Source organism: Larkinella fluvii, assembly GCF_051857545.1.
Taxonomy (GTDB): domain Bacteria; phylum Bacteroidota; class Bacteroidia; order Cytophagales; family Spirosomataceae; genus Larkinella.
In genome coordinates this window covers 230,687-346,029 of sequence record NZ_JBPZHB010000006.1, presented here as the reverse complement: position 1 = coordinate 346,029, position 115,343 = coordinate 230,687, and the positions used below count along the sequence as shown (strand labels likewise).

The 115,343-nt window shown below is 51.5% G+C and carries 103 protein-coding genes and 3 tRNA genes (2 of these 106 running past the window's edge); 33 read left to right on the top strand and 73 right to left on the bottom strand.

The features are described 5' to 3' along the window. Together ACS5NO_RS17710 and ACS5NO_RS17705 are read right to left on the bottom strand one after the other, a co-directional pair. Positions 1–248: the beginning of a GMC oxidoreductase gene (locus tag ACS5NO_RS17710; RefSeq protein WP_439416398.1), read on the bottom strand. 1,471 nt of this gene lie to the left of the window's left edge; 248 of the gene's 1,719 nt are visible here — the first part of the coding sequence; the start codon lies at positions 246–248; its stop codon lies off the left edge, out of view. A 13-nt stretch (positions 249–261) separates the two neighbouring features. Further along, the gene (locus ACS5NO_RS17705) at positions 262–783 is read right to left on the bottom strand and encodes a gluconate 2-dehydrogenase subunit 3 family protein (RefSeq protein WP_439416397.1); all 522 of its coding nucleotides are present in this window, start codon (positions 781–783) and stop codon (positions 262–264) included. Positions 784–1,353: 570 nt separating this feature from the next. Between ACS5NO_RS17705 and ACS5NO_RS17700 the strand changes: the two genes are divergently transcribed. Beyond that, complete coding sequence (locus tag ACS5NO_RS17700; RefSeq protein WP_439416396.1) at positions 1,354–2,214, top strand: outer membrane beta-barrel protein; 861 nt, start codon at positions 1,354–1,356, stop codon at positions 2,212–2,214. 90 nt (positions 2,215–2,304) lie between these two features. On the opposite strand, the gene ACS5NO_RS17695 is transcribed toward ACS5NO_RS17700, so the two are convergent. Continuing rightward, positions 2,305–4,776 (bottom strand): ABC transporter permease, encoded by a 2,472-nt coding sequence (locus tag ACS5NO_RS17695; protein WP_439416395.1) that lies wholly within the window; start codon positions 4,774–4,776, stop codon positions 2,305–2,307. Positions 4,777–5,313: 537 nt separating this feature from the next. On the opposite strand from ACS5NO_RS17695, the gene ACS5NO_RS17690 reads away from it, so the two are divergent. After that, a complete protein-coding gene (locus ACS5NO_RS17690) occupies positions 5,314–6,297 on the top strand; it encodes a glycoside hydrolase family 43 protein (RefSeq protein WP_439416394.1) in 984 nt (327 codons plus the stop codon). Between the two features lie 592 nt (positions 6,298–6,889). Here the strand turns inward: ACS5NO_RS17690 and ACS5NO_RS17685 are convergent. Next, positions 6,890–6,962: transfer RNA gene (locus ACS5NO_RS17685), tRNA-Phe, on the bottom strand. A 65-nt stretch (positions 6,963–7,027) separates the two neighbouring features. Here ACS5NO_RS17685 and ACS5NO_RS17680 point away from each other — a divergent pair. The 5 genes from ACS5NO_RS17680 to ACS5NO_RS17660 all read left to right on the top strand — a co-directional run bounded on the left by ACS5NO_RS17680 (position 7,028) and on the right by ACS5NO_RS17660 (position 11,588). Beyond that, complete coding sequence (locus ACS5NO_RS17680; protein WP_439416393.1) at positions 7,028–8,368, top strand: 4Fe-4S dicluster domain-containing protein; 1,341 nt, start codon at positions 7,028–7,030, stop codon at positions 8,366–8,368. A gap of 129 nt (positions 8,369–8,497) precedes the next feature. Then, positions 8,498–9,772, top strand: a complete 1,275-nt coding sequence (locus tag ACS5NO_RS17675; RefSeq protein WP_439416392.1) for a hypothetical protein — start codon at positions 8,498–8,500, stop codon at positions 9,770–9,772. Positions 9,773–9,778: 6 nt separating this feature from the next. Next, entirely contained in the window at positions 9,779–10,579 is an 801-nt protein-coding gene (locus ACS5NO_RS17670; protein WP_439416391.1) for a (Fe-S)-binding protein, read from the top strand. Positions 10,580–10,597: 18 nt separating this feature from the next. Further along, a complete protein-coding gene (locus ACS5NO_RS17665) occupies positions 10,598–11,095 on the top strand; it encodes a hypothetical protein (protein ID WP_150878088.1) in 498 nt (165 codons plus the stop codon). Between the two features lie 7 nt (positions 11,096–11,102). Beyond that, entirely contained in the window at positions 11,103–11,588 is a 486-nt protein-coding gene (locus tag ACS5NO_RS17660) for a free L-methionine (R)-S-oxide reductase MsrC (RefSeq protein ID WP_439416390.1), read from the top strand. A 28-nt stretch (positions 11,589–11,616) separates the two neighbouring features. Here ACS5NO_RS17660 and mnmC2 read toward each other — a convergent pair whose 3' ends face one another. After that, the gene (mnmC2, locus tag ACS5NO_RS17655; RefSeq protein WP_439416389.1) at positions 11,617–12,297 is read right to left on the bottom strand and encodes a tRNA (5-methylaminomethyl-2-thiouridine)(34)-methyltransferase MnmC2; all 681 of its coding nucleotides are present in this window, start codon (positions 12,295–12,297) and stop codon (positions 11,617–11,619) included. Between the two features lie 30 nt (positions 12,298–12,327). Here mnmC2 and ACS5NO_RS17650 point away from each other — a divergent pair, with 30 nt between their 5' ends. Next, positions 12,328–12,801 carry a DUF4293 domain-containing protein gene (locus ACS5NO_RS17650; RefSeq protein ID WP_439416388.1) on the top strand — a complete coding sequence of 158 codons (474 nt, stop codon included), beginning with the start codon at positions 12,328–12,330 and terminating at the stop codon, positions 12,799–12,801. A gap of 106 nt (positions 12,802–12,907) precedes the next feature. On the opposite strand, the gene ACS5NO_RS17645 is transcribed toward ACS5NO_RS17650, so the two are convergent. Next, complete coding sequence (locus ACS5NO_RS17645; protein WP_439416387.1) at positions 12,908–13,885, bottom strand: KpsF/GutQ family sugar-phosphate isomerase; 978 nt, start codon at positions 13,883–13,885, stop codon at positions 12,908–12,910. Between the two features lie 87 nt (positions 13,886–13,972). Between ACS5NO_RS17645 and recQ the strand changes: the two genes are divergently transcribed. From recQ to ACS5NO_RS17630, 3 genes are all read left to right on the top strand, one after another. Beyond that, positions 13,973–16,183: a DNA helicase RecQ gene (recQ, locus tag ACS5NO_RS17640; protein ID WP_138992654.1), complete on the top strand. Its 2,211-nt coding sequence runs from the start codon at positions 13,973–13,975 to the stop codon at positions 16,181–16,183. Between the two features lie 117 nt (positions 16,184–16,300). After that, positions 16,301–17,590 carry a phosphoribosylamine--glycine ligase gene (gene purD, locus ACS5NO_RS17635; protein WP_439416386.1) on the top strand — a complete coding sequence of 430 codons (1,290 nt, stop codon included), beginning with the start codon at positions 16,301–16,303 and terminating at the stop codon, positions 17,588–17,590. 174 nt (positions 17,591–17,764) lie between these two features. Next, the gene (locus ACS5NO_RS17630) at positions 17,765–19,063 is read left to right on the top strand and encodes a tyrosine-type recombinase/integrase (protein WP_500684148.1); all 1,299 of its coding nucleotides are present in this window, start codon (positions 17,765–17,767) and stop codon (positions 19,061–19,063) included. 58 nt (positions 19,064–19,121) lie between these two features. Here the strand turns inward: ACS5NO_RS17630 and ACS5NO_RS17625 are convergent, their stop codons facing one another. The 19 genes from ACS5NO_RS17625 to ACS5NO_RS17535 all read right to left on the bottom strand — a co-directional run bounded on the left by ACS5NO_RS17625 (position 19,122) and on the right by ACS5NO_RS17535 (position 36,627). Beyond that, a complete protein-coding gene (locus ACS5NO_RS17625; RefSeq protein WP_439416384.1) occupies positions 19,122–19,409 on the bottom strand; it encodes a hypothetical protein in 288 nt (95 codons plus the stop codon). Positions 19,410–19,532: 123 nt separating this feature from the next. Beyond that, on the bottom strand, positions 19,533–20,051 hold the full coding sequence (locus ACS5NO_RS17620) for a C40 family peptidase (protein ID WP_439416383.1): 519 nt from the start codon (positions 20,049–20,051) through the stop codon (positions 19,533–19,535). Positions 20,052–20,074: 23 nt separating this feature from the next. After that, positions 20,075–20,893 carry a cell envelope integrity TolA family protein gene (locus ACS5NO_RS17615; RefSeq protein WP_439416382.1) on the bottom strand — a complete coding sequence of 273 codons (819 nt, stop codon included), beginning with the start codon at positions 20,891–20,893 and terminating at the stop codon, positions 20,075–20,077. Further along, entirely contained in the window at positions 20,865–21,710 is an 846-nt protein-coding gene (locus tag ACS5NO_RS17610) for a hypothetical protein (RefSeq protein WP_439416381.1), read from the bottom strand. The genes ACS5NO_RS17615 and ACS5NO_RS17610 overlap by 29 nt, the downstream gene beginning before the upstream one ends. Beyond that, positions 21,707–22,687: a DUF6712 family protein gene (locus ACS5NO_RS17605; RefSeq protein ID WP_439416380.1), complete on the bottom strand. Its 981-nt coding sequence runs from the start codon at positions 22,685–22,687 to the stop codon at positions 21,707–21,709. The genes ACS5NO_RS17610 and ACS5NO_RS17605 overlap by 4 nt, the downstream gene beginning before the upstream one ends. After that, on the bottom strand, positions 22,681–23,130 hold the full coding sequence (locus ACS5NO_RS17600; RefSeq protein ID WP_439416379.1) for a hypothetical protein: 450 nt from the start codon (positions 23,128–23,130) through the stop codon (positions 22,681–22,683). Before ACS5NO_RS17600 ends, ACS5NO_RS17605 begins: the two co-directional genes overlap by 7 nt. 17 nt (positions 23,131–23,147) lie before the next feature. Beyond that, positions 23,148–23,447, bottom strand: coding sequence for a hypothetical protein (locus tag ACS5NO_RS17595; RefSeq protein ID WP_439416378.1), 300 nt, complete (start codon positions 23,445–23,447; stop codon positions 23,148–23,150). A 76-nt stretch (positions 23,448–23,523) separates the two neighbouring features. Further along, complete coding sequence (locus ACS5NO_RS17590) at positions 23,524–23,715, bottom strand: hypothetical protein (RefSeq protein WP_439416377.1); 192 nt, start codon at positions 23,713–23,715, stop codon at positions 23,524–23,526. An 11-nt stretch (positions 23,716–23,726) separates the two neighbouring features. Then, positions 23,727–24,392: a hypothetical protein gene (locus ACS5NO_RS17585; protein ID WP_439416376.1), complete on the bottom strand. Its 666-nt coding sequence runs from the start codon at positions 24,390–24,392 to the stop codon at positions 23,727–23,729. Positions 24,393–24,488: 96 nt separating this feature from the next. After that, positions 24,489–25,502 (bottom strand): hypothetical protein, encoded by a 1,014-nt coding sequence (locus tag ACS5NO_RS17580; RefSeq protein WP_439416375.1) that lies wholly within the window; start codon positions 25,500–25,502, stop codon positions 24,489–24,491. 59 nt (positions 25,503–25,561) lie between these two features. Next, the gene (locus tag ACS5NO_RS17575) at positions 25,562–26,104 is read right to left on the bottom strand and encodes a hypothetical protein (protein WP_439416374.1); all 543 of its coding nucleotides are present in this window, start codon (positions 26,102–26,104) and stop codon (positions 25,562–25,564) included. Between the two features lie 7 nt (positions 26,105–26,111). Then, a complete protein-coding gene (locus ACS5NO_RS17570) occupies positions 26,112–27,029 on the bottom strand; it encodes a S49 family peptidase (RefSeq protein WP_439416373.1) in 918 nt (305 codons plus the stop codon). A 55-nt stretch (positions 27,030–27,084) separates the two neighbouring features. Further along, positions 27,085–27,468, bottom strand: coding sequence for a DUF1353 domain-containing protein (locus tag ACS5NO_RS17565; RefSeq protein WP_439416372.1), 384 nt, complete (start codon positions 27,466–27,468; stop codon positions 27,085–27,087). Next, positions 27,468–27,977 carry a hypothetical protein gene (locus tag ACS5NO_RS17560; protein WP_439416371.1) on the bottom strand — a complete coding sequence of 170 codons (510 nt, stop codon included), beginning with the start codon at positions 27,975–27,977 and terminating at the stop codon, positions 27,468–27,470. The genes ACS5NO_RS17565 and ACS5NO_RS17560 overlap by 1 nt, the downstream gene beginning before the upstream one ends. Continuing rightward, positions 27,978–29,681 carry a hypothetical protein gene (locus ACS5NO_RS17555; RefSeq protein WP_439416370.1) on the bottom strand — a complete coding sequence of 568 codons (1,704 nt, stop codon included), beginning with the start codon at positions 29,679–29,681 and terminating at the stop codon, positions 27,978–27,980. Between the two features lie 15 nt (positions 29,682–29,696). After that, positions 29,697–30,257: a hypothetical protein gene (locus ACS5NO_RS17550; protein ID WP_439416369.1), complete on the bottom strand. Its 561-nt coding sequence runs from the start codon at positions 30,255–30,257 to the stop codon at positions 29,697–29,699. A 124-nt stretch (positions 30,258–30,381) separates the two neighbouring features. After that, positions 30,382–30,912 carry a hypothetical protein gene (locus ACS5NO_RS17545; RefSeq protein ID WP_439416368.1) on the bottom strand — a complete coding sequence of 177 codons (531 nt, stop codon included), beginning with the start codon at positions 30,910–30,912 and terminating at the stop codon, positions 30,382–30,384. A gap of 94 nt (positions 30,913–31,006) precedes the next feature. Continuing rightward, on the bottom strand, positions 31,007–35,704 hold the full coding sequence (locus tag ACS5NO_RS17540; protein WP_439416367.1) for a phage tail tape measure protein: 4,698 nt from the start codon (positions 35,702–35,704) through the stop codon (positions 31,007–31,009). A gap of 119 nt (positions 35,705–35,823) precedes the next feature. Then, entirely contained in the window at positions 35,824–36,627 is an 804-nt protein-coding gene (locus ACS5NO_RS17535) for a DNA adenine methylase (RefSeq protein ID WP_439416366.1), read from the bottom strand. A 378-nt stretch (positions 36,628–37,005) separates the two neighbouring features. On the opposite strand from ACS5NO_RS17535, the gene ACS5NO_RS17530 reads away from it, so the two are divergent. Continuing rightward, positions 37,006–37,314: a hypothetical protein gene (locus ACS5NO_RS17530; protein ID WP_439416365.1), complete on the top strand. Its 309-nt coding sequence runs from the start codon at positions 37,006–37,008 to the stop codon at positions 37,312–37,314. Between the two features lie 238 nt (positions 37,315–37,552). Continuing rightward, a complete protein-coding gene (locus ACS5NO_RS17525) occupies positions 37,553–38,482 on the top strand; it encodes a hypothetical protein (RefSeq protein WP_439416364.1) in 930 nt (309 codons plus the stop codon). A 154-nt stretch (positions 38,483–38,636) separates the two neighbouring features. Here the strand turns inward: ACS5NO_RS17525 and ACS5NO_RS17520 are convergent, their stop codons facing one another. The 15 genes from ACS5NO_RS17520 to ACS5NO_RS17450 form a co-directional block, all read right to left on the bottom strand. Continuing rightward, complete coding sequence (locus ACS5NO_RS17520) at positions 38,637–40,037, bottom strand: hypothetical protein (RefSeq protein ID WP_439416363.1); 1,401 nt, start codon at positions 40,035–40,037, stop codon at positions 38,637–38,639. A gap of 2 nt (positions 40,038–40,039) precedes the next feature. Then, positions 40,040–42,067, bottom strand: coding sequence for a DUF5977 domain-containing protein (locus ACS5NO_RS17515; protein ID WP_439416362.1), 2,028 nt, complete (start codon positions 42,065–42,067; stop codon positions 40,040–40,042). Next, positions 42,064–42,609, bottom strand: a complete 546-nt coding sequence (locus ACS5NO_RS17510) for a hypothetical protein (protein ID WP_439416361.1) — start codon at positions 42,607–42,609, stop codon at positions 42,064–42,066. Before ACS5NO_RS17510 ends, ACS5NO_RS17515 begins: the two co-directional genes overlap by 4 nt. Then, positions 42,609–43,097: a hypothetical protein gene (locus ACS5NO_RS17505; RefSeq protein ID WP_439416360.1), complete on the bottom strand. Its 489-nt coding sequence runs from the start codon at positions 43,095–43,097 to the stop codon at positions 42,609–42,611. Before ACS5NO_RS17505 ends, ACS5NO_RS17510 begins: the two co-directional genes overlap by 1 nt. After that, the gene (locus tag ACS5NO_RS17500; RefSeq protein ID WP_439416359.1) at positions 43,094–44,398 is read right to left on the bottom strand and encodes a hypothetical protein; all 1,305 of its coding nucleotides are present in this window, start codon (positions 44,396–44,398) and stop codon (positions 43,094–43,096) included. Before ACS5NO_RS17500 ends, ACS5NO_RS17505 begins: the two co-directional genes overlap by 4 nt. Position 44,399: 1 nt before the next feature. Next, the gene (locus ACS5NO_RS17495; RefSeq protein ID WP_439416358.1) at positions 44,400–44,720 is read right to left on the bottom strand and encodes a hypothetical protein; all 321 of its coding nucleotides are present in this window, start codon (positions 44,718–44,720) and stop codon (positions 44,400–44,402) included. Between the two features lie 227 nt (positions 44,721–44,947). Further along, positions 44,948–46,441: a hypothetical protein gene (locus ACS5NO_RS17490; protein WP_439416357.1), complete on the bottom strand. Its 1,494-nt coding sequence runs from the start codon at positions 46,439–46,441 to the stop codon at positions 44,948–44,950. Next, positions 46,416–46,928, bottom strand: a complete 513-nt coding sequence (locus tag ACS5NO_RS17485; RefSeq protein WP_439416356.1) for a hypothetical protein — start codon at positions 46,926–46,928, stop codon at positions 46,416–46,418. Before ACS5NO_RS17485 ends, ACS5NO_RS17490 begins: the two co-directional genes overlap by 26 nt. 268 nt (positions 46,929–47,196) lie before the next feature. Beyond that, the gene (locus ACS5NO_RS17480; protein WP_439416355.1) at positions 47,197–50,556 is read right to left on the bottom strand and encodes a VWD domain-containing protein; all 3,360 of its coding nucleotides are present in this window, start codon (positions 50,554–50,556) and stop codon (positions 47,197–47,199) included. A gap of 342 nt (positions 50,557–50,898) precedes the next feature. Beyond that, positions 50,899–51,249 carry a hypothetical protein gene (locus tag ACS5NO_RS17475; protein WP_439416354.1) on the bottom strand — a complete coding sequence of 117 codons (351 nt, stop codon included), beginning with the start codon at positions 51,247–51,249 and terminating at the stop codon, positions 50,899–50,901. Continuing rightward, positions 51,215–51,604, bottom strand: coding sequence for a hypothetical protein (locus ACS5NO_RS17470; RefSeq protein WP_439416353.1), 390 nt, complete (start codon positions 51,602–51,604; stop codon positions 51,215–51,217). Before ACS5NO_RS17470 ends, ACS5NO_RS17475 begins: the two co-directional genes overlap by 35 nt. After that, on the bottom strand, positions 51,601–52,044 hold the full coding sequence (locus tag ACS5NO_RS17465) for a M15 family metallopeptidase (protein WP_439416352.1): 444 nt from the start codon (positions 52,042–52,044) through the stop codon (positions 51,601–51,603). The genes ACS5NO_RS17470 and ACS5NO_RS17465 overlap by 4 nt, the downstream gene beginning before the upstream one ends. Positions 52,045–52,207: 163 nt before the next feature. Then, a complete protein-coding gene (locus ACS5NO_RS17460; RefSeq protein ID WP_439416351.1) occupies positions 52,208–52,447 on the bottom strand; it encodes a hypothetical protein in 240 nt (79 codons plus the stop codon). After that, the gene (locus ACS5NO_RS17455) at positions 52,444–53,382 is read right to left on the bottom strand and encodes an amidoligase family protein (RefSeq protein ID WP_439416350.1); all 939 of its coding nucleotides are present in this window, start codon (positions 53,380–53,382) and stop codon (positions 52,444–52,446) included. The genes ACS5NO_RS17460 and ACS5NO_RS17455 overlap by 4 nt, the downstream gene beginning before the upstream one ends. 172 nt (positions 53,383–53,554) lie before the next feature. Beyond that, positions 53,555–53,887 carry a hypothetical protein gene (locus ACS5NO_RS17450; RefSeq protein ID WP_439416349.1) on the bottom strand — a complete coding sequence of 111 codons (333 nt, stop codon included), beginning with the start codon at positions 53,885–53,887 and terminating at the stop codon, positions 53,555–53,557. Positions 53,888–54,086: 199 nt separating this feature from the next. Between ACS5NO_RS17450 and ACS5NO_RS17445 the strand changes: the two genes are divergently transcribed. Both ACS5NO_RS17445 and ACS5NO_RS17440 read left to right on the top strand, forming a co-directional pair. Further along, positions 54,087–54,272 (top strand): type II toxin-antitoxin system HicA family toxin, encoded by a 186-nt coding sequence (locus ACS5NO_RS17445; protein ID WP_439416348.1) that lies wholly within the window; start codon positions 54,087–54,089, stop codon positions 54,270–54,272. 101 nt (positions 54,273–54,373) lie between these two features. Next, positions 54,374–54,796, top strand: coding sequence for a hypothetical protein (locus ACS5NO_RS17440; RefSeq protein ID WP_439416347.1), 423 nt, complete (start codon positions 54,374–54,376; stop codon positions 54,794–54,796). A 66-nt stretch (positions 54,797–54,862) separates the two neighbouring features. Here the strand turns inward: ACS5NO_RS17440 and ACS5NO_RS17435 are convergent, their stop codons facing one another. From ACS5NO_RS17435 to ACS5NO_RS17385, 11 genes are all read right to left on the bottom strand, one after another. Next, positions 54,863–57,013 (bottom strand): ATP-binding protein, encoded by a 2,151-nt coding sequence (locus ACS5NO_RS17435; protein WP_439416346.1) that lies wholly within the window; start codon positions 57,011–57,013, stop codon positions 54,863–54,865. Positions 57,014–57,233: 220 nt separating this feature from the next. Beyond that, positions 57,234–57,551, bottom strand: a complete 318-nt coding sequence (locus ACS5NO_RS17430) for a hypothetical protein (RefSeq protein ID WP_439416345.1) — start codon at positions 57,549–57,551, stop codon at positions 57,234–57,236. 2 nt (positions 57,552–57,553) lie between these two features. Continuing rightward, positions 57,554–57,877 carry a hypothetical protein gene (locus tag ACS5NO_RS17425; protein ID WP_439416344.1) on the bottom strand — a complete coding sequence of 108 codons (324 nt, stop codon included), beginning with the start codon at positions 57,875–57,877 and terminating at the stop codon, positions 57,554–57,556. A 28-nt stretch (positions 57,878–57,905) separates the two neighbouring features. Further along, a complete protein-coding gene (locus ACS5NO_RS17420; RefSeq protein ID WP_439416343.1) occupies positions 57,906–59,306 on the bottom strand; it encodes a hypothetical protein in 1,401 nt (466 codons plus the stop codon). A gap of 95 nt (positions 59,307–59,401) precedes the next feature. Continuing rightward, positions 59,402–59,475: transfer RNA gene (locus ACS5NO_RS17415), tRNA-Ser, on the bottom strand. An 86-nt stretch (positions 59,476–59,561) separates the two neighbouring features. Beyond that, positions 59,562–59,634: transfer RNA gene (locus tag ACS5NO_RS17410), tRNA-Met, on the bottom strand. Between the two features lie 64 nt (positions 59,635–59,698). Then, positions 59,699–59,893, bottom strand: coding sequence for a hypothetical protein (locus ACS5NO_RS17405; RefSeq protein ID WP_439416342.1), 195 nt, complete (start codon positions 59,891–59,893; stop codon positions 59,699–59,701). Positions 59,894–59,897: 4 nt separating this feature from the next. Next, positions 59,898–60,131, bottom strand: coding sequence for a hypothetical protein (locus tag ACS5NO_RS17400; RefSeq protein ID WP_439416341.1), 234 nt, complete (start codon positions 60,129–60,131; stop codon positions 59,898–59,900). A gap of 66 nt (positions 60,132–60,197) precedes the next feature. Continuing rightward, positions 60,198–60,419 (bottom strand): hypothetical protein, encoded by a 222-nt coding sequence (locus ACS5NO_RS17395; RefSeq protein WP_439416340.1) that lies wholly within the window; start codon positions 60,417–60,419, stop codon positions 60,198–60,200. After that, on the bottom strand, positions 60,419–60,643 hold the full coding sequence (locus tag ACS5NO_RS17390) for a hypothetical protein (RefSeq protein ID WP_439416339.1): 225 nt from the start codon (positions 60,641–60,643) through the stop codon (positions 60,419–60,421). Before ACS5NO_RS17390 ends, ACS5NO_RS17395 begins: the two co-directional genes overlap by 1 nt. Then, positions 60,640–60,816: a hypothetical protein gene (locus ACS5NO_RS17385; RefSeq protein WP_439416338.1), complete on the bottom strand. Its 177-nt coding sequence runs from the start codon at positions 60,814–60,816 to the stop codon at positions 60,640–60,642. The genes ACS5NO_RS17390 and ACS5NO_RS17385 overlap by 4 nt, the downstream gene beginning before the upstream one ends. A 773-nt stretch (positions 60,817–61,589) precedes the next feature. On the opposite strand from ACS5NO_RS17385, the gene ACS5NO_RS17380 reads away from it, so the two are divergent. Then, on the top strand, positions 61,590–62,024 hold the full coding sequence (locus ACS5NO_RS17380) for a hypothetical protein (protein ID WP_439416337.1): 435 nt from the start codon (positions 61,590–61,592) through the stop codon (positions 62,022–62,024). A gap of 217 nt (positions 62,025–62,241) precedes the next feature. Here ACS5NO_RS17380 and ACS5NO_RS17375 read toward each other — a convergent pair whose 3' ends face one another. The 6 genes from ACS5NO_RS17375 to pruA all read right to left on the bottom strand — a co-directional run bounded on the left by ACS5NO_RS17375 (position 62,242) and on the right by pruA (position 75,258). After that, entirely contained in the window at positions 62,242–63,813 is a 1,572-nt protein-coding gene (locus ACS5NO_RS17375) for a S10 family peptidase (RefSeq protein ID WP_439416336.1), read from the bottom strand. Positions 63,814–63,847: 34 nt separating this feature from the next. Then, the gene (locus tag ACS5NO_RS17370; protein WP_439416335.1) at positions 63,848–65,335 is read right to left on the bottom strand and encodes a S10 family peptidase; all 1,488 of its coding nucleotides are present in this window, start codon (positions 65,333–65,335) and stop codon (positions 63,848–63,850) included. Positions 65,336–65,513: 178 nt separating this feature from the next. Further along, complete coding sequence (locus tag ACS5NO_RS17365) at positions 65,514–68,411, bottom strand: tetratricopeptide repeat protein (RefSeq protein ID WP_439416334.1); 2,898 nt, start codon at positions 68,409–68,411, stop codon at positions 65,514–65,516. Between the two features lie 33 nt (positions 68,412–68,444). Then, the gene (locus tag ACS5NO_RS17360) at positions 68,445–69,968 is read right to left on the bottom strand and encodes a SusD/RagB family nutrient-binding outer membrane lipoprotein (protein ID WP_439416333.1); all 1,524 of its coding nucleotides are present in this window, start codon (positions 69,966–69,968) and stop codon (positions 68,445–68,447) included. Positions 69,969–70,002: 34 nt separating this feature from the next. Beyond that, complete coding sequence (locus ACS5NO_RS17355) at positions 70,003–73,119, bottom strand: SusC/RagA family TonB-linked outer membrane protein (RefSeq protein ID WP_439416332.1); 3,117 nt, start codon at positions 73,117–73,119, stop codon at positions 70,003–70,005. Positions 73,120–73,626: 507 nt separating this feature from the next. Continuing rightward, on the bottom strand, positions 73,627–75,258 hold the full coding sequence (gene pruA / locus ACS5NO_RS17350) for an L-glutamate gamma-semialdehyde dehydrogenase (RefSeq protein WP_439416331.1): 1,632 nt from the start codon (positions 75,256–75,258) through the stop codon (positions 73,627–73,629). A gap of 145 nt (positions 75,259–75,403) precedes the next feature. On the opposite strand from pruA, the gene ACS5NO_RS17345 reads away from it, so the two are divergent. Both ACS5NO_RS17345 and ACS5NO_RS17340 read left to right on the top strand, forming a co-directional pair. After that, positions 75,404–76,618, top strand: coding sequence for a proline dehydrogenase family protein (locus ACS5NO_RS17345; RefSeq protein ID WP_439416330.1), 1,215 nt, complete (start codon positions 75,404–75,406; stop codon positions 76,616–76,618). Between the two features lie 448 nt (positions 76,619–77,066). Further along, positions 77,067–77,942, top strand: coding sequence for a helix-turn-helix domain-containing protein (locus tag ACS5NO_RS17340; RefSeq protein WP_439416329.1), 876 nt, complete (start codon positions 77,067–77,069; stop codon positions 77,940–77,942). Positions 77,943–77,951: 9 nt separating this feature from the next. Here ACS5NO_RS17340 and ACS5NO_RS17335 read toward each other — a convergent pair whose 3' ends face one another. Further along, a complete protein-coding gene (locus ACS5NO_RS17335) occupies positions 77,952–79,397 on the bottom strand; it encodes an APC family permease (RefSeq protein ID WP_439416328.1) in 1,446 nt (481 codons plus the stop codon). 465 nt (positions 79,398–79,862) lie between these two features. On the opposite strand from ACS5NO_RS17335, the gene ACS5NO_RS17330 reads away from it, so the two are divergent. Next, on the top strand, positions 79,863–81,071 hold the full coding sequence (locus tag ACS5NO_RS17330; RefSeq protein ID WP_439416327.1) for a PSP1 domain-containing protein: 1,209 nt from the start codon (positions 79,863–79,865) through the stop codon (positions 81,069–81,071). Between the two features lie 51 nt (positions 81,072–81,122). Here ACS5NO_RS17330 and ACS5NO_RS17325 read toward each other — a convergent pair whose 3' ends face one another. Continuing rightward, on the bottom strand, positions 81,123–81,422 hold the full coding sequence (locus tag ACS5NO_RS17325) for a Dabb family protein (protein WP_439416326.1): 300 nt from the start codon (positions 81,420–81,422) through the stop codon (positions 81,123–81,125). A gap of 63 nt (positions 81,423–81,485) precedes the next feature. Continuing rightward, positions 81,486–82,205, bottom strand: coding sequence for an RluA family pseudouridine synthase (locus ACS5NO_RS17320; RefSeq protein ID WP_114408732.1), 720 nt, complete (start codon positions 82,203–82,205; stop codon positions 81,486–81,488). 295 nt (positions 82,206–82,500) lie between these two features. Here ACS5NO_RS17320 and ACS5NO_RS17315 point away from each other — a divergent pair, with 295 nt between their 5' ends. Next, positions 82,501–83,052, top strand: a complete 552-nt coding sequence (locus ACS5NO_RS17315) for a DNA-3-methyladenine glycosylase I (protein ID WP_439416325.1) — start codon at positions 82,501–82,503, stop codon at positions 83,050–83,052. Here ACS5NO_RS17315 and ACS5NO_RS17310 read toward each other — a convergent pair. Both ACS5NO_RS17310 and ACS5NO_RS17305 read right to left on the bottom strand, forming a co-directional pair. Further along, positions 83,049–84,083 carry a sensor histidine kinase gene (locus ACS5NO_RS17310; protein WP_150878136.1) on the bottom strand — a complete coding sequence of 345 codons (1,035 nt, stop codon included), beginning with the start codon at positions 84,081–84,083 and terminating at the stop codon, positions 83,049–83,051. The genes ACS5NO_RS17315 and ACS5NO_RS17310 overlap by 4 nt on opposite strands. Before the next feature lie 17 nt (positions 84,084–84,100). After that, positions 84,101–84,805 (bottom strand): response regulator transcription factor, encoded by a 705-nt coding sequence (locus ACS5NO_RS17305; RefSeq protein ID WP_114410206.1) that lies wholly within the window; start codon positions 84,803–84,805, stop codon positions 84,101–84,103. Between the two features lie 269 nt (positions 84,806–85,074). Between ACS5NO_RS17305 and ACS5NO_RS17300 the strand changes: the two genes are divergently transcribed. Then, entirely contained in the window at positions 85,075–86,067 is a 993-nt protein-coding gene (locus tag ACS5NO_RS17300) for a glycoside hydrolase family 43 protein (RefSeq protein ID WP_439416324.1), read from the top strand. A 117-nt stretch (positions 86,068–86,184) separates the two neighbouring features. Here the strand turns inward: ACS5NO_RS17300 and ACS5NO_RS17295 are convergent, their stop codons facing one another. Both ACS5NO_RS17295 and ACS5NO_RS17290 read right to left on the bottom strand, forming a co-directional pair. Continuing rightward, positions 86,185–86,784, bottom strand: a complete 600-nt coding sequence (locus tag ACS5NO_RS17295; RefSeq protein WP_439416323.1) for a hypothetical protein — start codon at positions 86,782–86,784, stop codon at positions 86,185–86,187. Positions 86,785–86,933: 149 nt separating this feature from the next. Continuing rightward, positions 86,934–87,779: a hypothetical protein gene (locus ACS5NO_RS17290; RefSeq protein ID WP_439416322.1), complete on the bottom strand. Its 846-nt coding sequence runs from the start codon at positions 87,777–87,779 to the stop codon at positions 86,934–86,936. A 170-nt stretch (positions 87,780–87,949) separates the two neighbouring features. Here ACS5NO_RS17290 and ACS5NO_RS17285 point away from each other — a divergent pair, with 170 nt between their 5' ends. Further along, a complete protein-coding gene (locus ACS5NO_RS17285) occupies positions 87,950–89,083 on the top strand; it encodes an AI-2E family transporter (protein ID WP_439416321.1) in 1,134 nt (377 codons plus the stop codon). A gap of 375 nt (positions 89,084–89,458) precedes the next feature. On the opposite strand, the gene ACS5NO_RS17280 is transcribed toward ACS5NO_RS17285, so the two are convergent. Both ACS5NO_RS17280 and ACS5NO_RS17275 read right to left on the bottom strand, forming a co-directional pair. Beyond that, positions 89,459–90,088, bottom strand: coding sequence for an LON peptidase substrate-binding domain-containing protein (locus ACS5NO_RS17280; RefSeq protein ID WP_439416320.1), 630 nt, complete (start codon positions 90,086–90,088; stop codon positions 89,459–89,461). A gap of 1 nt (position 90,089) precedes the next feature. Beyond that, positions 90,090–90,563 carry a gliding motility lipoprotein GldH gene (locus ACS5NO_RS17275; RefSeq protein ID WP_114404571.1) on the bottom strand — a complete coding sequence of 158 codons (474 nt, stop codon included), beginning with the start codon at positions 90,561–90,563 and terminating at the stop codon, positions 90,090–90,092. A 205-nt stretch (positions 90,564–90,768) separates the two neighbouring features. On the opposite strand from ACS5NO_RS17275, the gene ACS5NO_RS17270 reads away from it, so the two are divergent. The 6 genes from ACS5NO_RS17270 to ACS5NO_RS17245 all read left to right on the top strand — a co-directional run bounded on the left by ACS5NO_RS17270 (position 90,769) and on the right by ACS5NO_RS17245 (position 98,961). Next, entirely contained in the window at positions 90,769–91,131 is a 363-nt protein-coding gene (locus tag ACS5NO_RS17270) for a BlaI/MecI/CopY family transcriptional regulator (RefSeq protein WP_114404570.1), read from the top strand. 2 nt (positions 91,132–91,133) lie between these two features. Further along, positions 91,134–92,843 (top strand): M56 family metallopeptidase, encoded by a 1,710-nt coding sequence (locus tag ACS5NO_RS17265; protein WP_439416319.1) that lies wholly within the window; start codon positions 91,134–91,136, stop codon positions 92,841–92,843. Positions 92,844–92,864: 21 nt separating this feature from the next. Next, positions 92,865–93,959 carry a hypothetical protein gene (locus ACS5NO_RS17260; RefSeq protein ID WP_439416318.1) on the top strand — a complete coding sequence of 365 codons (1,095 nt, stop codon included), beginning with the start codon at positions 92,865–92,867 and terminating at the stop codon, positions 93,957–93,959. 126 nt (positions 93,960–94,085) lie between these two features. Next, positions 94,086–97,031 carry a M16 family metallopeptidase gene (locus ACS5NO_RS17255; protein ID WP_439416317.1) on the top strand — a complete coding sequence of 982 codons (2,946 nt, stop codon included), beginning with the start codon at positions 94,086–94,088 and terminating at the stop codon, positions 97,029–97,031. A gap of 252 nt (positions 97,032–97,283) precedes the next feature. Next, complete coding sequence (locus tag ACS5NO_RS17250; RefSeq protein ID WP_439416316.1) at positions 97,284–98,252, top strand: hypothetical protein; 969 nt, start codon at positions 97,284–97,286, stop codon at positions 98,250–98,252. A 16-nt stretch (positions 98,253–98,268) separates the two neighbouring features. Beyond that, positions 98,269–98,961, top strand: a complete 693-nt coding sequence (locus tag ACS5NO_RS17245) for an SGNH/GDSL hydrolase family protein (protein WP_439416315.1) — start codon at positions 98,269–98,271, stop codon at positions 98,959–98,961. 2 nt (positions 98,962–98,963) lie between these two features. Here ACS5NO_RS17245 and ACS5NO_RS17240 read toward each other — a convergent pair whose 3' ends face one another. Continuing rightward, on the bottom strand, positions 98,964–99,905 hold the full coding sequence (locus ACS5NO_RS17240; RefSeq protein WP_439416314.1) for a toxin-antitoxin system YwqK family antitoxin: 942 nt from the start codon (positions 99,903–99,905) through the stop codon (positions 98,964–98,966). 115 nt (positions 99,906–100,020) lie between these two features. Here ACS5NO_RS17240 and fcl point away from each other — a divergent pair, with 115 nt between their 5' ends. Continuing rightward, complete coding sequence (gene fcl, locus ACS5NO_RS17235) at positions 100,021–100,962, top strand: GDP-L-fucose synthase (protein ID WP_138992679.1); 942 nt, start codon at positions 100,021–100,023, stop codon at positions 100,960–100,962. A gap of 107 nt (positions 100,963–101,069) precedes the next feature. Here fcl and ACS5NO_RS17230 read toward each other — a convergent pair whose 3' ends face one another. Next, on the bottom strand, positions 101,070–101,918 hold the full coding sequence (locus tag ACS5NO_RS17230; protein WP_439416313.1) for an AraC family transcriptional regulator: 849 nt from the start codon (positions 101,916–101,918) through the stop codon (positions 101,070–101,072). A gap of 283 nt (positions 101,919–102,201) precedes the next feature. Between ACS5NO_RS17230 and ACS5NO_RS17225 the strand changes: the two genes are divergently transcribed. After that, positions 102,202–104,688, top strand: coding sequence for a sigma 54-interacting transcriptional regulator (locus ACS5NO_RS17225; protein ID WP_439416312.1), 2,487 nt, complete (start codon positions 102,202–102,204; stop codon positions 104,686–104,688). A gap of 4 nt (positions 104,689–104,692) precedes the next feature. Here ACS5NO_RS17225 and ACS5NO_RS17220 read toward each other — a convergent pair whose 3' ends face one another. From ACS5NO_RS17220 to ACS5NO_RS17200, 5 genes are all read right to left on the bottom strand, one after another. Then, positions 104,693–106,996 carry a tetratricopeptide repeat-containing sensor histidine kinase gene (locus ACS5NO_RS17220; protein ID WP_439416311.1) on the bottom strand — a complete coding sequence of 768 codons (2,304 nt, stop codon included), beginning with the start codon at positions 106,994–106,996 and terminating at the stop codon, positions 104,693–104,695. A 196-nt stretch (positions 106,997–107,192) separates the two neighbouring features. Further along, positions 107,193–108,191, bottom strand: coding sequence for an alpha/beta hydrolase (locus tag ACS5NO_RS17215; RefSeq protein ID WP_439416310.1), 999 nt, complete (start codon positions 108,189–108,191; stop codon positions 107,193–107,195). 30 nt (positions 108,192–108,221) lie between these two features. Continuing rightward, positions 108,222–109,025 carry an alpha/beta fold hydrolase gene (locus ACS5NO_RS17210; RefSeq protein WP_439416309.1) on the bottom strand — a complete coding sequence of 268 codons (804 nt, stop codon included), beginning with the start codon at positions 109,023–109,025 and terminating at the stop codon, positions 108,222–108,224. Between the two features lie 98 nt (positions 109,026–109,123). Next, a complete protein-coding gene (locus ACS5NO_RS17205; RefSeq protein WP_150878189.1) occupies positions 109,124–109,936 on the bottom strand; it encodes an alpha/beta hydrolase in 813 nt (270 codons plus the stop codon). Positions 109,937–110,167: 231 nt separating this feature from the next. Continuing rightward, a complete protein-coding gene (locus ACS5NO_RS17200; RefSeq protein WP_150878190.1) occupies positions 110,168–110,803 on the bottom strand; it encodes an acetyltransferase in 636 nt (211 codons plus the stop codon). 114 nt (positions 110,804–110,917) lie between these two features. Here ACS5NO_RS17200 and ACS5NO_RS17195 point away from each other — a divergent pair, with 114 nt between their 5' ends. The 3 genes from ACS5NO_RS17195 to ACS5NO_RS17185 form a co-directional block, all read left to right on the top strand. Continuing rightward, on the top strand, positions 110,918–111,703 hold the full coding sequence (locus ACS5NO_RS17195; protein ID WP_114404556.1) for a UDP-2,3-diacylglucosamine diphosphatase: 786 nt from the start codon (positions 110,918–110,920) through the stop codon (positions 111,701–111,703). 76 nt (positions 111,704–111,779) lie between these two features. Then, positions 111,780–113,042 (top strand): exonuclease subunit SbcD, encoded by a 1,263-nt coding sequence (sbcD, locus tag ACS5NO_RS17190; protein WP_439416308.1) that lies wholly within the window; start codon positions 111,780–111,782, stop codon positions 113,040–113,042. Beyond that, a protein-coding gene (locus ACS5NO_RS17185) for an AAA family ATPase (protein WP_439416307.1) crosses the window boundary here: on the top strand, positions 113,014–115,343 show its 5' portion. It continues 751 nt past the right edge of the window; 2,330 of the gene's 3,081 nt are visible here — the first part of the coding sequence; the start codon lies at positions 113,014–113,016; the stop codon falls past the right edge of the window. Before sbcD ends, ACS5NO_RS17185 begins: the two co-directional genes overlap by 29 nt.

Here is a 115,343-nt window from a genome sequence, read left to right as displayed (position 1 = left end):
CGGCTGGCAATCGGATTGGCATCTTTCAGCGCCTTTGGAATTTGTCCCGCGTGTTCAAATTCCCACGGATTCATCATCGTGGTGGGGTAGTCGGTCACGTGTTTGACGTCGCGGCCGCGTTCCAGTACCAGCGTGCGCAGGCCTTTGTCGCACAGTTCTTTGGCCGCCCAGCCGCCACTGATGCCGGAGCCGATGACAATGGCATCGTAGGTGCGGTCTTTTACCGAATCAATATTGAAGTATGACATAGGAGAGGAAGGGTCAATTGTTGATAAGGTCTACACAACCGTGGTAAAAACCGGGTGCCATGACGTATTTCCGGACGTTGACGAGGTAATATTCCGAGTTGGTATACCCCCGGATGGTCAGGCCTTTGATCAGATTGGTGAATTGCTGCGTTTCCGGTTCGACTGCCGCGCTGAGTTGACGCAGGAGGTCGGTGCGTTGGGTGGCGTCGCAGTCTGTAAACGGTTTATTGTACGTCTGCTGGGCAAACTGGTCGGTTTTGGCCAGTCCGGTTTTCAAGAGTTCTTGCGCCAGTTGATCGTAACAATCGGTAATCATGCGCATGACGAACTGATGCACTTTCAGGGATTTGGCACCGGGCGTGGTGGTTTCGGGAATGAACGTCTCGACCAGTTCGGCCAGCATCGTTTCTTCGGCGCGGGATGCAAAGGTGGTTTGACCAACGGTTTCGGGCGTCCAGCCGGTAGCCCAGGCGGGTAGCGTCACCAGACTCCCCGTTGCCATCATCAGGCTTTTTAAGGCGGTACGTCGTTTCATGAAGTAGGGGTTTATGGAACAAAAGTATTAAACCTTTTCGGGAATCAGAACTGCGCCGGATTTTCCGGCAGGAGGTTTGTGGTTCAGGCCGAATACCGGGTGCTCTATTTAATGCCAACTATGAGATGATGCCCATGCCTAACAGTTGTTTAAGTGCCAGCGGCACGTAATGTTAATAGCAAATCGGTATTTCAAGAACTCCAGGCGTGCCGGAGGTACGCGATATAGGCTTAGTTGCGTACCCCCGGTACGCCTGGAGCTCTTGAAATACCGATTTGCTATTAACATCGGACCCCTCCGGGGTCAATAATCTCACAGTTTGCGCTTTATTTAATAGAAAGAACGTTTAACCCGGCATAGCGCGTGTCTTGTACAAATATTACCCTGTATTTTTTTTTACCAAAACAATGTTTTGGTTTGTAAGTGGCTGATTATGTGAAGATTGAAATGATTGGCTTAGCCTGATTTGTTGGTTAAAGGGTAGGTAGAAAAACATTGTTGATGCGAACACGGTTTAATTAGGCGCAATGAATATTGCACCTATTATTAATCAACGTTATCCAAACCGTTATGAAAGCACAATTCACATTAATGGCAAGCTGCCTTTTAGGGGCGCAACTGGCGATCGGTCAGAACACTACCAACACGACGTCTACAACGAGCACATCGACCTATAGCGCACCGGCAACCGACACGACCCGTACAACCGGTACGACCTATTCGACGACGCCAAGCACCATGTCGACGGACAATAATGCAACGCAGACAACCGGTACGACCTACTCAACGACTCCCGCCCCCGCTGCGAACAGCGCCAATACGGTGACCACGACCACGACGACCACTTCATCGACGGACGACCAGATGAGCCGTGATAACCGTAGTAAGGCGGATCGGCCTGCCGGGAAAGATGGTAAATTCGGGATCTATGCGGGGGTGAACTTCTCCCGTTTTATGAACGAACCCATTCCCTCCGACGCCTACCGCGTTGGTTGGCAGGCCGGCTTGTACGGTCGTACGGGCGGAACGGTTTTTGGACAAATTGGCCTTGAATACCGGAATTCAACCACCGATTTGATCCGGACGGGTCAGGGCACCACGCCGGGATCGGTTTCCGGTGAAGTTCGTGGCAAAATTGACCAGCATTTTCTGGCGATTCCGGCCTACGTCGGTCTGCGAATTGGCAGCGCACTGGGCTTGCGGGTTCAGGCAGGGGCTGAACTGTCTTCGCTGGTGGCCATTGGCGACAACAATTTTCAATTGGAGAAAGACGATCTGAATCGCACGATTCTGAACGGTTTGCTGGGAGCGGGTATCAATCTGGGCCCTTTGACGCTGGATGCGGTGTATAACCACGGTTTTCAGAATGTGTTCGATGATGCCGATGCCAAGCGCCGGACGTTTGCTGTTAACCTCGGTTTCCGCTTTTAAGTAAACGAGCAACTTTTTTCTGTAACCTAAAGTGTGCCGAAAGGGACGCTTTAGGTTATTTTTTTGCAGGAGAGAATCGTGGATTTTCTTTTATTCACTCCTCAGCACTTTCGCCGGATTACGCCTTGCCGCCTTCATCGTCTGTGATCCGATCATGATGAAGGCAATCAGCAAAACCGCCAGCAAGCCGACGAATAGCTCGATGATTTGCACGGGGGTGTGATACGGGAAATTGGTGAGTACGACGTTTTCGAAGAAAAAGTATGTTACGGGCAGCGCAATGAGAGCCGATATGGACAGCAAGAGGAGAAAACCACGGCTTAATAAGTAGATCAGGTTACCGGAAGTGGCGCCCATCACTTTGCGGATGCTGATCTCCTTCAGCCTGGTTTCGGTTGTATAGGCCACCATCCCGAACAAACCCATCGATGCGATCGAAATGGCAAGGAATGAAAGGAAACCGATGATTTTGATCAGGATGGAAAATTCGCTGTAGGCATCTTCTATGGCTTCGTCATAAAATTCAGCCTGAAAAGGATGAACACGATCAAACTTCTTCCAGGCGGCCTCGATTCTGGCCCTGGTCGCCAGCAGGTCCGTGCTTTGTATTTTAACATTAATGACTGCTTGGTCTTCAGGTGTCCAGGGCATGAAGGCTACCGGTCCGACGAGGTTGTCGACCTTGCCGTAGTGAAAATCTTTCATCACGCCAACAATGGTCATCCTGCGTCCACGTAATTTGAAACTGTTAAATGTGATCTCCTTCCCGATTGCTTTTTCGGGGTCGTTGTTACCAATGTTAAATCTTTTTAGCAGTTGCTGGTTTACGATCACCTCCGTGACGGCTTCGGCTGTTGTGGGTCGGGCTTTAAAATTCCCCCCGGCAATGAGCTTGTATTCATGCAGCGACAAGTAGTTTTCGTCGACGTGGTTGGTCATGATCAAGGCAGAGTCACGCGAATCGTTGTATTTCATAAAACCGCCCCAGGCATTCCCAACGCTGGTAATGATTAAAGACCGGGACACTGCGGTTACTTCCGGCATCTCGCTCAGTTCCTTCAGAAACCCATCGGGTTTGTTCCCCTGCATCGTAATGTTCAGGATGTTTTCCGTGTTGAATCCCAGGTCGAATGCCAGTATGTTTTTATACTGCACATAGCCAACGGCGGTTGTTGTGATAAAGATCAGGGTGAGCGTGTATTGAATCACCACCAAAGCGCGTCGACCGAGCGCGGCCCGGACTGTTGCGTGTTTCAACACTTTCACCGAGGCCACATTCCTGAGCGCATTGATTGCGCTGACTTTCGAAAAGAATAGGGCGGGCATGAAACCGGCAATCACACCAACGGTAACCGAAAAAACAATAAAAGCTACGATCATCGAAGGAGTGAGCTCGAGCTTCACCGTGGCCTGCATCTCCGGAGCCAGGTTGATCAGCAGCGGCCGCAATACGAGAAAAATAAAGAAGGAGAGAAGAAGGGCTGCCAGGGAAATCAGGATCGCTTCCACCAGAAACTGTTGCCATACCTGGCTCTTTCCGGCACCGATCGCTTTGCGAATCCCTACTTCCTTAAAGCGTCGCATGGCTCGTGCCATCGACAGGTTGGTGTAGTTGAAACACGCTGACAGGATCACTACGAGAGCCAGGCCGCCGAGTATCCAAAGCACAACCGGAGGCATGTGAGGGCCCAGGGAGCCAGGCCCTCCTTCGGAGCGACTGAGCGACTCTCCGACTACAATCTGGTATAAAGGAAGCAACTCAAGTTGAATCGTTGTCTTTTTTTCGGCGCGGTTTTCCTCCTTTGCAAGGGCGTCGAGTTGCGACTGGATGGAAGCCGGGTCGGCCGTTGGAGCCAGCCGGAGGTATACGTAGTTCGACGACATATTTGCCCAGTTATAGAAGCTGTCGTTGTTCCTGTTGAGTTGCTCGGCCGTCGACAGCGATACCAACGCTTCGAAGTTGATGTGCGAAAAAAAGGGAACGTCCTTCATGACACCGGTCACCTGGTAATCGAGTGTATCGAATCGGATGGCTTTGCCAAGCGCCGATTGGTTGCCGAATAACTTTTTGGCTGCCGTCTCCGTCAGAACGATCGAGTAAGGATTTTTCAGCGCCGTTTCGGGATTGCCTTCCAGCATCGGAAATGTAAAGACTTTGAACAGTGACGGATCTGCCCAGAAGCCCTTGATGGGAACAATCGCGGAGCCAATCTTCGCGTCCTGCGAAAAGTCGTTGCGCACAATCGCCACTTCGTCGATGCCGGTCACTTTCTGCCGGATCAGCTTTCCGGTTTTTATGGATGCGGTTGCAAACTTGTCTCCGGACCACGATTGGCCGGGCCGCGGACGGCTTTGTCCACGGTTTTCAGTCACTATGCTGGTAATGCGATAGATTCTTTCCCCGTTCTTATGGAACCGGTCGTACGAATGCAGGTCGAGCACGAACGCGATCAGCAACAATCCGACGGACATACTGATGGCCAGGCCAACCATATTGATGAACGAGAAGAGCTTGTTGCGCATTAGGCCGCGCCCCGATGTTTTGAGGTAGCTTCCGATCATGATCCAGTTAATAAAAGGTTAACAAATTTGGGCCTTCATGCTGTTTAAGCACTGAATTCAACGCCCGGTTTTCATTTATTCAGGAGTTATTCCACAATGCAATCGTTCCATGCGGCAAGTATATGAAAGTAGTTGAAGCTGAATGAAAAAATGATGTAAACCCGGCAAAAAATGGGGCGAATGATTGTGGAGAATCCTGCCTTTACTGACAGGGAAAAGCCTTGAAAAGAGGGAAAGCATTGCTGAAAACGAAACCGCCAAAAGATAATCCTGGTAGGTTTTTTCGATCATATTTCAGCAGGAAATCTTTCAGTGATAGCATCTTCCGTCCAACCTGGCTGGCTATGTATCGGCAAGTGGGCCTGATCATTGAATGTTTTGATAGTCGCTATTCTCTGGATGATGACCGGCTGATCTGTCTGGAGGATTTTTGCTCCCGCAATCGAGGATATTAACTGACGGTTAGATAAGTTATGGCAACTGCTTTTAGAGGAGGTACAGCTTCGTTTAATCGATAAAAAATTATAACCTGAATAAATGAAATCAATTCTGATTTATTCAATCCTTTTATTCTCGGCATTGCACGCATCAGCACAGGCAAAGCGAGAGATTTTTTTTGCTGATGTAACCATGTATGTTGAGGGAGACAAATATTACCTGACCGGGTCTAAAGGTGGGAGCGGTGGGCCGCAGGGATTTGCCTTTTTAGAGTCAAAGGATCTCAAAACATGGACCGTACCTGCTCGGTCAAACGATTCGCTGGGTATGATCCTGACCAAAGGCGACCACACCTTCGGCACCAGGGGCTTCTGGGCACCACAAATCCTCAAAGAGAAGGGCACGTATTATCTTACCTATACGGCCGATGAGCAAACCGTATTGGCGGAGTCAAAATCGTTATTGGGACTCTACAGACAAAAAGAGGTTGGGCCTATCGATGGGTCTGAGAAAAACATCGATTCCTATATTTTCAAGGATACCGACGGTAAGTATTACTTCTACTGCGTCCGTTTCAATAAAGGCAATTACCTATATGTAGCCGAATTTGACCTGAAAACCGGCAAGATAACCCCCCAAACCCTGAAACGATGTTTTGACCAAACAGAACCCTGGGAGGCAACGCCGAATTATAAATCAGCACCCATTATGGAGGGCCCAACCGTTATCAAATTAAAAAATAAATATTACCTGTTTTATTCGGCCAACCATTTCCAGAACATCGATTATGCCATTGGCTATGCCGTGGCCGATTCGCCCTACGGGCCCTGGGTAAAATATAAGAACAACCCCATCGTGCATCGCTCCATCGTTGGCGAGAACGGATCTGGCCATGGTGACCTGTTTGAAGGATTGGACAAGCAATTGTATTACGTATACCACATTCACAACTCATCCGACAAAGTAAGTCCGCGCAGGACCCGCATCGTACCGGTCGTAAAACAGTGGGATGAAAAAGCCGGCGTTTATACGTTTAGTGTAAAAGGGAACGCGGTAATTGTACCTGTACTGGCCGAAAAGTAAGGAGCCTTTCTGTCGCTTCGACCAGCCAGGCAAGTGCCATTTTCTACTGAAAGATGAACTTTATGTCCGAAAAAAGGAATCTTGAACAAGATTTAAATCTCCGACCGCCCTCACATTCCTTATGGTGTTCCCTATTTTGTTCCACTAAATCCTACACTCTTTCGGCCTTACACCCAATTTGAGGTTGAAAAGCCGCCTGGCCCCTTCATCAGCTATCCACTTATCTTTTTCTCCGCCGTTTTTTTCCTTGAGCCTGGCAACAACCTGCTCAACCAAAGTGTAAAATGCAGCATCTTCAAGGCAAATAACTTCCATCGGTCTTTTTATCGCAAAATAATACTATAAACTTACCCTGAAAACGTTTAACCCACAGATTATCATCACTATGACGGAATCTACGCAACTGGCAGAAATAGTGTCCGAAAGAAAAGGTCTTGTAAGGTCATTTTCTTTTATAACTTTTTTTCAAATTGCCGTCATCTAACTTCAAATAGAAAAAGCTGCAATGGACACGTCACAATATTGTTTACGAATTGTTTACGAAAAGAAAAAGGCAGTTACAACATTTCGTCGTAACTGCCTGATTTTGAGGTGGTGATGGACGGAATCGAACCGCCGACACAAGGATTTTCAGTCCTTTGCTCTACCGACTGAGCTACATCACCAGGTACTGCCGGTAGCAATTTTTGTGGGTGCAAATGTATAGCTTTTTTCTTTTATACCAAATAGTATGGCAATTCTTCAGCAGATTTTATTTGTAGCGTCCCTGGCAACGGCGGCCTGGTTTCTCATCCGACGCGCTGGACTGATCCGGCGCGCCATTCAGCTTGGGCAACCGGAAAACCGCACCGACCGGCCCAATGAGCGGTTTTCCATCATGTTGCGAGTGGCTTTTGGACAGAAAAAAATGATGACCAACCTCACCGTTGGGCTCCTGCACTTCGTCATTTATGTCGGCTTTATCATTGTCAACATCGAGGTACTGGAAATTGTGCTCGATGGAATTCTGGGCACTCACCGGCTCTTTGCGCCCTACACCGGAGCGCTGTATCCGTTCCTGATCAATACCTTCGAAATTCTGGCGCTGGGTGTCTGGATCGTCTGCGTGGTTTTTCTGATCCGGCGGTTTGTGACGAAAGTGCCGCGTTTCCAACCGGAACGGCACCGTGAAATGGCCCGCTGGCCCCGTACCGATGCGGCTTTGATCCTGATTCTTGAAATTCTGCTCATGACGGCTTTCCTGACCTGGAATGCGTCGGACAGCGTTCTGCGCGAACGCGAAGTGGGGCATTATAGCGAGTTGAGTAACGTCGGCACGTTTGTCGTCAGCCAGTTTCTGATGCCGGTATTTGCCAACTGGAGCGATGCGGCTCTGGTGGCTTGCGAGCGGTTTACATGGTGGTTCCACATTCTGGGCATTCTTTTCTTTGCGGTGTATCTGACCTACTCCAAACACCTGCACATTGTGCTGGCTTTCCCGAACACCTACTTCTCCGACCTGAAACCCAAAGGCGAAATGAAGAACATGGCCGACATCACGAAGGAGGTGCAACTGGCGCTCGGCATCGCTCAGGCCGATCCGAACGAGGCCCCGGCCGAACCGGGGCGGTTTGGGGCCAGAGACGTACGGGATCTGACGTGGAAAAACCTGATGGACGCCTACAGTTGTACGGAATGCGGACGCTGCACAGCCGCCTGTCCGGCCAACATCACCGGCAAAAAACTGTCTCCGCGCAAAATCATGATGGACACCCGTGACCGGCTGGAAGACATTCAGCGCGGTTGGCAGCAAAACGGCCCTGAGCATGACGACGGCAAAACATTACTGGGCGACTACATTACCACCGAAGAAATCAATGCCTGTACGACCTGCCAGGCCTGTGTGCAGGAATGCCCCGTCAACATCAATCCCCTGGACATTATTCTGCAACTCCGCCGGTATAAAATCATGGAAGAAGCGCAAGCACCGGCTTCGTGGAACGCCATGTTCAGCAACGTTGAAAACAACATGGCCCCGTGGAAATTTTCGCCCGGCGACCGGTTCAACTGGGCCGATCAGGTCAATCAGTAGACGAGGGACACTGGCCGTCGGCTGGATTTTTAGGGTGCCTCTGCGCCATCCTGAAAAAACTGGCTACTTTTACTCCCTAACTAAAATGAGGGAGGAGATAACAACTCCCGGGGTCGTTGCCACTTTTGTATGTCCGTACTTTTTTTGAAGATCGCTATTGCGTTGGCTGGTTCGTTGGTGACGATCGGGGTCGTGCGTTTCCGGAAAATGATTGATCAGGTGAGCCTGCGGCAACAGGGGCCGATTCTGCTGACGGTTTTTGTGCTGATGCGAATCATCCCGTTTATCGTCGTCTACATTCTGATGGGCCAGAAATCGGGTTCCGACATCCCGGTTTTCTACGATGCCGCCCTCCAGGCCATGGAGGGGAAAGTGGTCTACCGTGATTTCTGGACGCCTTACAGCCCGCTATTTCCGTATGTTACCACACTTTTGCTGCCTTTCTGGAATAGTCCGAACGCGATTGTTCTCCTGATGATCCTCATGGAAGGCGTGGCGCTCTGGCTGACATGGCGCGCATACCGAACCGAAATTCGGGGCCTTTTTCTGCGAATGCTGACGTATCTTACGCTCGTCGGCCCGATGGTGCTGTGTGTGTTAGGGGGGCAGGAAGACATCTGGATGTGGCTCTTTGGGGCGCTGTCCGTGTTGGTATGGCAGCGCACGGGTGACAGTTTATGGATTGGCGTGGTGCTGGCTCTGGCCCTGATATTCACCAAAGCCCTGCCGGTTTTACTGATCATTCCGGTTCTGTTTCTGGTTGAAAAACCGTTGCGCTATATTCTCGGATTAGCCATCACCGGTTTGCCCGCGCTGGGAATTCTGGTGGCGCTCGTGGGAACAAAATTCACGACACCCATGTCGATTGCCGAGCTGCCTTTTGCGCCCAATCTCTGGACGGTGTTGAGTCCGATCACCGGCGATTTCCGGAGCTATTCCAGTCTGTTGCTGTGGGGTGGCGTTGGCTTGACCGTGGTCGTTACCACCCTGGGCGCTATGATACTGAAGCAGCGAATGTCCTATGCCAAAGCCTTACCGGTTTTATGGACCCTGTGTTTTTGCTTTATGATGTTTATCCATAAAAACTCGTTCAGTAATTACGCGTTTATCTTTCTGATGCCGATGTTGCTCAATACCATCGATCTCAGAAGCCGCCGGCAGGTGGCGGTGCTGATCCTGTTCAATGCGCTGGTGGTGATCCAGCCTTCGTACTGGTGGCGCATGGGCAATCCGATTTTTACCCAATGGAGCGATCTGACGTCGATGGCGAACCTGATCGAATACGCCATGGAGTTGACCATTATGGGTTGTCTGGTGTATTTTCTGCACCACCTTTACCAAATGATCAGTCACAATCAATTTCAACACGTCAATGCACCGGCCGAGTTTCCAATAACCCGATAACCAACGATGAACACCGAAACCAACTACCAGGTGCCGACGATGGCCGACCTGGCCGCCAAAGGCGAAACCCCGGAAGTGCTTTTCTGGGTGGGCTGTGCCGGTTCGTTCGACGACCGGTATAAAAAAGTGACCATCGCTTTCGTCAAAATCCTGAACCACGTCGGCATCAAATTCGCCGTTTTGGGAACGGAAGAAACCTGTACGGGCGACCCGGCGCGTCGGGCGGGCAACGAATTCCTGTTTCAGATGCAGGCCGTGGCCAACATTCAGGTGCTGGATGGCTATGGGATCAAAAAAATTGTGACGGCTTGTCCGCATTGTTTCAACACGCTCAAAAATGAATACCCGGAATTGGGCGGTACCTACGAAGTGATCCACCATTCGCAGTTTTTGCAACAACTCATCAACGACGGGAAAGTGACGCTGAAAGGAGGAGGGGAGTTTAAAGGCCGCCGGATTACCTACCACGATTCGTGTTACCTGGGTCGCGCCAATAAAGTCTACGAAGCGCCCCGCGAGGTGTTGCAGGCGCTGGATGCGGATCTGGTGGAAATGAAACGCTCCCGTACCAAAGGGCTGTGTTGCGGAGCCGGAGGAGCGCAGTATTTTAAAGAACCGGAACCCGGCCGGAAAGACATTAACGTGGAACGCACCGAAGAAGCCCTTTCGACCGGTGCCGACACCATTGCCGTGGCCTGCCCGTTCTGTATGACGATGATGACCGACGGCATCAAGAACAAAGACCGGGAGGATTCGGTCAAAGTCTACGACCTCGCGGAACTCGTTGCGCAGGCGCAGAGTTTGTAAAGTAAGATTTGAAACGCTATGTGGATTTCCTTCAACCAACTTCCTGATACGGCCCGCGTCTGGGTTTACCAGTCGGCCCGCCCGCTGACCGACGCCGAAGTGGCGGCCATTGAAACCGATCTGCAACCCGCCGTCGATGGCTGGGCTGCTCACGGGACGCCCTTGCTGGGTTCGGCCCAATTGCTGAACAACCGGTTTTTGATCGTGGCCGTCGATGAAGGGCATCATCTGCCGAGCGGTTGCTCCATCGATTCGTCCGTTCGCTGGGTGCGGGAAATCGGGCAGACGCTCAATACCGATTTTTTTGATCGTTCGGCGGCTTTTGTAACGGCTGATGGGTCGATTGAAACCGTTGCCCTGCCACAGATCAAAACCGCCGTCGCTGAAGGACGCCTGACGCCCGACACCACGGTTTTCAATAACCTCGTTGCCACCAAAGCGGAATTGCGCAATAACTGGCAGATCAAAGCCGCTGATTCGTGGCTGAAACGGTATTTCAAAAACGTAGCCGTCTGATTGCATCATGGCCGAATCGCTGGTACTTCCGAAAACCGCCCACCGTCAGGAAATCTACGAAAGTTTGCTGCCGCAACTCCGGGCTCTGACCGACGGTGAACCGGATCTGATTGCTAATCTGGCGAATATTTCGGCGGCCTTAAAGGAAGCCTTCGGTTTTTTCTGGGTCGGTTTTTACCTCAAAAAAGGCAATCAATTGGTTTTGGGGCCATTTCAGGGACCGATTGCCTGCACCCGGATTCAGTTTGATAAAGGCGTTTGCGGGGCTAGTTATTCGCGAAAAGAAACCGTTCTGGTGCCGGATGTCGAGTTGTTTCCGGGTCATATTGCGTGCAGTTCCGCTTCAAAATCGGAAGTGGTCGTGCCGGTTTTTGACAAAACCGGTGCTGTCGCGATGGTTTTGGACGTTGACAGCGACCAACTGAACGATTTCAGCGAGGTGGACGTACGGGAGCTTGAGAAAATAGCCGCACTCATCACCTCGTTGTTGTAAAAAAACAGCCGCGTTTAAAACCGTCCGTTCAGGCGAGTTTAACCGCCCGCAATACATCCCGCTTGTGGGCGGGCCCCCGGTGTTTCTCAACCAGAAAACCGGCGGCTCTCAGATTCCGCTTCACCAAACTCTTTGAACAGTAGGTCGTCAGTAATCCGCCCGGATGCATCATGGCGGCCAGTTGTTCAAAAACCGCCTGCGTCCAGAGTTCCGGTTGTGCTTCCGGGGCAAAAGCATCAAAATAGACCAGATTGAACCGGTTTTCGGTTCGAAAATCCTCCAAACGGCCTTCGTGTTTCAGGATTTGAAAAAAAGGCGTAATCGCGACCGGTCGGTTCCACGGTGCTTCGTGCAACGAATTCAGGTGGTGACTTCCCAATAAGGCATCAAAATTAAGCTGGCTGGCTTCCTCCAGCGACAGTGGTTGGGTTTCCACGGCCGTATATGTAACGATTCGCTGTGACTTTTCGGCTTCCAACAGCGTCAAAAGAGCATTCAAACCCGTCCCCAAACCCATTTCAAAGACGCTAATCTGTTCAAACAATTTGAAAGCTTCATATAAACCCAGTTCGATATAAACCCGCTGCGATTCCTGCAAGGCACCAAAAACGGAATGATAATGCTGTTTAAATTCCGAATTGTAGGCCGAACTAGAACCGTCGTGGGTTAGAACGATGCGAGTTTCTGTTTTCTTTTCAGGATTCCTCATGTATCTTCGCAAGCTCAAAAATTCAATACTATGCTTCAACGCATCCAAACCATATTTCTGTTCCTTATTGTCGTTTCAATGGCGTTGCTACTAGGCTTCCCGATTTGGGAAAAAACCGGTGCTAGCCCCACCGAAACCGCCAGCCTGACGGCCTGGCAACTGGTGTACACCCAAGGCATTAGCTCACAAATTACGCCGGTTTATTACCTCGCCCTCATGGCGCTGGTGGTGGCCGGGGTTTCGTTATTCACCATTTTCAAATACCGAAACCGGTTGCTGCAAATGGGTCTTTGCGCCATCAATGCCATCGTGCTGACCGCCCTGATGGGGTTTGTTCTGTACCTGACGCTCTACAAAGGCAAGGATTTTTTCAACCCGGATGATCAGGGCCATTTCCGTTACGGTTTTTTCGCCATCGTAGCCGCCCTGATTTTCAACATGTTGGCCAACCGGTTTATCCGCCGGGACGAAAAGCTGGTCCAGGAGTCGAACCGCTTACGCTAGAAAGTTAAGAGTTATGAGTTAAGAATGAAGAGTTAAAAATGAATGCGTCAGCCAACCGCACGGGCGGCCCCGTCTTAACTCTTCATTCTTAACTCATAACTCTTAACTAAATCAGGCCTTCTTTCAGCAGATCGTGGAGGTGGATGAAGCCTTTGATTTGGTTATCGACGGCGACAATCAACTGCGTAATGCTCCGATCCTGCATCATTTTGAGGGCGTGCGTCGCGTATTCGTCGGGGTCGATGGACAGGGGCGAAGGGGTCATGATGTCAGAGGCCCGCAAATGCCCGAGATCCAGCGTGTTGAAACGGTTCAGCATCCGTCGCAAATCACCGTCGGTGACAATACCCGCCAGTTGACCGTTTTCGTCGGCGACGGCGGTGGCTCCCAGCCGTTTCGAGGTCATCTCGATAATCACTTCGTGAACCGTCGCGTTGAGAGGAACGGTCGGAATTTCGTGATGTGGATAAATATCACTAACTTTTAGGTACAGCTTTTTGCCCAATGACCCGCCGGGGTGGAAACGGGCAAAGTCCTGACTGGTAAATCCCCGGGCGTTGAGGAGGCTAACGGCCAGCGCATCGCCGAGTGCGAGGGCCACGGTGGTGCTGGTGGTCGGAACCAGATTGAGCGGGTCGGCTTCCTGTTCGACGTAGGCTTTTAGAACAAAATCGGCCTGTACACAGAGATACGAGCTGGTTTGGGAAGCCAGTGCGATCAGTTTGGCACCGGTTCGCTTCAAAAGCGGCACCAGAACTTTAATTTCGGGGGTGTTCCCGCTTTTGGAGATGCAAATCACCACATCGTTGGCCTGAATCATTCCCAGGTCGCCGTGAATCGCGTCGGCTGCGTGCATAAAAAGCGAGGGCGTGCCGGTGGAATTGAGAGTGGCAACAATTTTTTGTCCGATTATTGCACTCTTTCCAATCCCGGTGACCACGACTCGACCGGAAGTTTGCAGAATCGTTTCAACGATTTGCTCAAATTGGTCGTCGATGCAGTCCATCGCCTGCCGAATGGCTTCCGACTCAGCCAGCAGCACATTTCGGGCGGTAGACTGAATATTTTTTTTAACTAATTTCAATGTTGCTTTTGTCAATCGGTTTTTGACTAATTTTATAAAGGCAAAGATACAACCAAATAAAGTGTAGTAACCTTCCGCAATTTTGAGATGACGACGACGCAGTTAGATCCATCGGTGCAGGTATCTCTAAAAGAGAAGCTAAAAGATATATTCGGATTCAGCCAATTCCGGGGCGACCAGGAAGCCATTATCCACAATATTCTGGCAGGGATCAATTCATTTGTAATTATGCCTACTGGAGCTGGCAAATCCCTGTGCTACCAGCTTCCGGCCATTTCCTCAGAGGGAACGGCCATTGTCATTTCTCCCCTGATTGCCCTGATGAAAAACCAGGTCGATCAAATGAATGCCTTTGGTATCAACGCCCAGTTTCTGAATTCGACGCTGAGCAAGGCGGAGATGAATAAAGTCAAGAAAGATACCCTGAACGGTACGCTGAAACTGCTTTACATCGCCCCCGAATCGCTGACGAAAGAAGAAAACCTTGACTTTCTGAAGAAAGCCAACATCTCGTTCGTGGCCATCGACGAAGCGCACTGTATTTCGGAATGGGGCCACGATTTCCGGCCTGAATACCGCAAAATCCGGGGCATCATCGACAACATTGGGAATCTGCCGGTGATTGCTTTGACAGCCACAGCAACGCCGAAAGTGCAGTTGGACATCCAGAAAAACCTGCAAATGGAGGATGCCCACATCTACAAAACGTCCTTCAATCGCAAGAATCTTTACTACGAAATTCGCCCGAAAGCCGACGCGAAAAAGCAGCTCATCCGCTACATCAAGAACAACAAAGGCAAGTCAGGCATTGTCTATTGCCTGAGCCGGAAGATGGTGGAAGAGATTGCAGAGTTGCTGAATGTCAACGACATCAAGGCGCTGCCGTATCATGCCGGGCTGGATTCGCAGACGCGGATGCACAACCAGGATGCCTTCCTGAACGAAGATGTGGATGTGGTGGTGGCTACGATTGCGTTTGGTATGGGCATCGACAAACCAGACGTCCGGTTTGTGATTCACTACGACGCGCCCAAGTCGCTGGAAGGCTACTACCAGGAAACCGGTCGGGCGGGTCGCGACGGGCTGGAAGGCAACTGTCTGATGTTCTACAGCATCGATGACATTGTTAAACTGGAGAAATTCAACAAAGACAAGTCGGTTACGGAACGCGACAACGCCAAACACCTGCTCATGGAAATGGTGTCGTATGCGAATCTGGGCGTCTGCCGTCGTCGGCAACTGTTGAGTTATTTCGGGGAATACCAGGACAAGGACTGCGGATTCTGCGATAATTGCATGAAACCGACTGAGAAGTTTAAAGCCCAGGACGAGATTGTGCTGGCGCTTCAGGCGGTTTTGCAAACCGATCATCGCTTCGATGCCGCCCACCTCGCCGATGTGCTGACCGGTACTGAAAACCAATATATTACGAGCTATGAACACCACAAGCTCGACGTTTACGGTAAGGGCAAAGAGTTCAACGAAAGCGTTGAATTCTGGTGTTCGCTCATCCGGCAAATTACGATTTACGGGTATCTGGATAAGGATGTCGATAACTACGGTGTCCTGAAACTGTCGGCCAAAGGGCAACACTACATCGAGGATCCGTATTCCATCACCTTGTCGAAAGATCACAACTACGAAATCGACGAGGAAAAGGCCGAGGACGAAGACAAAGACAGCGGCATGTCGTCGGGCAGTGCCTACGACGAAGCCCTGTTGGGTCTGCTCAAAGCCCTGCGGAAGAAAATAGCCAAAGAAAAGAACCTGCCCCCGTATGTCATTTTCCAGGATCCGTCGATGGAGGAAATGGCAACAACCTACCCGACCACGCGGGAAGAAATGGCCCAGATCAATGGGGTCGGCATGGGGAAAGTGGTGAAATTTGGCAAACCGTTCATCGACCTGATTGCCAAATACGTTGAAGAAAACGACATCGAAACGGCGAAGGATGTCGTGGTGAAGTCGATGGTCAACAAGTCGAAGGTCAAGATTTTCATTATTCAGCAGATCGACCGGAAGGTGGATCTGGAGGAAATCTCGGAGTCGAAAGGCCTGACGATGGAAGATTTGATTGAAGAAATCGAACACATCTGTTATTCGGGAACGCGTCTGAATCTGGATTATTACATCAACCAGATCATGGACAGCGACCGGCAGGACGATATTTACGACTACTTCATGCGGGCCGAAACCGACAACATCGGGGTGGCCATGCGGGAGTTTGCCAACGACGATTATTCAGAAGAAGAATTGCGGTTAATGCGTATCAAGTTTTTATCGGAAGTAGCTAATTAAGTTAAGAGTGAAGAGTGAAGAGTGAAGACGGGGCCGCCCGTGCGGTTGGCTGACGGATTAAACCGCAGTGTAACGTTCTAACTCTTAACTCTTAACTCTTAACTCTTAACTCAGAGAATGAATATACTCATACTTGGATCGGGCGGAAGGGAACACGCATTTGCCTGGAAAATAGCGCAAAGTCCACTGTGTAGCACGTTGTTTGTCGCACCCGGTAATGCCGGAACCGCCCTGGTCGCCACCAATTTGCCGATTGCCTTCAACGATGCCGATGCCATCGCGGAGGCCATTCAACAACACCAAATCGATTTGCTGATTATTGGCCCGGAAGAACCGCTCGTGAAAGGGCTGGTCGATACGCTGCGGACTCGAAAAAATCTGGAAAAACTGCGAATTGTCGGACCGGATCAGCGCGGTGCCCAACTCGAAGGCAGCAAGGATTTTTCAAAGCAATTTATGCAGCGGCACGGTATTCCGACGGCTGCATCGCGGACGTTTACCGCTGAAACGCTGGAAGAAGGGCTGGCTTATCTGGACACGCATCAACTGCCGGTGGTGTTGAAAGCCGACGGCTTGGCGGCCGGAAAAGGCGTTATCATTGCCGAATCCATTGCCGAAGCCCGGGCGGTATTGACCGATATGCTGACCGGCGGACGATTTGGCGAAGCCGGAAATAAAGTCGTTGTCGAGCAGTTCCTGAAAGGCATTGAGTTGTCGGTCTTTGTGTTGACCGATGGCGTTAACTACAAAATTCTGCCCGAAGCGAAAGATTACAAGCGCATCGGCGAGGGCGACACCGGCCCGAATACCGGTGGTATGGGGGCCGTTTCGCCCGTAAAATTTGCCACGGCCAAGTTTCTAAACAAGGTTGAAGAGAAGATTGTCAAGCCGACATTGGCGGGTTTGCAAAAGGAAGAGATTCGCTATCAGGGCTTTATCTTTGTCGGTTTGATCAATGTTAAAGAAGAACCCTACGTCATTGAATACAATGCCCGGATGGGCGACCCGGAAACGGAAGTCGTGCTGCCGCGGATTCAGAATGATTTTGTTGAATTGATGGTGGCAACGGCCGACGGCGAACTGGATAAAATTCAGCTTCAGATCTCCCCGCAAACGGCCGTCACCACCGTCGTTGTGTCGGGGGGCTACCCGGATGCATACGAGAAAGGCAAGTCGATCACCGAACTCACGATGCTGGACGACGTAACGGCTTTTCATGCCGGAACCAAACCGGGTTTCAACGGCCACGTGCTGACCGACGGGGGGCGCGTGCTGGCATTGACGGCCGTCGCCAATTCACTCGAAAATGCCGTGATGAAGTCGCAGAAAGCGGCCCGGGCGGTGCAGTTCGAAGGAAAATACTACCGGAAAGATATTGGGTTGGATTTGATTCGCTACCAGGATTAGAAAACCAGTTTAAAACACAGTTTCATTTACGTTTTACTTAACCGCTCCACTCCAGGGCGGTTTTTTTTATGCCTTGCAATCTTTTTACCTCTGACTGCCACCTACTTATTTTTAGGTACACCAATGAGTACACTCCACCCTATTTAGGTACACACCCTTGTCTGTTAAGTTTGCATGTTGCACATACAACAATGTAACCTAAAACAGCAAAATGATTACAAAAAAAGAATGTCGATCTCTGTTCGTTTCAAATTCCGTACTCCCAAAAAAGACAAAAATGGAGTGCATCAAAATCCCAAAGGTAACCGTATGCTCCAAATTCAGCTTCGAGTGAATGGAATTGCCTGTCGATCGATGTATTCGTCTGGCTTGCAGGTCGATCCAACTGAATGGGATCAAAAACAACAATGTCAAAGAGGCCGCTCAAAATTAGCACAGGCCAACAATACCCGCTTGTCTGATATTATCGGCGAACACAAGGAAATCATGAACCGAATGATTAGCCTGGGCAAAACACCAACCGCAGAAAGTATCAAAAACGAATGGCTAAAGGGAATCGTACCACGACCCAATTTGGTCCAGCTTTATGATCGCTTTCTTCAACATTTGGCCGATTTGAAAGGGACTGATCAGGCAAAGGCCAAAGTAACCATGAAGTCCTGGAAACGGGGCCGGGTTTTCTTACAATTGTACATCCAGATTTCGAAGCGAACAGAAGATATGGAAATCTCCGAAGTCAATATCTCCTGGGCGCGTGAGTATTTGAAGTGGCTGATGAAACACGAAGAGCCAAAAGTCAGAAAAGAAGTACAAAATTCAGAAACAGCAGGTAGATACATCTCCTATATCCGGGCGATTCTGGACTATGCCGTTGAGGACGGCTACTGCGAATACAATTTGCTCGACAAACTGGTCATTAAAGGCAAAAAACCTAAGCCTGTCTATTTTCTTGAAGACCACCACTTGAAAATATTGAAAGAGTTATCGTTCGACGAGGAGAACGATTTGATTCGGGATTGGGCTCAGCTCGCATGTTACACCGGGCTGGATTACCCGGACCTGCTCAAGTTTGTCAATGACCCTAAAGCCTTTATCGTGACAACACCCTCTGGAAAGCAAAAAATCGTAACCGATCGGGATAAAACAGACCTGGAATCCCAGATACCGTTACTAAATCCAGTGTTGGAAATTCTTAACAAATACGACTACCAGATGCCGATTATAGCAGCGGATCGGATCAATCGGTGGCTTCGCTTCTTCCGTGGACTGATCAAATTTAAGGACGGGACTATAAGCCTGAAGATATGCCGAAAGACTGCTGGTTCGCTTTTCCTGAATGAAGGATACAGTCTCGAAGTTGTGCAGAAGATACTGGGACATGCCCGGATCGATACTACCCAGCGGCATTATGTGAAAATTCTAGACAAACGCGTCGATCGTGAAATGGATCGAGTAGGCGTTAAGTTTACATAATAAGCAGCAAGCCGATCCGGAATTCCGGATCGGCTTTTTAATTTTACGAATAACCTACTCATGATATCCCGTCCAGCACTTTCTGCTTCTTCACCGCTTCCAGATCCACCGTCAGTTTCGACACGCCAGCCACAGCCCCGGCCACATACCCCACAATCTCAATCACTTTCGCCAGCAGCGCCGGGATCAAAACACCGTGCTCGGCCAGCGATCCCTGGGCGGCCAGCAACCCGGCCGACACGGCCGCCAGAATCACCCCGCCTTTCACCAGCGGCTTAAAAAATCCCGAGGTCGGTCCCGTGAGCCGATCCGTCAGGGTCAATTCGTTTTGCAGACTCGTTTTCATGCGTCGTTTTCAGTTTATGTAAAAAGTAAAGGAGGATACTTAGCAGCGCGATGGCCACCTCCAGAAACACCAGAATCGGGTCGGTCAGCACGACCCACAGATCATACAGCCAGCCCAACCCGGTCATAATCCCCGGGGTTTGTTCTTCTCCAGATAGGGCGTCAGGTGATTGGCGATCAGCTTCACCTGGCTGAGTTTCCGGCGCACCCGGTACACCCCGCCTTTGCTACCCGGCCCCGCCGTCGTATTGAAACCGATCACCGTAATTTCGTCTTCGTCTTCATCCCAGCGTTCCTGCGCCAGCAGTTCAACGTGACTCTCGAAAATCGACACCGGATCCGCCAGCCGGGGCCTTCGACCGGTTCGGGTGTTGCCGCACTGGCTCCGGCGGTAAACGATCTTCGATCCATCCGAAAACCAACTGCGCACCAGACCCGGCGAACGGATCGGCAGGCGGATTCCGTTGGCCGCGTAGCAGTAATAAATCCCCGATGCGCAGTAGGGCGAATTCGCAGGCAGGCCCAGGGCTTTGTTCCACTCCGTAATTTTGGGATGATCGTTGCGGTTCCGCTTTTCCACCACCCCGATCTGCTCCTGGGCCACTGCCAGAATCTGCGCCCGAATCATGCTTTCGGTCGTCACAACAACCGTCGGCTGAGCCGGCGTTACGGTTTGACTACGTGAGCCAGGGACTGCGAAAAGAAGCAGAGCGCTAAGAAGATAACCGTGAGCACGCATCGCTGATAGGGCGTTAATTCTTCGAAAAATTCCGTGATAAAATCCCGCTTGCCCGACTTGATAAAAGGCAACAGGTAATACAGCACAAAGGGAGCAATCAGCAGCAGCTTCAAAAACGAGAAGGGCACATCCAGAAACGAGATGAACAACTCGTAGAAATACTTCTGCAGCGACGTTAAGTTGTAGGGCTGGGCCTGCTGCTCGATGGGCAACGCCTTGTTGGTCTCCTGGATTTTCATGCCAAACTCGTTGAACATCCCCAGCGACCAACTCACCATCAACGCCAGCCCCAGCAGTTGCCCGGCTCCCGCCAGCCGGTGGGTGGCAAGCCTGCGCCAAACCGGCACTTTTTTCACCGCCGGCGCTTCGTTCGCTTCGTCGCCGTCGACCACAATCGCCCGGGCTTTTTCTTCGTTTTCTTCCGCCCAGGCCAGAAACTTGTCGGCCTGCTCTTTTTCGGTGGCTTCGGCCGCCAGGCTGCGGTAATGAATCGCGGCTTCCCGCAGTTCCTGCCGTTCTTCCCGGAGCCGGGCCTGGTGAGCCTGCTGGGCTTCGCGTTGCTTTTGCAACAGCAGTTGACGCTGTGTATACAGCGCCTGCCCCTTTTCTTCCAGTTCCCGGGTCTGCTGCTCCAGTTGGGCCAGTTCGTCCAGGCTGGTGTCGGCCACCGGCGGCTCGTTCACAATCACATTCAGGGCGTGGATCGTCGGATCCGGTTTAGTCGCGGTTTTTCGATTCGTGTTCATCAAATTCAATTTTTCGGAGTTCTAAATACGCCAGCACATCGTGAATGCTGCGTTCCATCACGGCGTCATACGAACCGAAGTTGCCTTCGCGGGCCAGCCCGTGCACAGTTTTTTCCCAATCCTGCACAAAACTTCCCAGGGCAATCGACTTTTCGCTTTTTTCGGGAGCGGGCATGTTATACAGCCGCTCGGCCCGCCCCACAGCCGCCAGAAACCACTGCATGATAGCCACTTGGAGGGAGAGGTCCACAGACCGAAAACGATCCGCCCGGCCGTCGATCCGGTAGCTGTTGAAGGCTTCCCGCGCATCGCCATTCCAGGTTGTTTTGTCCCGTTTCAGGCGTCTGGCCAGGCTCTGTTTCGGGCGGCAAATGGTGGCCAGAAAGTGCGCCAGATAGTCGGCCTTCTGACCGCCATCGCCGGACGGGCTCGAGAAGGCCAGCAGGTAGGTCACGGCGGTAATAAACTCGCCGGTCGTCACCAGCCGCAACTCTTCATCCGGCAGGCAATACGTCGTGCCTTTCAATAGAAAGGCATCCAGCGGCCTTTTCTCGACGCCAGTTTTCCACGCCCACCCGATCTGCTCCAGCAGCCGCAGCAATTCGTTGCGGTGCAGGGGCAGCAGCAACATTTTCTTGATTTCGGGCGGTGCCTCAAAAACCAGCGACCAGATTCGCAGTTCGGTTTCCGGCGTTCTCGGCGAGCAGTAGGCCAGCTTCAGCACCGCCAGCATGCCCTTGCGGGACAGGTCGGCGTAAGACGTGGCCAACGCACACTCGACCCGCACGCCCTCCTGAATCAGTTCGATTTTCTTCATAAACGGAAGTGCTTTTTACCTTCGTTGTCGGGCAGTTTCCAGGTCGACGCGCCGGGGGCTACGTATAGGCCCGAATTGAAATAGAGGGGAAAAACCGTGGCCGAAGCCGTCTGATTCAAAAACCGTTGCAGGGCTCCTTTGGCATCTTCCGCGCGGGCCAGCAATTCGCTACGCAATTGCGTAATCTGCTGCTGGTCCACGGCCTTTTCATCTTTCAGTCCTTTGAAGCTTTGCAGGATCCGCACCCCATCCGGAAAAAACCGGACCTGAATAAAAGGTAGGGCTTTCCACAGCGTCAGTGGAGCCAGCAAGTCGCGGCTGAGCCGCCAGAGTTCCGTTTCCGGATCAGACAGTTCGGCTGCGGTGGCCAGCTTCTGTTTCAACTGCGCGAGCAGCGCCGGACCCGTGATCCCAGCCACGTGTTTTTGCTCGATACCGGGCATATACCCCTTCAAAACCGCAAACAACCGGTACGACATCGAGGCTTCCGGAAGGGCCTGGGCCAGCAAACCGGCCGACGGGATCAGATTCCGGTTAATGGCCTGGTAGGCACTCGCGTTTCGCCAGGCGGGCAGTTGGGTCTGGTGCGTTTCCAGATAGCCCATCAGTTGCTCCAGTGCCTGGTCGGCCCGGCTGGCCGCGTCGGAAAGAATCACGTCGACTTCCCACATCGAGAGCTTTTCGGCATCCTTCGGAATAAACCGGCTCAACCCCGAATTGCCATACTGGTACATGGCCGTCACCATCGATTCGTGCAGGGCGGTCAGGGCAATGGCCCGCTGCGCCTGTCGCAGAACCTGCGCCATGGGCGCATCCAGACTACTCCCGGCCAGTGCCGTCAGAAAGTCGGCCCCCAGCAAAGCGCCGACGACCGTCGACTCGGCATTTTCCACAAACGGCCGGATCACATCGAACGTCAAATTCGATTGAATGCCCCCGGCAAATTCTTTAATCTGGGCAGTAGTCGTGATTAACATGCTTGATCGATTTCGCGTTTGGTGCGCTCAGCCCGGATACCGGCCTGCGCTTCCTTGTATAGTTCCAGGTACATGGCATATTTCGCGGCTGCATCGGGATGCTTCGGATTCGCCAGGCGGCTTTTCCAAACCGAAACGTTCTTGGCCAGGTTGCGGACCGCCAGCCCCAGTTCCAGCCCCGTTTTCGGAATTTCGTAGTGTTGCCGGTACCGCTGCACCGGTTCTTCCACCGGCAGGCTCCGGTTTTCCTGCAGATACTGGCGCACTTTCAGTTCCTTGCGGTAGAGATCATCCCAGTAGATAATCTCGTCGACTAGCACTTTCTGGACGCCAGCGGCCGACAACTGGCTCAGCCGATCGGCCCGGCTGGCGGCTTCGCGGTTGTAACGGTGCACCCGCTCACAGACTTCCGCAAACGCCTGGTCAAACTGGACCGGCGTCAATGGAAGCCCGGCGGGTGCTAGTCGTTTCCCGAATTGTCCGGATCCGCATCATCCGGACCACCCGCCCCCGGTTCCGGGTTTGCGGCAGGACGATCCGGCGTTGCCGCCGGCCTGTTTCGGCGCGGGCGGCTGGGGCCAGGTTTCGGCGCAACCGGTTCTACCGGCTCCGATGTAGCCTGGGGAGCAACAGACCGGGGCTCGACAGCCCACTGCTCACACTCGGCCTTGATTTGCTCGAATTGCTCAAGGGTAATCAAGCCCCGATTCAGGCTTTCCTGCGCCTGCTGTAGTTTGATTCTGGCTTTTAAAAGCGACATAAAACGATGATTTAAAAAGAGGTGAAACAAAAACAGCCCTTCTCTCGGAAGGGCTGTCAAGGAATTGCCAGGGTGCTCAGCCCTCCTGAGCTTCCGGCGGAGTTTTGACGCTCACGCGCTGGATCCAGCCCGGAAACTGCGTCCGGATGGTCTCATAATCGGCGTCATCGACCGGCGATGGCTGCTGGGTGATCGTGACCGACCGTTCACCGATCCGAAATTGCACCCCGGGTTTTTCGATGGCTTTCGCCAGTTTTACCTGCACCATGGAGCTGAAAATTAAACCGGCAGCGGTAAGGCCAGCGTCGTTTTATAAATCGGCGGAGCAAACATGAACGAGTCGTTATCACCCGAGAAACTCATGCCTTTTTTGTCGCCCCCTTTTTTACCCAACTGCCCTTTCTGCTTCAGCGTAATCGGGTTGAGCTTGGTGCCGTAAATCTTGACCGTTTCGTCGTGCTCTTCCACCAGGAAAATACACCCGGCGTTCATGAACTTGGCGGCCTCCGTCAACTGGGTCTGGCTCAGGCCCGCAATGTCGAACATGATGGCGTGTTTGTAGGCCATGTAGTTCCGGTCGCCCTGGTTTTCGAAGGTAGCATCCAGCGAGTTCTCGGCCGGCGTAATCACCGCCAGTGTTTTACCGGCTTTCACCGGAATCGCCACGGTACATTCCGAAGCCGTGATATCGGCAATCCGGGGCCAGTCGATCACCGCATCGTCCAGATCAGCGGCCAGAATGGCAAAGATCCGGCGACCGCCCGGGGGGTTGGGCAATTGGTCGGCCAGGTTCTTCAACCCCACCAGCGAGGTGGCGGCTCCCACCACGAGCGTAGAATGGTCCACCAGACCCAGCACCTGGTGAATGTGCGGCTGCACTTCGGCAAAGGCCATCCCGGCCATCACCGCCAGGGCCAGCCCGAATAGGCTCTTGAAAAATTTCATGGAATGAATGAATTGATTGAGTTGAATAAAAGAAATTGAATGAACATCAGCGATTTACCTACTCCTGATTAAAGCCCCGGGAGAAGAACAAACGGCTTATTCGTCGTCGTCGGCTCCGGCCGGCCGCGCGCGCAGGTCATTGACCACAAAAAGATCCCCGCGCACAAAGTTGACCGAGGCTTTTCCATCTGCCACAATCGCAATCGAACGGTCGCGCACGTTGTAGTCGGTTTGCAGATCGATCTTCTCGTTGTCCTGCGGTGAGCAGTACACCAGGTTATCCAGCAGGGTGATGGCCATAAAATCGGTCCCCTCCAGTCCGTCGACTTCTTCGATCGGCACTTCCGGCGCGAAATACAGCACTTCCTGTTTGAAAGCGTTGTAGGTCCGTTTGGTGCCGTTGGCTTCTTCGACGGCGAAGTTGTAGGCCAGCTTGGCCATCGGGCTCATGATGCACACCAGCCCTTTGGTGCCCGTATAGGCGGGCAGGTTTTTCTTGGCCCGTTTGTAGAGCTTCTTCACATCCTCCAGGATGTTGTCTTCCGACAAAAAGAACCCGGCGGTGGAGTGCTCCAGCACGTTTTCTTCCGGAACTTCCCCCGAAACGATCGCGTCGTCGACCAGCTTCGGAATCCCGTTGAAACAGTCTTGGGGGGCCGTTCCGGCCGAGTTGAGCACGCCTTTCCAGACCGCCGTAACGCTCAGATCGAAACCCAGCTGGTTACTCAGCGAATCGAAGATGTAATCGGAGAACGGAAATTTCTCCGGGTCCCGTCCGTCCGTGCCATCCACTTCGCCCAGGTAGGAAGCCTCCATTTCAGCGCGTTTTAGCTCGTCGATGAGCAAATCCACCTTGAAAGGCCGCACTTTGGCGATGCGGGCCTCAAAGTTGATCGCGTCGTCCTTCGGGTTGAAGGTGCCTTTGATCCCCGGCTGCATGAGGGGTTTGGTGTAGAGCGACAACAACGGAATCTCGTCGTTGACGCGCAGTTTCCGGAACATCTTCAGGGCTCCCCAGCCGGAGACGATGGCTTTGATCAGCAGCTCGCGGTTGCGCTCCCGGCGCTTTTTCAGCGAAGCATCCAGCTGACTTAATTTGATTGCGGACATGGTTTATTGAATTGATTAAAAAGCGAAATAAAATCCCGATTGAAGGCCCGGGCCTGCCGTTAGGATTGTGATTGTTTGAAACGGGTGGCATTGGCCCGGGCCTGCCGATCCGTATCGGTCAGGCCATCGTCGGCACCGGCTCCGTTGCTGGCATCCGATTCGGCGAGCGGGTTGACCGAGGCCTTCAGTTTGGTGATGTACTCATCCTTTTGCTGCACCTGCGCCTGCAGATCGGTAATCCGGCTCTGGGCGGCTGTTTTGTCGGCCGTCAACTGGGTCACCTGGTTCTCCAAAATCTGGATCCGGGCCTGGTAGTCCGTCGACGTCATCTCGCCGGCTTCCGGACTCGCCGACTCCCCGGTCACTTCTTCGTCAGGGGCGGCTTCCGCCGGTGTGCTGGTGGCCTCCTGATCCGTTTCGTCAGCAGTGACGGTCTCAACGGTGGCGGCTATCACCTCGCCTTCTGGATCACCTTTCAGCACCCCGGCTTCAGCCGCAAAGGCATTGTACTCCTCGGTACTTAATTTTTCAGATATCGCTTTATGCGACTTGGGGAACAGCGTCGACAGAAGCTTTCCCACGGAAAATGTTGGCTTTTTCATTGGATGTTTATGCAGCTAGTTGTAGTGCCTGGTAAATACACGCCTGCAGGCTCCCGATCCGGTCGACCAGGCCATGCGCCAGTGCTTTTTCGCGTCCGAACATTTCCCCCGTAAAGGCTTCGTCGGACGTCAGTTTGCCCGCCCGGCCCCGGCGCACGTAGCCCAGAAACTCCGTCCGGCAGTCGTTCAATGACTGCCGGATTTCGGCTTCCTGATCCGGTGTGATGGGTTCGATGCCGTTGATCTGCGCCTTTTTCTCACTGCCGTCCGCGCGGTAAATCGTGATTTTGGTGCCTTCTCTGGCCAGGGCCTCGCTTTGGTCCACGTACACCATCAATACCCCGATGGAGCCGACCTGACTGACGGTCTGGTCTTCCAGCCAGATCTCGGCAGCTTGCGAGGCAACGTAGTAGCCCGCGGATGCACAGAAGGGAGTCCACACCAGAATGGGTTTAGAAAAGGTGGCGACCACATCGGCCAGCATCCGGGTCGAGTCCACGGTGCCGCCGGGCGTATTCATTTTCAGCACGACGCCCTTGATTTTGGGATGTGCTGCGGCTAGTTGCAGGATTCGGGCCGTTTCTTCGTTGCCGCCGGAACCGCAAAAACCCACGCGGGCCATCGACCCTTCGATCGGAACAACGGCCACCGACCCACCCCCGGCTTTGCGGTATTCATACAGCCGCCCGCGCAGGGGATCGTAAAAACCGTCTTCATCGTACAGTTCGTCGATGACTTCCGATTGGTTTTTCCACCGCTGGTTCCAACGCTCCTGCCGCTCATCGGACTTACCCGCTGCGGCTTTGATCGTGGCCGGAATCGGATCACGACCCTGCGCCAGCCGGTGCTGGATGATCCCCTTCCACTGGTGGGCAAAGGGTTCATGGAGATACCAGAGTCCGGATAAAAAAGAAAGTCCTGTCATCGTCGTACGTTAGCGAGTACGAAAATGACAGGACGTTTTCAGGCCTAAAAGGACACTAATTCACCCACCAGTTGCGGCCAAACCACCGGCAGGCCCAATACATCAGCCGGTTGCGAAGCCAGCGGTGGGGTTCGATCTGGTGGATGCGCGTGTAGTACTCCAGATCGGCCAGCTTCCGGGCCAGCTCGGCCCCCAGTTTCTCTTCACCCAGCCGGTGGTCATACCAGTAATCGTGCAGCAGACTCGCCCGGTTATACCGGCCAATGGGTGGAAAAACGCTCCACAAGGGCGCGGGCACGCTGGCAAAATCCGTCACGTAGCCCGCCGGAATGATCACTTCCCCGATCAGCGTCTGAAATGTCAGCGGCTCGACCAGCACCCACCGGTCCGATTTGTCGGGGTCTTCTTCCCGGTAGCGTACGATGATTCCGTTTTTCATTAGAATTCCCCCAGCGCGTCTTTTTCCCGGATGATGTTAGCCAACATCAGATATACCACCACCAGGTACGGTTCCGATCCGGTCAGCGGCAAACCTTGTGCCTGTAGGTGGCCCAGCGCCATATTTTGGAAGAAATGGAGTTCAGAAGTGCTATTCAGCACCTCCGATGTTACGAGTTGACCCGTAACCGGGTCACGGAAGGAATCCCGGGTCGAACGGGGAATCTCAATGGGCTGCACCCGCGCCAGGCGTTCGCGGGCCACGAACGGCGGCAGCGTGGCATCCTGGCTATACAGTTCGAACAAATCCCGCCCTTCGTCGTCCACCACCCGCATTTCAAACAGGGCGGTAATTTCCAGATCGGCATCGAAGGTCAGCCGTTTGAGCCGAACCCGGCGCTGCATGCCTGCGGCCAGCAGGGGGGTGGGAGAAATCGGCAAGTCGATGCCGGTAATGGCCCCGGTCTCCGACACCACCAGGCCCAATTGTTTTAAAATCGTGCTTTCCATTTACGCAATGATGATATAGTCCAGAATATAAGTAGTGCTGGCTGACAGCGCTACGTCCGTCGAGCTGATGGTCCAGGCCGATGCGGTTTTGGTGGCGATAAAAAACCGGGCCAGGCTCATGCCCGCCTGGTTGTTGCGGGCGCTGATGACGATGGCCCGGGGAGCCGCAGCCATCGCGCTGGCAAAGGTGATGGTGGCCACCGTCTGCACCGTGGGCGGGCTGGTGCCGATGTTGAGCGTAATCGTACCGGCCATGTCAGTGGAACCGGTCATAATCGAAACCGTACCACCACCACCGGCTCCGGAACCAGGGGCGGCACTGGGGGTGGAGCCACTGGCGGTGATGCGTTTCACCGTGGTTTCGCCCGAAAAGGTGTTGGCCCCGCTAAACGTATTGTTGCCCGCCAGCAGCGTGGCCTGGTCGAAGCCCGCTTCCCGCACGTCCAGCATCGTCAAATAAAACGTCGTGGTAGCCGCCGGGTTGTTGTAATTGATCAGCAGGATCGGGCGGATAAACGCCGTTCCCGGCCGGAACATCAGGTTGGCGGGGTCTTCGCTGTTGCCCGGATTGACGCCCTGAATAAAGCATTCGTAGAGCGTCCAGGTGTTGGGCACCAGCCCGTTATTCAAGACACTCGAATACATATACGTACCGCCCTCCGACACGTTGGCCACTTTGGTGCCCGCCGGCAGCGCCGGACCGGGCCAGGGTACACGCAGGGTCACCACGTTGCCGGCAATGCCGCCCGCCAGCCAGGTGCCACCGTTGCTCTGCCAGTAGACGTTGAAGCCGCTGGAAACCTGACGGGAATAGCCATAGTCGGAAAACACCTGGCCCTGAGCATTCGTGTAGGGATACCAGGCAAAGCCCCGCTGACTGGCCGATGCGCCGTTGTTCCAGCCCGTGGCACTGGTGAGTGTCATGGTCGTGTCGCCCGGATTGAGCGGAGCGGCCAGTGTTGTCAAAGCCGCCCCCGTGACCTTCGCGAAGTTGGGGGGTGTGATTTCCAGCCCATCGGCATCGTAACACACCAGACCGAAATAACACCGGGCGTTGGCGTCATAATTGGCCCCGCTGGTATCGCCGTGGCGGGCCACCACCGACAGCCGGTGACGGCGCAGCAGGTTCACCGGGATTAGATCGATCGTTCGCAGAAAGCCGTTGGCCCCCGCGTACCGGAACGCCCCTTTCCCCCCGGCGGGCGGGCTTTGGGTCGAATCGAAGGAGAGTTTGGTGGCGTCGCCGGGTTGCAGGTTGCTCAGATCGCCGAACTCGGTATTGCCATTAGCCACCAAGTTGCCCGTCACCAGGGGAGCTCCACCCGCCAGTTGATACAGGGTAACTTTCTCCAGCACCCCGTCCCCGCGCTGCACGACGAGTTTATCGGTGGCTCGGTTGACGGGGGTGGTGCGGACCGGCAGCGCACTGGCCGTGAGTGTTCCCGGATTGCCCTGATCACCTTTGTCGCCTTTGGCTCCTTTCAAATCCGTATACGCCCCGTTGACGCCATTGGCTTTTTTAAACCGCAGTTGCGTACCGCTCCACTCGTGGTCGGGTGTATAGTCGTTACCGGTCACCCAGTCGACCACTTGCTTTAGAATACCCCGAACCGACTGCGCTGTATTTGAGCGGGGAGCCGCCGGCGGAGCATCCTGGATGTTTTCGTCGATGAGATTCTTGATGTAATTGGGATCAACCGCCATAGCTTGAAAGTGGGATTATGAAAAACTGAGATCGAAGGATAAGTCGAATTCGGCATCCGGTGACTGTAACTCCAGATAACTGTCCCGAAACCAGACCGGGTGCGTGGCCAGCCCCTGTAGCGTCAGGCTCAGCGAATCCTGCTCGGTCAGTCCCCGGCTCGTGGCCATCCACAGCCCGTTGCCGGGTTCACCCGCCTGAAACACCTTTCCATTATGCCCCAGCCAGATGGCCAGAAAGCGTCGCTCCAGGTGCTCATCCAGCCAGGTTAGCAGCGTTTCGTCCGGAGCTACCAGCGACGTACTCAGGGCGATTGTGTAAAGCAACTGACCCGCTTGCCGACTCGTACTTTCCGTGAACGTGCAAGTCCGGGGCGGAAAAACCAATTCCGTCATCACCGCGCCGTCGACCACGCTGAGCCCCAGTGACGCCACCGTCAGCGGCCGACCCGCCACCGGTAGCTCATCGGGCGTGGCCACGCGCAGCACGTCGTCGATGGGTACGAGTTTCAACCGGGCCACGTGGCCCACGCTGGGTTGTTGCTGCCAGCCGCCCAACTGCTGCTCAAGGATGCTCATGCCCAAAGGTCGCGGGATTCTCCCCGAAAAAACAGGACCGTTTTTGAGGCTTATTTTTAGTCGGCAAAAATCAAAAAAGCCGCTTTCTCTCACAGAAAGCGGCTTTTTTGGGAAAGAAGTTTACCTACGACATGGCGAAAACAACCGACAGGTTTTCGATTTCACCGACAGGTTTGCCGCTGGCACCGACAACTTGCCGAAAACTTTTTTTCCTTTTCCGCTCCATTTTGACCTCAAAATCGCGCCAAACCTTCCAGGCCGTGTCGGCCGAGAGCATCTCTTCGTCGATGTCGTGTACATCCAGGAATTTTTTCACCGCCTGCATCTGGTCCCCGGTCGCAAAATGATAGCCCATCACAAACGAGATCAAGCAGTCGCGGAAGTGCCGGTCGAGTGCCACCTGCAGCATCCTGAGTTTCTTTTCCGGCACCTCCATGAACTTGGTTTCGGAGGGAATGTGAAAGACCAGGCATGGACCGCTGGGCACTTCAAACCGCGTGGTCATGAACGTATTTTTGACCAGTGCCAGTGCCAGTATATCGCCCAGAAACGTCATCTTTCGAACCGGGATCGAGTGATTTTTCCCGTCGCCGTAACGGTTGATAATGAACTTTTGAATGTGAGATTTAACGGGTACCATTACAGGGATTTGCATAGTTTATTCGTGGGTGGGTTGCTTGCTAAGTTATACAAATTTCCAGACATCAGGGAACACGTAGTGATTTCCATCCCTACCATTTATCGTCCCATTAACCAAGGGAAGAAATCGCACTGATCAGTGTATCGAGCCGTCCGGCCTGGTTAGTACCCCAAACCGCACCCTGCACCCCGTCGACGGCCCCCTTCACTTCCCGGGTTGCGCCTTCCACGGCGTTGATGCTTCCCTTCAGTTCGCGCACATCGCCCGCCATGCTGTTGATCGACGATTGCAGGGAAGTGCTCAGCCCGGCCAGGGCGGTCTGGTTCGACGCGGCCAGGTTGTCCATCGACGCCGTCAGACTGGTAGAAAGCCCCAGTAGAGCCTGTTGCAAATCGTCGGACATGGATTCGATGGCTTTGCCAATATCTTCCAGCAGATCCAGTTGTTCCTGCGCCATCTCGGCCGCTTCGGCGGCTGCCGCTTCGGCATCACCACTATAGCCCGAAGCCTGAGCCGAACCATTGGCATCCCCTTCATCACCACTGGTTGGGCCATCGTAGGCACTCTGGGATGCCATGTCTTTGGCCGCTTTCTCGGCTTCTTCTTCCGCTTTACGGGCCTCGATTTCAGCCTGAATCCGGGCGTTTTCGGCTTCCTTCTTTTTCTTGGAGCCGAACAGCATCATCCGACGCTCGAAGTAGGGCGTTTCCGTAATCGTACCGATCGCCCAGTTTCCGGAAGCAGAGCCGACCCCGCCATCGCGGTACGCAATTTTCTGGCCACCCCGGTACATCGACGAATACAGCAGCCGGTCGATGATCGGTTTATTGTTGGAATAGGTGTTGCGCGATAGAATCATAAACGGTTCGCCCCCTTCGGCTTCGCCCACTTCCCGACCCGACTCCCGGTCGATCATCGCAATACCCTTCTCACCGTAACGGCTCCCGTGCCGAGCACCTTGTAAAACACCGGCGTTCTTCACGTAGCTCTTGCCACCCCGCCGAAACATCCGTCCGAAGTGTTCTGGAACGCTACTCCAGTCGATGCCGCCCTCCCCATACATGGGTTTGACCTGACCTTCATCGACGCTGAAATGACCACCCCGGGCAAACGACGGCGCGGGCTGGTTTTTGATCTTGGCGATCTGCAGCGCCGTTAAACCGGCAATGATCCCGGCAAATACCAGGTTCACCGGAAAAATCCCCGACGCCAGCGCCTTCAGCGCAGCCTGGGCTCCGCTGATCAGGGCCGTGGCCACCTGGGCTTTCTTGTCGGCTTCCCACTTCTGTTTTGCCAGGGCTTTTTCTTTGCTGGCACCGTCTTTCCGGATCGAGTCGGCTTCCGATTCAAAATCCTCCCGGATGCTGGTTTTGCTTTCGGCCAGTTTGGTCTCGATCCGCTCAATTTCTTCCGCCGAATCGCCCGCTGCGAGTTTCTCGGCTTCGGCCTGCTCTTCGGCGGCTTTGATGGCCGCTTCCATCCGGGTTTTGTTATCCGCCAGTTTGGTTTCGGTCTCTTTTTTCGAGGCCGCAATCTCCTTGTCGAGCCGCTCCTGGGTCAGTTTATTCAGAAAGGCCACCCCTTGTTTGGCAATATCGCCCACCTGGTCAGCCACTTCCGACGTACGCTGCAGTTTCTTGTTGCGGTGTTCTTCGTCGACCTGAAACATCTGGGTCGCAGCCGCCGTGAAACTCGCTACATCCCCATCCAGAATCGACTTGAAGGCGTTGGAATAATTCTGCCAGCGTTCGCGTTTGCGGGCCACGTGCTCTTCATCGAGCCGGGTCATCTCGCTCTCCAGTTGTTTACCGGCCAGGGCTACGTCGGCCGTATATTTGGCGTTGATGGCGGTTTGCTGCGCGGCTTTCTGCTCCTGGCTCAGGTTGCTTTCCGCAATGCGGGCCAGCTCGGCGTCGCGTTCAGCCGCCAGGTTGGCTTTCTGGTGGTCGAGTTCCACCCGAAGCCGTTCCCGTTTGATCTCGATCAGTTTCTGGGCATTGTTGCCCGCATTGAGTTCCTTCCAGTCGAACTGGGCCATTTCGGCGGCTTGCTCCTGGGTCCGGATGAAATTGTTCGACTCCCGTTCCCGGTTGCGGAATTCCGTGTTGATGGCGGCAACATCCTGGGTGTATTTCGCCTTCAGGAGCGTCAGCAGCTGAGCCTGTTGCACTTCATCCGTAATCTCTTTTTCGATGCGGGCCTTTTCGGTTTCGTACTTGTACTGGGCATCGGCCAGTTTGCGAGCTTTCTCATCGGTTTCCAGGGCCAGTTTCAGTTCCCGCTCCATCGCCAGGGCCTTCTGCTGGTCCGCCGTAATCTTCTCCAGGTGCTTTTTATTCTCGGCCTCGATGTCGACCTTCAGCTGGGCATCCAGGGCTTTGATGGCCGCCGTTTTTTCGGTTTCCCGGGCCTTCGAATTTTGAATGGCCGCGACCTCCTGCTCGTGTTTCCATTGCAGTTTGGCAATTTCCCGCTGGTTTTCGTCGGCAATGGCCGCAATCTGCGCTTCCCGCTTTTTGGCGATAATGGCCTGGGTATCTTTCTGAATTTCGGCGTTTTCTTTTTCCCGGGCAGCACGGGCCTGCCCGGCCTTCGTCTCGTGGGTCTTCTGATCTTCCAGGGTTTCCAATTGACCGGTTTCCTTCGCACCCTGCACACTGACTGTTTTCTTTTGCTCGACCAGCGTTTTATGATTGGCCAGGTGTTTGGGCTGTTCAGTTTTGATCTGGTCTTCGTAGCCCTTATTAAAACCTGCGGCTATTTTCTTACCGCCTTCCCACATGATGGTGGCCGCTTCGGCAAAATTCAGACTCGTGATCGCATTCCAGAAGTTGAGCAGTTCGCCGGCCGCGACCTTCATGGCTTCGAACAAACCGTTAATACCCGCGCGCACCGTGACCGAGTTGTTGTACAAGGTCACAAACCCGGCTGCGAGCAGCATCACCACCGCAATCACGGCACCGATTGGATTCGCCGTCAACGCGGTGTTAAGCAGCCATTGCGCGGCTGTGGCCGATTCCGTCCAGATGATGCGGGCTTTTTCGGCTGCGGCATGGGCCAGACTGCTGGCCGTACTGGCAATTAGATGCCCGTTGAAAGCCAGCAAGGCTCCACCCAGCAGGGCCAATTCCGTTTTGTTCTCGCTCAGAAATTCCGGTACCGCCCGGATGATGTTCACAAAAGCGATGACCCCCTGGGTCGATTTCGTCAGATAGGGTAAAAGGGATTGTCCGAGTTCTGTGGCCAGCAGCGCAATCGCTTTTTGGGACTTCTCGTATTCCGCTGCGGCTGTTTTGTTTTTGATGTTGAATTCACCCGTGAGACTGGAGCCTTCCTTCATGGCTTTATTGGCCAGATCCTGATACTTCGTTACGAGCTGGGTCTGGTCTTTCATCAGCGACATCACTTTGGTCGCTTCCTGGGATTTGATCCCTAGTTCGGCCAGGCGTTTGGCCACCTGATCGGCGGGTATTCCCCGGAAACTTTCGGCCAGTTTGACCAGAAATTCGTTGGGCCTGGTATTGATCAGGTTCTTCATCTGGGTTTCGGTCAGGCCCAGTTGTTGCGCAAATGAATGGGTGTCTTTGGCGGCAGTCAGCAGAATGTTGGAGAGCCCACCGGCAGCAATCTCTGCCGTCAGGCCCAGTTCCTGGAAGGCTGCGCCAAGCCCCATGGTTTCACTGATCTGGGGACTTAAGTCTCCGAGCTGCCCCATTCGTTTGGTAAAGTCGGCTACCACCGGTGCCGTTGCCGATCCGGCTGCTCCTAGTTCATTCAGCGCCGAACCGATGTCGTTGATCGCATCACCCGCCTTCATTTCTCGGGTTTCCTTAAACAGTTTTTGAAGAGCCCCGATTTCTTTGGCTGCTTCTTCCGCTCCGCCCGTAAACTCGTCACCCAGGGCCACGACCGCTTTGTCGACCGACTCCACAAATCCGAGCAGCTCATCGTTGGCAATGCCCAACTGACCACCCACTTTGGCGATTTCCATAAGCCCTTCTTTGGCCGTTCGGGTATCGATTTGGTCGAGTTGTTCCGAGAGATTCCTAACCTGCTCCGCGGTCATGTTAGTCGACTTCGAGACATCGGCCATGGCGTCCGACAAACTGAGCGCCTGAGAAATCCCGGATTTGATGAAGCTGAATAACTCCTGGACGACACTCAGTAAGGTAAAAGAGCCTACAAACGCCACCACGGCATTCTGAACCTGCTTCCAGCGGGAAGGCTGTTCGGCCAGCGTCGTACCGAGTTGTTTCTGCACCTCGTTTTGTTTGGCCACCGCATCGGCGTGGGCCTTCGTGCCGGGCACCAGATCCTGAATCTCTTTCCCCAACTGATCCGCAACCTCCCGAAGTTGCTTGACGGTCAGCGTGGCCCGCTTGTTTTTATCATCCCAGTCCGCGACGGCGGTACTGGTTTCTCCCAGCGCCTGGCTCACCCCTTTGGCCTGCGTCCGCACTTCCCCCAGCCGGGTATTGACTTCCGAAAGCCGGGCTGATTTGGCAACGAATTCCTCCGTACCAGGCGTGAGGTTCCTTAACTCTTTGGTCAGCGATCGCGATTCGTTTTCGAGCTGCTTCATGGTCAGCCCCGTTAACCCGACACTTTCCCGCAGCACTTTCTGGGCGTCCTGATTTTTCCCGAGTTCTTTATACAATTCAGCCCATTCCTGACTGCCCTTGGGTGCTTCCTTCAGGGCCCGTTCCAGCTTGCGGGCTTCGCCTTCTAGTAAAGCCAGTTGGTTACGCGCAGCATCCCCTTCAATTTTGAGGGTAATGCTGGCGGTTTCATTCAAATCCATTGCCATCGTCCACGCGCAGTTATAGCTTGACAATGGCAAGAAAAACAAGCTTTCGGGGACCTAGTAGGACACAAAAAAGCCCTGGAGACTAAATCTCCAGGGCAAAAATGAAGGCTGCTCCGGAATTAATAATTCCAGGTCAGGCACTCGATCTTCTTTTTGTTTTCCTTCCGCCGACCGTCGACCGCCAGTGACTTTTCGTGGTCTTCCGACTGCCAGCCATATTTCTCCCGGAACTCCATCAGGAGCGGCTCCGGGTAGCTTGAAAGCAGAAACTTTCCTTTCAACTGCGCACAGGCCTCCAGCAGGTTCCGAAAATCATCCAGGCTATAACCGGAATAGTGTCCCTGGTTGGCCGACACATACGGCGGATCCAGGTAAAAAAAGGCATCTGGAGCGTCATACGCCCGCATGACTTTCAGCACGTCATACGACTCGATAGTGACCCGTTTGAGCCGCAGCTGGTAGGCATCGGTGAGCAGCTGTTTCTTGTTGAAGATTTTCAACGCGCATTTGCCGTGCCGATCGTAGCCAAAACCCCCACCAATCATACAACTAAACGACATGTTGGTCTGCACCCAGATGGCCCAGGCCATTTGAAGCATGTCCTTGATCTCATCTTCCCCCGACTCATACACCTGGTCGGTTTCTGAATGCTGCGCGCGGCTGTGAAACGTCTCATCGATCAACTTCTGAAGCTCGTCGATGTCATATTTCAGTACCTTGTAGAAACTGATCAGGCGGTTGTTTAAGTCGTTGACCACTTCCGCCTGGCTGGGCTCTTTCCCCCAGAAAACCGCCCCACCTCCAAAAAAAGGTTCGACGTAGGTGTGATGGGCAGGTATCTTGGGGAGAATGTGGCGAAGCATCATTTGTTTGCCGCCATAGTAACTGATAGGGGTTTTAAGCAGTGGTTTGACAGTAGTCATAACGTTGAGTCGTTGAGTGAACTTCAAAGTTGACCTGAGGCAATTTGTCCATAAAGGACATTTTTTTGTACCCCTTTCCGGAGTATCTTTGATCCTTCTCCCGCAGTCGCCAGCGGTTTAAAAACGGCTTTACATACTGATGACAACATCAAATCAACTCGAAGAAGGAATCGTCTTCGCCAGAGCAGTCTTTGCTCAACTGGATTGCCGAGGCACTAAATGGAAAACCAGAAACGTGCCGGTCCATATCCGGAAGCATCTTTGGGTATCTCATTATCTCACTGAAAAATCAGATGAGCAACTTTTGTACGTCATCCGGCCTCCGGACAAACTGAACCCCAAAGTGCATTTCGCCCGCTGGCCACCACTGGAGCCAGCATGAAAAATAGATTTTCGTTGGAAAACGATGAAGCCGCTTCGAAACCCGAAGCGGCTTTTATATTAAATACAGGAGAACCCCCAATGCGGGTACGTATTATTCATTTTCGTACACTAAAGCAATTGGATGAATACGCCCCCATTAGGCCATCCATTCAGATTAGAACTTTACCAATTCTTCTGGAAGTGGTCGATATTCCTAGCGACTTACCTAATAATAAAGTAAACTATTGGCTGCAGCGGATGGCTATTTGGTATTATCGCGTTGTCATTAAGCTCGGGCCAGCATACACTGCGCTATCCGACTAACAAGTTTCAAAACCTGCACATTCATCTAAACAAACGATAGATTGTAGCTTAGTGACTATTTACTCCTTTTAGAGTAAAGGTGTACCTAAACTTAATCAAAGTAACTATTTTAAGTTTGGAAAATGGTTTACTAGGTCATTTTTATCTTTTATATTTATCCCCTAGAAAGGCAGATAGTCGTTAAGAAGAATTCAAACGAATACTTTTATATCGTTAATACAATTAAAACTAAGTAAATATGAAAAATCTCTTCTTTAGAAGCCGTTTTACTGTTTTCTGTCAATTTGTATCTTTAGTTTTTGTTTTGACAGGTTGCCCATCATCAAATAAAGAGCCAGATCCGAAACCATTGGAAGATGCATATGGCAGTTTAATATTTAATACAAAAAATGTGGATCAGCTTACAACATTGAAGGTTAATGGAGATGACCATACAGGAATAGTAAATGCATCTGAGAAAGGCTTAGATCCATGTAAAAATAAGGACTTGCACATTAAAGTTAAAATTGGCCAGAAAAATACACTTTTTGCCGATAATGGCCTGATACAGTGGAATTTAAATGATGTAATCGTTTCTGAAAAAGACCAGTGTAAAGCAATTATTTTAGATGTCTCAAATTCAACAAGTACTCCCAAGTCTGCGGTAAAATTCTCTAATAATGGTGAGACAGGCACAAGAGGTATTCAGTTATATTTAGACGATGTGAACACAGCATTATTAAATGAATCAAAATTAACATATTCAAACACATCTCCTACTGCATCAACATTTACGACAACTATTTCAGCTGGAGAGCACATTTACAGAGCAGTTAGTCAAAATGGTCATGTGTGGGAAGGGAAGTTTACTGCTGAAAATGGCACAACAGCAGGAATCCTTTTGCAAAAAAACACGGCTAAGCCAGTACCTTCCGACAAGAATAACATAATTTTTTACAGCCCTACGTATAATAATATCATTGTTAATTTAAATAATGTGCAGATTGGGGCCGCTGCTGTAAGCTATGCTCCTACCACTGCGGACCTTTGCACAAGGAGGTGGTTAGTATCAATAATTAATCCCTTAGGTACATATACGTATACGGCTTCAGATAATTTAGGGCATAGCTGGAGTGGTACCGTAAAAGCCACGGTAGGGGGAGGATGCACGATGGTGCAATTAAATTAATTAGTAAACAAAGAGTATAATTCCTGAATCAACTCCAGCCATAGTTAGAATAGAGTGTAATAAAGTGATTTAGAATTTAAGTTTTAAGAAATCGAATAAAGTAGTTCTATAATCATGCCCTTCCTCAATCGGTGAGTGAGAGAGTTTGATAATTTCAAACTCTTACTAAAAAACACTTCGCCGGCATTCGGACCGGTAGACTGACCATCACCTGCACCACAAGATAATTCACGCCATTGATGTGGATTTTCTCTTTGAAGTTCAGTGTGGCCAGGTCCGTTTCATTCAGCAGCAGTTCCCGCTCCACGTAAAACATCCTGGTCCGGAACGCTTCCAGTTCATTCCAGAAGGTTGCGGCCAGTCCACCCATCCCGAGCCAGTACAGGCTCAGTCCATCCAGCGTCGGCAACGCCAGTGGCAGATCATCTTCCAGTCCGTTCCAGAACAACAGCCGGGGCATCCAGCCCTGCGTCGACTGATTAAACGCAGCCGTGACTCCAGGCTGTCGGGCCGATGCCAGGCCCGTGGCCGGGTCATACAGCAAGGTGCCCAGTTTGGCCGAAAGTTTCGCAATTCCGGTCGGATCGACACCCGCGGGCGTCAGGTAATCGGCCAGTTCCCCAGGCTTATCTTTCAACAGCGCATCGGAGGAATCCAGTTCGAAGCTCAGTTGCAGCCGCCGGTTGACTTCCGCCCGTCGTTTGTACTGTTTCACCGCCTTCCCCGACCAGTCCTTGACCACCGGCGCTTTAAAGATGTCGTCGGTCAGTGACGTCGTTAACCGGCCCTGCACCGCCTGAAAATCGAACGCCAGGTTAAACACCTTCCGAAGTTCGATCAAAAGCTGCGGAATCGTCCAGGTAGGCAGGTGATTCCGGATCGTCACGTCGGCCGCGCCGTCAAGGGCCCGGGTGTTGTAGAGCACCAGTTTCGAGAGCTGCGGATGATCCAGGATCGTGCCCGATATCGTCGTTCCGGTTTTGGCGGCAATCTGCAGCAGCAGCCACCTGACAAACACCATCGGCACGTTCGGGCCAGCCGTATATACGCCGGCCACATACGGATTGACCCGCCCCCCGTAGCCGATCCCCGCGCCATTGGTGCCGTAATAATCCGGATTCTGAATCGTCGGAAAACACACCGCATCCTGACCGGCCGCCGTCAGCACCGGTGTGAGTGTGGCAGGCAGGGCAATCGTGCCGAAATCGATCTCGCTCAAAGGCACGGTCTGGTAATCGCCGAAGAATTCGCCCAGCGGTTGCACGACGGAAAGTTGGAAACCGCTCGAATCGACCGTGGCCAGCCCAATGCCTTCCTGCACCAGGTGACCGTTGTAGTACTGCTGCACCACCATCCGTTCCGGTCCGGTGGCCACCTGCAGCTCATCCTGAAACCCGAACAGCCGCCGGTTGCGGGCCGACAGGGGCAGCGCGGGCAATTTGGCACTGCTGGTAAACAACGTTTCGTAGGTCAGATACGGATTGACCAGTTCCAGATCCACGCTGCCCTTGGGCGCCAGATCGGCAATTTCACCATTCACGCGGGTTTGCAGCATCCTTAAGCAGTCGTTAGATCCAGGTAAAGTTTATCCTCCGAATTGAGCGTTTCACTCATCGGATGAAGCAGGTGCAGTTCAAAACCGTCCTGGTTCATCGTAAATGTGGTGTCCTTGATCGGTAGTCCGTTCCGGAACACCCGGATCCGGTAAAGCTGCCCGGGGGTACCCATCGTGTAGAGAAACCAGAAGTTATCGTTGATCACCGGAAAGTCCAGATCGTTGCTGCCCGGTGCATACACGTTCGGGCCGGTCGCCAGGCCGTAGGCGTTCCCCATATCCGGAACCAGTGACGTGGTGTGGTGCACCGACATTTTCGACGGCTGGCCCGCGCGGTAATGCCATTTTCCGGCCGGAACCGACCAGGCATAAATTTCGGGCGAAACTGTGCAGGTGCCGTACTGGTTGGCATACGCCTGGGTATTCAGGGAGGCATATTCGGCTTCGGCCAGTTGATCGGCATCGCCATCCGCTTCCCCGCCGTACTTCCCCGCCGTGATGACGATCGTGGCCGGTCCACCCACCTGACCCGCCGGGCAATTGGCGCGGCTGTAGGTGGTGGTCCGGGCAATTTCCGCACTCGGGAACGGCGTAGTGCCGGGTTCGATCCCCGCCAGCGGAAGCCCCCCACTATAATCCGGATCGCCGGGTGCGTTGGGTTTCTGGGTCAGCGGTTTGTAAATTGAGCCGTCGTCCAGGTAGTATTTCTGCAACCGGATCGGCCGGCCCAGGCCCGTGCGCTTGCCCATCGCATCCAGCAGATGCATCATCCCCACACCCCGCCAGCCGGCCGGCCGCGCGGCCTGGGCAGGTGCCGCCGGCAGATCGCTGTAGCTGAGTTGGACATCCACTTGCCGAAAACTGAACTGCCGGGCCACCAGGTCGCCGTCGTCTTCGTGGTCGACGACGTCGGTTGTCAAAAGCTCCAGCGGAATATGCCCTTTATCCGTTATCAGGTACCATTCCCGGGCCAGCAGCAGTTCATCCAGGTAGCGCAGGGTTTTGACCGCATGGCGCTCAAAATAACCCGTGGAAACCGTCAGCGTCCGCTCGCCCACCACGTCGGTGATGTATAGTTCCGAAAAACCAACCGCCCCCAGGGGGCGTTCGCGTTCAGCCGAAGACCGCTGCACCTTCAGCGTTTCGGATCCGCTCCCCACCAGGCGCAGCGTATCGAAACCACCCAGGCTGTTGGAAAACAAAATCTGGCGCTCATTCCGCCGGTACCGCCGGTCGACCGTGAAGCTGCGCACCTGGGAGAGCCGCTCGTTGGCCTGGTTCGACAGCCAGATCCGGTACCGCGCCAGCGCAGTACCCGCCGGCACTTGAGCCGCCAGCATCGACGGCCCCACCGGCGCGCAGATCACCTGGTACTGCACGACATTTTTCAGCGTCAGCAGCGTCATCTCGTCGATGGTACCATTCTGAAGCGTGTATTCCACCCGCAGCCGCACTTCGGTGGGCAGCGGACTGCAGTTCAACAAGAAATACAGGTATTCTTCCTGCTCACGGCCGACGATCTTGCCGTCGGGCTGCCAGGTCAGAAATTGCCGCGCGTCGGCCTGGTAGTCGCTGGCAAACCGGTCGGCCCAGCCAACTGCATCGGCCTCGGTGATGCCGCCTTTCAGCAGCCATTTGATCCCCCGCTCCACTTCAGCACCACCGGGCAGCACCTGTTCGGTCAGTTTGTAGGGCATCGTCAGCGTGGCGATCGACGAAAGCTCCGATTGTCGGTAAGAGGGCTTCTGGAGTGCCATAAAACCGTCGAGAATCGAATCAAACTGAAAAAAGGTCCCTTCGTAGGTCGTCGCGCCATCCTGCGTAACGGGCGGCTTTTCGCGGCCTTCCAGCGTGGGCAGGGCCATAAACGTCGATGCCTGGGCATATTCGGGCACTTTCAACGTCAGCAAATACCGCAGCGGGCTGCGATCGGGAAACGTGACCGGATCCAGCGCGTCGATGGTGTGGGTAATCCGGTTGCGGCTGAGCTGCACCGGTAAAAACGTAAGGGAAGCTTTCGGGTCAATCATGGTTGATCACTACCGGTTATCGTTTGTTTTAAATGACGGATCGCGGCCAGCGCAGCCGCCTGCCGCACCCGTTCGCCCACCATGCCAAACTTCCGGCCGGAGGTGACGCTGTACCAGCCCCGCCCGGTGCGGATGTGTTCGATCTTGCGCTGGCGGGCGATCCGGACGCCCCAGGCAATATCGCGGATCAGCCTGGAGTCGGATTTGATCGAGCCGTACCGGCGGGCCCAGACATCCTTCAAAAATTCGGACGCTCCTTTTTTCTCCACCCAGTACAGCAGGGCTTCCAGCGGAGCCATGTTGCTGCCCACGTTCAGCCGCTTCATATCCCGGTAGCGGCCATACTCCAGAAACCGGATTTCGCATTCGTACACGAAACGCTGGGCTTCGGCCCGGATCGTCGACCGGAACGAGTCTTCCAACTCACCGGTCATCACCAGCCCCTCGCGCTCGACGGCGATCCGGTATTCACTCATCGCCTGCCGCTGGAACTCGGCAATAATATCGGCCAGCTCTTTTTCGAGTTCTTCCAGCGCATCCATCAGTCCGAACTGCCCACCAGGGCATTGGCGTTGGTGATAATTTTAAAGTCGACCATCATCCCGCAGGCCCGATCGGGACCGACCTGGGTCATCGGCCGGATTTTCCAATGGCGGGGTTCTTCCCAGTTGAAGCGGCCCGCGCGCGCATCCTTGCGCATCTGGCGGATGATCCGAAAAACGGCACGCTGCGCCTGGCTAATCGACTCGCTCAGCGCATCAGCCGTGGAGTCAGCGGGCAAACACAGCACCGCAAACGAATTGTCCTGGGTGGCCTGAATCAACCCGTGCGCGGTGTCGCCCAGCAGGATGTTCGGCATAAACAGGACCAGGGCCGGGTAAGAAAAACCGGTGGTGCGGGAAGCTTCCACCAGCACGTCGGTGCCTTCACCAGCTTCGAAGAGAAACGTGGCCAGTTGGTCGTCAGCCTCCTGAATGCTTTGAAAATACGCCTGCTGGGCGACGATATCGGTTCCGAGGTAGGTCATCATGAGGCTTGTCCGACCACGTTTTGTTTGCCGGTCGGGTTTTTATCCAGGGTGGTAAATTCGACGTCGACAAACTTGTATTCGATATCGCGCGGCACGTTCATTAGCCGTAAAGCCGTATTCAGGGGCTTGAGCAGGTGTCGGCGGTACGACGGCGTACGGTAGGCGACCTGGTACATGGCCGCGTGCTCGAGTTCCGATCCCGAACCACCCACCTTGCCACCCTGATCGATACCGGCCAGGACCGGCAGAATGCCGTGGCCCTGGGCCTGGGCAATGTTGGCCGCTTCGTAAATTTTGGTGTAGGCATCATCCGACATTTTGTTGTCGATGGCTTTGATCCGGATCATGTCCCGGGGCTTGCCATTGCTGTCGGTCAGATCGCCGATCATCACCACGGCTTTGTCGGTGTTCTGAATACCGGCCAGAAAATCGTCGAGCTTGGACATGAACTCGTCTTTCCGCTTCTCGATGAGTTTGGCTGTTTCTTCATCGTCGGCATTTTCGCCTTCATCGACGAAGTACGATTCGTCGATTTCGATCAAATACTTGATGTTATAGCCGTTGGTCAGTCCGTTTTCGTGAAACTGCGGAATCATATTGGCCACTCTGGTCCACACTTTCGTACCCCAAAACAGCCCCAGGTTGTAAAAATCCTGACCGATCTGGGCTTTCTTCAGCAGCATGATCGACTCCGGGTTTGCCGTGGGGTTGTCGCGATCCCAGAGCGGAATCCGCCCCATGTCGGCCGGTGTTTTTCCACTGCCGAAATGCGGACTGGTGAGCACGTGGGTGATTTTGCCGGCTGTGGGTTTCTCAAACCGGCACTTCACCGGTTGAATGGTCTGCAAACCGATTTCGTTGCCTTCCCCGATCGATAGGTTGACAAACGCCATCTCGCAGAATACCAGGCTCAACGCGCCCAATTCCAGGTATTTCTCAAAAATCTCCTGCTCATCGAACCAGTCGTCAAGTTCCGGAAAATCCTCCCGGTCGTAAATCTTTTTTCCGTTCTCGTAGCGAAACCGAAACGGTGCGACGCCCGCCCCCAGCACAAACTCTTTCGCCTGGTCCATCAGCGAAGGTTTGGAGGGTGATTCCCAGTTCAGCGCAATGACCCGGTTGGGTTCATCGTCGTCTTTCCCCCACTTGACCCACTCGTACTTTCTTCCGGATCCGGTCGCTTTCCGGGCCGACAGTGCTCTTTCATCCCCGTGCACCACGTCCACGGATGGCGAAATTACCACCGCAGCCGCCGGGCCGCTCAGGTAATACATTTTATTATCAAATCGTCTGACGGACATTTTACCACGAGTGTTTAATGCGATACCATTCACGTTGATCCCGGAACCGGTAAGCCATCAGCAACCGGTTCCGGAGGGAAAAGAAATTCCCTTTTTCATCTTCCAGCAATACGATGCCCTTTTCGAGCAAATCATAGCGCAGGCCAGCCTTCGGAGCCGTTCCGTTCCGGGCTTTTACCCCCGTGTTCTTCCGGCTTTTCTTGCAGCCGTGCCGCTCACCCGTCGCACCGTCTTCCTTACGCCGGTAGCGGATCGAAAAGCCGTCGTTGATGGGGTCGTGGAGAAGTTTGAAAAATTGCTCCACGGTCAATGTATGATCCATAGTCAAAGGTGAAATGCTGTTACCGGGCGAAAAAGGACGATTTTTGCCCGAAAAAGTCTTCCAATGCCATTTTCGGGCAAACGGGTTGCGCTCAGGGAGTTGGCGAGCCTTATTTTCTAAACCGGCCCCTTATTTTCCAATAATCTCTAAGGGCTATCAAACACCCTGTCTGGTTTCGGTAATTACCGGTCCGCGTTTTCCGAATATATGAAAGGGGGGTGCGCGCTTCAGAGGAAGCGGATCTGCTTCGTGCCTTTGGGCTTCTTCGCTGTGGAATATTTGTAATACAAAATGTAATCGAAGCAGTCGCTCAAGTGGGTTGCGTACTCCTGATTGATCGTTGTTCGCTCACTTCGCTTGTCTTTGGCAAAGGTTGGCAGGATGGGTGAGTTCTGCATCGAGATGATCAGTGCTTTGCAGGTGTGTTGGTTGATCCGTAAGCGAGGGAAGCGATCATCGGTCTCCAGCAGCAGCTTATCGATCAGGTTGAACTTGTCAACGTGTTCAGGGTTGGTCTTCAGGATCCGGTCGAACACCTTCCAGCCAGCGAGCCTGAACACGGCTCGCACCAGGTCGAAGAAGGTATCGTTCGAACCTGCTGATTTGGATTCACCATAGGCATCACCATACAGGAAGATTTCTTTCTTGCTCTGCTGGTGGTAGGTAGCCACCACCCGCCAGGCCAGCGTCTCTACCAGGGTGCGGTTGGGATCGGCCACCTTTGCATAGAGGCTATTGATAAACCGCAGTTCTTTGGCCCCCTCCTGGCAAACCGCCACCGAACAAATGGCCGCGTTAAAGTCGAAGGATAGTTCCAGGGCTTTGGTGGGATTGTAGTCACTGAACGTTGGCACCCATACGCCAGAGTCGTTCTGGTCGTACTTATAGGTGTCCGTAGAGCAATGCTTCTCGAACTCAAAGGAAGGGTAATAACAGTTGGGCAGTTTGGCAATGCGCTCGTTTAAGACCTCGATCCGGAATTGCAGGGGAGACAATAGCTCCTCCTGGTTCTTCTTATAGTCAGGGTGCAAAAGTGGGTTATCATCACAATTACCCTCAATAAAAAAATACTTGGTAGGGTCTTTTTTCATGAGTTCCTCGGTCAGGAAGACCCATTTGCCCGACTCATGCCAGGGATTGGAGGTAAAATCGTAGAGAGAATTGTGCATCCAGTTGCCCGCAAACCGGTGCGTATTGGCCCGAAACAGCATGGGCATCAGGATGGTTTTGACCCACTCATCCTTGAACAGCGCCGATTCGTCGATCAGGCCGCCGTCGTAATTACCCCCCCGGTTTGAATCGGGCCTTTCAAAACTGAGCATCTGCAGGCAGAATCCGGTGATAAAAGAAACGCACCGATCCCAGGTCTTGGGGGCTTTGTAGGGTCGGGGCCAGTGGGCGGGGGGCTCCTTGCAAACTACGTAATGACCCATTCCCGTTTTTTCGTCGTACGGTTGCCAACCCAGCCCCCGAAACGCATCGGCCATATCGACCAGCACGATGTTCAACAACTGGGCGAAAGTCAGGCCGGCCAGAAAGAATTTGGCACGGTGCATATACCGCGCAAAGTAGGCCATACAAACCAGCAGCAGAAACGTCTTGCCGAAGGCCCGGCCGGCCAGCAGGGTTTTGCGCTGCGCGGTGCTTCCCAGAAACAGCTTCTGTTTGGGAAAGACGTATACCAGATTGGCCTTTTCAGTCGACAACTTCGGCTTCTCCATCTTCCACGTCATTTTTAAGGATTTCCAGTGCCGTCAAATCGTCAGTGAAAATCAAATTCGGTTTGGGTAAAAACAGGCGGGGGTCGAGATGCAGGCCTTCTTTTTCGGTCATACCCTGGAGTTTTCCGGCTTTTAGCAACACGTTAGCGGCTGCTTCATACTCGCCTTCTTCGTCGAGCTTGTCGGCCAATTCCTCCAGGCGGATGACATACACGGCCTTTTTACCTTCTTTGATGGCTTTGGTGGGATTGCCTCCGAAAATCGAAAGCGCGTCGTTGACGATGTTGTAGGCCTGGCTCTGAGAGAGTCCATAGGCCTTCATAAGAAGGGTGACAACTTCCCGGCTGGATTCACCCTCGCAGAGTTGGGTGTAGGCGAAATTATAACGCTGCATCAACAGCTGGTCTTTTTCAGCCAGCGGTGCGTCCCGGTGCAGGTGATCCCGAAACCGCTCCAGCCGATCGGCTTTCTGGGGGCTCAATTCCATTGGAAAATCAAGTTTTTGGCAAGTTTCCAGAAAGCCCCGGGGTTAAAAAAGGACACAAAAATGGTCTAGTAGCGAATGAGTTACTTGTCCCAAAAATTGCTGACTGATCTAAAGACTGCCTTTAGATCAGTCAGCAGAGTAAGAGAAAGTTTCCTATACTATAGGCGTAATTTTTACACTAATAATCGTTCATCTCAACGAAATAATCTTCATAAAACACCTCGTACCAATGTTAACTACTCCACCTTTTCCATTGTCATGGGCTGGATTAATTCGTAGAAACGCATAACTTAAAGTCTAGTCTAACATTCTCCGCCCAGGTAGAAACTCTGACAAAGTAAGTTGAGCCAACCTTCAGCCCCGTCAAAGCCTTTTGTTCCATGGTCATTTCCGCGCAAAGAACATTCCCGCCGGGAGCGTCATTTAAGGCTTCGAATACCTGAACATTTCGGTAAACGCTGCTGCCATGAACGGCTTGAATATTTGATATCTTCAGTAAGTGAGAAGCTGCTGTCGCAGTGAACTTGAACCACACGTCATCTTCTTTGCGAATACTCGAACAGCTTGCTTGAGGACTAGCAGTCGCACCGTTGGTGGTTCCGGAAGTTGAACTTTTGCAGTCTGGGCTGGTATCCATAGTAAGCCCGATAGCACCCGTATATTCATCATTGGCAGGAGGCACAGGGGGGGTAGAAACACACAACTTGAAGTTCAGTCTGACATTCTCTGCCCAGGTAGAAACTCTGACAAAGTAAGTTGAGCCAACCTTCAGCCCCGTCAGGAATTTTTCTTCCATGGTCATTTCCGCACAAAGAATGTTGCCTCCAGGAGCGTTATTCACGGCTTCAAACACCTGAACATTGCGGTAAACGCTGCTGCCATGAGCAGCTTGAACACCTGATATCGTAAGTAGATGTGCAGCTGCTGTTGCAGTGAACTTGAACCACACGTCATCTTCTTTACGAATGCTTGAACAGCTTGCCTGTGCACTGGCAGTCGCACCGCTGGTGGTTCCAGAGACAGTATTTGCACAATTATATCCACTATTGATGGGGAGCCCGATAGCACCCGTATATTCATCATTGGCAGGAGGCACAGGGGGGGTAGAAACACACAACTTGAAGTTCAGTCTGACATTCTCTGCCCAGGTAGAAACTCTGACAAAGTAAGTTGAGCCAACCTTCAGCCCCGTCAGGAATTTTTCTTCCATGGTCATTTCCGCACAAAGAATGTTGCCTCCAGGAGCGTTATTCACGGCTTCAAACACCTGAACATTGCGGTAAACGCTGCTGCCATGGGCAGCTTGAACACCTGATATCGTAAGTAGATGTGCAGCTGCTGTTGCAGTGAACTTGAACCACACGTCATCTTCTTTACGAATGCTTGAACAGCTTGCCTGTGCACTGGCAGTCGCACCGCTGGTGGTTCCAGAGACAGTATTTGCACAATTATATCCACTATTGATGGGGAGCCCGATAGCACCCGTATATTCATCATTGGCAGGAGGCACAGGGGGTGTAGAAACACACAACTTGAAGTTCAGTCTGACATTCTCTGCCCAGGTAGAAACTCTGACAAAGTAAGTTGAGCCAACCTTCAGCCCCGTCAGGAATTTTTCTTCCATGGTCATTTCCGCACAAAGAATGTTGCCTCCAGGAGCGTTATTCACGGCTTCAAACACCTGAACATTGCGGTAAGTACTGTTACCACGAGCAGCTTGAACACCTGATATCGTAAGTAGATGTGCAGCTGCTGTCGCAGTGAACTTGAACCACACGTCATCTTCTTTGCGAATGCTTGAACAGCTTGCCTGTGCACTGGCAGTCGCACCGTTGGTGGTCCCGGAGACAGTATTTGCACAGTCATATCCATTATTATTAATGGGAATCGATATTGCTCCTGCGTATTCATCGTTTGAGGGAGCGGAAGGGTCAATCGGCCTATTTGCAACGAGATCTACATACCCTTTTATAAGGTCTTGATTGTCCGTTACTAATAAATCATAAGTGCAATTGCCTAAATAAGGTTCTCCAGTCACCCCCGCATCCATACAAGCCTTTCTTGCCGCATCTCTTTTACTGTTGTTAAAAGTAGGTAGAGGCTTGGGCAAATCTCTTCTTGTATAACCTTCAGTATTTTTACCAGACTCATAGTGTAAAAGGAAGTTTTTGTTAACCCGCCATGAATCAGCATATTTTGGATAAAGGCTTGCAAATTCGTTTTTGACGACTTCACCCTCTTTTGTTCTTAGGTCGTTTTCTTTGTTCCCGTCAAAGTTACCCAACAAGCCTTCTACTTTTCCTTTCCGATCAGGACTTAAAAAAAGTGAGTAATTCATAGACCCCGCATAAACATCTATTTCAACCCGGTCCTTGCTTGAAGCTATGACCTTTATCTTTCCACCCTGAATTGAGATCGAAGCCCCCCTTTTCAGTGAGATAGTTCCCGAGGTGATATTTTGTTTTTCATTGTTAATAAATACAGCTGCGGGCTTGGCATGTACACTAACAATGTCGTCTCCAGTTTGAATTCCCAAGGCAGTGGTCACAGTTGCATACTCTGAATTCCCAGGGCCTTCATGCCTTGCTTGAATTTCGAAGTTATCAGTAGTTGATTTAACTAAAATAAATTCTCCGAAACCCTGAAAATCGTAATAAACCCCATCTGTTGTTGTGAGGTGAGGATCACCCCATCCACCCCCAGTGTTTTCTTCATTTTCTTTTTCTTCCTGTTGTTTTTCACATTCTTCGTATTTCTTTTTAGCTTCCTCATAAGAGGGAAAGTCGTCCCAGCCGGTGAGAAAACATCTCAATTTATCCAGTTCTTTTTCACCATTTTCTTTACAAGGTTCGTATTTTTTTTCAAAGTCATTTATTGCGCTTTTACAAGTAATATAAGTAACAACAGCATCTCCACCAAGACGGTTAATACACATAAGAACTGTTCCTATTGCAAACAAAGGTGCGCCTACAATCGCCACATAGCAACTGACCACTATGCCGACTCCTACACCTATTGATGTTATACACGCTGCGACTCCGAGTGCAAGGTTGGCGGCTTCTAAAAGTGTACATGTCTCCGCTTTTAATCTTGCATTTTTAGAATCACGTTCATAAAGTTGTTTTAATTTTAAAAGATTAGTAACGATTTCAGGTCCAAGAACAATCTGTTGGTTCGGTGCTATAATAGCGTTTGTTTGCTTGTCCTTTATCTGAATTTGGACCGTTCCAGCACCCAAATTGTAGTTACTAAATGAAGCAACTCGTCTACCACCCTCTGAAATTGCCTCTATTTCTTCTATAAGATAGTCTTTCCCCAATTTTAACTTTATGGAACCACCAATCTTTGTATTTATTGCTAGAATGCTGGTAATTTGGTAAATGGCATTGTTTTTATTTCTATTCCCAGAAACAATTATCGATTCTGTTTTCGAATCATTTTGGATTAGTAAAGCTACCGGAAGTTGAGGATCATTAACCTGGTAGTTTGTGAAATGCTCTCTGACTAACTCCTCAGTTTTAGGGTCAGTATTGTTGTTGGGGTCGATATTGTTCTTTGGATCTTTGTCTTTACAAGACTCAGCAAAAACAAAAAGAAACAACAAGAATAGAAGGAGAGTTTTTTTCATTTTGTAGTCGTTAGAATGGTTAGTTCGATTTAAGATTATTTAATTAATAAAGAATTTATTATACATCTCTCTACTTTCTTTTAATGCTTTCTAAAATAATTAATTTATGTACGGATCATTCTCTAATTACCAGACGATTCTATTTATAATTAGAGTTTACAGGAATCCATAACTAGCTATCTACGTATATTAGCAAGGGTGTAAGCAACCCATAAAACGAATCTATATTAGCTTCTTCTACTCTTATCAAATTCGCTTAAATTTATACAAAAATTTTTCAAATCGCGATCTCACAAATAAATATATCATTTTGGTAACACTAACTGAGTATATATACTATAATCATAGTACCGACCGCACCTGAAAATACAGCGCTACAGCCCCCCCAATGCGCAGCAGCCACCGCTCCAACTGAGCCTGGCGGTTTTTCTGTTTCTGTCGGCCCAACTCGTCTTTCGTATCGAAGAGTTCATTGGCCAGCTTGCCGTTATCCTGAATGCAGTTTTTCAGTTCGACGGCAAGCTGATCCCGGTTGCGTTCAGCCAGAATGACTTTCACCTGCAGCGCGGCCACGTCCTTCCGGATGTAGTGGAGTTTGGTGAGACTATCCAGGAGCGGTTTGGCCAGATCCACAAAATCCCGCACCACCGCCAGACTGTCACTTTGCTTTTTTTCCTCCTTTGATTGCGCCAACGATGGTCTGCATAGCCCCCAGAGGAGAAAGTTTACGATTAGACAGAAGCGAGTCGCGTTCTTCATATTGCCTGATTGTATACTGGAGAGAATCGATAATGTCCTGTTTTTCCTTCACGCGGATCCACGCCTGGAGCGAATCGGCCCGTTGCTGGTTGTGCAGGGTAGTTCGCAGCACGTCGCGCAAACCGCCCACCACATCGGGTTCGGGCGGCATCGTTACGTGCAGAACCAGGTAGATACAAAGGGCCGTCATCACGCCCACCACCACCTCCCGGACCAGGTTCTTGGTTGTGCCCAGGTGCGAAGCCGTGCCTTTCAGGTACTGGACGGCCAATACGATGAATTTCATCATTTCCTGACGAGTTTTTCCCAATCCGTCAACTCGAAGTGTGGGCGGTCGATGATCGATTTGAAGTTCCCGCCCCAGGTTATGCCGGGCGTTTTCAAAACCAGCCTGGCGAAGTCGACAAACCACTTCAGATTGTAGTCGGTCGCTCCCTTGCTGTTGCGAAAAGCAATATCGAACGCGTAAGATGGCAGGTAGTTGTGAGGACTTTGGCCGGCCCGAGCATTACTGACAAACTCGTCTTTTTCGTCGACCTGTCCGTCGCCATCATTATCCTTTTTGTCGCGGGGTTGGTCGTAGAGTGCCTGTTGTTCCTGGTTAGACCGGTGCGTGGCCACCAGAAACGGTTTGGGAGCCGCAGGATACAGCAAGAGCCACTCCGCTTCGGCCTTGCCAAAGGCGTAAGCGAGTAGGGGGTTTAAGTCGAATAGGGATCGGGATGCCATCGCTTAGAATCGTTATCGAAGCGAAGATCGACGGATCCGTCGGGAGGTAAAAGGACAAAAAAGCCCGTCATTGTTGGGACGGGCTTTTCAGGATCAACCACGGAATAGTCGTCCCCGATCGGCGCCAGGCTAAACCGGAGTACTCCACTGCTACAACAAAATTTTAATCGGGAGTTTCCTTGAGCCAGCCCTGGCTAACCAGGTCTTCGATAAAACGTTCCGGATCATCCGTACGCGGAGCCGTACCGCCATAATATTCCACAAAGCGAACGGCAAATTCACGCATATACTCTTCCCTGCTTTGTTCTGCCGTGAACCGGCCATTGTTTTTCAGCTGGTCGATCAATTCAGCCGGGGTAGCCGCTTCGACCACCCCGGTTCCATCTTCTAATAAATATTTCATGCGGCTAACTCGCTGATTCGGTTATGAATGTACGTTACAATTTCGGGCTGTTGAAATGCCTGCAGGCTGGCTTCATTTGCGGTTTGTTGGTCAATCCGCTGCGTCTTGCTCATTTCAACCAGATTGTGTAAAAATAAAATCCAGTTCGAGATTTTCGAAAATTCAATGGTTCCGCTGTGCTGGCGAAATTCAACCGTCCGGTGGCGGCTATACGATTGCAGGTTAACTTTCTCATACCGATCACCTTGCAGGCTTACCAATCCGTTGATGGTTCTGGCGATTTCAACCCGGCTGGCCAGCGTTCTAACGCTTTTGCAGTAGTAGTTATCGCGTCTGCTTTGCGGCATAAATCGATCAATTACCCGCTCATAATTGGCGTAATTAACAATCATATTTTTTAGTTGTTCGAGGCCCATCCCGCTGGCGTCGAAGTGAACATGCAGGCCGCAGCTTCGGTTAATGTAGGCGTTTTTCTGTTTCAAAACCCGGCAAACCGTTTTTACTTCATCCAGCCCGGCCTGACCTTCTAAAATCGGGCTTACCAATTCAAATGCCTGTTGGCCGTTCAGGCTGGCGTCGGTTACAATTTTCCAATGTCTGCGGGTAGTGTGGTTGTAGCCTTCAACTTCCACCGAAATCCCCGCTGCTGAAAGGGCGTTGGCCAGTACGTGGCGGTCTACATTATAGGCTTCAATTTCAACCCCGAAGCGCCGGTCAAAGGCAGGAAAGGTAAAGGCGGTAGCCCGCTCGGCTGCGCGCTGGATGCGGCTTTGAACACGTTCTGGCCAGTAGCGAGCAAATACGTTCTGAACAAATCCGTAGTTCCCGCCCGTCAGGTCTGCTACCTCCCGGCGAGTCAATCCTAAAGCCAGAAGCTGGCGTATTTTTTCGGTTTTGGTTAGGCTGTTATTATTTAGTATTTCCTGCGTATTCATCTGGCTATTTGCGTGTTATCATTCCGTTTTGATGATGTAAAGCACGCACTTTGTTGCCGCGAAGTCAAGTTTCTGATCGAAAAAAAGTAGCCTTTTTGCTACTTTTTTTGTCTAGGTAAATACAAAAAGCCCGTCTCAATCGAGACGGGCTAAAGTCTTATTACTGAATGGGTTATTTAAATGAAGTACGCTGAATGTATGCTCCCATCTCCTCAACGACCCGAATAACCGTTATAAATTCATCGATCCCATTTTCCAATAAGGGGCTAATCAAATCAAAGCCGCAGGCCGTGGTGTTTAATTTCCAGCGGCTTTTCGTCAAAAAGCTAAATCCGTTTACTTCGACCGCGATTCCTGCCAGCGTCAGCTTCCAGGCCACCTCGTGGGGATCGACGTTCATACCTTCAATTTTGGTCTCAAAGAAGCGGCCTAGTTCGAGTGCCAGAATTTGGTTTTTCATTTCATTTTTAGTCATTCTTCTGTTTAACATTTTCTGGATATTCATCTGGTTATCTGCGTGTTATATTGTTTGTTTGATAGAACAAAGGACGCACTTTATTGCCGCGAAGTCAAGTGTTTTCAAGAAAAAAAGTAGCCTTTTTGCTACCTAATTATTTTCACAAAAGTAGCAAAAAAGCTATTCCAAAATTTGGATATAAGTAGCAAAAAGGCTACCTTTGATACGTACTAAATAAGCAACCCCGATGAAGGCATCTGACCTAATCAAACTAATCGAGGAAAAAGGCTGGTACGAAGATCGCCGGAAAGGAAGCCACCGGATTTTCAAACATCCCGACATTAAAGGTCACATTTCGATTCCAGACCACGGGAAAAAAGATTTGAAACCCGGCATCCTGAACGACCTTCTGAAACAAGCCAAATTAAAGTAAGGGAAGCCCGCTCCAGCGGGCACCCTTCCTCTTTAGGTTGAGTAGGTTAAATGCTGAAAAGGATAATTTCACACTTGTAATACACTTTGAAAAGCTGAGCAATGAAACAAACAATCATCTTAGAAAAGGGCGACGGCGAACTCTGGGGCCGTCTCTCGTATGATCCCGGCGAGGACAAAGAAGGTTTTCTGCACACCACGGTTGGGGCCAACGTGGCAGAAATCACACAAAACATTCGTGACTTGGTCACGGATTCGTTGGAGCACGAATTAAAAGACGATCCGTACTGGGCTGGCGTCAATCCCAATGACATTGAGTTCAATTACGTCTACGATCTGACGGCGTTTTTTGAAGTATTCAACGCCGTTAAAATCAACGTGATCGCCGAAAAAGCGGGGATAAATAAGGCTTTGGCAAGACAGTATGCGTCAGGGGTCAAACATCCGTCAGCACAACAAGCTAAAAAGATCGAGAAAGCGGTGCATGAATTGGCTAACGAACTCTTGCAGGTGCAGATTGCCTAATTTTATATTGTGGTAAAAAAGAAAAGCCCTCGATCGAGGGCTTTTCTTTTTTACCACAATATAAAATTATTCATTTGTCAAGTTTTTAATGAATATTTCATTCCGTTTTTCAGCTCTATCTAAAAGTGTTGAATATTGAATTGCTTCCGTGTACAAAGCACCATCTGTCCTACCAAACTTCCCAATTATTCTATAATATGGTTTAAATACATAGTTGAAGTGAACAGCTTCTACAAAAGCAGAATCCTTATTTTGAACATCACCAGGGTCTAACTTTTCGCCAACTAGATAACCATAAAAAACCTTAAAATTATATGCATCTTTAGAAAGATTTCTGATTATACTAGCATAGTTAGAAATCTGATTTAAATGATCAGAAACATTTACATCTGGATTTTTAAATTCAATGATTATACATTTACCTTCACTTGGAAATAATAGCACGTCAGGTCTTGTGTCATATCGCCTTTCTTCTAAAGAGTCTCTATATTTTATTTCTTCTTCTGTTGGATCTTCCTTCATTATTTTAACTCCATCAACTGACAAATTACCTAGTTTCACCTCAGAAGTACCTTTAAAATAAATAAAATCTTCATTCACAAGCCATAAGTCACTTATTCCAGGATCGCTTGATCCTTGCTTAAAAATTAAATTATGCAATAATTTTTCATCTATATTTCTCAGGCCTTCACGTTGAACCTTAAGTTTTTTATTTAAAATAATCTTAAATAAATCTAGAACGAGCTTCCTCCTAGCTACATAGTGAGTGAGTGAAGTCCTGTTTTGTAATGGTATTTGTTTCACTAAATCCGCTACTGTATTATTAAATTCTGACTCAAAAGATTTGTCACTTGGATCTAAATCTTCAAGATTATCTATTTTTTCTTTTATTTTAGCGTCTTTCTGTGCAGTAACTTTTGCCTCAGCAACATAAACTTTTTCTAATATCTGTTCTTCTGAATCATTTAAACTTAGAGATAAGGACTTGATAGTATCATCACTAATTAGAAACATTGATTTTAACTTTTCGATACCTTTACTATGCTCTTTAACCTTTGCTGAGATTTCAGGATATAGCTCCAAAATCGATTTATTTGTTATTTCTTTTAAATCTTCAAGCAGTATTGTCCCATTGTCAAAAATGTTACTTTCTCTCTTAAATTCTTCTTTTGTAAGAATTTTAATATCACCACGAACATTCCCATCTAAATCATCTATATAAGCACTGGATACTAAGAATAAATACCGTTTATTATCAATTACATCAGCACTTGATAAGCAATCTAAAGAGATATGATGTGTATTAATTACTTCTCCTTTACTCGTCAATTTAACACTATTTTCTGAGAGCTTTTCTTTGTTAATTTTAAAGGATTGCACAGTAAAACTCTCATTTTTATCCAGCTTTTCGACACCTTTACCATCCCTAGACAAAGCAGAGTATTGAACTTTAATAATTTTAGTTTGATCAATCTCTGGGACATCTTCAGTTGAAATAGTCTGCTTATCTTTAAGTTCTTCATTCACGTATTGCTCGATTAAAATAAAGGGAAGTCTTTCGCGTCGAGAACATAAATACTGTATATAATGAAGAATAATGGAATCTTTTAGGTTTTTTGCATTTAGATTATTAAAAAATTTATTCGTTGGCTTGAGTGCACCAATAAGCCTTAAAGATGTACCTGTTTCACTCTTATTTGTTTGCTTATCTGACAACAATAGTGTTATTGAATTATGAGCCAAGAATTTCTCATTCTTTGACAAAACGAATTCTCTTTCTTTAAAACCATCATCAGTTTTATATACACTTACATAATGACATTCTTCAAAATAATGAATAAGCTGTATTCTCCCTGAACCTCTATTATTGAATCCTTTTTGATTGTCTTTATATGTTGTAAATCTATGAAACTCCTTTTTATTAAACCCAATACCTGTATCTTCAATTTTCAACTGCTGAAAAATTGGTTCTCCTCCATCAATTTCAGATAAAAAAATCTTTATACTAATAGACCCATTGTTACTTTTATCTGAACGTAAATCTATTGCTTCCAACGAGTTTGTGAATGCTTCGAAAATAGGCTGAAAATAGTCTCTATGTCTTTTAGTGTCTTGTAGTATACCCTTATAATATATCCCAAACCCCATAATATACTGTGGCAATTGCTCTTTGGCTGGTATATTATCAATGGCGAATGGTTGGATCGACAATTCCATAACGTGTAAGGATTTAAGAATAAGAACCTTCTACTAAGGCAAGTAATCTATTTGACTAGATTTTAATCAATCAAACAACACCTCTAAAAACCTTAAAATTAAAGATTTTCACATCATTTAAACATTTTTATTCAAGAAATCATCATTTTAAATAAAAACGAGATCGAGTTTATGGCATAAATAATACATTCCACTCTTCGGGGGCCAAGCTTGGGCTTTTTTAGTAGCTGATATTCACCAACTCCATATCCAGCCGCGCCAGTAATGCCTGGCCATATATCGTCAACTCTGCAAACTGCATCTCCTGATGCAGTATCCGGATCACCGACAGCGGCATCGGCAAACTATAGCGTTGACGGCTATTCCGGTGTCTCCAGGCAGAAACCTTTTCAAGCAGGCTCGTTTTTGACCAGTACTCCAGCAGTACTTGGTCGTAAATACTTCGCTCCATCCCTTGGAGCGAAGTAATCAGAGAAATGCGGCCGTATAAGAAATTGACCAGGCCCAGAAATTCATTGGGGGTTATCCGAATTTTCATACTCAATGATATTGCCAACCCTTCGAGCGATCATACTGGCAGATACGGTCGCCCCGGTTTCCATCAAAGCTATGAAAAATTCCTCCTTCCAACACCCGGCCTTGCCAGCCAGAGGGCGTTTCTTTTTCAATCCGTACCTTCCAGTATTCCAGCCAATACCCCAGGTTTCGATATTTCCAGGCCTTGCTGGCCACACCGTGGCAGTCAATATCGCGGCTATAGAACGTCCGGACGTTGCCGTCGACAAACCGGACAATCGCCTGAACACAGGCATGGCGTTTCAGCGGATCAGCGTTGTGAACCGGCCTTGGTTGTGCAGTATTCATCAGAGAACAGGGTATATAGTGAACTTAATTATTGCTTGAAATTGCGGTTGAATCCCTTCACAATCTGGGGCTTCTGCTGCCCAATGGTGCTGGCCAGGTTCCTGAACCGGTCGACGGCCGCTTCACCGTAATTCGCCATCGTCTCCTCCAGCGTTCGATACGCATCGATGTACGTTTTCGCCTGTAGCCGCTTCGTGGCTTTTCCGTCCCGGTGCTTTCGGAGTTGGAGGATGGCCCAGCTAATCCGTCCCTGGACATAATTGCGTCGGTATTTTTGCAGGTTGTCTTCCAGCCAGGCACCGGTGGCCCTAAATCCCCGCAGGTTTTCCCAGTCAAAGTAGCCAGTGCCCTCACGATGCCTGGCAAACGGATCCGGAATCCAGCGATCCGCGTGGCGGCTGTAGTAGGCCGCAGCCAGGTCAATCCTCCTGTAAAAGTATTCCTGGAGCTTATCCCAGTCTTTTTCAGACAGTTCGTATTCAAAATTGCGGTATACCCCTGCCCGGATGGCCCGAATGGCCGATTCGTCTTCGAAATCCCTGAAGGTTCGACCGGGGTAAAGGATTTGCTTGGCGTAAAGCCAGAATGAAGAAAGATAGCCCTCCAGAATTACCCGTTTTTGTTCTTCAGTTCGCTCCAAACGCACCACTGCACGCTTTTGGCCGCTCAGGCTCTTCTTAAGCCGATTGCCGGCCGTCTGCGCGGCCGGCCCGCCCCCCCCCTGTTCATGGTAACCTTGGTGGGCTTCTGGCGCATCGGGGGGTACATTATGGGCCGTTTTGGGCGGTTGCTGTTCGGTGTTGCCCTGTTTTGTGTCCCCGTGCTCAACAAAACCTACCGCCTTTCGCTCGTCGCCGTGCTCAACATCTGGACATTTATTAGTTTCTGTTTCAGTGTTACTATGAGTCACAGTGACTGTATGCGGAAAATTTTTCAGAATTTGCCCTAAAGATGCGGTTTCGGCTGGCCGATTTTCGGGCTTATATGCCTCCCGAATGCGCGAATCCCACAGAATATCCTGACTTATCCACAACTCAAAATCGTGCTTGCTTCCGTGGAATTTATATCCGCTGATCAAGCCGTGTTTTTGCAGCTTTCTGACGTGACTACGGGCCGTTCTATCGCTGCAACCCCGCCGGGCACCAATCTCAACCGAGTTCGTGTAGAAGCCCGGAGGGCCATTTTCCAGGGCCTGGTTGCCCATCTTTTTGATCAACCGCAGATAGTAACTGATATAGTCTTTGATGATACGTTCGCCGGTCGCTTTTTCATTCGAGTTGATGGCTTTCGGCTTTTTCACAATCGTAATTTCCCGCCCATCGACCAGCTTCCGCACATAGCTTTTTTCAGGTTGGGCATCGTTGATTCGCTCCACGAGATCGTGCCAGCGGGTTAAGGACGCGTATTGATCAATAGAGTATTGATGCATGCCTAATGGATTAATAGTCAGTCAGTACCCGACTCCCTTCGGAGGAGTCGGGAGCTTTAAAATCGGTCGATAGACCGTTCAGTTGCCTACTTCGGTGGAACTGCCTACAGGAGTCGAACCTGTCTAACCCTCGTTGATCTGAGGTGCCTGACCACTCAGCCAGGGCAGTGGTGGAGAATACCGGTCGGCAGGTGCCAACCGGTATTGCTGTTGATATTCCTAAACCCTTAACCTTCTCTGATGGGATGCCCATCGTTGCGGGAGCCGGACTCGAACCGACGATCTCTGGGGTATGGGCCCAGCGAGCCACCATCTGCTCCATCCCGCTTTACTGAGAATGCTGGCCTGAATCATGCCTGGTCAGCATATCCGCTTATCTCTGTGCTACCTATTTATTTTTCAGCACCTTCCGCAACTACTTTCCGGAAGGTTTCTACCAACAGTGTCATGGTCCGTTTCAACTCGTCGATCTCCCAACTGAGCAGCGGGTCTGGCTGCTTCAGCCGCACCAGGGCCGCTTCCCGCTCTTCCTTCAAGCGCTTAGCCTGGTCATACAGTTGCCGGAACGTAGGGCTGGTCTCAAACATCGGCTCACCATCTTGTCGATTCCCACAGATATTCATCCAAGGCCCAGTCGAGCATATATTTCAGATACCTACGTCGGAGAAAGCCCCCCATCACCATGCGCTTCCAGAGAGGAGCCTGGTTAAATTGCTCCAGCTTTCTGTGGTAATAGGCATACACGTTGGCCATCGATGACTGGGCAAACGTGTGCTCAATGCGGCTGATCCGGAAATTGAGCATCTCTGTAGACTGATCAGACATCAGCATGGGAGTTAAGAAGGTTGCAAAATCACTCGAATCGTGGCAAATGGTAAAGGACCGTTTTCACTAGTCGTCGCATCCATACCGCCTTGTAAGCAGTTGGTTGATATACCCCACAATTTCATTGTATTTCTGAATCAAGTACCGGCCAAAAATGGAGTCGATGTGGTCCGGAGCCGTCGCCAGTTCCTGCTCAATACCCGTCCGGATCGCCAGCAGCGTTTCGTCCGATTCGTTCGACAGGTCACCGGCGTCATACCGGAACACCACTTGGGTAAGTGTTAGCATCATACTGGTTGGTTTGGGGGTGGAATGGGTAATTCGTCATCGTCCCGGATGGCCAGCTCATAAAGCTGCCTCCATTCGGCTCTCAGGCAATTTTCTTCCAACTCCATCCGTCTTATGCGTTTCATGTCCCACAGCAGATACACCAGCAGCGCGACCAGTAACAGCAGGAAAAAGGTCAACAGGATCGGATACAGATACTTAAGAAAAGCAGTGGCCAGGCTCATACCGGTTCATTCATTAACTCGTGACGTTCCAGTTGGATCTTCTCCAGAATGATCTGGGCCATTCCCAACTCAAAACCGATCAGGCTCTGCATCTGCTCCAGATCGTCGACCACGAGCTTCTCCACACACCCCGTAAGTTCCGTCAGGTGATTCTCCATGAACGACTCCATCATCTGGATCTCAAAAAGCCGCTTCTTAGCATCCGAATTGTTAGAAAAGGGCTCTTGACGGAAAAATGAAAGCAAAAGCTGCTGGTAATTCATGGGGTCAGGCCGTTTGATTTTGTAGACCAAACAAATGTGCTGTTTCAGGCATGGTGTTGTTCCGAAAGTTTTCGTAGTCAAACCCCAGATACTCCACCATACATTCAGCGATCCAGAAGTCAACCCGCCTTAAGTCGAAGCCCGGCTTACAAATCGTCCTTTCAAATCGGCTTAGACAATCTGCTAAAACCAACCTGGATCGAAACGCGTGATACCGCTGGATGTCAGTCTCACGCAACTTATCATACATTTCCTTGATCTCCATGCCCTTCTTGTTTCAATAAGTGAAGTATTTCTACCGTAAAATCAAAAAAAAATAATCATCACTTTTTTCTGCCTTAATTGCCCGGAAATGTTAAAAATTGTTGAAACAAAAGAGGTTGGAAATTCAGCATTGCAAGTTTGCTTTCATTTTTGTTTCATTATTTGTTACATTCGTGTAACAATTTCGAAAGCAAATATGCAGATATACTTTCTTTAAACGCAAGTATATCTTAATAAAATTTTTTGAGAATAATACGGCATAGTTCAAATATCCTGTTAATCAATGACTTATAAATACATAGGTAACATTGCTTCATGTATGGTTTGCATAATTAATTTACAATAACAGAAGGTTTTGGGTCAATTTGAACCAGCAAAAGAAATTGATTTCTTTCAAGCACTTAACATGATAAAGCAACATGGAACAAACCATCGGAGATCGTTTTTCGAAGCTGATTGAAGCTCTTAGAACAAATAAGAGTGCATTTGCCAAGTCAATTGGCAAATCCCATACTATGGTTGGGACGATAATTGAAGGAAAAAATAAGCCTGGATTTGACGTAATAGAAGCTATAGTAACGGCCTATCCCAACGTCAATACAGATTGGCTAATTAAGGGAGAGGGCGAGATGCTTAAGCAAAGTGCCAACTCGGACCCAAGAAACGACGGATACCTAATGCAGTATCTTCAATCCTTAGAGCAAAGAGTTCAAGAGCAGTCAGCCATGATTCGGACCTTAACCCAACAGTTGGGAAAGCCTGAGGTTGTACTCGCTTATGCAGCTAGTTGTGCTTTTTTTTTACGTTTTGGGTACAACTTTGGGTACAACCTATTAACCGGTGAGGTTAAGTAGCTGTAAATGAACTGTTATGTATGCAAATTGGGTCTATTTTTTGATTCGCTACCAGGATTAATCAGACTCGTTTATACAAAAAAACCGCCCCACTTTGGGGCGGTTTTTTTGTTGCCTTTCAGCTAGCTTCAGGCCTTTCTTCTGATCAGATAAATGTACTGAAGCTAGCTACTATGAATTGAAGTCAGTTGATGGGTTGAATAAAACCGCTTCAACCTCAATACTTCGCAGGCTGATTGGGCTTCGGCGTTGATTTTTTGATGAAATTCCGAATGTCTTCGTTGGACGTCACCAGATCTTCCTGACGCAGATACATCATGTGGCCGCTCCGGTAGCCTTTCCAGTCCATCCGGGTTTTGAGTTTTCCGCTGGGGTCCATCTGCCACATATTATACTGGGCATTGAAGTAATCGCAGGCCCCGTCGTAATAGCCGGATTGGACCAGCAGATGCAGGTACGGATTCTGGGCCATCGCCTGCCGCAGGTTTTCGCCTGACCGGTCGGCATTTTGCCCCGCCCGATCCCAGGGATGCACCGGCCCGAACATGTAGTATTTCAGGTCGGTTTTGTAATTCAGGAATTCCCGGAAATAGTAGTTGATGGGAGCGGCAAACGAGTGCAGCCAGGACGTCAGTTCCGGGGAATAATCCGGACGCTCGCCCGCATCTTCCCGGTCGATTCCCAGATAGCGCGAATCCAGCCGACCAACGGTATGGCCTTTGTCGCGTAGCAGCTCCTTCCAGAAGAAAGACGCCGGAATGTCCATGTTATGCTCCAGCACCACTTTTTCCGACAAACCGGAATACCGGGCGACTTTGGCGGCAATCTGCTTTTTCTTCTGCGGGTCCAGAAAACCGCCCATCGTGAGTGCCGGAATAAACTCGTTGATGGTAAATTGCTCCACTTCCGGCAGCATGGCCGTCAGGTCTTTCTTTTGCAGGTCGTCGGGCAGCACTTTGTGATACCAGGCCGTGGCCGCATAAAAAGGCAGCATGTTGGCAGCCGCCACTGGTCCGGACCGTTCGATCCCCAGATCGGTCGGTGACACCAGAATCACGCCGTTGAGGTACATCCAGTTGGCGTTTTGCAACTCCAGTGCCAGACCCGAAACCCGCGTGGTTCCGTAGCTTTCGCCGATGAGGTATTTGGGCGATGGCCAGCGGTTTTTGCGGCTTACGAAGGTGTTCAGCCATTCGGCCAAATATTTGATGTCGGAATTCACCCCGAAAAACTTCGAGCGGGGCACGTCTTTGCTGGCCGGGCGGGAATAGCCCGTGTTTACCGGATCGATGTAGACGATGTCGGCCACATCCAGAATGGAATTCGGATTGTCTTTGAGCGTGTACGGCTGTAACGGATAACCTTCGCTGTCGATGTTCAGCAATTTGGGTCCCGTATAGGCCAGGTGCATCCACACCGATGCGGTTCCCGGCCCCCCGTTGAACGAAATGACCAGCGGGCGGGTGGTGCGGTCTTTGACGTCCGTCCGTTCGTAATAGGTATAAAAAACTCCAGCAATGGGCTTGCCCTCTTCGTCCCAGACCGGCTGTGTCCCGACCATGGCCGTATAAGGCACTTTGACGCCCTTGATCGTAACGGTATGCGATGTCGTTATGGTGGAGTCCATCGGAAGCCTCAGGTCATTGGGGCCGGGTTTGGCCGAAGGCGCACCCGCTGGCCGGGGAGTGGTTTCCGCAGCCGCCGGTGGCGGACCGCCCTGTCGGCGTTGCGCAAAAGACAAGGAACCCGTGGTAACGGCCAGCAGGAGTAAAACTACAATTTGTTTCATGTTTTGTTGGGGTTATAAAATCAAATAGTTCGGTTTAGTATTTGGCGGGTTGGTCCGGTTTTGGCAAGGTTTTTTTGACGAATTCGCGAATGTCTTCGGTTGAGGTGGCAAGGTCTTCGTCGCGCAGGTACATCATGTGACCGCCCCGGTAGCCTTTCCATTGCAGGCGGTTTTTCAGTTTGCCGCTCGGGTCCATGTTCCAGAGGTTGTATTTGGCATTGAAATAATCAGTCGCGCCGTCGTAATACCCCGATTGAATCATTACGTGGAGATACGGATTTTGAGCCACGGCTTGCCGGAGGTTTTCGCCCGTCCGGTCGGTATTCTGCCCGGCGCGATCCCACTGCCCGGTTTGGCCGGAAATGAAATACTTGAGGTCGGTTTTGTAATTCAGTTTTTCGCGCAGGTAATAATTGATGGCGGGTGTGAACGAATGTTTCCAGGAATCATATTCAGCCGCATAGTCGGGCCGCTCACCCGCTCCCTGCCGATCGATCCCCAGATAGCGCGAATCGAGCCGACCCACCGTAAAGCCTTTATCCCGCAACAGTTCTTTCCAGTAAAAAGAAGAAGGAACCGCCAGGTTGTGTTCAAGCACCACTTTTTCCGACAAACCGGAATACCGGGCGATTTTAGCTGCCATCTGCTTTCTTTTTTCCGGCTCCAGAAAACCGCCTTTGACGATGGCCGGCGTCAGTTCATTGATGGTGAACTGCTCCACTTCCGGCAGAATGGCATCGAGGTCTTTCTGTTGCAAATCGGTGGGTAACACCTTGTGGTACCAGGCCGTGGCGGCATAATACGGCAGCATGTTGGCAGCGGCCACCGGCCCTTTCCGGTCGATGCCCAAATCCGTCGGTGACACCAGAATCACGCCGTTGAGGTACATCCAGTTGGCATTTTGCAACTCCAGCGCCAGGCCCGATACCCGCGTGGTTCCGTAGCTTTCGCCGATGAGGTATTTGGGCGACGGCCAGCGGTTTTTACGGCTCACAAACATGTTCAGCCACTCGGCCAGGTATTTGATGTCGGCATTGACGCCAAAAAACTTCGATCTTGGAATCGAATCATTGACGGGCCGCGAAAAACCGGTGTTGACGGGTTCTACGTACACAATGTCGGCCACGTCCAGAATGGAATGCGGATTGTCCGTAACGCCATACGGCTGAACGGGGTAACCTTCGCTGTCGACTTTGACGCGCTTGGGACCGGTGTAGCCGATGTGCATCCAGCAGGAAGCCGCGCCCGGCCCGCCGTTGAAAGAAATGAACAGGGGCCGCGTCGTCCGGTCGGTCACATCGGAACGTTCGTAGTAGACGTAAAACAAACTGGCGATGGGCTTGCCATTTTCATCATAGACCGGTTGCGTTCCGGCGGTTGCTTTGTAGGGCACCACTTTGCCTTTAATGGTAACCTGATCGGTAGTCGTTACGGCCGCATCCAGTTTCAGCGTGCGGTTTTGGGCAAAGGAAGAAAGGGTAGTCAGAAAGCACACCCACAGGAGGGGAGCAAGGTATTTCATGATGTGATGGGTTAAAAGGACTGATTTTTAGATGTTACCGGTTCAGGACTTATGTCTGATAATTCTATCACCCTTTCGCTTTTGCCCCTAAATCCCCTAAAGGGGACTTGGACGCAGCTTAATCCGGATGCAAAAGTCCCCTTTAGGGGATTTAGGGGCAAAAGCGAAAGTCCTGTGTTCATAAGCCTATGAGTTTTCCGGGTTTGATGTCCAGTTGGTTGACCATTGCGTTTAAGGCATCGAACTCAGTTTGCTGGCCCGTTTGCTTATACAGTTTTGCCAGCGCTACATAACTTTCGGTATTGTACGGATTCTGCGCCAGCGACTTTTTAAAGGCAGCCACGGCCTCCCCGGTTTTTTTATTCAGAAGTTGTAACACGCCATCCGATTGCAAAGCCGCCGATTGGTAAACCGCATCGCCCTTCGTCGAAAGGGTTTTGTACAGCGTTTCAGCTTCCGGCAACCGGTTGGATTCGGCCAGTAGCCGCACCAGGCGTTGTTTATACAGCCCCGTCAGGGTTTGTTTGTCCGCCAGGGTTTTTGTCAGGAAGTACGACACGGAATCCGGTTTTTGCAGTTTGGCATAGCCTTCCGCAATCCGCAGATCAAAATCCGGGCGGGCATTTTTTCCCGCATCCAGAATCCGCTGCACCTGCTTCATGGTTTCAATCGCTTCCTGGTAGCGGCCATTCGCCAGCAAGGCGTCGGCATACAAACCCCGTAACTCATAATTCTGGGGCCGTTGCAACACGAGTTTTTTCAGTCCATCGAGCTGGTCGGCATGGCCCAGCATGGCGCGTCGGGCTGCGGCAAAAGCCCGGGCGTCGTCGCGCCGGTCGCGCAGGTAGGTCGAGACATCCGGACCGTTGGCTGCGTAGTCCTCAGCCGCTTTAATGGCCGGTCCCAGGAGCGCATTCTGCACATACATTTCCCGCAACTGAATGGACAGAGTGGCCCGGGTCTGGTAATCTTTTTCCAGATCCAGCGCCTTTTGCAGCCAACGTGCCTGGGTTTTAATCAGCTCGTCGTGGTTTTTGTCCGGCGTATGGCTCGCTTCTTCCCACTGCGCATAGGCGGCATACACCGGCGCGTAGTTCGGGTCGATTTCTTCGGCGGTTTTGATATACGTGTAGGCCTGATCAAACGCTTTCTGCTGTTGTTTCAGTCGTGCGTAGGCCAGGTAAGCGGGCTGGTATTTTTTGTCGTAGACCAAAGCCGTATCCAGAAATGCAGCCGCTTTGGCCGGATCGGTTCTGACAACTTTGTTGCTCATGTTCAGGTAGACCTGCGCCCAGTTGGAAGCCATCACCGCCTTGTCGCCGTTGAGATACGCCCGTTCCTTTTTCACCAGCGCGTCCAGGAAGGCATACATTTTCGGGTCCCGGCCTTTCAACTCCGCCATCGTGTTCATCGACTTGAAGTCGAGTGGATGCACTTTCATGGGTTCGAAATACGCCGGGTAGGTCTGAGCAAAATACTCCGATTCGTTGTTCTGGGAGTAATAGTCCAGCGTCAATCCGTTTTTCATGGCGTTGTAATACAAGGCCCGAATTTGCCGGTTTTCGGCATCGGTCAGCACGCGGCCGTGGAACAGGTGGACATATTCGTGCAAAACGACATTCCGTTCCTGATACGCTCCTCGCTCGACGTATTCAATGGCCGCAGCCCCGCTTCCCACGCCCCGAATGTCCATCCACTGGCGGTTGTCAAAGGTGGTGTTGTACCGGAAATGGGGCGCACGCATGGCCAGCGCCAGGTCGATGTGCAGGGGCGGCACCACAAAGGCATTGTCCTGTTTGGACAGGAAGGGGAAATACACCACGCTGGTGTACATCTGATTCCAGACCATCGCCTTGGCCCGGTCGCCGGGATAATAGCTCAGGTCGGGAAACACATTGACAAAGTTCTCCGGGTCGCTGATGCGGGTGGTTTTCAGTATGTTCGTGGTCGAATCGTACGTCATCAGATACGGAATTCGCTTGGATTTAATCACCGCCGACAAGCCGTTGTGGGCCGGGCCGTAGTGGGTTTTGGTAGCCAGAATAGACCGGAAGATGGTTTCGGCCGAATCCAGGTTGCTTTTCCGGTTCGGGTTGTCAAAATCGCTGTAATACAGTGAAGCGCGGTGCATGGCGGGCAAAACCGACTGCGGATATTCCTTGCCGACCCGGTGCGTCACGGCCAGGGCGTTGGCCAGTTGGTTCGTCCGAAACAGTCGGTCGGCTTCCTTCAGCTTTTCCCGGATTTCTTTCTCATCCTTGTCGGCATAGTCGGCATAGGTCAGGTTGGTGTGGCCGTTGCCCCAATGCCAGTGCGTCTGGAAATGCAGGGGATTGGTGTTCAGGGCGAGTTGCCACTGAGCTGCCATATCGTTGAGCTGCGTGGCATCGATCCGGCGCCAGATGGCGTAGCCGTAGCTGAAACGGGCATCGGCGTTGAACGGATCGAGCGTGAGCGATTTCACCAGGGGCGCTTCGGCTTTTTCGGGGTGCTGATCCCAGAAATAAACATTGGCTTCCAGTTGGTAGGCGGCTGCCAGCGACGGATTCTGCTTCTGAAGCTTTTTGGCAACGGCCATAGCCTCGGTGTAGTTTTTCTGCAACAACAGCGCGCGGCCCAGCACGATCGACGTTTCTGCATCCGTCGGATGGCTGGCCAGAATAGACCGGCACTGCTTGACCGCGTTTTGCAAATCCCAGGCTTCAATGGCCAAAACCGCTTTCAATTGCCGACCCCAGCGGTTATTTTTATCCAGCGACAGGGCTTTTGTGACGGAGCTTTCGGCCTTTTTGAAGTCATTGTTCAACCAGTCGTATTCGGCTTGCAGCAACAGCTTTTCAACCACCGTCAGCCCTTTTCCGGTTTTCATCTCGGCCAGGGCTTGCGGCCACAGGCCGAGGTCCAGCATTTTTTTGACAATTTTGGCCTTGCCCGTCGTTCGGTTCACCTGACTGAGCAACTCCGCGCGTGTTTTCTCGAGATCGGCCTGCGCCCGGCGCGTATCACCAACCTGCTGCGCCATTACCGCAGTGGTAATGGCGAGCAGGAAAAGGAGCAGGAAAGACTTTTTCAGCATGTGAAAAAAAAGTTTAGGTCTAACCGGAATCGCTTACTTGCGGGTATCCCAAAAAACGCGATCCAGCATGCTCGTCCGTTGTTTCGCATTCGGATTGTTGTTGATTTCCGATTGCGCGTAGAACAACGACCGGGGCACTTCGTCGTAAATGGCCATCGGCGTTTTGTGCGGAGTCAGGGCCGGATAGCCCGTCCGGCGGTAATCCGTCCAGGGTTCCATCAAAACCGCATGGTTCGCTACATATTTCTCCGTAATGATCTGCTCCAGTTTTTGCTGGTTGGTTCCGGTCAGGGTTCCCTGAGTCGCCAGGTAGGTCGTCACATTCGCTGCGGCCACGCCTGCGTCGGTCATGGACGCCCGAATACCGGCTTCGAAAAACGACTGGGCATTGCCGGGTGCGCCGTACAGCAAAGCCGCTTCGGCCCGGATAAAGTTGTATTCGGCAAAGGTCAGTAACCGGGCCGGACCCGCGCCGGAGAACGTAATGGCTCCGTCCCGCAGGCTCCCGTCCGGATTGATCATGGCCGTATTGGGTGCCGAAGCCGTTCCGTAAATATACTGATAGTTCCGGGAATAGGCCGATGACGGATCGGTGTCCAGCACGCTGGCACCCTTGAACGTAGCCGGGCTGGAGTTGAACGGAAACGGAATGAAATACGAAGATCGGCGGGGGTCGTTCTTGCCATTCATCAGGTTGACGATAAACCGGTTCGGGAAAAACTGGTTCTTGAACTGGCCGTTTTCCATGCTGTACAGTGGATTCTGCCGTTGCGATTCGGCCAGAAACGCCATCTGGAAATTATCTGCCGGACTTTCCATGAATTTGGCTCCGCTGTTCACCAGCGCCGTAATTTGCTGGGAAGCATAAGCCTGGTCTTTGGCCGAATAGTGCAGGAAGATCCGCAACTTCAGCGTATTGGCAAACTTGATCCACTTGTCTTTGGAAACCGCCCAGGTCGTTCCGCTGTAAATCGTGCTGAACTGGTTGGGCGACAGCGCCGAGGTGGTGGCATTGACATCCGTCAGCCCTTCGTCGATCAGGCGGGTCAGGTCCTTGTAAATCACCTCGTCGTCGTCAAAAGCCGGGTAGAAATTCTCGCTGTGTTTGCCGGCCTGCGTATAAGGAACATCGCCCCAGGCATCGACAACAATCTGGTAAACATACGCTTTCAGGATTTTTCCGACCCCGGCATAATGCGGACTGCCTTCGCGGGTGGCCTGCGCAATCATCAGCTCCAGGTCGCTCACCGTCGTGCCGAAAATCCGGACCCACTGCCCATTGACGTCGGAGTCGTTGATGTTATACCGCTCGTATTCTTTAAAGGTCCCGAAACCGGTGTTGGGACCCTGACCACTGAACTGCTGCGAGAGCAGACTGGCGTAGCGGAAAAGGTCACTGGCGCCCATATAGCCAATGTTGACCGTAACGGAAGGAAGCAACTGCGAAACCTGAACACGCTGGATGTTGTTCGGGTCGTCGTTGACATCCAGGTAAGTACTGCAGGAGCTGAAAAACAGCCCCGTGGCAAGAATGGAAGTATAGAGTAATTTCTTCATGATCTCAATGGTTTGTTCGATTCGTAATCACCCGTTAAAACGTCGCTCTCAAACTTCCGCCGATGGTCCGGGCGGTGGGTTGGATGCCAAATTCCAGACCGCGGGCGTTGCTGACACCCAGCAGGTTTTGTTCCGGATCGAGGTGGGGGTAATTCGGGGCATGAATAAAGAGATTCCGACCGTATACCGACAATTGAAGTCCTTTGATGAATTTTACATGATCCAGAACGGACGCCGGGATTTTGTAGGTCAGATTCGCTTCCCGCAGTTTCAGGTACGTAGCGTCCAGAACGTAACCTTCCCAGGCCACATATTTACCCTGCAAACTGTAATACTGCTGCGCCGTTACGCCAATGGTGTTTGGCGTGCCGTCTTCCCGAACGCCATCGAAAATGTAAGGCCGGTTGGGCGTGCCGTCGGCGTTAAACCGGGGGAACTCGGCCGTTTCGGCGGCTACGCCATTGATGCGCAAATCGCCGATGGTACGGGAAAGCTGATCGCCTTTGTGCTTGTAATCGAGCAGGAACGACAGGCTGAAATTCTTGTAATTGAACGTGTTGGTAAAACCGGCCGTAAACCGTGGATTCGGATTTCCAACCCGCTGCACCGCCGTCGTTACTTTCGGCAGTCCGTTGGCGCCGATGATCATGCGACCCTGCGCATCCCGCTGATAGGCATTCGACCAGATCTGACCATATTCCTCGCCCGACACCAGCCGGATGTTGGGTGACGTAAAGCCACCGATTGAGATGTTGGCGACGCCCGGTGCCAGTTCTTTCACGATGGACCGGAAACTGGTGAAGTTGAGCGACGATTCCCAGGTGAAGTTCTCTTTCTGGATCGGATTTCCCGAAATCAGCAACTCAATCCCTTTGGTCGAAAGCTTACCCGCGTTCGTTACCAGGCTGGTGAAACCGGAGGTCGAAGGCACCGGAACCGAGAAGATCAGGTTGCGGCTGTCGCGTTTGTAAACCGATCCATCAAGGAAAAGACGACCGTTAAACAGCGTTACTTCCGCGCCCAGTTCGATTTCACGCGTAAATTCCGGCGTCAACTGCGGGTTCCCCGTGCTGTTGTCGTAGGTGTACCCCGCTAGTCCGCCAAACGGAAAGTTGACCGCTGTCGAGCCTAAACCATCACCCGCACTTGCTTTGCCGTAGTAGGTGTTGATGGCGTACGGACTGGCTCCTTTGCCCACTTCGCCCATGTTCGCCCGGATTTTGGCCGAGGACAGGATTTTCGATTTGAGTGATGGAAACGCTTCCGTTGGCACAAAACTGATGGCAACGGCCGGGTAGAAGATGGAACGATAGCCCGGAGCCAGCGTAGAAGAGAAGTCATTCCGCGCTTTGGCGTTCACCGAAAGCCAGCTTTTGTAATCGAAAACAAGGTCAGCAAACACCCCAACAGCCCGTTGCTCGGTAACGGAAGAGGTCGGGTTGAACGTCAGGAAGTTTTTGATGTTGTCGAAACCCGGCACCACGATCCCCAGACCGATGTTCTGCATTTCGCTGTTGTAGTTGGAAATGATTTCGTTCCCGACCGTTGCAATCAGGTTGATGTCGGGTGTAATTTTCCGGTTTCCGGTCAGTGTGAAATACGAGTTCAGGTTGCGGATCAGTTGCGAACGGTCCAGCACCCCACCGGCTCCCGCCGAGTTGGTGTTGGCGTTGCTGCGTACACCTTTGTCGTCGAACCCTTTGGTGGTGAAGTTGAAAATATCCGTACCAATTTTCAGATCGGCCTGCAACCAGTCCAGAATGTCATACTTCAGGTTAACATTTCCGAAAAACCGGTTCACTTCCTGGTGGTTCTTGATGTGCTCCAGCGACCAGTAGGGGTGATCTTCGGCGGCAAACCACAATTGGTTCCCGGCGGCATCCTGAAACGGTTTGTTGGTCAGATCGTAGCTGCGGGGCGTATAAATCCCCCGCCAGAGTGAGTTGGCTCCCTGGTTCCCGGATTGCGTCCGGTCAGAAACGTTGTTGGCGTAGGAGAACGAGGTCGAGATTCTGAATTTGTCGGTCAATTGCGTCCCGGCATTCACCGAGAGGTTGTTCCGGTTCAGTTTGTTGTTCGGAACCAGACCGGTTTCGGCCGAAAAACCGTAGGAAACCCGGTAATCGTACTTATCCGTTCCGCCCGAAAAACTCAGGTTATTCTGCGAAGAAATGGAGCTTTGGAGAATATCCCGAATGTTGTCCGGATAGGCCTGCAAAGTTTCCGACTCGCCAAACCAGTTCGTTACGGTTTGTCCCGCAATCCGGGGTCCCCAGGAACCGGCCACGTTGTTGATGTAATTTCCGTTGCTGCCCTGCGCGTATTCGTTCTGGAACTTTGGGAATCGGCTCACCGTTCCGACGGCGACATTGGTCGAGAACGAAATCTGCTTTTTGACGCCTTTCTTGCCTTTTTTGGTAGTGATCAAAATGGCACCGGAAGCCGCCCGCGAACCGTACAAAACCGTGGCAGCCGCCCCTTTCAGGACGTTGACGCTCTCGATGTCCTGCGGGTTGATGTCCGAAATCCGGCTGGAGTTCACCACGCCGGTATTGACGGAGTTGCCACCCCCGGAATTGTCCAGCGGAATCCCGTCAACCACGTACAGCGGCTGGTTGCTGCCCGTAAAGGTGGAGAAACCGCGAATGGTTACGTTGGAACCGGCAAAACCACCGCCCGCACCGGTAACCTGCACCCCGGCCACTTTTCCGGCCAGTGAGTTGGTTACATCCGTGGTTGGGGCTTGGCTGAGTTGTTCGGCTTTCACTTCACTGACGCCGTAGCCCAGCGTTTTCCGGTCGCGGGCAATCCCGAACGAGGTGACGACCACCTCACTCAGTTGCTTTGCATCTGATTCCAGCGCAATGGAAATCGTACTCCGTCCGTTGACCGGAATTTCCACGGGCAGAAAACCGATGTAGCTCACCACCAGCGTGGCGTTTTCGGGGACGGAAAGCCGGAATTTACCGTTGGCGTCCGTAATAGTGCCGGTATTGGTGGTGCCTTTCACTAAAATAGACGCCCCCGGCAGCGGGTTGCCATCCTCTTTAAAGGTGACAACACCATTGACTTCAATGTCCGCCAATTTTGCGGGAAGCCCACCTGCGAAGGCCCTAATTCCTGCCAGCAGGCAGAAAAAGACGATAAGCATGGGCAGGGGGCCACGGTTTGATAGGATAGATTGCTTCATAGTCACCTACGGTATGATTGGGGTTAATTGCATGCTGAGTAGTCCAGAATGCCAGTCAGGTCGGAGTCTACAGGTTTCTTTGCCTGCGTCGGTCGGATTGATCGGTACCAGAACTCTGCCTGATTCAGCGCATCCGGAACACCACGGTTTGGTGTTCTCAAACAAAGAAAAGCAACATTTTCTTTCCCAAAATGAAGGCAATGCCATTCGGCTAAAATCTATTTATCAATAGACAATTTTTGTTAAGCCCCCAAAGAATTGATCTTTAACTACTTTTATTGTAGAATAATATTCGGCTATTTTAGAAAAGAGAATCGCTTAAAATTTATTAATTCCTATTTTTTCAAAATGCCTGACGAATTGGGAAAATGTAAAAGCAAATCCCTATTTTATCTAAAAAAAATACCGGTATAGCAGTATCGCCATACCGGTAGATTGCTACGCAGTCAAGAAAAACCGCTGGTTTGCTCAATCGGAATTCAGAAAAGGGTACTGGTATTTTTTGGGAGCATCAAAGGTTTCCTTGATGGTTCGGGCCGATACCCACCGCAGCAGGTTCAACTCCGACCCGGCTTTGTCGTTCGTTCCCGATCCCCGCGCGCCCCCGAAAGGCTGTTGACCCACCACCGCACCGGTCGGCTTGTCGTTGATATAAAAATTGCCCGCAGCATTCCGCAAGCGAGTGGTCGCCAGTTCGATGGCATACCGGTCGCCGGACAGGATCGATCCAGTGAGCGCGTAGATGGACGTTTTATCGATAATGTCCAGCATGGCTTCATATTCGTCATCGTCGTAGACATACACCGTCAAAACCGGGCCAAACAGCTCTTCGCACATCGTCACATACTGCGGATTGTCGACCCGCAAAACCGTCGGTTGAATAAAATACCCAACGGTTTTGTCATACGATCCACCGGCTACTATCTCAACGCCCTCGTCGTTTTTAGCCTGATCGATGTAGCGGGCCAGTTTGTCGAACGAGCGTTCGGAAATCACGGCATTCACGAAATTACCGAAGTCTTCGACCGGCCCCATTTTGATGGTACTTAGATCCTGAACCACTTTTTCCCGGATAGCCGCCCACAACGACGCCGGTAAATAGGCGCGGGAAGCCGCCGAACATTTTTGTCCCTGGTATTCGAACGCACCCCGCACCAAAGCGGTTGACACGGCTTCTACGTCGGCGCTGGGGTGCGCCAGAATAAAATCTTTCCCGCCGGTTTCGCCCACAATGCGCGGGTAGCTTTTGTAGATAGCGATGGAATTGCCAATGGTTTTCCAGATCGTTTGAAAAACCGCCGTCGAGCCCGTGAAGTGAATGCCGGCAAAGTCAGGATGACTAAAAACAACATCTCCAGCAACGGGACCATCCACGTTGATCAGGTTGATAACGCCACCGGGCAAACCGGCCTCTTTCAGCACATCCATGATCACTTGAGCCGCATACACTTGGTTTTCAGACGGTTTCCAGACCACTACGTTGCCCATCATGGCCGCCGAAGTCGGCAGGTTTCCGGCAATGGCTGTGAAATTGAAGGGCGTCAGCGCAAACACGAATCCTTCCAGGGGACGTTGCTCCAGCCGGTTCCAGACGCCCGGCGAAGAATTGGGCTGGATGGCATAAATTTTTGCCATGTATGAAACATTAAACCGCAAGAAGTCAATGAGTTCGCACGCGGAGTCGATCTCGGCCTGGTAGGCGTTTTTCGACTGGCCGAGCATGGTGGCCGCATTGATTTTATAGCGGTAAGGTCCGGCGATCAGTTCGGCGGCTTTCAGGAAAATAGCCGCGCGTTCTTCCCAGGGCAGGGCTTCCCAGCGGGGTTTGGCCGCCATGGCGGCTTCGATGGCTTCCTGAACATGGCTGGCATCGCCTTCGTGGTAATAGCCCAGAATATGGTGATGGTCGTGGGGGGGGCGAATGGCTCGTTTGGTACCCGTTCGGACTTCACGATCCCCGATGTAGAGAGGAATGTCCACTTCCTGCGCCCGGGCGTTTGCCAGGGCTTCCTTCAATTTAGCGCGTTCGGGCGTCCCGGGTGCGTACGAATAAACCGGTTCATTTCGGGGTTCCGGAACACGGAAAAATCCTTTTGACATAAACAATAGGTGATAAAATCAGTCCTTCAAAGGTATTATGCCCCGGTTCTTCCTTTGCATCCAAAATTGTCCAAATGTCATCCAAAATTGCCAAAACCGCCATACCCGAAATTCCCGTTATACATTAGGGGACAAAATACTGACGATGAAAAACGGAACGAAAATAGACCTGGATAATACAGCCGATGCCTTCGCTTATAAAACCGATCAGCAGTTGCGGAAAGCGCAGGTGATGTTCACCCTGATGAATCAAAACTGGCTGGTGAGCCTGGGAGCGGGACTTACCTCCCTGGCCGTAAAATGGAATCTGCCGGTGAAAGGCCTGATCCGGTCCACCATTTTTGAGCAATTTGTTGGTGGGGAAAGCCTTGATCAAACGATAGATACCATCAAAACGCTCGATCGGTTCAACGTGCAGGCCATTTTGGATTATGGCGCGGAAGGCAAGGAAACCGAAGCCGACTTCGACCGGACGAAGGAAGAGTTCATTCGGGTCGTTCGGTTTGCCGCTACCCGCCCCAACGTGCCGTTGATGGGCATCAAGATTACGGGCCTGGCGCGGTTTGCCTTACTGGAAAAGCTGAACCCCCTGGTTCGGCTGACCGATCAGACCGTCGAGATCGATACCGGTTCGCTGACGTCTGCCGAAAGGCAGGAATGGGAGCGGGTGGTCAGCCGAACGGTTGAAGTTTGCGAAACGGGCGCTAATCTCAACATTGGAATAGTAATAGATGCTGAAGAATCGTGGATTCAGGATACGATCGATGCGCTGACAATGCAGGTGATGACGGTTTTCAATCAAAAGGACGCCGTCGTTTTCAATACCGTCCAGCTATACCGGCACGACCGGCTTTCGTTTCTGGAACGGAGCTTTGCACTGGCCCGAAACCGCAACGCCATTCTGGGTGTCAAAATTGTCCGGGGGGCCTACATGGAGAAAGAGCGAAAACGGGCGCTGGAGCGCAATGAAACCGTTTTGATCCAGCCTGACAAAGCGGCCAGTGACCGGGATTTTAACGCTGCGATTGATTTTTGCCTAGACCATCTCGACCGGATTTCGCTGATTGTAGCCTCGCACAATGAATACAGCGTGCAGCACACCGTCCAGAAACTACTCGACGCCGACCTACCGCTCAACCACCCGCACATTCATTTTTCCCAGCTTTTCGGCATGAGCGACCACATCACGTTCAATCTTGCCAAAATGGGTTGCAACGTGAGCAAGTATCTTCCGTATGGACCCATCGCCGACGTTATTCCGTATTTGATGAGACGGGCGCAGGAAAACAGTTCGGTGGCCGGGCAAACCAGCCGGGAGTTGTTTTTGATCCGGAAAGAAGTGGCCAGAAGGAAGTTATAACTGGCTCGGTTTTCGTATTATCATACTGAGAGGGCTACGATACCCCGACAGCGGTCAAAGACCCTGTCAGCGGTATCGTAGCCCTCTCAGTATGATAATACCGCCTTTACAAAGCGATTTACTCTCGTTTTCAGGACGTTTGGTGAACTTTGAAAATTGTAATCATTTCAAGAGTGAAAAACAAACTTCTGCGAAACTTTGATACTATTCCGATATACGGTTTCAAAACGAACTTTTGTAACAGTATTAACCAATAATCAACCAATATTATCCGTTTGTTTGTAAAATATATAGAACAATGATAATATTGGTATATACTTCAAAAAACAACCGTTAAATGAAGTAAACTTGTAAAACCGTTCATTTTGCCGGTCATTGTAAAGGCCTTGCCATCTCTAATTGTACTATTTTGATGTTTAATGGTTAAACAATTACCTGATTTGACTGTATGAAAGTACTACAATTTACTCCGCCTGCCCCCAAAGAGGATTCCGTAATTGTAGACGAGGACTTCCTGGCTCATTTCTACAACCATTTTCACCGGCATAAACAACTCCAGATCACGCTCATCCTCAGAGGGAAAGGTACCTTGATGGTGGGTAACTACAGCCAGGCTTTCCGGCCCAATGAAGTCTACATTCTGGGGCCGAACCAGCCCCACATGTTTAAATCGGAGCCGGGGCATTTTACGAATCCACGGCTTGGGAATGCCCACGCGATCCACATCTTTTTCGATCTGGAACGGATTCCGAAAGCCTTTCTGGCTTTGCCCGAAATGGAGTCGATCAGCCGGTTTCTCGACCTCATCCAGAATGGCCTGCAACTTCCGGCCGAACACACCGAATACGTTGCCAAAATCCTGAAATCTTTGGAAGACAAGACCAATCTGGATCGGCTGCTGGCGGTTATTCAATTGTTTCAATATTTTTCGAAGGAAGTAAAAGGCTGGAAGTCGTTGCAAACGGGGTTCGCCGATTATTCATTTTCGGATTCGGATGGCATGCGGATGAATGACGTCTTCCAGTATACGCTCGATCATTATGCCGAGCCCATCACGCTCGACAAAATTGCCGACATCGCCCACATTACTCCGCACGCGTTCTGCAAATACTTCAAGAAGCACACCCGCAAAACGTACAACACGTTTTTGAACGAAATCCGGATCAACGAAGCCTGTAAGCGAATCATCAACAGCAGCAACGACGGCATTTCCAGCATTGCCTATTCGACGGGGTTCAACAGCGCCACCAATTTTAACCGGGTTTTCAGAAAAACCACCGGCATGTCGCCCAGCGACTACATCCGGGAATACAAGAGCAAGTAAGGCAATGGTTTAGATCTGTTTTTCGAACGTTTCCGGGAGCTTCTCACCGCTATTCCGGTTTTTCCTGATCAGGAAATAAATCGGGATACCGGTGAGGGTGATGATGAGTCCGGGCCAGGTATAGGTGGGTTTGTAGATAATCAGCAGGAGGCAAAACGCGAGGCCCATCAGAATGTATAGAACCGGCAAAACCGGGTAGCCAACAGCTTTGTAGGGTCTTGGCGCGTCGGGGCGTTTCGTTCGCAGGATGAAAATACCGGCAATCGTCAGCATGTAAAAAACCACAACCACGAACGAAATCATATCGAGCAAGTCACCATAACGGCCGCTCAGGCTCCAGACACAGGCCACGAGGCACTGAATCCAGAGGGCAAAACCGGGTACGGAGTTTTTGTTCAGTTGCCCCACTTGCCGGAAAAACAAGCCGTCTTTGGCCATGGAATAATACACCCGCGCTCCGGCCAGAATCAGGCCGTTGTTGCAGCCAAACGTCGAAACCATAATCATGATGGCAATGATGGTGGTTCCGGCATTGCCGAAAATGACGTGAGACGCCGTCACGGCCACCCGGTCTTTGTCGGCCGAGGCAATCTCCTGCAACGACAGCACGCCGGTATACATGATGTTGGTGAGCAGGTAAATAACCGTGACGATGATGGTACCGAGGGCCAGACTGAGCCCGATGTTTTTCTGCGGATTTTTGATTTCGCCGGCAATGAAGGTGACGGTATGCCACGAATCACTACTGAAAATCGATCCGACCATCGCGGCCGCAATGGCACCAAAAGCCGCCAGCGTCGTGTAGGATTCAACGCTTCCATCGGGGCTGAGTTTCTGTAAGTTCCAGATGTCGACGTTCGTCCAGTTGGCTTGCCAGACATCGGATTTGATCGCATAAAACCCGAATACGATGAGACCCAGCAGGCTCAGCAGTTTGGCCAGGGTGAAAGTCGTTTGAATGAGTTTCCCGCTGTTGACCCCGCGGGTGTTGATGAAGGTGAGTAATACGATAATAAGAATTGACAGAAGCTGTGCCGCCGAGATTTGCAGAAAGTTCAGGTCGAAAATGATGTGGTCTTCACTGAATTGGGGCAACAGATAGGCGGTGAATTTGGCAAATGCCACGCCTACGGCGGCAATGGTGGCCGTATGAATGACGGTAAAGAAACTCCAGCCGTATAGGAAACTGATGAGGGGATTGTAGGCTTCTTTCAGGTATACATATTGCCCGCCCGCTTTCGGATACATGGCGCTCAATTCGCCGTAGCTGAGGGCCGCCGTCAGGGTCATGAAGCCGGTGATTAGCCAGACGGCCATCAGCCAGCCCGCGCTGCCGGTGTTGCGGGTAATATCGGCACTCACAATAAAAATACCGGAACCGATCATGCTGCCGGCCACCAGCATCGTGGCATCGATTAATCGCAGGGAAGGCTTAAAGGCCGAATGTTCTTGCATAAAAGAAAAGCGGGGAGACGGTGTCGACACCGGATAAAGCGGATGTCTTAACTATTTATCCAAAGGTAAGTGACCTGCAACCGCCAAATACCTCCGGTTTTAGTCAATCCTAAACATATTTTAACCGTTTTCATGTGATCATGAATGGGGTTTCTGCCCAACCTGCCCGGAGTCGTTGGGTTCATGCAGCCGTTTATGCCTTTTTTTATTAATTTAGGGTATAATTTTGAGGTTGATCGGTTCATGAACGGCGTGAACCGGTTGAATATAGTGTTCACCGCACAATTTGGATCTATATAAAATGTGATCCGGATGAAGGCACAAAAAGAAGCGGGGCCGCCCGCACGATCACGAGTTATGAATGAAGAGTTAAGAGTTAAAAATTAAAAGTAAACGGTTCTCTAGTCTACTTTTCACTTTTCACGCTTAATTTTTCACTATTAACTCTTAACTATAGATAGAGTTATGGGATGCAAATCATGTACGACCGGCGGTTGTGGGACCAAAACCGCGACCGGAGCCGTGGGCGGATGCAAGAATAATGGGGCCTGTGGCACCGGCGGTTGCAATAAAATGAATGTGTTCGACTGGTTGAGCAACATGGAGACGCCCTCCACACGCCGGTACGATGCAGCCGTAGAAGTAAAGTTTAAGGGTGGCCGGAAGGAATACTACCGAAATCCGCACCAGATCGATCTGACAACGGGCGACTACGTTGTCTGTGAAATGCAAACGGGCTATCACATCGGCTGCGTGTCGCTCCAGGGGGAACTGGTTCGCTTGCAGATGTTGAAGAAAAACATCCCGTTTTCCGACGATCTGAAAGTGATTCACCGCGTGGCGTCGCAGAAAGACCTCGAAAAACACGAGCAGGCCATCGCCCGCGATCTGACGACGATGTACCGCACCCGCGAAGTGGTGAAGGAACTCAAGCTGAATATGAAACTGTCCGACGTTGAATACCAGTCGGATAATACGAAAGCGACCTTCTATTATTCGTCCGACGAGCGTGTCGATTTCCGGGAACTGATCAAGATTCTGGCCGCCGAATTCAAAATTCGGGTCGAAATGCGGCAGATCAGCTTGCGGCAGGAAGCCGGGCGGCTGGGCGGTATTGGCTCCTGCGGTCGTGAATTGTGCTGCTCGACCTGGCTGACCGATTTCAAAAACATCACGACCTCGGCAGCCCGGTACCAAAACCTGTCGCTGAATCCCAGCAAGTTGTCGGGGCAGTGTGGCCGGTTGAAGTGCTGTCTGAACTACGAACTCGAAACGTACGTGGATGCGTTGCGCGATATTCCGCAGGTGGAAAAACCGCTGGAAACCCAGAAAGGCCGGGCGTCGCTCCAGAAAACCGACATTTTCCGGCGGATCATGTGGTTTGGCTATAGCACTGAAAGCACCTGGTATCCGCTGCCCATCGCGCGTGTCATGGAGATTCAGGAGTTGAACAAAAAGGGCATTATTCCCGAATCGTTTGACCTGCTGGAGCCGATGGCCGAGCGGAAAGAAACCGCCAAAGGGTTGAACTCCCTCAACAGCGATCTGGAAAAACTGGACAAAAAATTCAGCGACCGCAGCGATCGGAAGAAGAAACGGAAGAAGAAAAAACCGTCAGCCGGTGGTGGTGAGCCGACGGCTTCGAACGGCCGCCCGGAGAACGGAAAAGCCTAATATGAAAAAACCGGTCGGAAGGCCGGTTTTTTCATATTCCCAAGATGGGTTTTATTCTACCGCATCATACACCAGAACCTTGCTCCAGTATCGCGCGCAGGTTTCCACAAATTTCAGGTGGATCGGATCTTCCTGATACGCATCGTGGGCCGCCTGATCACTGAAAATATAGGTCAGTGACCAGTCGTAGGAATGATCGATGACGGGCCGACGGGTGTCGGCGGGTTTGCCAATGTACAACGCTTCAAAATGCGTGATGCCTTTGAGCGTTTCAAGGCCGGCGCGGAGCGCCTGGCGGTCGTCGTCGCTTTCGGGGTTCGTGAGCCAGAAATATACGGTATGAACAAACATGCTTGTTTTTCGACCGGTTCGCCGGTACGGTTTTAGGAGTTAACGCCAAATTGAGCCTGAAAACTAACTATTTTTCTCTAACTGCTTCACCAATACTTCGAAATCTTTCGGATAGGGCGCTTCAAAAATCGTTCGTTCACCATCCAGCAGCGTAAACGTCAGCGAGCGGGCGTGCAGGGCCACACGCTGAATGAGCGACTGTTCTTCGGTGTCTTTTTTCAGGTTGAATTTCCGCTTCAGATCCGACAGAAAAACCGGTTTTCCGCCGTACGTCGGATCATTGGCAATGGGGGCTTTCAAACACATCAGGTGAACCCGAATCTGGTGCATCCGGCCCGTAATTGGCAGACACTCCATCAAGGTATGCATCCGGTATACTTTCAGCGTATTGAAAATGGTTTCGGCCTCTTTCCCTTTCTGCCGGTCTATTTTCACCGCCGTTCCGTCTTTGATGGGCGAAATGGGCAGATACACCGAAATGCCTTCGAAATCGTGAATGCCATCCACGACGGCGTGGTAGCGTTTGGTTACTTCCCGGTGTTCGAACTGCATCGCCAGGTGGCGGTAGGCCGCCGGGTTTTTGGCAATCGCCAGAATGCCCGACGTGCCTTTGTCCAGGCGGTGGCCGAGCTGGGCATCCGGATGGTAGGCTTTGGCTAATCGCAGGATACTCTGCGACTTATCGGCATTCCGTTCGTCGAGCGAAGCAATATTCGCGGGTTTATTGATTAAAATATAGTCGTCGTTCTCGAAAACAATCAGATCTTCAAAATTCAGTTTCATAGTACAAAGGTCCTGAACAACAGAATGCTATCCAAGGCAAAAAGATTCCCTGTCGAAAAACCGGGTGATTGGCAGTGTTATTTTGGGTACAATCTACAGCAATTGGATACCGTTCTTCGGCCACAATCCGATAACTTTGTCGTACAATAACCGGATCAGGTGTTGATCCAGCCCACGGTTAAAACCGTGGGAAAACCGAGAATAGTGCCAGAACGCCCAACCGTTTCAACGGTTTTGAGATCCTGAAACCGTTAAAACGGTGGGCTACATTAAAATTTGACCGATCCGTTTTCCAATGTCGTACTGCACTGCCATCGATTTCATGACCGCCGAACGAAAGGCTCTCCACAAGGCCTATCACGACCATCTTTACGGTTTTCCAATCCATGATGACGACGAGCTGTTTTGTCGGCTGGTGCTGGAAATCAATCAGGCCGGTTTGAGCTGGGAAACGATCCTGAAAAAGGAAGCCGGTTTTCGAAAAGCCTACGATAATTTCTCCATTGCCACAGTTGCGGCTTATACCGACGCCGACCGCGAACGACTGCTGGCCGATGCGGGCATCATCCGCAACCGGCTGAAAGTCAATGCCGCCATCGAAAACGCCAAAACCATCCTGCAACTGCAAAAAGAACATGGTTCGTTTGAAAGCTGGCTGGAACTCCACCATCCCAAAACCAAAGAAGAATGGGTGAAGCTGTTCAAAAAAACGTTTCGCTTTACCGGCGGTGAAATCGTGAACGAGTTCCTGATGAGCATCGGCTATCTGCCCGGCGCCCACGCGGCCGACTGTCCGGTGTTTGAAAAGGTGCTGGAGAAAAAGCCGTTATGGGCCGTAGGGCGTTAATCGGCTTTATCGAGCTTGAAACTGAAAACCGTGCCTTTGTCCGGTTTGCTCATCACCGTGATTTTCGATTTGTGGGCGTTCAGAATGTGCTTCACAATGGCGAGTCCCAGACCGGTGCCACCCCGTTCTTTCGAACGGCTTTTATCGACGCGGTAAAACCGCTCGAAGATGCGGTTGAGGTGTTCGGGCGGAATGCCGGGGCCGTTGTCGCGCACCTGAATGATGTACTGCTTCTTTTCCTCCTCAAAACTGACCACCACCTTGCCGCCGTTGTTGCCGTATTTAATGGCATTTTCGATCAGGTTGGTGAGTACCTGCGTGATGCGTTGCGGGTCGGCTTTGACCAAAATACCGCCGGGTTGATCGGATTTGATTTTTAAGGAAGCCTGGCGGGCCAGCGCGTTATTTTCCAGTTGCTCAAACACCTCCAGCGTAATCTGGTAAATATCCACCGGCTCAAAATGCATCTTCACCTCGCCGGTTTCCAGTTGCGACAGGGCCACGAGGTCTTTCACCAGTGCATCCAGACCGTCTAAACTTTTGGCGGCTTTGGCCAGAAATTTATCCCGCACCTTCTCGTCGTCGATGGCCCCGTCGATGAGCGTGTGTACGAAGCCCTGCGCGGCAAAAATGGGCGTTTTCAGTTCGTGGGAAACGTCGGCCAGAAACTCACGCCGGAACTGTTCGAGTCGCCGGAGTTCCTCGATTTCCTTCTGTTTGCGGGCCACATAGACAAAAATCTCGTCGTTCAGTTTCTTGAACGGATTGCTGTTTTTAACGATGGTGGTCCGGGAAATCGTAAAATCCTTGATGCGCAGTTTGTGGATGGTTTTGTAGAGTTTGTTGACCTCGCGGTACACCAGAATTTCGATGGCATACAGAATCAGGAAAAACGAAACGATCAACGACGAAATCGCCACCACGAACAACATGCTGCGCGTGACGCCTTCCACAAACGTCAGAAACACGACCGTCAGGGCCGAAATCAGACCGGCCAGCAGAAACGCAGCAATACGGGGGCTAAGCGACATGAAGTAAAGATAACCGCTTAACCTTCATCATTGAACATGTACCCCACGCCTTTCAGGGTTTTGATGTAGGTTTCGCCGATTTTTTCCCGCAATTTCCGGATGTGCACATCGACGGTGCGTTCGAGGACGTAGATATCGACTCCCCAGATTTTTTGCAGCAACTCTTCCCGGCCAAATACTTTGTTAGGCGACAGCGCGAGGAAAAACAGCAGTTCGAACTCCTTTTTGGGCAGCACGACGGTTTTGTCGCCAGTCGTTACGGTGTAGTTCAGGCGGTTGATGACCAGCCCGCCGATTTCGATTTTCTCGCCCGGATCGGCTTTCTGGGCTTCGCGCCGGAAGAGGGCGTTGATGCGGCTCATCAGCGCGCGCGGTTTGATGGGCTTCGTAATGTAGTCGTCGGCCCCGATTTCAAAAGCAGCCACCTCCGAATATTCCTCGGAGCGGGCGGTTAGGTAAAGAATAAACGTTTGGCGCAGATCAGGCAAATTGCGGAGTTGGCGGCCGGTTTCGATGCCGTCGAGTTGCGGCATCATGATATCGAGCAACACCAGTTCGGGAACAAACGAGCGGGCGGTGTCGAGGGCTTTTCGGCCATCGGGCGCAGTGCGGACGTCGTACCCTTCTTTCTCCAGATTGTATTGCAACAGCTCGACAATGTCGGGGTCGTCGTCGACCACCAGCACACGGTGGAGTTGTTGGGAAGTCTTCGTGGCACTCATTCTACGGTTTGTTGGTGTAATTTGGAATCGAAGGTACGCGCTGTGTCAGCAATTTTACGAAGTTAACTCTATTGTTAACAAAAACTTAACACGAAATGACGTTACCCCGCACAATACGCAATAGGATAAAAAACGGGCGCAACGGCATGGTCAAACCGGAGGCTATTCTTTCTGCCTCTCGATTAAAACGACTAAAATAGTGATACATTTAGTGTGATAAATCGCTGAAACAGACCTGAAATATCCGATCATTAGCAGACCGCAGCCCCATGATTAAAAAAGCCGTATTGATCGTTGCCCTGATTACCGCTCATCTGACCCCGGTTTTTTCGCAAAACCGGGCGCCTGTGCTCCGGCAGGATGTGCCGCTGGATTCCATTCGCCTGAGCGACCCGTTTATTTTGGCGGATAAAAAGACCTCGACGTACTATATGACCGGTACGGGGGGCATGCTGTGGAAAAGCAAAGACCTGAAAAAATGGACCGGCCCTTTCAAAGTAACCCGCACCGATCCTGGCTCCTGGATGGGGCCGAACCCGATGATCTGGGCGGCCGAACTGCATCATTACAAAGACAAATACTATTATTTTGCCACCTTCACCAACCGGGCGGTGAAAATCGATACGGTCGGCGAAAATATCATCGAGCGCCGGGCCAGCCATGTTCTGGTCAGCGATCAACCGGAAGGGCCTTACGTTCCGATGAAAGACCCTACCTACCTGCCTGCCGACAAGCCAACGCTGGATGGCACCTTGTGGGTGGAGAAGGACGGAAAACCGTATATGGTTTATTGTTACGAATGGCTGCAAAACCTGAATGGAACCATTGAGAAGATCGAACTGAAACCGGATTTAAGCGGGTCGGTTGGCGAAGGAAAACTGCTGTTTCGGGCCAGCGAAAGCCCCTGGAGTCGTGAGAACGGCGGGACCGGCCCCAACAAAGTGACGGACGGGCCGTATCTATTTCGCACCGGAACCGGCAGGCTGGCCATGCTTTGGACCAGTTGGATCGGGGATGTCTATACACAAGGCATTGCCTATTCGAAAAGCGGCACGCTGGATGGCCCCTGGCTCCACGAAAAAGAGCCCATCACCCCACCCAATTACGGTCATGGCATGTTGTTTCGGACCCTGAACGGCACCTGGTTGATGTCGCTTCACAGCCATAAAAGTACCAACGGTCGTACGCACCGGGTTCCGCATTTGTTCGAAGTAGACTTTTCGGGCGATAAACTGGTGGTCGGGAAGCCTTATTTGCCTTGATGATCCGGTTGGCAGGATCGTACCCTAAAGACGGTTTTAGCAGATTAAGAAAAACCGGGCGACAAATAGCGAGAGGTAGACCTATCGATTTAAACCGTGGTAATGAGCCTGGCTAGGTTACTGCTTTACGAGATCAACCTGTTCAACCCCGCGATCAAAGCCACGCCAAACCATTTTCCGCTGTCCGTTGATGACTTCGATTGAAAAATTATCGTTGATCAAACCAAGGTCTTTCAGGAACGCTTCTTCGGGTTCAACGATACGCGTGCCATTCGGAAAATGGTACTCAAACAGCGAAATGGCCTGGGGACCTTCTCTATTGACCAGCCAGCCAAAATCAGCGCGTAAATTTAACTGAACCGGATAGGCTTTTCCGCCGTATTCAATCGTGCCATCGTATTCCCCGCGCCGGAGGTCTCTGGGAGTAGACCGGGCAACCGCTGCTGGCCGGATGGTCAATGTAGCCAGGTTCAGAAAAGTGCTGTCTTTGGTCAACTTGACGTGTTCACGGAAATAGAGTCTTGGATTGTGCTTTACGACTACTTTTTGAAGCGTCCATGTACCGATGATTTCAGGAGCCAGATTCTGCATGAGTTGAATACTGACCTGGTCATAATCTATTTTAGGAGTTACCGGTTTTGGCGTTGCCGTATACTGTTGGGTACATTGGCTGCAAAACAAGCCCATTGCTGCCAGAAGGTAGAAGCTGATTCTCATGATTACCAACGCTTTTAGTCAGGACTCAAAAAGGCTTCAAAAGATAATAAAGGCGGTTTGTCGGGTCGAATATAAACTTTTCAAATTAATAAATGAAGAACTGTGCTTTTGTTAGGGGCAAAATAAAAGTAACAACGGACTCAATACGATCACTTCCTCCGAATCAAATACATCCTTCCCCGTTCATTCGTCATCACCAAATCCGTGTTGTTCACAAATGCCAGCCCTTCGGTTTGTCCCCGTGGAATCCGGAGGCAGCGCGTCGGATGCTGAAAATCGATGCGGTTATTTTTCTGCTCAAACAGGAAAATCTTGCCATAAGTCAACACCGCCAGCGTTTGGCCGTCGGGGCTGAGGGCGGCATCGGTCACCATCCGGTTCAGGAAAATGCTGTCGGTGGGAACGAGGGCGTGGTCCCCGCCCTGGGCAGGCATCCCATAGAGGTTGACAGGCAGCCGGGGCTCCGACCGGTTTTTTGAGATGAGGTACAGGCTGTCTTTGGCGGCAAAAAGGGCCTCGCTGTCGAAATTACGCGTATCTTTCGACGCCGGAAACGATTTCTGCCGGGCATAATGAAACGGAATGGTCTGAAAATCGTTAGGTTGTTTGGGATTGACCCGATAAATGCGGAGATCCGTTCGGGCGTTGGCGTTATTGCCGATGTCGCCGATGAACACCGCCGTCGTGTCCTGGCTCGCCAGGGCTTCCCAGTCCCGGTTTTTCAGCATTGGCAGGGGCAGCGAATCGACGAGCGAACCGTCGCGGGCCACTTCATAGAGCGTGGGTCGGCCCCCGCTGTCGTTGTGCGTCCAGAACGTGTTGCGACCAGCACGATACGACAGCCCCGAACTTTCGTTGACCACCGGTGCCAGCCGCCCAACCCGCGAAACCGCATACTGAGCCCGTCCGCTGCGAAAACCGCTGCGTTTGTTCTCCGTGTGGCAGGAGCAAAGGGCCACTTTGAGCGAAAATAAAAAAAGAAGAAAAGAGGTCATAAAAAATAGTTTACAGTTTTCGGTATACGGTTTTCGCCGGGCCGACGTTTCGGTGGCTGACGCATTCCGGCTAGTACAATGCTCACATCTGCCAGAAAGCATGCGTCAGCCACCGAAACGTCGGCCCGGCGAAAACCGTATACCGAAAACAGAATACCACAGCCAAAAATATGGAAAACAAATTACCTGAAGTCAATTTACCGTCGTACGTCCGGTTTGCCTGCATCATGATTGTGCTGACGATCCTGGTCTACTGGCTGTCGGCCATGCAGGAACTGATCGTACCGCTGGTTTTTTCGATTCTGTTCGCCATGATCCTGTATCCGATCAACCACCGGCTCGAACGCTGGCGGGTGCCACGCGTACCGGCCATTCTGATTTGTCTGGTGATCATGATCGGCTTTTTTTACCTGCTTTTTTACCTCATTTCCCTGCAAATTTCCAGTTTCACCAGTGAAGCTCCTAAATTACTCGAACGGGGCAATCAGATTCTGGACAGACTACAGACGTTCGGGGAAGACCGGTTTCACATCGAACGCTCGAAAATGGTGGCCGAGGCCCGGAGTTACGTCAACAACCTGATTCGTGAAAGCGGTTCTTTTCTGACGTCCACCTTGCTGGCTACCACCAACACGCTGTCGACCATCTCGATTGTGCCGCTGTATATCTTCTTTCTGATGCTGTACCGCGACTTCTTCCGGTCATTTTTTTACAAAGTATTCAAGAGTACGAAGCGGGCCAAGATCGACATCGTTTTTGGCCGTATCTACACCGTTGTCAAGGATTATCTGGTTGGGTTGGTGCTTGTCATCATCATTGTGGGCGTGCTGAACACGGTCGGTCTGCTGATTCTGGGCATCGATTACGCCGTCTTTTTCGGTTTTCTGGGCGCGTTCATGATCCTGATTCCGTACATTGGCATTCTGATCGGGTCGCTGTTGCCGGCTTTGTTCACGCTGCTGACCCACGATAATCCGCTGGTTGCCCTCGGCGTTATCGGCGTATTTTCGTTCGTCCAAATTCTGGAAGGCAACTTCATCACCCCCTACATCGTGGGTTCTAAAGTCAGCATCAACCCGCTGGCAGCCATTATTGTTCTGTTACTCTGGGGGCAGTTGTGGGGCGTGACCGGCCTGATTCTGGCGCTGCCCATGACGGCCATTCTCAAAGTCGTTTTCGATGCCGTCGAACCGCTCAAACCGTACGGTTTTCTGCTGGGTGAAGCCGAACGTCCGAAAAAACCAATGAATGTTAAGGAGTTGACGGATAAACTGCCGAAAAAAGTCAAGGATTTGGTGGATTGAAACGATTCAAAATCAGACCCTATTTTAGACTTCAGCCCGCGGCCGATTTGGTTTCAAGGACCATTCTTCGGTATTCAATGGATCATTCCTACGGGATTTTGTTCGTCTAATTCATGGGGTTCGGCGGGTTAAGGCCCATCGCTACAAAATGAATCATCCCTACGGGATTTTGTTTGTTTAATTCACGGGGTTCGGTGGGTTAAGACCCATCGCTACAAAATGATTCATCCCTACGGGATTTTTAGGAGTAGATAATCCCATAGGGATGAATCATTTTGTAGCCCCGGTTTAAAACCGGGGGAGATATGTACGGGATGGGTTTAGAATCCCGTAGGGATGATTCATTTTGTAGCTTAAAAACAAATCAACCGTGGATCAGAATTTCAACGGGTCCAGATTCTTGAAATGGCCGTTCATTTTGATGCGGTCTTTGGTGCGCTCCATTTCCGAAACCACCGGCAACACCCGGTCGAGGTGGCGGATCAGAAACCGCTGGCGTTCGTTTTCGTGGTCGATCGTCAGCAGCTCGTATTCTTCCTCAACCGACAAACCGATTTTGTGCGCCACCCGAAACGACAGGAGGGGTGTTTCTTCGTCGATTTCGGATTTGATCTGTAGCAGCCGGTACAGCCGGGTCAGTTTGACAATCAGTTCATCCAGGTGGTCGCCCATTTCGGGTTCGACTTCCACCACCTGCACCGTGCCGCCCGCATAGAGTTTTCCCGGCGACGGATTTTCGAAGTTAGCCACCTTAAAAATCCGAATTCCCTTCGATTTGATGTCCATCCGTCCGTCGTCATACCGTTTGTGTAGGGTAGTAACGCTCATTTCGGTGCCGTAACCGGGCAGTTTGTTGTTGATAAACGCCGGAATGCCAAAGGTTTGTCCTTTTTCCAGGCATTCTGCGATCAACTGCCGGTAGCGTTCTTCAAAAATATGCAGGTTGAGATCTTCGTTGGGATACACAACCAAATTCAGCGGGAAGAGAGGCAAATAAATTTCCATACTACAAGTCTTTTTCCACCGTCACGCCCACGCTGTAAATTTCCGGCAGGGGGTTCTGGCGCATGTATTGCCGCAAGCGGATCGTGTATTTTCCACTTCGCGGAAAGCGGTATTTTTTCATCATGCTGATCCGGTGGTCGAACAGATCGCCCAAACCGTCGCCATACGGTTTTCCGGTTTTCGGGTCAAGCAGCGTTAGCTCGTCCTGCTTCGACTCCAGCATTTTTCCGGTTCCGTCCAGCAAATAACGACGGATGTACAGGTTGTAGTACGGATACGAAACGCTGTTCCGGATGTTGTAATAAACGGAATAGGTGACCGTCGTATCGGCAATCTCGAACGTAAACTCCGGTGTATTCTTGATGTACCAGGTGCCGTCTTCGATGTCATCGATTCCTTTATAAACCGCCTTTTCGTCGCAACCCGCCAGCAGCAGCCACAATCCGGCCAGTAATCCTATCGGTAATTTCTTCATGGAGCGTAAGCTGTCTTTACACAAAACTACGACCCTCCCGCGTAGATTCAAATTAAGGCCGTGGCCGGGGGGTAGAATAAAAAACTACGAAAATAGTTTGCAAGCTACGCAAACCGTTCTATATTCGTCATTATGGAGTCAGGACCTTGTAAATGGTCACCGGTTTTTTGCCCGGACAGCACTTTGTTAACCTAAAATAAGCGCGATGGAAAAGTTAACTGCCAAAGAAGAAGAGATCATGCAGGTCTTGTGGAAAGTCGAACAGTCTTTTGTAAAAGACATGCTGGCCTATTTCACCGACCCGCCCCTGCATTACAACACCGTTTCGACCATTATCCGGAATCTGGAGGAAAAAGGGTATGTCGGCCATCAGGCGTATGGCAATACCCACGAATACTACCCGATTATCAGCAAGGAAGACTACCAGAACCGCTTTGTGCTGAAGAAAGTCGTGTCGGATTATTTCGATGATTCCTACAAAAATCTGGTGAGCTACTTTGCCAAAAAGGATAAAATTTCGGTAGACGAGTTGAAAGAAATCATCACGATGATCGAGAAGGGGCAGTAGCCATGAGCCTGTTGATTTACCTCCTGCAAGCGGGTCTGATTCTGGCGGTGCTGACGCTCTGCTACCGGCTGTTGCTCCGCCGGGCCACCTGGTTTGGCCTGAACCGGTATTTGCTCGGGCTGAACGTGGCGCTGGCGTTGGTGCTGCCGCTGGTCGAGTTGCCCGACTTTCGGCCCGCGCCCGTCCGGAATCTGGTGCAGCAAACCGTTCCGAACCTGCGGGTTCTGGACTGGTCGCGGCTGAAACCGGCCCAACCCGCTCCCCAGTTTCAAAAACCGCCCGCTCAGGTGCCGGCTGTCGTCCCGGAAATCCAGCCGGAAGAATCGACCGTTACCGGGCAGAAACTAGCGTTGTGGGCGTATCTGGCAGGGGTAATCTTTTTGGGCGGGCGACTGCTGGTGCAACTTTTGTCGCTGGCGCGGCTGATTGCGCGCTCGGAGCGTTCGTGGGAGGATGATGTCTGGCTGGTGGTCAACGCGGAGGTCGATGCTCCCTTTTCCTTTTTTCGATGGGTCATTCTGAATCCGGAACTGTATGAACAGGACGAATTCGACCAGATTCTGCTGCACGAACGGGTGCATTGCCGGCAGTGGCACAGCCTGGATATGCTGCTGGCCGAGTTGCTGCGGGTCATCTTCTGGTTCAATCCGTTTGCCTGGTGGCACCAGCGGCTGGTGCAGGAAAACCTGGAATACCTCGTCGACCGGGAAGTGCTGGATGAAGGCATCGAGAAGAAAAAATACCAGTATTACCTGCTGAAAGCCAGCCTCTCGGGCGAAACGCCGGTTCCCGTCCGACCGGCGACCAATTCGTTCAATCAGCCGCAACTCAAAAGCCGGATTTCGATGATGAACCGGCCCAAGTCGAACCGGGGGTGGCAAACCTACCTGCTTTTTAGCGTTAGTATTATCCTCTCCTGTTCGGCCTTTACCACGCCAAAAACCGTTTCCCGGTACGTGGTCGACAACCGGTTTGGTGTGTTCGGATTGATTACGGCGGTTACATCTTTACAGGATCTGGATGTGATGCAGGCGGTTTTTGCGGAACGGGGCATCACGATGCGTTACCAGGCCGACGTCAATCGCTCCGGCCAGATCGATCACATTTCGGTTGAAGTAAAAAACGGAAAACAGGTCGTTGCCCGGACGCTCAATCAAATACCACCCTTTGTGATCACGGCCATTCAACCCGACCCGTCGAAGCCGTTTGTGGTGCAGACCACCCGGCGGGTGATGCAGTTGCCCGACACTTTGTTTTCGATTTGGGAACACGAAAAACCGGTGGTGGTGCTCAATGGCCGGGTGCTGAACCTGCGGCCGGGTCAGCCGTTTGGCTTTGGCTCCGTGTCCGACTACAAGCGCACGGTGCTGACGGCGCAGGAAGCCATGAAACGGTTCGGCAAAACCGGGCGCTACGGGGCCACGATGATCGACGGAAAAATTCTGGATGCGGTTTTTTCGGCCAATCCGGAGGTGATGGCGATGGGCCGCCAGCTTTTGTACAAAAAAACACTCTCGCCGGAACAACTCACCCACTTTACCTTTCTGATCGACGGCAAGCGGGGTTCATACCAGGCGTTTCGGGAACTGGCTGCCGACGACAAGATTTCGGTAGCGGTTTTCGACAAAGGATCGGCGGGAATGGTCAAGCCAATGTTCACGACCAAGGGTCTTGTGGTGGTTACAACCAAAAGCCAGTTGCTGGCGGATTAATCGGTTTTCCTGAACCTGCGTATGAAAACGAATGGTATTTTTCGGCAGCACCCGGAGCAGTTCAGCTTCGTCAACCAGTTCGGTCCCCGGTTTTTGAAAAACCGCATTCAGATGATGAATCAGGCATCCCAAACCCGGCGGTCGTGGCTGGTCTATTTGGTGTTGTTTACGGTTACCGGACTGGTGACGACGATGGCTGCGGTGGAAAAGCCGAAAAAACCGTCATCGGCTTTGGTAAAGAAGAAGCCGGTAGTGATCGCGAAGCCAAAACCCGTTTTTTCTGCGGTTGTTGAGCAGGCTGATTCGCCCATAGAATCCGACTTGAAAATCGTGCCGAAACCGGTGGAAGAACTGGGCGAAAAATCCGTGGCGATTCCCGATTCGGCGCAGGTTGCTGATGAAATACCGGTAGTGAATACGGAAAAACAAAGCCGGTATGTTGTCCGGGAAGGGAAGTTGCTGTACTGGGTGATTACGCCCAAAATGTCGTTCAAAGATCTTTCGGAATTGAAACAAACGATTGAAGAGCAATCCCGGTTTACCTTCGATTTTACGCACGTCAAATTTGATCCGTTTCAGGTCTATATCAATGCCATTGGCGTAAAAGTTCATAAACAGAATGGTAGTTCTGGTTCAACGTCCAATGGGGATGAGACTGGCGAACCGATCAAGTCGATTGGCGGCTATCTAGCCGAGAGCGGTTCGCTGGGCATAGGCATGGCCAGTTCTGGAATGCCGGATGTTTTGTCCCAGGTCGTGAAAGAAGACGAAGCGTCCGTTGCTGGCTTGGTGACCGAAAGCCGAATTGCTTATTCAATTCAGAAAAATCAGAAATTTATGGCGGGGAGTAAGTCGACTGTAAAAGGGCAGTGGCTGCGTGACAATCCCGGGCGCCGAAATGAAGGGTTAGGCGTTTTTATCAATGACAGTGGTCAGCTTCAGCTTTATCATCCTGAAAGTGTTACTGTACTGATCGATGGACAGGCGGTGAGTGCCGACCAGATAGCGATGTTTGATCCGAAGCAGCTTCATACGGTCATTATCAACGATGTTCGGGATGAATCCGCCGGACCGGGCCGGAAAAAGCGGTATGTCCAGTTTTTCTTCAGCCAATAGTGTTTGATGGGAACACGGATTTAACGGATCAAAAAACTGATTTTTATTTTAATCGGTGTAAATCCGTTCCATCCGTTAAATCCGTGTTCCCATTCTCTATACAACGTAACTTTACTTCCCCTGAAAATGAAACAATTTCTGTTATCGCTGAGCCTGTTGCTGGTAATCGTGCCGTCAACAATGGCCCAGAAAACCGGCGTGGCTACCGAATGGAAAACCGCCACCAGCAACGGCTATACGTATCGCTACGTGACCAACGACCCGATGCAAACCCGGTTTTATACCCTCAAAAACCAACTGACGGTTATCCTCAGTGTCAATAAAAAAGAACCCCGCATCTTCTCGTTCATGCCGACCCGGGCGGGCTCCAACACCGATCCGCGAAGCAATACCGGGCTGGCGCATTACCTCGAACACATGCTGTTCAAAGGCACCGACCGCTACGGCAGTCTGGACTGGGCGAAGGAAAAACCGCTGCTCGATCAGATCGATGCGCTCTATGAACGCTACAACCAAACGACGGACACGGTTCAACGGAAGGCCATTTACCGGGAAATTGACCAGAAATCGGGCGAGGCTGCGAAGTTTGCCATTGCCAACGAGTATGATAAAATGATTGCCAGCATGGGGGGGCAGAATTCCAATGCGTTCACCAGTTATGAAGTCACCTGCTACCTCGAAGACATTCCCGCCAACGCCATCGATCGTTACCTGACGTTGCAGGCTGAACGGTTTCGTAATCCGGTTCTGCGCATTTTCCACACCGAACTGGAAGCGGTGTACGAAGAAAAAAACCGGAGTCTCGACAACGATCCCTGGAAAGTGGAAGAAACCCTGATGGCGGCCTTGTTTCCGGTTCATAACTACGGCCAGCAAACCACCATCGGAACCGTCGAACACCTCAAAAATCCGTCGCTGCTCGAAATCCGGAAGTATTTCAACAACTACTACGTACCCAACAACATGGCGATCATCATGGCGGGGGATCTGAACCCGGATGAGGTCATCAAAAAAATTGACGAGAAATTCAGCTACTGGCAACCGAAAGACGTAAAACTCTACAATCCGGCCCCCGAAGCCCCGTTGACCCGGATTCAAACCCGGGAAGTGTTTGGCCCCACGCCCGACAACGTTCGGATTGGTTACCGGCTGCCGGGTGTGCTGGATGTGAAATCGTCGCTGCTGGCGACGCTGGCCGATGAGGTGATGTCGAACTCGGCGGCTGGTCTGATTGACCTCAACCTCAACAAACAGCAGAAGATTCTGGGCGGTGGCTCGACCATCGAAAAACTGAAGGATTATTCCGTCTGGACGATGTCGGGCCGACCCAAACAGGGGCAGACGCTCGAAGAAGTGAAAGATCTGCTGATTGGGCAGGTGGAGAAACTGAAGCGCGGGGAGTTCGATGAGAAAATCCTGAGGGCCATCGTCAACAACTACAAACTGAACGCCATTCGTGGCCTGGAAAACAACTACAGCCGGGTGGCTCCGATGCTGGATGCGTTCGTCAATGACAAAGGTGAAAGTTGGGTCGACTACACGCGTCGCCTGGATGAGATGAGCAAGATCACCAAAAAAGACGTGGTAGCCTTTGCCAATCAGTGGTTTAAGGACAATTACGTGGTGGTTTACAAACGGAAAGGCGAGGATACGAGCATTCAGAAAGTGGAAAAACCGGCCATTACACCCGTTGCGACCAACACCGACAAGCAATCGCCGTTTCTGGAAACCGTCAACGATCTGCCGATGGCTCCGATCAAACCGGTGTGGCTCGATTACAAGAAAGACGTGAAACGCGGCAAAGCCGGAATGGCGGACGTGCTGTATGCCGCCAACGTGGAAAACGAGATTTTCCGGCTGGGATACCGGCTGAAAATAGGGACCTATCACAGCAAACTTCTGGGCCTGGCGACGCAATACCTGGCTTTTCTGAGCACGGACAAGCTGAGCGCGGAGCAGGTGAGCACCGAGTTTTACAGCCTGGCCTGTAGCTACTCCATTCAGCCTGGCAACGAATACACCACCATCCGGTTGAGTGGCTTGCAGGAAAATTTCGAACCGGCGGTGAACCTGCTCGAAACGTTGCTGAGGACCTGTAAACCGGATGAAAAAGCGTTGGAAGAACTCAAAGGACGGGTGTTAAAACAACGCTCCGACGCCAAATTGAGCAAAGAGACGATCATGCAGGGATTGATGCAATACGCGCAGTACGGTCCCCAAAATCCGTTCAACAACCAGTTCACCAACGACGAACTGCAAAAAGTAACGGCTGCGGAATTGGTCGCCTTTCTGCATAATCTGGTCAATCTGCCGCATCAGATCATTTATTACGGTCCGAAACCGCTGGCGGTTTTTGAAAAGAAGATCGTAAGCCTGCACAAACTGCCTGCGACGTTTGCCGCCGTTCCCACGAAGCGGGCTTTCAAGCAGGTTGCACAGAATGAAAACCAGGTTTTGTTTGCGGATTACGACATGGTGCAGTCCGAAATCTCGTGGGTGCGCAACACCCGGGCCTATGATCCGGCTCAAACCCCGGTTGTCGAGTTTTTCAACAACTATTTCGGGGGCGGAATGGCCTCGGTGGTGTTCCAGACGCTCCGCGAATCGAAAGCACTGGCCTATTCGACCTATGCGTATTACGACACGCCCGCCAAAAAAGACGAGCAGTATACGCTGATCGGTTACATCGGCAGTCAGGCTGACAAACTGCCCGAAGCCGTTGCCGGGATGAATGAGTTACTGAATGCCCTGCCCGAATCGCCGGTGGCCCTGGATGCGGCCCGGAAAGGGATGAAAAAAGGCTACGAAACCGAACGGGTTTTGCAGGATGCCGTGATTTACAGCTACCTGGCCGCCGAAGAAAAAGGCCTGGACTACGACGAACGCCAGAAAATTTACGATGCCCTCGATCAGTTGAGCTATACCGACCTGAAGAAATTCAGTGACGAGCACCTGGCCAACAAACCGTATACGTATTGCATTGTGGCCTCGGAAAAACGGGTAAACGCCGATCAGCTAAGCCAATATGGCAACGTAAAAAAGGTGTCACTGGAGGAGATTTTCGGGTATTAAGATCCGCCTTGTCCATCTACACCCCCGGTTTCAACCCGCCGAAAATGGGGAAGATTGAATAAAACACAATCCCGTAGGGATGATTCGTTTTGTAGCGGTGGGTTTCAACCCGCCGAAAATGGGGAAGATCGAATAAAATACAATCCCGTAGGGATGACCTATTGAAGGCGAAAGAAGGTTTGTTGATTGAAACCAAATCGGTATCTTTACTCATGTCAGAAATGAGACGATCTTCCTGATAAAGAGCTGATCATGAAGCACAAAAGCCCATACCGCTACCGGTTCACGAACCAATTTGAATACGCCGGATTGAAAAACCGGATTCAGATGATGAACCAGGCCCGTTCTGATGAAGCCTGGTGGCGGTATATGCTGCTTTGGGTCGCAACGGTGCTGGTGGTGATGGCGTGCCAGAGTGAGCAGACCACCAGCGAAGTAACCCATCGCCCCGATTTTCCGTTAATCAACCCGACCCGCATTCTGGTGACTAAACTGGAAGACGGTCCGCTCTGGGGACGTTCACTGACGTATTACCAACGGAAAAACAAGCTCAAAACTGCAACCGTTCTCCAATTCAATGCCCCGTTTATTCTTAACCTGAAAGACAGTGTTCTGACGCTGGCGGAAAACTACAAAGCCCAGGCGCTGGTGTATATCAACGGTAAACCGGTGTCGGCGACTCTGCTGGCGAAGCTGAAAATCGATTACGTCGAGGAGCTTTTCGTTCTGCATCAGTTTGACGGCATCGACAATCCGGATCCCCATCCGTATCGTATATTGATTCAAATCAGCAAGCAATCCATTCCGCTGGGGCCGGAGCGGCAGCAGTTGGTCGCGATGCTGAAGGCTGCGGGGATGTCGGATCATCCGCTGGGCGTTACGCACACGTATACGATGAATAAACTGCTGGAAGCCACCTTTTTCGGGTACAAAGACGTATTCGTGAAACGGACGAAAAACCAGCACCTGAAAATTCAGGAGGAGTTTATCAGCGATATCGACGTCTTCATCAACGGCATTCCGGTTGATCCGAAAGAGGTGGAAACCGTGCATGTCCGCGAAGTAGACCGGCTTTACACCCACGAACGGCCCTTTACGAACTGGATGCGGACTGAAAAACGCCAAAGTCGGTATGCGCTTCTTATCAAAACCGCGCCCAAACGGGCCAAACGCGACAGCAGTTATTACGTCTTCAGTCCGTTTTATTCCGGTGACTTTTAACGTTTTACGATACTGCATGACGCTGTTCTTTCTTTTTCTCCTTCTGGCCTGCGCCCAACCCGGTGCTGACGATGACCGTATGACACCCAAGCCCGGCGCGTCGACTGACGCCAACTACCTCGCCCTCGGCGATTCTTACACCATTGGCGAGAGCGTGCCGGAAGCCGACCGCTGGAGTGTTCTGCTGGCCGGTTTGCTGCGTAAAGACGGTTTAACCATCACCGATCCCGACATCATTGCCCGGACCGGCTGGACCACCAGCGAATTGAGCGACGCGATCAAACAGAGCGGAAACCAGAAAACGTACCAACTGGTGTCGCTCCTGATTGGGGTCAACAACCAATACCGGGGGCAGGACGTCGAGCGATACCGCATGGAATTTCGAGCCTTGCTGCAAACCGCCACCCGCTTTGCCGGTGGAAAACCGGGGCGGGTTTTTGTGTTGTCTATTCCCGATTGGGGCGTAACGCCCTATGCTGCCGGGTCAGGCCGGGATCGGCAGCAGATCGCGAAAGAGATTGACGCCTTTAACGACGTGGCGCTGGATGAATGCAAAAAAGCCGGTATTGTGTACGTCGATATTACGCCAACGTCGCGCACGGCGGCCGGTGATCCGTCGCAAATTGCCGAAGATAGGCTGCATTTTTCGGGAAAACAATACCGCCAGTGGGCCGAAAAAGCCCTGCCGGTGGTCAAGAAATTGCTGTAGGTTTACTGATCGTCTTCCGCGACCTCTTTTTCTTTCGGGCGTTCGTAGGTGATCTTGCCTTTGTCGTCCCACTCGCTGATGACGTACGGTTCGAATTCTTCGGTCCAGCGGTCGCGGCCGTATTGGGTGATTTTCTTGCGTTGCCGCCGGAACTGGTAATATTCGATCCAGCGACCGACTTTCACGCCGTTGTCATACTTGCCTTCAGCCGCCAGTTGGCCCCCTTCGTAGAATGCCATGTACTGCCCGTTTACTTTCCCAAACTCCTTCGGCAGCACTTCCTTGACTTTCGTATGCGCGGAATCGTAATACGTAATCTCGGATTCGGCAGGAAAACCGCGATCCCATTTTTGCTTATCGAGGAGTTTGTAGTTGGCGTCGTATTTTTCCCAGCGACCGTCTTTGGCGCCCACATAATAGTAGCCTTCTTCGAGCAGAATCCCGTTCTGATACCGCTTATACGGCCCGTGCATGATCATGACTTTTTCCTTGTCTTTGATCAACGCCGACGAAATCCGCTGGGCTTTGGGGTCAAACCAGTAGGTTTCGCGGACGTAGGCATTCGGCTGGCGGTATTGCTTCAAAACCGTAAACTTCTCGATGATGGTCCGGTCGCCACTGCCAAACTTCGTGTATTGTTCCACGATCGGGATACCTTCGTATTCCGTCCGGGCCAGCCTTTGTTTCTTCTTGCGTTCGGATTTATCCTTCTGGTCTTTCTTGAATTGCTTGACTTTCAGTCCCAGATCGGGTAGCGTTTCGCTCACCAGATTCTCCACACCCGTTGGCACCAGCGACAGGCCGGGTTTGTCGCCCTTGGCCGACTTCTCCGTAACCGGTGCTTGCGAGGTGGTAAAGGAGTTCTGAACGGGTGAGGTAGTCGTCTGGGCTGTTCCCACCAGCCCGCTACCCAGTAATAACCCAAGTATCGTAATTCGTTTCATGCAGCGTAAATCAGTCTCAGCGGCTTGGCCGGTTTAACCTTATCAATGCAACGTTTTTGATGTGGTTTTATTTTGTCAGAAACCGTGCCTAACTTTAGTACTAAAATACTGAATTGTGGAAAAAGACGCTAAAATATACGTAGCTGGTCACCGGGGGATGGTTGGATCGGCCATCGTCCGGAAATTACAGGCGGAAGGATTTGAAAATCTGCTGGTTCGCACCTCGTCGGAACTGGATCTGCGCAACCAGGCCGCCGTCGAAGATTTTTTTCAAACCGAAAAGCCGGATTACGTGGTGCTGGCTGCGGCAAAAGTGGGCGGTATTGTCGCCAATAACACTTACCGGGCCGAATTTCTGTATGATAACCTGCTGATTGAAGCCAACATCATTCATCATGCCTACGTGGCTGGCGTCAAGAAACTGCTGTTTCTGGGCTCCTCCTGCATTTATCCCAAACTGGCTCCCCAGCCGTTGAAAGAGGAATATTTGCTGAGCGGTTTTCTGGAACCGACCAACGAGCCCTACGCCATCGCCAAAATAACCGGGATCAAGCTGTGTGAAGCCTACCGCAGTCAGTACGGTTGCAACTTCATTTCGGCCATGCCGACCAATCTTTACGGGCCAAACGACAATTACGATTTGCAGGGTTCGCACGTGTTACCGGCTCTGATTCGCAAATTTCACGAAGCCAAGGTCAACGACCAGCCGTTTGTGGAAGTGTGGGGGACGGGGACGCCCCGCCGGGAATTCCTGCACGCCGATGACCTGGCCGACGCCTGTTTTTTCCTGATGCAGAACTACGACGAGGAGCTGTTTGTCAACATCGGCACCGGCGAAGACGTTACAATCCGGGAACTGGTGGAGCAGGTGCAGCAGGTGGTGGGCTACGAAGGCGAAGTCCGCTGGAATACCGACAAACCCGACGGCACTCCCCGCAAACTGATGGACGTCTCGCGGCTTCACGATATGGGCTGGAAACACACGACGGAACTGAAAGACGGTGTGGAACGGACGTACCAGGATTTCCTGGCGAATGTGGAGTTGTATGTAGAGTGATTTGAGTTGTTTCGCGGAGTTGAGCGGAGTAAAAAGAGTTAAGCAGAGAAAATAAATAGCTCCGCTTAACTCCTTTTTCTCCGCTCAACTCCGCGAAACAACTCAAATCACACCCGCACCCTTCGATACACCATCGGCGTATGCTGGTAATACCGTTTGAAGAGTTTATTCAGGTGGCAGATGTCGGTAAACCCAAACTCGTCGGCGATTTGCGAAACCGTCAGTGAACTCAACCGCAGTCGTTTTTCAACCAGCTTCAGTTTGTACTGGATGATGTAGTGCTGCAACGATTCGCCGACCTGCTGTTTGAACAGTGCACTCAGATGGCCGGGTGAATAATGGAAAACATCGGCCAACTGCTCGATGCGCAGGGATTCGGGTTGCATGATGTGCTGACAGATGTAGGCTATAATTTTCGGGATCAGATCGGCAGAAGGCGTTAACGTGTGGATCGATTTGAGTTGTTGTTGCGTAATCTGACGCTCAATCAGGCTCAGCATAACGCCCATCAGGGCATCGACGATCGGCGAAGAAAGCTGACGGGGGCTTTTTTGTTCGCTCAGCAGAATAGACAACAGGGCATTCAGGTGCTGTTGATCCGTTGCGGTTTTAACCAGGCTCCCCGTAAAACCGTGCGTGGTGTGCAGGCTATAGGTTTTGATTCGCTTCCAGACGGTATTTTTGACGTTGGCCAAACCACTCAGGTACGCATCGGTGAACGTGAGAAAACAGAACTGGGTTTTTTCAACCACGCTGAAGGAGTGATGGTCTGAAGGGCCGAGAAAATATACGTCGCCCGTCGTATACGGGAAGCGGTTATCATTGATGATGTGGTACCCACTGCCCTTGCCGATCAGAATGAGTTCATAGAAGTCGTGCGTATGAACCGGCAAAAGCCATTGACTGGTTTCGACTTGCTGAACGAGCAGCGGTTCTTGTTGGAGGTAGCGTTTCATACAGAAGAGCGTTTCAGGTTGTTCGGAATCAATTCAAAGACTCTGTATACCAATGAAATGCCACCCCTCCTTTACGAATGAAAGTAAACCGTAGGCCATAATTAATACTTTGATTTTCAATTATTTATAGATTAGTTTAAGCCTGCTTGTGGCTGGTAATGTCCTCCAACATATTGGAGTGCCTCCATTATAGTGGAGTTGGATTTTGGAGGTTACACCCGTGTATTCTTGTTTGTATCTTTGGGTTCACCGTACCGTGAACCGAATCCAAAATCCAGAAAAAATGCTGTCTCCGAACGAATTGGTCCCGTCGCCTACCTTGCTCATTGTCGAGGACGAATTTATGATTGCCAACGACCTTCGGCGCATCCTGGAAAAGGCGGGCTACCAGGTTATCGGGTTGGCCGGATCGGTTCCGGAAGCGATCACGGTGGTCGAAAAGCAGCGACCGGATATTGTCTTACTGGACATTTTTCTGGATGGCGATCAGACCGGCATCGATTTGGCGCACTGGTTGCGTGAAAAAAATACGCCCTTCGTTTACCTATCAGCCAACCTGACGAGCCGTGTGCTGGAATTGGCCAAAGAAACGCACCCGTTCGGGTTTTTGAACAAGCCATTTCGCGAAAAAGACGTTCTGTCCACACTGGAAATCGCCCGCTACCGGCACGCACATAGCGAAGAAGCCCGGTTGAGGCAGCAACAGGCACTACAAATGGCTGTGAACAATGCCATTGTAACCATTCAGGATCGCAGTCAACTTTGTCTGGCTATTGCCGATCAAATCGATCAAATTGTTCCCTTTTCCTTCTTCACGCTCCGCATCGGTTTGTCCGACGAAACTGCCAGCTACTGGCTGATGCTGCAAAAGATTGCTCCCGGAACCTTCGAGCGCATTCCGTTTACTTCACTGGTGCAAAGTGACCGGCGTGACGCGATGATTGATGAAATGGCACGGGAATCAGTGGGTCAACCGGATGAGCAGAGCGGTATTTTCACCGAAACCGCCTTTGATCAACTGTGCGAACGGTACCCGACCATTCGCTCCTGCCGGGACCGTTTCGGTGTTCGTTCGCTGGCGGTTTTTCCGATTCAATTAAAGCGGGAATCGTCTACCACCATCCTGTTGTCCAGCACGCTTGCCGACGGTTTTTCCCGGAAAGAGTACGAGTCGATTAGTCTGATTATTTCCCAGATTGCCCTGGCCCTGAACAACCTGCTGGCCTACGAGGAAATCGAAGCCCACCGGCAGACCAAAGCAACGGAACTGGCCATTGTGACGGCTTTTCGGAATGGCAAAGACCGGGCCGAGATCGTTCCGCTGGTGGCGAAAGCGCTCAACAACCTCCTGCCCATCGACGGGTTGGCAATCTTCCGGATTGAATCCACGGCGGCATCATCTGCCACAACAACCGTGGTACAGAAAGTCGGCGGTTCGTTCACCCTGCTGCCCGCCCAGGACGCCGTGGCGGCTCTGACCGGAATGACGCCCTGGTTTACGGAACCCGCGGGGCAGCAATCGCCGGAAACGGAAAGGCAGCGGAGCCTGGCCGAGGCCGTGTATGGCAAAGGAGCCGATTGGAAATCATTCCTTTACGTCCCGATTATGAGTAAAGGGGAGCCGGTGGCATCGCTGTTGCTGGGCAGCAAAGCCGCCTATGCGTTTACCCGAAAAGACGTACTGGTTTTGCAGGAAATTGGCAGTCAGATCGCGCTGGCCCTGGAAAATCTGGTAGCCTATGAGCGAATCAGAGATCTAAGCGAACAACTGGAACAGGAGAAGACGTATTTGAGGGAGGAAATTAAAACCGGTCATAATTTCGAGGAGATTATTGGAACCAGTTTGGCTCTGAAAACCGTGTTTGAAAGTGTGGAGCAGGTCGCTAAAACGGATTCTACCGTACTGATTACGGGCGAAACCGGTACGGGAAAAGAGCTGATTGCAAGGGCCGTCCACAACCAGTCGAACCGCAAAAACCGTTCGGTGGTGAAAGTCAACTGCGCGGCACTACCATCTCAACTCATTGAATCCGAACTTTTTGGCCACGAGCGGGGGAGCTACACGGGAGCCACCGAAAAGCGGATTGGCAAATTTGAACTGGCGAATGGGAGCACTATTTTTCTGGACGAAATTGGGGAGCTTCCTCTCGAACTACAGGCCAAACTACTCCGGGCGATTCAGGAAAAAGAGATTGAACGGCTGGGCGGAAAAGGGCCGATCCGGGTCGATGTCCGGATTATTGCGGCTACGAATCGAAACTTACAGCAGGAAGTGACGGCGGGACGGTTTCGCTCGGATTTGTATTACCGGCTGAATGTCTTTCCGATCCGATTGCCGCCCCTGCGCGAACGATTGGAGGATTTGCTGCCGCTGACGACGCATTTCCTGCAAAAAATCGGCAAAAAACTGGGAAAACCGCTGACCGGGATTGCCAATTCGTCGCTGCAACAGATGAGGCACTATGCCTGGCCGGGCAACATTCGGGAGTTGGAACACGTGCTGGAGCGGGCGGCCATTCTGTCGCGCACCACCACGCTGGAACTCGCCGAGCCACTGATAACAAATTTTGCGGTTCCGTCGGTTGTTTCACCGTCTTCTGCAGAAGTAGAACCTTTGCAGGCCACGATGCGAACGGCGATTCTGGCGGCTCTGGCAAAGTCCGGTAACCGCATCCGGGGCGAAGGTGGGGCCGCCGAACTCCTGAATATCAAACCGACAACGCTGGAAGCGCGTATGAAAAAGCTGAACATCACCGTTCGGCCCGTTTAATCCATCAAGTCGTCTGCAAAACCGCCCGCACCGGTTTTTTAGCGACGCTGAATAACAGGCTGATTTCCACCCCGTTTTCCTGGGTAATCGCCAATTGTCCCTTGATCTGTTTGCTCAGCCCGCGAATCATCGTCAGGCCCAGGGAGTTGCTGCGGGTAACATCGAACCCGGCAGGCAATCCCACCCCGTCGTCGCTGATCATCAGTCGGTAGGTTTGGTCTTCGACGCTGGTAAGGGTGACGATAACGGTGCCGGGACGGTTTTGGGGAAAAGCGTATTTGAGCGAATTCGTAACAGCCTCATTGATAATCAGGCCCAAAGGTGTGGCCAGGGCTACATCGAATTGGACATCGACACTCATGACCTGGGGGTGAATGGTATTGAACCGGTCGAAGGATTCGATGAGGTAATCCACGATTTCGTGGATGTATTCCCGCATGTTGATCTGGGCCAGATTGTCGGATTGATAGAGTTTCTGGTGAATCAGCGCCATAACCTGCACCCGGTTCTGACTCTCGCGGATGGCGGCCAAAGCGGTCGGGTCATTGAGGAAGTCAAACTGGGAGTTGAGCATGCTGGAAATGACCTGCAAATTGTTCTTAACCCGGTGGTGAATCTCCCGCAACATCCATTCGCGTTCTTCCAAAAGTCGTTCTTTATCACTCAATACCTCCTGGAGTGACTGGTTTTTCTGGTCGATCAGCCGCTGTTTCGTTTCGAGTTGCTGGTTGGTGCGTTGTTTCAGCCGGTAACGGTTATAGGTCAATCCCAGGAGCAGGGTGAGCAGAACGGCCCCGCCGACCATGCTGTTGCGCTCGATTTCATTCCGGGATTTCTGCGCCAGATTCGCACTGGTCAGGAGTTGAATATTTTTTTGGTTGAGGTCGAGTTGCTGCTCTCTTTTTTCGGTTTGGAACTCTACATTTAATCGCGCAATTTCCTTGTTTTTATTCTCACTATACAGCGAATCCTGAAGTGATTTGTAGGTCTTGAAGTGATTGATGGCGGTTAGGTAATGGCCCTGCGCGGAATCCAATCGAAACTGCATAAGATGGCTGGTGGCGATAATACTTTTATTTCCCATCTGTTCAGCATTTTCAACATGTTCCTTTAAAAGGGGTTTCACCTGCTCAAGTTGATGCGTGTTGATCAGGAAATCAATCAGGGGCGGGTAAACCAGGATAATGGATAGATAGCCTGGATATGTCTTCTTAAATTGCGCAACCTGATCGATCAATTGATTGTAATGATACTGGGCCTGTTTATACTGGTTCTTACTTTGATAAATCTTGAGGAATAAGCTATTTACCCTGATGTTGAAATATAAATCAGGCGCGGTATATTCTTTTTTCAGTTTCGAGAGGAAGGCAATGGCCAGATCGTATTGGCCTGATTTAAAATAGGATGTGCCCAGATTCGCGCCCACCAGACCGATGGAGGGCAGGTCATTGTACCGCCTGGCGACAGCCAGCGAGCGAAGGAAGTAAAAAATGGCCTGTTTGTGATCACGCGCATCATCGTAATTTATGCCAATCCGGTTATAAATGGTGCATAGCTGCAGAGTGGTATCATTTTGTAATTCAGCGGTTTTCAAGGCTAATAACCCATATTTTGTCGCCATTCTAAAATCGCCGGTCGTGTTATATAATACCCCTAATAAATCATACACACCTTGCAAATTTGGATAGTTGATTTGTTTATAAATCGCCAGTGATTTTTTCACCAGTTCAATTGCTTTGGTGGTATTTAAAAGGATATGGTAAAAGTCGGCAAGCTCCCGTAAGGTAGTGGCCTCACGCTCTTGATTGCCAACCTGCCGAAATAAAGGCAGCGCCCGTTCGTAATACTTGATTCGGTGCTTTAGGTCTTCATCGGAACTGCCATAAGTGTTGCCCAGTTCCATGTACGCTGCCGCCAGTTCGGCTATATGGTGGTTTTTTGTAAAACGATGGATGGCCGTTTGTGCAAACCGGCGGGCTTGCTGCGTATTTCCGCTTTCCTGATATGCCTGTGCGCCAATCAAATACGCAGTTCCTTCTCCTTTCTCATACTGCAAATGCCGACTGACCGAATACCCCTGACGAACCAGCACCAAGGCCGTATCCAGATCGCTTGCCTGTTCGCCCGGTTTGAGGATGTAGCTCCGGGCCATTTCCAGCAACAGATTGGCCCGGTTGGTGTCGGGTCGGCTTTGCTGGAGCAGCACTTTTAAGCTATCCATCGATTGGGTTTTTGCCTGCGCCTGAGCAACCGGCTCACGAAGCAGCCATAATCCCCAAAAAAGAAAGAAAAAAATGGATCGTCTCATCAGAACGCAGGAAGTTAGAACAACAAATTGAAGCAACACTTTTGGACGAGTGTTGCTTCAACGAAATAGGTCGACGGTGTGAACTTGGTTTCTGTTTCTTAAAAATACGCCGGTAAACGACTTTGAATCAACGGTTTTTCTCTTTTTAATTTTACTACAGAACCCATGCGGAGTCGCCGACGGAGCAACAAGGCGGTTATCTGCTCAAAAACTTCTTCAACTCAGCCGCTGCGTGGGTGATGAGCGAGCGCGTTCCCGGAATATAACTCAACGGATTGAGCAACCCCCAGTCATGAATCATGCCCTGGTAGCGAATTAGCGTAACGGGCACCCCGGCTTCGTCCAGCTTGCGGGCATACGCTTCGCCTTCGTCGCGCAGCACATCGTTTTCAGCCACCTGGACCAGCGTTGGCGGTAATCCTTTCAACTGGTCGAGCGTGGCTTGCAGCGGGGCCGCATAATACGAACGGCGGTCTTCCGGATTTGGGGCGTAACTGTCCCAGAACCAGATCATCATGTTGCGGGTCAAAAACCGGTCGGTCGCGTATTGATGGTACGAAACCGTGTCAAAATCGGCGTTGGTAACGGGCCACAGCAGCACCTGCAACCGGATTTTCGGGCCGTTTTTGTCTTTGGCCATCAGCGCGACGGCGGCTGTCAGGTCGCCCCCGGCACTGTTGCCAACGATGGCCAGCCGCGCACTGTCGACATTCAGCTCCGCCCCGTTTTCGGCTACCCACCGGAGGGCGGCATACGACTCATGGAGTGCGACGGGAAACCGGGCTTCCGGCGAGCGGCTGTAATTGACAAAGACCGCTACGGCCCCCGACTCGACCACCAGATCGCGCACCAGCCGCTGGTGGGTCGGAAAGTCGCCCAGCACCCAGCCTCCGCCGTGGAAAAACAGGAAAACGGGGAGCATACCGGCGACACCCGCCGGGCGAACGATGTCCAGATCCACACTTAAACCGTCCTGCGAGATGGTCTGTTGCGAAACATAAACGCCGGATAAATCGACCTCGACCGACGTTTGGGCCGATTCCAGCACCGCCCGGGCCTCTGCCGGACTGAGTTGCTCCATCGGTGTGCCTCCACCGCTGTTCAGGGCGTTCAGAAAAGCTTTGGTGTGGCTCTCGATGGCGGAGTCCGTTGCCGGATCGAGCGGTTCGATCATGGGCAGTATCTGTATTTCCATGTTTGTTTAAAGAGAAGTGGGTGAAATGACTTAATTAATCTCCTTCAAAATGGTCACCAGCTCATCCGGTTTGGCCCAGTAGGGGCTGTGGCTCGTGTTCATCGTGTAGATTTTCGCGATTTTGCCCGGGTAGCCGTCGATCATCCGTTGCTGTAAGGTGGGCGTAACGCCCTCATCTTTCAACGTTTTGATGTAGTATTTGGGGATTTTGCCGAAGTTGGCGTCTGTCAGACTGGCCTTGGCCGCAAAAACCGCCAGCGGTTCCGGCCGGGTTTTCGCCACCTCTTTCTGAATGGCTTCCGGCGCATCGACGGCAAAAACCTGAACCAGCACATTCGGCGGCAGAGAAGCCGTCAGGCCATCCGCTTCCGGGTGCAGACTGCGTCCCAGCAAACTCTCGGTATCGGAACTGGCCAGTTCGTACAACGTCTGGCCGTTTTTAGGCAGAAAAGCACACAGATACACCAGCTTCTCGATTTTGGCCGGAATCTGCTCCGCCACCTGGGTAACGACCATCCCGCCCATGCTGTGACCCAGCAGGACCACTTTCCCCGAAATGGCATTGATTTTCTGGACGACGGTACTGACATATAGCTCAAAATTGGCTTTGCTCACGGGCGTCGGATCGGTGCCGTGGGCGGGCAAATTGAAAGCAACCACCGAATAACCAGCCTGTTCCAGCTTAGGCTTGATTAACTGCCAGGCCGACTCATCGGCGAAGGTACCATGCACAAAGACAAAAGTCGGTTTGGGGGCCGCTTCCGTTTTGTCGTCGTCGCAGGACGTTGCCAGAAACGGACAGGCCAGGACAATAAGCATCAGGAGAAATTTCATGATTTCAGCGTGTTTATGAGATAAAAAGTGTGGTTAGAATCAAAAAGAATGGTGTGGAGTAAAAGAACGGTATTTTGTATACGCAGCGTTTTTGGCGGTTACACTGAAGCGGCTTTTTTCACCATAACTTTCGTATCGATCCAGTCCAGAATAAAATCGGCATCTTCCTGCCAGGTCGGAAGCCCCAGCACGTAGTGATTGCGGCCACTGAATAACTTGTAATCCAGCACGGAACCGTTGAATTCATAGGCTCTGAAATTGCGGATGTTCAGGTGAGCCGGGGTGATGTGGTCCAGATCGCCCGCCGTAAACAGCAGGGGCGCGTGCGGTTTGGCATAATCCACTTTGGAGACATTTGTCAGGGCGCCCCGGGCAACGGTTTTTGATTCCGGGATGATGTATTTTTCGTACGAAGCCTGTTGTTCCTCCAGCGGCATGCCGTTGACGAAGGCATATTGCCAGTCTTCAAACGACATCAGATACGTTTCCTCCAGGTCGGTAAAGATGCCCAGCGATTTCCAGCCAGCTTTGAGAAACGAAAACTCGTAGGGAAACACACCCAGGGGCGGGATGGAGTGGATGGCGACACCAGCCGCAGCCAGATCCCGGTTTACCATGATCTGCGTCAGCATTCCGCCGTACGAATGCCCGATCACAATGGGTTTTTCGGGGAGTGCCTGGATGAAGTCTGCGTAATGATCGACCAGTTCACCCAGCGTTAACAGCGCCAGTTGCTTGTCATTGGGCTGGCGGGCACGGAGTTCGACGGCCGGGGCGTCTTTGTAAGGCCAGGGCGGTGCAAAGGTGGTGTAGCCTTTGCTTTCAAAATAGGTCCGCCATTCGTCCCAGCAGGTGTGGCTGACAAATGCACCGGTGATGAACACGACGGTTTTTGAGGTGGCGTTTTTCATGAGGTATGATTTTAGAATGATTACTCGAAATGACCGGGACAAAGATCCGGCTGATGGTCGGGAGAGGACCGGTAAAAATCGACGGGAATGCGGTAAGAATTGCGGAAATACAATTCAAATAGATTTCGCGGAGTTGAGCGGAGAAAAAAAGGGAGTTAAGCAGAGTAAATTAATAACTCCGCTTAACTCCCTTTTCTCCGCTCAACTCCGCGAAATAACTCTTAAACTCTTTTACCCGACTTTCTTCGCCGGATTACCGAACACCGTCGTCCCGGCTTCCACGTTTTCGATCACCACGGAACCGGCCCCGATCCGGGCGTTTTTGCCAATCGTGACGCCCGCAATCACCGTTACACCCGTACCAATGAAAGTACCTTCCTCAATGGTGACCGCCGAATTAATGGAACTGCCCGTTCCGATGTGAACAAAATCGCCGAGTTTGGTTTGCGACTCGATCACCGAACCCGACTGAATGATGCAATGCTGCCCGATTTCAGCAAAGGGGTTGATGACGACCCGGGCCGCAATCAGATTCCCGTGGCCGAGGGTGGCCGTAGCCGCGATGATGGCGGTATCGTGGATGGCGTTGACGGGTTGAACGTGCCGTCGGTCGTTGAGCATTTTGACCAGTTTTTTCCGGACGCGGGTGTCGTCCACGGCCACGAAGGCTTCACATTTATGGCCGATGAGCTTCAGAAAACCGTCGTCGTCGGTTTCGCCCAACACCGTCACATCCCCGAATTCTTTGCCGTGTAATTTTTTATCGTCATCCAGCAAACCGTAGACGACCACACCGTTGCGCTGAAAAATGTCCAACGCCGTGACGCCCAAACTGCCTGCTCCCAAGATGAGTACCGGATTCTCCATGTTGATTGAATTACATTAAGGTATTGTTAACAAACCACATAACCGTCCGAAAAAGTTTGCAATCCGGTAAAATTGAGGAAATACCGGACTCATACACAAACCGTATTTTCGGACATGAAACAAAACACTCATTTCCGAACGATCGTCATTTCGGATGTGCATTTGGGAACGAGCGGTTCGAAGGCAAAGGAAGTCACTGACTTTTTGAAGTACTACAGTTGTCAGAAATTAATTCTGAACGGCGACATCATCGACGGCTGGCAACTGCGCCGGGGGGGTGAATGGAAAAAGAAACACACGGCGTTCTGGCGGGCCATTTTGAAGGCGATGGACCGGCACGACACCCGCGTGATCTACCTGCGCGGAAATCACGACGATTTTCTGGACCAGATCATGCCGTTGCGGCTTGGGAAATTCTTTTCCATCCGGAAAGATTACGTTCTGAATTCCGGCGAAAAACGGTTTTACATTACCCACGGTGACGTTTTCGATACCATCACGACGCAGATGAAATGGCTGGCCTACCTGGGTGATATTGGCTACACGTTTCTGCTTTGGGTCAACAAATTTTACAATAATTACCGCGCCTGGCGGGGCCTTTCGTATTATTCGCTGTCGCAAAAGATCAAAAGCCGGGTGAAACAGGCGGTTAGTTACATCTCGGATTTTGAAGAAAAACTGACCGAACTGGCCAAAGCCCGCAATTGCGACGGCGTCATTTGCGGCCACATCCACCAACCGGCCATCCGTCAGTTCGACGACCTGATTTACATGAATTCCGGCGACTGGGTGGAATCGCTGAGCGCACTGGTCGAAGATCACGACGGCAACTGGAACCTCCTGTATTATAGCTCCGAACTCGAAAAAGCCGAGTCACAACCCGCCCTGTACCAAGCCTGATTCGTCATTTTCCGCATTTGATTTTCGCCAGCATCCGGTATTTTTCGCTAACTTCCGGTATTAGAAGCTCTGGCATATGAAAATTCTGCATACCGCAGACTGGCATTTAGGGAAACGACTGTATAAGCATGAACTCCGCGACGATCACGTCCGGTTTCTGGACTGGCTGGCGGAAACCGTCGAAAGTCGCGAGATCGATGTGCTGATTATTTCGGGGGATATTTTCGATACGACGAACCCCAACGACGGGTCGATGCAGTTGTATTACCAGTTTCTGACCCGAATGCTGCCGCTGGAACGCCGAATCATCATCACCGGCGGTAATCACGATTCGCCCAGTAAACTCAACGCCCCGCGCGAACTGCTCCGGCACCTCAATATTCACGTCATCGGCTGTACGACCGGCGATTGCATCGAAGAGGTGATCCGGCTAAAAACCGGCTCGACGGATTTGCTGGTTGCTGCCGTTCCTTATCTCCGCGACAGCGATTTGCGGCAATCTATTTCGGGTCAAACCTACGAGGAACGCATCGACGCCGTGCGGATGGGCATCCGGAATCATTACGAACGCATTGTCGATCATTGCCAGACAGAATACCGCGATGTGCCGGTTCTGGCGATGGGCCATTTATACGTCAACGGCGCATCAACGTCGCCGGAAAGCGAACGGGAAATTCACGCGGTGGGCGGGCAGGCGGCTTTTTCGTCCGAGCATTTTCCACCCGGTTTCGATTACGTGGCGCTGGGACATATTCACGTCCCGCAGCAGATTGGCGGGATTGAAACCGTCCGCTACAGTGGCGCTCCGCTTCCGCTGAGTTTTGCGGAACGCGATAACCGGCATCAAGTGCTGGAATTAACGGTCGAAAACGGCAAAATCAAAACCATCGAATCCGTTCCGGTTCCGCATTTTCGCTCGTTGCGGCAGGTCGCCGGAACCCTGGATGCCGTTCGGGAAACGCTGGAAAAACTGGAAGAAACCGACGCGCTGGCCACGATGGTGGAAATTCTGGTCGAAGAAGAAAACGAAAGTCTGACAGTTCGACAGCATTTTGAGCAGTTGCAACGCGATTATGGCGAAGCGCCGTTTCTGATTGCCAAATCCCGGTTGATTTTTCGCAATAAATTAAAAGGGTTAGATTCGCTTTACGTGGCCGACACGCAGTTGCAGGACCTTTCCTACCTCGATGTGTTTGGCCGTCGGCTGGATGCATCGCTGGTGGAGGGCGACGAGCGGACGGCACTTCTGGAAGCGTATAAAGAATTGTATCGTTTGGTTACGGAACAAGCAGCCCATCCTGTACTCCTGCATGAAAATCCGACAAATTCGCTTTCGTAACATCAATTCCTTTTACGGCGAACACCCGCCGATTCAGTTTAACGAAGGGCTGCTGAACAGTACCGGCCTGTTCGTGATTGCCGGACCAACCGGAGCCGGAAAATCCACCTTACTCGACGTCATCACGCTGGCGTTGTTCAACCGGGTGCCGCGGATTTCGGGCGGTATTTCCAACACCAGCATCATCGACGAAGGCATTCTGGTCAATCAGCAGGCGGCCCGGGAACCTGGAACGTCGGCTTATGCGGAGATTGAGTACGAAGTGGGCGGGAAAGCCTACCGCTCGCGCTGGTCGATCAAGAAAAACCGCAACGGCAACTGGAACAACTACGAAATGGAAATTGCCTTTCTCCCCGAAGGGCAAACGGAAGGTCAGTTGCTGCCGATCAAAGGCTTGAGCGAATTTCCGAAAAAGAACGAAGAACTCATTGGCCTGACCTACGACCAGTTTATCCGGTCCATCGTGCTGGCACAGGGTGCGTTCGACCAGTTTCTGAAGTCGCGGGCCGCCGAACGGAGCAAGATGCTGGAACGGATTACCGGGACGGAAATTTACCGGCAACTGGGCCAGCGGGCGCACCAGGTCAATAAAACCTACGACGAACGAATCAGGGACAAACGGCAGGAAGTCGAGCTGATCAAAGTGCTGAACGACGAGCAGGTCGACGAGTTGAAAAGCCGCCAGAAAGCGATCGGTAGTCGGCTGGATGAACTCGCCAAAGAGATTGTCTTTTATACTAACGAAGAAAAATTCCTGCGCCAGATTGCCGATGCCGATCAGCAGCTTGCGGTATTGACCAAGCGGCAGCAGGTGTCGGAAGAGAAAAAACAGGCGTTTGTGCCGGATGCCCTGCGACTGCAACGCCATGAGCAGGTCGCCGATTTGGCAGCTCATTTCTCCGATATTACCAACGCCGAACGAAACCGCAAAACCGCCGAGCAGGATCAGCAAACGGCCCGTACGAATCTGCACGATTTGGAAAAACAGCAGACGGTTTTGATGGGGAAAGCGCAAACGCTGACGCAGAAAACCGGGCTGTCGGAACAGACCTTCGAAAAAGCGTTGAATGACTTTCGGGAAACTGTGCTGGATCTGACCAACCGGTACCAAACCGAACGGGATAAAGCCAAACCGGCATTCAGTTCGATCAAAAAAGAACTGGAAAGTACGAAACTGACGTGGTTTAAGTCGCTCGATCTGCGGGATGTCGACCAGATGACGGAGTTAGTCAACGGGCGATTGCATGAGCTGAACGTTCAGTTGGTGCAGATTGAGCAGGATTACGCGGCCCTCACCCCGGCTTCGATTCAGGATGAGTTAAACCGGCTGCTGGAGCAGGACGGAAATCTGGCCGAACTGCGGACGTTGCTCATTCAGCAACAGGAACGTTTGCTCGACGGAACGACGCTGAACGGCAAAATCAACGACCATACGGCTTTTCTGAACGAACACCAAAAACCGTTGGGTCAGCTTTTGGCGGAGGTGGAAGTGCTTCAGCAGAAAATTGAGCAGTTGCAGAACACCAAACGACGACTGGCCGAAGAAGCGGATCTGGAAGAACTTCGAAAAGCTTTGCAGGACGGTGAACCCTGCCCGTTATGCGGTTCGCTGGATCATCCGTATGCCCAGCATTACATCAACCAGACCGGCAAACTGGAACTGGAATTGCGGCTGGCAACGAAGGATCTGGAGTATAAGAAAAAGGAATTCGATGCCTTACAGGGCAAATTGCTGAAAATACAGTCGGAACTGGAGTTGTATTCTGAACAGCGGAATGTGCTTCGGAAAGCCTACTCCGAAAAAAGGACGTTTATTTCAAACCGGTTGACCACGCTCGCGCTGGACCCCACGCTGTCGCCGGAGCAGATCAAAGACGCCCAGCAGGAAATTCAGATTCAGCGGAAAGAACTGAACCAGATTCAAACGCTCTGGGAGGAAGAAAGTCTGTTGCGACGGCTTTCGGGTGATCTGGAAACCGTGCAGCAGAGTAAAACTCAGGCGGAATTGCTAAAAGCGCAAAAGGATCAGTTGTTTGTGGGCGATGATGTGCGGTTCCAATGTGAACAGCTTGTCAATCAGTATACTACCGTTCGGTCGAAAATCAGCACGCAGCGGAGTCTGCTTGAAAAAGCCACCGCCACTTATGCCGATTCGGACAAAAACTACCAGACACTGACCACGGAATTACAGCCGGTTTTGGTCGAACGTGGTTTTAATGACCTGGCCGACGCCCGCGCCTGTTTGCTCGAAACGCCGAAAGTCCGGCAGTTGCAGGAACTGAAAACCGCCCTGGAAAAAGA

What these genes read in the sequence shown, in the direction of transcription:
- ACS5NO_RS17605 (WP_439416380.1), bottom strand. Translation starts at nt 22,687, where the DNA reads ATGTTAATCACGACTACTGCCCAGATTAAAGAATTTGCCGGGGGCATT.
- ACS5NO_RS17570 (WP_439416373.1), bottom strand. Translation starts at nt 27,029, where the DNA reads ATGACAGGACTTTCTTTTTTATCCGGACTCTGGTATCTCCATGAACCC.
- ACS5NO_RS17545 (WP_439416368.1), bottom strand. Translation starts at nt 30,912, where the DNA reads ATGCAAATCCCTGTAATGGTACCCGTTAAATCTCACATTCAAAAGTTC.
- ACS5NO_RS17310 (WP_150878136.1), bottom strand. Translation starts at nt 84,083, where the DNA reads ATGTCGCTTAGCCCCCGTATTGCTGCGTTTCTGCTGGCCGGTCTGATT.
- ACS5NO_RS17355 (WP_439416332.1), bottom strand. Translation starts at nt 73,119, where the DNA reads ATGCTTATCGTCTTTTTCTGCCTGCTGGCAGGAATTAGGGCCTTCGCA.
- ACS5NO_RS17330 (WP_439416327.1), top strand. Translation starts at nt 79,863, where the DNA reads ATGGGATGCAAATCATGTACGACCGGCGGTTGTGGGACCAAAACCGCG.
- ACS5NO_RS17480 (WP_439416355.1), bottom strand. Translation starts at nt 50,556, where the DNA reads ATGAAAAAAACTCTCCTTCTATTCTTGTTGTTTCTTTTTGTTTTTGCT.
- ACS5NO_RS17250 (WP_439416316.1), top strand. Translation starts at nt 97,284, where the DNA reads ATGAAGCACAAAAGCCCATACCGCTACCGGTTCACGAACCAATTTGAA.
- ACS5NO_RS17675 (WP_439416392.1), top strand. Translation starts at nt 8,498, where the DNA reads ATGTCCGTACTTTTTTTGAAGATCGCTATTGCGTTGGCTGGTTCGTTG.
- ACS5NO_RS17525 (WP_439416364.1), top strand. Translation starts at nt 37,553, where the DNA reads ATGAAAAATCTCTTCTTTAGAAGCCGTTTTACTGTTTTCTGTCAATTT.
- ACS5NO_RS17370 (WP_439416335.1), bottom strand. Translation starts at nt 65,335, where the DNA reads ATGAAATACCTTGCTCCCCTCCTGTGGGTGTGCTTTCTGACTACCCTT.
- ACS5NO_RS17700 (WP_439416396.1), top strand. Translation starts at nt 1,354, where the DNA reads ATGAAAGCACAATTCACATTAATGGCAAGCTGCCTTTTAGGGGCGCAA.
- ACS5NO_RS17295 (WP_439416323.1), bottom strand. Translation starts at nt 86,784, where the DNA reads ATGAGAATCAGCTTCTACCTTCTGGCAGCAATGGGCTTGTTTTGCAGC.
- ACS5NO_RS17230 (WP_439416313.1), bottom strand. Translation starts at nt 101,918, where the DNA reads ATGAAACGCTACCTCCAACAAGAACCGCTGCTCGTTCAGCAAGTCGAA.
- sbcD (WP_439416308.1), top strand. Translation starts at nt 111,780, where the DNA reads ATGAAAATTCTGCATACCGCAGACTGGCATTTAGGGAAACGACTGTAT.
- ACS5NO_RS17260 (WP_439416318.1), top strand. Translation starts at nt 92,865, where the DNA reads ATGAAAACGAATGGTATTTTTCGGCAGCACCCGGAGCAGTTCAGCTTC.
- ACS5NO_RS17540 (WP_439416367.1), bottom strand. Translation starts at nt 35,704, where the DNA reads ATGGCAATGGATTTGAATGAAACCGCCAGCATTACCCTCAAAATTGAA.
- ACS5NO_RS17255 (WP_439416317.1), top strand. Translation starts at nt 94,086, where the DNA reads ATGAAACAATTTCTGTTATCGCTGAGCCTGTTGCTGGTAATCGTGCCG.
- ACS5NO_RS17220 (WP_439416311.1), bottom strand. Translation starts at nt 106,996, where the DNA reads ATGAGACGATCCATTTTTTTCTTTCTTTTTTGGGGATTATGGCTGCTT.
- ACS5NO_RS17240 (WP_439416314.1), bottom strand. Translation starts at nt 99,905, where the DNA reads ATGAAACGAATTACGATACTTGGGTTATTACTGGGTAGCGGGCTGGTG.
- ACS5NO_RS17445 (WP_439416348.1), top strand. Translation starts at nt 54,087, where the DNA reads ATGAAGGCATCTGACCTAATCAAACTAATCGAGGAAAAAGGCTGGTAC.
- ACS5NO_RS17560 (WP_439416371.1), bottom strand. Translation starts at nt 27,977, where the DNA reads ATGGAAAGCACGATTTTAAAACAATTGGGCCTGGTGGTGTCGGAGACC.
- ACS5NO_RS17660 (WP_439416390.1), top strand. Translation starts at nt 11,103, where the DNA reads ATGGCCGAATCGCTGGTACTTCCGAAAACCGCCCACCGTCAGGAAATC.
- ACS5NO_RS17665 (WP_150878088.1), top strand. Translation starts at nt 10,598, where the DNA reads ATGTGGATTTCCTTCAACCAACTTCCTGATACGGCCCGCGTCTGGGTT.
- ACS5NO_RS17195 (WP_114404556.1), top strand. Translation starts at nt 110,918, where the DNA reads ATGAAACAAAACACTCATTTCCGAACGATCGTCATTTCGGATGTGCAT.
- ACS5NO_RS17585 (WP_439416376.1), bottom strand. Translation starts at nt 24,392, where the DNA reads ATGAAATTTTTCAAGAGCCTATTCGGGCTGGCCCTGGCGGTGATGGCC.
- ACS5NO_RS17200 (WP_150878190.1), bottom strand. Translation starts at nt 110,803, where the DNA reads ATGGAGAATCCGGTACTCATCTTGGGAGCAGGCAGTTTGGGCGTCACG.
- ACS5NO_RS17535 (WP_439416366.1), bottom strand. Translation starts at nt 36,627, where the DNA reads ATGACTACTGTCAAACCACTGCTTAAAACCCCTATCAGTTACTATGGC.
- ACS5NO_RS17695 (WP_439416395.1), bottom strand. Translation starts at nt 4,776, where the DNA reads ATGATCGGAAGCTACCTCAAAACATCGGGGCGCGGCCTAATGCGCAAC.
- ACS5NO_RS17550 (WP_439416369.1), bottom strand. Translation starts at nt 30,257, where the DNA reads ATGAGCATCCTTGAGCAGCAGTTGGGCGGCTGGCAGCAACAACCCAGC.
- purD (WP_439416386.1), top strand. Translation starts at nt 16,301, where the DNA reads ATGAATATACTCATACTTGGATCGGGCGGAAGGGAACACGCATTTGCC.
- ACS5NO_RS17490 (WP_439416357.1), bottom strand. Translation starts at nt 46,441, where the DNA reads ATGGAGAAGCCGAAGTTGTCGACTGAAAAGGCCAATCTGGTATACGTC.
- ACS5NO_RS17340 (WP_439416329.1), top strand. Translation starts at nt 77,067, where the DNA reads ATGAAAGTACTACAATTTACTCCGCCTGCCCCCAAAGAGGATTCCGTA.
- ACS5NO_RS17630 (WP_500684148.1), top strand. Translation starts at nt 17,765, where the DNA reads ATGTTGCACATACAACAATGTAACCTAAAACAGCAAAATGATTACAAA.
- ACS5NO_RS17345 (WP_439416330.1), top strand. Translation starts at nt 75,404, where the DNA reads ATGAAAAACGGAACGAAAATAGACCTGGATAATACAGCCGATGCCTTC.
- ACS5NO_RS17555 (WP_439416370.1), bottom strand. Translation starts at nt 29,681, where the DNA reads ATGGCGGTTGATCCCAATTACATCAAGAATCTCATCGACGAAAACATC.
- ACS5NO_RS17465 (WP_439416352.1), bottom strand. Translation starts at nt 52,044, where the DNA reads ATGGCATCCCGATCCCTATTCGACTTAAACCCCCTACTCGCTTACGCC.
- ACS5NO_RS17325 (WP_439416326.1), bottom strand. Translation starts at nt 81,422, where the DNA reads ATGTTTGTTCATACCGTATATTTCTGGCTCACGAACCCCGAAAGCGAC.
- ACS5NO_RS17500 (WP_439416359.1), bottom strand. Translation starts at nt 44,398, where the DNA reads ATGTCCGTCAGACGATTTGATAATAAAATGTATTACCTGAGCGGCCCG.
- ACS5NO_RS17470 (WP_439416353.1), bottom strand. Translation starts at nt 51,604, where the DNA reads ATGATGAAATTCATCGTATTGGCCGTCCAGTACCTGAAAGGCACGGCT.
- ACS5NO_RS17290 (WP_439416322.1), bottom strand. Translation starts at nt 87,779, where the DNA reads ATGACCTCTTTTCTTCTTTTTTTATTTTCGCTCAAAGTGGCCCTTTGC.
- ACS5NO_RS17425 (WP_439416344.1), bottom strand. Translation starts at nt 57,877, where the DNA reads ATGAATACTGCACAACCAAGGCCGGTTCACAACGCTGATCCGCTGAAA.
- ACS5NO_RS17485 (WP_439416356.1), bottom strand. Translation starts at nt 46,928, where the DNA reads ATGGAATTGAGCCCCCAGAAAGCCGATCGGCTGGAGCGGTTTCGGGAT.
- ACS5NO_RS17440 (WP_439416347.1), top strand. Translation starts at nt 54,374, where the DNA reads ATGAAACAAACAATCATCTTAGAAAAGGGCGACGGCGAACTCTGGGGC.
- ACS5NO_RS17575 (WP_439416374.1), bottom strand. Translation starts at nt 26,104, where the DNA reads ATGAAAAAGCCAACATTTTCCGTGGGAAAGCTTCTGTCGACGCTGTTC.
- ACS5NO_RS17270 (WP_114404570.1), top strand. Translation starts at nt 90,769, where the DNA reads ATGGAAAAGTTAACTGCCAAAGAAGAAGAGATCATGCAGGTCTTGTGG.
- ACS5NO_RS17625 (WP_439416384.1), bottom strand. Translation starts at nt 19,409, where the DNA reads ATGAAAACGAGTCTGCAAAACGAATTGACCCTGACGGATCGGCTCACG.
- ACS5NO_RS17375 (WP_439416336.1), bottom strand. Translation starts at nt 63,813, where the DNA reads ATGAAACAAATTGTAGTTTTACTCCTGCTGGCCGTTACCACGGGTTCC.
- ACS5NO_RS17405 (WP_439416342.1), bottom strand. Translation starts at nt 59,893, where the DNA reads ATGTTTGAGACCAGCCCTACGTTCCGGCAACTGTATGACCAGGCTAAG.
- recQ (WP_138992654.1), top strand. Translation starts at nt 13,973, where the DNA reads ATGACGACGACGCAGTTAGATCCATCGGTGCAGGTATCTCTAAAAGAG.
- ACS5NO_RS17365 (WP_439416334.1), bottom strand. Translation starts at nt 68,411, where the DNA reads ATGCTGAAAAAGTCTTTCCTGCTCCTTTTCCTGCTCGCCATTACCACT.
- ACS5NO_RS17690 (WP_439416394.1), top strand. Translation starts at nt 5,314, where the DNA reads ATGAAATCAATTCTGATTTATTCAATCCTTTTATTCTCGGCATTGCAC.
- ACS5NO_RS17455 (WP_439416350.1), bottom strand. Translation starts at nt 53,382, where the DNA reads ATGAATACGCAGGAAATACTAAATAATAACAGCCTAACCAAAACCGAA.
- ACS5NO_RS17300 (WP_439416324.1), top strand. Translation starts at nt 85,075, where the DNA reads ATGATTAAAAAAGCCGTATTGATCGTTGCCCTGATTACCGCTCATCTG.
- ACS5NO_RS17245 (WP_439416315.1), top strand. Translation starts at nt 98,269, where the DNA reads ATGACGCTGTTCTTTCTTTTTCTCCTTCTGGCCTGCGCCCAACCCGGT.
- ACS5NO_RS17305 (WP_114410206.1), bottom strand. Translation starts at nt 84,805, where the DNA reads ATGAGTGCCACGAAGACTTCCCAACAACTCCACCGTGTGCTGGTGGTC.
- ACS5NO_RS17595 (WP_439416378.1), bottom strand. Translation starts at nt 23,447, where the DNA reads ATGTCGCTTTTAAAAGCCAGAATCAAACTACAGCAGGCGCAGGAAAGC.
- ACS5NO_RS17265 (WP_439416319.1), top strand. Translation starts at nt 91,134, where the DNA reads ATGAGCCTGTTGATTTACCTCCTGCAAGCGGGTCTGATTCTGGCGGTG.
- ACS5NO_RS17450 (WP_439416349.1), bottom strand. Translation starts at nt 53,887, where the DNA reads ATGAATATCCAGAAAATGTTAAACAGAAGAATGACTAAAAATGAAATG.
- ACS5NO_RS17400 (WP_439416341.1), bottom strand. Translation starts at nt 60,131, where the DNA reads ATGTCTGATCAGTCTACAGAGATGCTCAATTTCCGGATCAGCCGCATT.
- ACS5NO_RS17580 (WP_439416375.1), bottom strand. Translation starts at nt 25,502, where the DNA reads ATGTCCGCAATCAAATTAAGTCAGCTGGATGCTTCGCTGAAAAAGCGC.
- ACS5NO_RS17515 (WP_439416362.1), bottom strand. Translation starts at nt 42,067, where the DNA reads ATGATTGACCCGAAAGCTTCCCTTACGTTTTTACCGGTGCAGCTCAGC.
- ACS5NO_RS17205 (WP_150878189.1), bottom strand. Translation starts at nt 109,936, where the DNA reads ATGAAAAACGCCACCTCAAAAACCGTCGTGTTCATCACCGGTGCATTT.
- ACS5NO_RS17380 (WP_439416337.1), top strand. Translation starts at nt 61,590, where the DNA reads ATGGAACAAACCATCGGAGATCGTTTTTCGAAGCTGATTGAAGCTCTT.
- ACS5NO_RS17505 (WP_439416360.1), bottom strand. Translation starts at nt 43,097, where the DNA reads ATGATGACCTACCTCGGAACCGATATCGTCGCCCAGCAGGCGTATTTT.
- ACS5NO_RS17680 (WP_439416393.1), top strand. Translation starts at nt 7,028, where the DNA reads ATGGCAATTCTTCAGCAGATTTTATTTGTAGCGTCCCTGGCAACGGCG.
- ACS5NO_RS17530 (WP_439416365.1), top strand. Translation starts at nt 37,006, where the DNA reads ATGAAAAATAGATTTTCGTTGGAAAACGATGAAGCCGCTTCGAAACCC.
- ACS5NO_RS17615 (WP_439416382.1), bottom strand. Translation starts at nt 20,893, where the DNA reads ATGAACACGAATCGAAAAACCGCGACTAAACCGGATCCGACGATCCAC.
- ACS5NO_RS17520 (WP_439416363.1), bottom strand. Translation starts at nt 40,037, where the DNA reads ATGCTGCAAACCCGCGTGAATGGTGAAATTGCCGATCTGGCGCCCAAG.
- ACS5NO_RS17435 (WP_439416346.1), bottom strand. Translation starts at nt 57,013, where the DNA reads ATGGAATTGTCGATCCAACCATTCGCCATTGATAATATACCAGCCAAA.
- ACS5NO_RS17670 (WP_439416391.1), top strand. Translation starts at nt 9,779, where the DNA reads ATGAACACCGAAACCAACTACCAGGTGCCGACGATGGCCGACCTGGCC.
- ACS5NO_RS17420 (WP_439416343.1), bottom strand. Translation starts at nt 59,306, where the DNA reads ATGCATCAATACTCTATTGATCAATACGCGTCCTTAACCCGCTGGCAC.
- ACS5NO_RS17225 (WP_439416312.1), top strand. Translation starts at nt 102,202, where the DNA reads ATGCTGTCTCCGAACGAATTGGTCCCGTCGCCTACCTTGCTCATTGTC.
- ACS5NO_RS17430 (WP_439416345.1), bottom strand. Translation starts at nt 57,551, where the DNA reads ATGAAAATTCGGATAACCCCCAATGAATTTCTGGGCCTGGTCAATTTC.
- ACS5NO_RS17610 (WP_439416381.1), bottom strand. Translation starts at nt 21,710, where the DNA reads ATGAAGAAAATCGAACTGATTCAGGAGGGCGTGCGGGTCGAGTGTGCG.
- ACS5NO_RS17510 (WP_439416361.1), bottom strand. Translation starts at nt 42,609, where the DNA reads ATGGATGCGCTGGAAGAACTCGAAAAAGAGCTGGCCGATATTATTGCC.
- ACS5NO_RS17215 (WP_439416310.1), bottom strand. Translation starts at nt 108,191, where the DNA reads ATGGAAATACAGATACTGCCCATGATCGAACCGCTCGATCCGGCAACG.
- ACS5NO_RS17285 (WP_439416321.1), top strand. Translation starts at nt 87,950, where the DNA reads ATGGAAAACAAATTACCTGAAGTCAATTTACCGTCGTACGTCCGGTTT.
- ACS5NO_RS17590 (WP_439416377.1), bottom strand. Translation starts at nt 23,715, where the DNA reads ATGGTGCAGGTAAAACTGGCGAAAGCCATCGAAAAACCCGGGGTGCAA.
- ACS5NO_RS17390 (WP_439416339.1), bottom strand. Translation starts at nt 60,643, where the DNA reads ATGAGCCTGGCCACTGCTTTTCTTAAGTATCTGTATCCGATCCTGTTG.
- ACS5NO_RS17360 (WP_439416333.1), bottom strand. Translation starts at nt 69,968, where the DNA reads ATGAAGAAATTACTCTATACTTCCATTCTTGCCACGGGGCTGTTTTTC.
- ACS5NO_RS17335 (WP_439416328.1), bottom strand. Translation starts at nt 79,397, where the DNA reads ATGCAAGAACATTCGGCCTTTAAGCCTTCCCTGCGATTAATCGATGCC.
- ACS5NO_RS17315 (WP_439416325.1), top strand. Translation starts at nt 82,501, where the DNA reads ATGTCGTACTGCACTGCCATCGATTTCATGACCGCCGAACGAAAGGCT.
- ACS5NO_RS17320 (WP_114408732.1), bottom strand. Translation starts at nt 82,205, where the DNA reads ATGAAACTGAATTTTGAAGATCTGATTGTTTTCGAGAACGACGACTAT.
- ACS5NO_RS17705 (WP_439416397.1), bottom strand. Translation starts at nt 783, where the DNA reads ATGAAACGACGTACCGCCTTAAAAAGCCTGATGATGGCAACGGGGAGT.
- ACS5NO_RS17565 (WP_439416372.1), bottom strand. Translation starts at nt 27,468, where the DNA reads ATGAAAAACGGAATCATCGTACGCTACCGGGAAGAAGACCCCGACAAA.
- ACS5NO_RS17385 (WP_439416338.1), bottom strand. Translation starts at nt 60,816, where the DNA reads ATGATGGAGTCGTTCATGGAGAATCACCTGACGGAACTTACGGGGTGT.
- ACS5NO_RS17395 (WP_439416340.1), bottom strand. Translation starts at nt 60,419, where the DNA reads ATGCTAACACTTACCCAAGTGGTGTTCCGGTATGACGCCGGTGACCTG.
- ACS5NO_RS17275 (WP_114404571.1), bottom strand. Translation starts at nt 90,563, where the DNA reads ATGAAGAAATTACCGATAGGATTACTGGCCGGATTGTGGCTGCTGCTG.
- ACS5NO_RS17495 (WP_439416358.1), bottom strand. Translation starts at nt 44,720, where the DNA reads ATGGATCATACATTGACCGTGGAGCAATTTTTCAAACTTCTCCACGAC.
- pruA (WP_439416331.1), bottom strand. Translation starts at nt 75,258, where the DNA reads ATGTCAAAAGGATTTTTCCGTGTTCCGGAACCCCGAAATGAACCGGTT.
- ACS5NO_RS17650 (WP_439416388.1), top strand. Translation starts at nt 12,328, where the DNA reads ATGCTTCAACGCATCCAAACCATATTTCTGTTCCTTATTGTCGTTTCA.
- ACS5NO_RS17210 (WP_439416309.1), bottom strand. Translation starts at nt 109,025, where the DNA reads ATGAAATTTCTCCTGATGCTTATTGTCCTGGCCTGTCCGTTTCTGGCA.
- ACS5NO_RS17280 (WP_439416320.1), bottom strand. Translation starts at nt 90,088, where the DNA reads ATGGAAATTTATTTGCCTCTCTTCCCGCTGAATTTGGTTGTGTATCCC.
- mnmC2 (WP_439416389.1), bottom strand. Translation starts at nt 12,297, where the DNA reads ATGAGGAATCCTGAAAAGAAAACAGAAACTCGCATCGTTCTAACCCAC.
- ACS5NO_RS17460 (WP_439416351.1), bottom strand. Translation starts at nt 52,447, where the DNA reads ATGAAATATTTATTAGAAGATGGAACCGGGGTGGTCGAAGCGGCTACC.